Origin of the sequence: Oceanobacillus picturae, from assembly GCF_000612865.1 — a bacterium.
Classification (GTDB): Bacteria; Bacillota; Bacilli; order Bacillales; family Amphibacillaceae; genus Oceanobacillus_B; species Oceanobacillus_B jordanicus.
In genome coordinates, this window is sequence record NZ_CCAX010000001.1 from 1554441 (window position 1) to 1669783 (window position 115343).

Below are 115343 nucleotides of genomic sequence, written 5' to 3' on the forward strand. Positions count from 1 at the left end.
AGCAAGGTACCTATCCAATATAGAATAACGGCTCCTAGTAACGACCCAATGGTTGCAGCTATTACCACACCCCATACAGTAATGTTGGTATAAGTAGTTAAAAATCCTCCAAATGGAAGGACAATTTCTGAAGGTATTGGTGGAAATAAGTTTTCGAGTGCCATCATGAGAAGAATACCCAAGTAGCCAAATTGCTCCATAATGTTAGTTATCCAATTCTCCATAATATCCTCCAAAAATAGTTTACTAGGTTGTTAGAAGTAGTTAGCCTATATGTATTTAGTAGGCCTCGATTGATTATATTAAGAGAAATGGTGAAAAAGACTAGGAAATTTTCAATCCGCTTTCCTTAAAAAGTCTTTCCTTTTTTCCTCACTCGATTTATTTCCTCTTAAATAGTTACGAATTTCATCTTTTGTTAACTCTAGCTGCTTTGCTTCTTTTATAAGTAATACCCACTCTATCTCCAATTCTTGACTGTGCATTTTGCCAGCTTCCACCCAACTCACCAGCCCCTCCATAGATTTATCTAACGATAGACCTGCATTCCAAATAAAAGTAACTCTACTACCTCTTCTGCTAACTCTTCAGGCTCTGCCAACCCAGTAAATAATCTTGAGATAGTTAGACGTTCCATGATTCCAACTATAATCTCTGAAACGACTTGCATATTCAAATGTGGATGAAAATAGCCATCTTTTTGTTCTTGCACTAGATTCATATAAATAGTCTCTGCGAGAAGACTTTTCAGTGATTTCGCATCTTCTGATAAGAAAAAACCAATTTGGGTTAAATCAGGGTTCTCTTTAAAAAATCGAAAAATTGTTCCGAGCTTCCCTTTTATCTCTATTTTTATCATTTCTTCTTTTAGTCCAGATTCAAGTAAGCTAGCCTCCGTTAGACTTAGGAGTCTTACCTTAAAAATAGCAGCTAATTCCGTAAAGATTGCTTCTTTACTTTTAAAGTATAAATAGAATGTCGGCTGTGTTAAACCAGCTTCTTTTACAATTGAGCTGACTTTTGTTTCAAAGAAGCCGTTATTGGCAAATTGCCTTGCCGCAATGGTGAGTAACTGTTCTCTGCTACGTTCTCCATTCGAGCCTTTTTTTCTGCCTCTGTTGCTCATAGCTTACACTCCAAGTTTTACATAAATTATTATATTACTAATGAGTATTATCTTACATCTTATAAATACCGTCAAGCAATTTTGGGCAATAAAAAAACTCCCTATTGGAAGTTTTTAATGATGTATTTTATTCTGTAAGCTTCATTTCCTGGGCAATAAGCTCATATGACTTTAACCTTGATTCATAGCTATTTGTTATCGTCACTAGCATCAATTCTTCTACCTGATACATCGCTTGGAGATCAACCAATTGCTTTTTAACTTTGTCGGGTGCCCCAACAACCATTTTCTTTCTAAGCTTTTCAACCAATTCTTTTTCTTTGGAGGTAAAGTCTAGTTGCTTTAGTTCCTTGGTGGTTAGCGACGATACACTTGTCCTCCTTTCCTTCCATACTTGCTTGGCCGAATGGTAAAATGCCAGTTTCTCTGCCTCCTCAGTCGTTTCCGCACATATTACGGAGACAGCAACAATTGGACTAGGTGCTTTTATTTCACTCGCATACTCTCTGACAATCTCTACTCCATTAGCCTCTGACATGAAATGACCGAACGCATACGAAACTCTTTTTTCGGCTGCGAGCTTGCCGCTCTTCCCACTTGTACCCAGGAGCCATATATCAGGAGGATGTACAGCAACAGGATTGGGCGTAATTTTAGAATAGATGTGCTCGTCAGAGAATCCGTTATAGCAAAATGCAATGAGTTCATCTAATTTATTGGGAAATTGTTTTACATTCTCTAAAAAATTATCCGACAATGCCATCGTTGCTTCAGCAGAGCCACCAGGAGCACGTCCTACACCAAGATCCACTCTTCCTGGAAACATGGTTGCAAGCAGATGGTAGCGCTCGGCTATTTGATAAGGTTTATAGTGTGGAAGTAATACAGCTCCAGAACCAATTCGTATTCTATTCGTTCTGGCACCAATCTGACTTAATAAAATATCGGGGGCTGGGGATGCAAGCTCTTCCATGTCATGATGTTCTGCAGTCCAGTACCGTGTATACCCTAGTTTATCCCCCGCAATCGCCAATTCAATTGATGCCTGTATTGCTTCATAGGGACTACTTCCTTCTAGCACGGGTACTTGATCTAGTATACTAAGCTTCATATCATCACTGCTTTCTTTTTGTAGCTTCTTCCAACATGTTATCTACCATCTTTTCAGCGGCTTTCCTATAAAAGTTACTCATCTCCGTAAAGGTTGTAATTAGTAATAGTTTTTCTAAATACGTCTCATCCTTACTCCCTAATTTCTCAATCTCCACATGAATATCATTCATATGATTTTTGACCCCACTGTTAAATATGTCCAGATTCTGATCAAATAAAGTTAGGTAACTCATATAAAGCGTAAGAAGGTCGAAATCTTCCTCCATTATTTTGTTATTTAACGTCTCCAGCGTTTGCTTTACGTCATGTATAGACAATGCACCTTTCATCTGATAAATCATGCTAATAAGCATAATATGGTCCCTAGAGTATTTTTTATTTTTTATAGGAAAAAATAATTTACCTTTGGCATAGTTATTTATCATCGTTTTTGTCAAAACTTTTTCCTCTTCATTACGCTTAGTAGGAGAGAATTTCTTTTCAAATAACTGAATTACTTGATCCATGTAAAGGTCAATATCAGGAATATCCTTAATATCGAGCCTAGTATTCAGTTGCAACTTATCTAAAATCAAGTTTATATCCATTTTAAAACCTCTTGTTTTTTCTTCTATTATAAGGGAAATAAATAAATGAGTAAACCTTGACTACGTCTTAATATTAGGATATAGTCTTTATATAGTTTTCGAAACTACATACAAAGGTAAAGGTGATGATTATTCTTGGGTACGTATATGCGCGAACCGATTAATGGACTAACTCATTTATTCGGGGCAATTCTTAGTTTTGTAGGTTTGCTGGTAATGGTAATAAAGGCTTCTACTACAGCTGATTCCACACTGACAATCGTTTCAGTTATTATTTTTGGTATTAGCATGACACTACTCTATGCAGCTTCTGCAACCTATCATTTGGTTGTTGCAAAAGCACATGTCATTGCTTTTTTACGTCGCTTGGATCATTCCATGATATTTGTACTAATTGCAGGAACCTATACGCCTTTATGTTTGATAAGTTTAAGTGGCATGACAGGCTGGGTTTTGTTTACTATCATCTCAGCAATCGCTATAGCAGGAGTTAGCTTTAAGTTAATCTGGTTCCATGCGCCGAGATGGTTGTCTACTGTTTTATATATCGCGATGGGTTGGATTGTCGTCTTTTTCAGCTCTTCCCTTGCACCAGTTCTTGGTACTAACGGAATGGCTTTGCTCATAATAGGCGGCTTGATTTACACAGTTGGAGCATTCATTTATTGGTTGAAACCAAAGTTCATGGAATTTAAGCATTTTGGATTTCACGAGATTTTTCATATTTTCATTCTGCTAGGAAGTCTCTTTCATTTCCTTTGCGTTTATGTATATGTGTTGTAAAAAAAGAACGTCATGTAGAATGACGTTCCTTTTTTGATGCATAACTAATTAATAGCTTACGATTTCTGACTTCACATATTCGTACACGAGCTGTTCTGTATGATGTAAGGATTCTTCATGGGTTCTTTCATATGCATGTGAAGAATCGATTCCAGGGCCTATTAGTCCATGGATAATATCATGCCCTGATCGAATAGCCGCTGAGGCGTCTGATCCATAATAAGGGTAAATATCAAGCTTGTAGCCAATTTTATTCTTTTCCGCTAACTGGACAAGATGCTTGCGCAATCCGTAATGATACGGACCTGATGCATCCTTTACACAGATCGAAACGGTAAATTCATCTGTAGATTGACCATCTCCCATGGCTCCCATATCTACAGCCAAATATTCAATCGTTTCTGGCGTTACATTGGAATTTCCGCCATAGCCTATCTCTTCATTGTTTGAGATAAGGAAATGTGTCGTATATGGCAGTGTCAACTTCTCTTCTTTTACCCTTTTAATTAGTTGTAGCAAAATCGCAACACTTGCCTTGTCATCAAGGTGACGTGATTTAATAAACCCATTATCGGCAAATTGAACACGTGGATCAAAAGAAACAAAGTCCCCTACTTCAATACCAAGCTTTCTGATATCCTCAGCATTTTCTACCTTGGCATCAATCCGTACCTCCATGTTTTCCTGATTTCGCTTTGCATCTCCTGCCTCTTTATAGACATGGACTGACGTTTGGTGCATAAGGATTGTCCCTGTAAAAACCTTGCCACTCGATGTGTGAATTTCACAGTATTCTCCTTCTATAGCGTTATATTTAAATCCTCCAATTAAATCTAAACGTAGTCGTCCATTACTTTTTACTTCCTTTACCATGGCACCCAATGTATCCACATGAGCAGTTAGCATTCTATGCTCTTCCTCATTTGTTCCGGGTAATGTGGCAATTAATCCGCCTTTTCGGTTACGCTTTGTCTCCACTTGTAAGTCCTTCAAGAATTCTTCAACAAATTGGATCACTTTTGTTGTGTTGCCTGATGGGCTTGGAATTGACACTAGCTGTTTGATTAATTCTTTTGTTTCATTAACTTTTGGATATGTAGACAAGAAAATTCCCCCTGCACCTATTTTTAGAAGTTTCAATTAGTTAGGATTATACGTGATCCTTGCAGGCAAGTAAACTTCTTGGATTGTAACCTTCTTTTAAAAGAGTATTCCTTTTTCCTAATGGGTACTCTATAGTTACCTGGAAATTGAAAGAGAGGATATGTTAAATGAACAAATTGTTTATGATTTTAGCTTGTATTGGTCTACCACTTTCTATTATTGGTTCCATATTTCATTGGTCGGCCGTGATTATGTTCGGTATTTATTGTTTAACTATCATAGCCTTAGCAGGGTTTATTGGAAGAGCTACGGAAAGCCTAGCAATTGTATTAGGGCCTCGAATTGGTGGTTTATTAAATGCGACATTCGGTAATGCCGTTGAACTTATTATTTCTATTTTTTCACTGAAGGCCGGACTTGTAAGTATTGTTCTAGCTTCTTTAACTGGTTCCGTTTTAGGAAATTTGCTACTTGTAGGAGGGCTTTCTTTTTTCATTGGTGGTCTAAAATATAAACGGCAATCTTTTAGTAAACATGAGGCTCAACATAACGCAGGACTACTTATTTTTTCTGTAGTTGTCGCCTTCGTAATACCCGAGGTCTTTACAACAACGATGAATGACCAGGATACCATGTTCCTTAGCGTTGGGATATCCATCATTTTAATCCTGTTATACTTAGCGGCCCTGTTATTTAAATTTGTTACACATCGCGGAGTTTACCAATCCAATAATAAACAAAAGGAGAATCACGAAGAGGAAGTGCCAGAATGGAGTAAATTGAAAGCCATTATAATATTAGCACTCTCTACCATTGCCGTAGCCTATGTTTCGGAGCACCTTGTCTCTACATTTAATGAAGTTGGGGAAACATTTGGTTGGTCAGAATTATTTATTGGGGTTATCATTGTGGCTATTGTCGGTAATGCTGCAGAGCATGCCTCAGCCGTCATGATGGCATACAAAAATAAAATGGATGTAGCAGTTGAAATTGTTGTTGGTTCGACACTGCAAGTAGCAATGTTTGTACTTCCTATTCTCGTTCTACTATCCCTACTTTTCACCACCTCCATGCCTCTTGTCTTTACCTGGCCTGAACTTATTAGTATGGTGACAGCAGTTTTATTAATGATCATGCTGTCAAACGACGGTGACTCAAACTGGTTTGATGGCTTAGCACTATTAGCAGCATATATCATTATGGGACTCGGATTTTATTTTATTTAAGAGGTTGTTCAAAAAGTCCGGTAAAAATGACACATCGAATTTCTTTGTTGGCTTGCTTTTTTGTTCCTCACGTATTAAATGCATACGTTCCGGTACTCAAAGCTACGCCGCCTCGAACTTCTCGGTCCTTTATATCCTCTTTTTTGAACACGCACTTTAAGGTCTCAGTTATAATTTTTTGTTCAAAACAAAGCTGGTTTTCATCATAGAAAACCAGCTTTTTATTTATATTTAAGCTACTACATCGTAGCCTTGTTCTTCAATAGCGTCCTTTATGGCTTCAACATTTACTTTTGATTCATCAAAAGAAACATCTACTTTGCCTGATTCCAACTTAACTACAGCTTCTGAAACGCCATTTAAATTATTCAATGCATTTTCAACTGACATCTTGCAATGTCCGCATGACATACCTTGAACATTCAATGTTTTTTCCATGATCTTCACCTCCTTTAAAATGTATGGATTATAGTTTTGCTCGCTTTAATCGGAGTGAGTTAGAAACTACACTTACCGAGCTTAACGCCATTGCCGCACCAGCGATCCATGGTGCAAGTAATCCGACAGCCGCGACTGGGATTCCAGCTGTGTTATAACCAAAAGCCCAGAAAAGATTTTGGCGGATATTTCGAATTGTAGCATGACTAATTCTAATCGCTTTTGGTATGAGCAATAGCTCTCCACCTAGAATCGTTACGTCAGCAGCTTCGATCGCTACTTCTGTACCAGTACCAATTGCAATTCCAATATCAGCAGTTACCAATGCTGGGGCATCGTTTACACCATCGCCAACCATTGCTACCTTTTTACCCTGTGCTTGTATTTCTTTCACTCTATCGGCTTTTTCTTCAGGTAACACTTGGGCAATCACTTGATTAATCCCTACTTGTTTTGCAATCGCATGGGCGGTTCTTTCGTTATCCCCCGTCAACATGAAGACCTCTAAGCCCTGTTCTTTTAACTCTTTAATTGCTTGAATTGCTGATTCTTTAATTACGTCTGCCACTGCGACAATTCCTCGATATTCTCCATCAATGGCAATTAACATTGCTGTTTTACCCTCAGATTCAAATTTGACTAATGTCTCTTCATTATTCTCAATATCTACTTGATGATCTGTCATCAATTTCCGGTTACCAACAAGAATTTGTTTCCCCGAGATCCTTGCTTCGATACCGTGGCCAGGTATTGCAATGAATTCTTCAACTTCAAGAAAGTCCATCTCATTTTCTGTTGCATAAGCTATGATCGCCCCTGCAAGTGGATGCTCCGAACCTTTCTCTGCACTAGCTAACAGCTGTAGAGCTTCTTGGTCACCAGAAAAGTCTGTAACTTCTGGTTTTCCTTTGGTGACAGTTCCTGTTTTATCTAGAACAATAGCATTTAGCTGATGTGTACCTTCTAAGTGTTCTCCACCTTTAAACAAAATACCACTTTCCGCCGCTCTTCCTGTTCCTACCATAATCGAGGTCGGTGTAGCTAGCCCCAATGCACATGGGCAAGCAATAACAAGTACAGCAATTGCTGCAACTAAAGCTGGTTCAAATTGGCCTTGCTCAACAAATGCAATCCATACAACAAATGTTAGGATCGCGATACCTACAACAATCGGTACGAAATAGCCTGAAATAACATCTGCTAAACGTTGAATTGGCGCTTTTGACCCTTGCGCTTCCTCTACTACTTTGACTATAGAGGCTAGTGCTGTATCTTTCCCCACTTTTGTTGCTTCCATTTCAATAGAGCCATTTTTGTTTATTGTGGAGCCGATAACCGTGGCGTCAAGTTCCTTTTCAATTGGAATGGATTCACCAGTTATCATGGATTCATCTACTGAAGTTCTTCCCTTTACAACGATACCATCTACGGGTATTTTCTCACCGGGTTTTACTACTAATCTTTCTCCAACAACAACTTCCTCTACAGGCAGCATGATTTCTTCGCCGTTTCTAATAACACGAGCCTCTTTGGCCTGTAAATTTAGTAACGAGGATAATGCATTTGTTGTCTGACTTTTCGCTTTAGCTTCCAGGTATTTTCCAAACAAGATCAGTGTAATGAGAATAGCACTGGTTTCAAAATATAAATGCGGCATATAGTCATTGCCAATCGTCTTGATTGCTTCGTATAAACTATAGAAGTAAGCAGCGCTCGTGCCTAATGCCACAAGCACGTCCATGTTTGCCCCGCCATTTTTTAAGTTTTTGTACGCTCCCACATAAAACTGCCATCCAATGATAAATTGAACAGGTGTTGCTAGCGCAAATTGAAACCATGGGTTCATAAGTAGTGCTGGTATTTCCATATTAAATAAGTGAACCAGCATGGTAATTAATAATGGTGAAGATAGCACAGCTGAGATGATCAACTTGGCTTTCTGCCGTTGCAAAGCTTTCTCTTTATGCGTTCTCTTTTCTGCTGCTTCCGCTTTAGGTTTTGCGTCATACCCTACATTTCTGATCTTCTCAATTAATGCTTTTGGGTCAGTCAAGCCTGGGGTATATTCAATCGCTGCACTCTCAGTTGTTAAATTAACCGTTGCGGAATTAACACCTTCTTGCTTATTCAAAACCTTTTCGATACGAGTAGAACAAGCTGCACAGGTCATGCCCAAAATGTCTAGTTCTGTTTTTTCCATTAACACGCCGTAGCCCACGTTTTCTATTTTTTTCGTAATATCTTCAATTGAAGCTTTCTCTATATCATAGCCCACCGTTGCTTTCTCCGTTGTTAAATTGACCTGAGCTTCGACTCCATCCATTTTATTTAGAACTTTTTCAACTCGGCTAGAGCAAGCTGCACAGGTCATTCCTGTTATATTAAGAGTTGCATGATGTGTGTCGCTCATAATTCTCTCTCCTTATTTAGAAAACTGCTTCATAACACTCATTAATTCTTCGATCGTTTCTTTTCCTTCGCCCTGCTTGATGGCATCACTCACACAATGGTTAATATGACGTTCCGTGACAGAAAAACCAACATTTTTCAGAGCAGATTGAATTGCACTAAGCTGGACCAATATATCCATACAGTACCTATCTTCTTCAACCATCTTTTGAATGCCGCGTACCTGGCCTTCTATACGTTTTAAACGGTTGATAACCTTTTGTTTTTCACTTTGTGTTCTTGGTTTACTTGGGTGTTCATGTAAGAATTCATCCAAATGGATCACTTCCTTTTTATTTATAGTTATACTATACCCCCATAAGGTATTCAGGTCAAGAAGAAAGTATTAGTTGTAAATAAATATGTAAGCAGAAGACATTTTTATCATACCCGTGTAAGGTATTGTTCATGCAAAATTGGTTTTGGATCAGTTTAGTTAAGATTAAATTGGGAATTGTATTTAAGACAGAGGGAAACATAACTAATTGTAGGAGGTTTTTGTAAGATGTCACCCGAACAACATCAAAATTTGCTTCATTCATTACACGAGTGTGCTGTAGCATGCAACCATTGTTTTGATGCTTGTCTTAAAGAGGAAGATGTTAAGATGATGGCCGAATGCATACGGTTGGATAGGGAATGTGCGGATATTTGCAGTTACTTAGAGCATGCCCTTTCAAGAAATACACCATTCGCTTCTGAATTAGCAGCAGTCTGCGCGAAGATTTGTGAAGCGTGTGGAAATGAATGTAAAAAGCATGAACATGAACATTGTCAAAAATGTGCGGAAGCTTGCTTTAAGTGTGCAGAAGCATGTAAAAGTATTGCATAATTACTTGAAACTAAAAAAGTTGCTCATCAGGGAACGTACCTTTGTTGAGCAACTTTTCTTATGGGCTTTTTTTTATAATGAAAGACCTACATAACGGAAGGAGATAAAATCACTATTCAAGGAAGCATTATTTCGATCCGAGATGCCTTTGACATTTTTATATTTGAACAAATTATTAACAAACCGTGTGTTATGAGGAGGGGTTTAAAGAACTAAGTCTGTTCACTGTGATAGGTTAGCCCCTGCGAGATATGGTTTTACATAATCGAATAAAACAAATAAAATAAATAATAGTTAGATCTTTCCCCGTTTTTAACGAATATGACACGAACTTAGAGATTTATCTAGTAACTAATTTGAAAGTAGGAAAAATCGATGACTCCACAAACAAAGAATAAAAAATCCAGAAGGTTAAAATGGATTTCAAGAGCATTTCTAATTATCATAGGTGGATTTATTACAGCCTATGGGCTTGAAGCAGTATTAATTCCAAACAGTGTATCAGATGGCGGTATAACTGGTTTAAGCATTACATTTTCTCAATTAACTAAATTACCATTGGGTATTCTAATCGCCCTATTAAATATCCCCTTTATATTTTTAGGATATAAACAAATCGGAAAAAGCTTCGCTATATATTCTATAATTGGTATAGTTTCTTTAGCTATAGGTACAAAGCTTATGCATCACATTCCAGCCATTGTCGAAGGGGATACCATGCTCATTACAGTTGTAGGTGGTATTATTATTGGTTTTGGAATGGGTTTAGCATTGCGAAATGGTGGTGCTTTGGATGGAATTGATATGCTAGCGGTGCTACTGTCACGTAAATTGCCGTTTGGTACAAGCGACTTAATTTTATTTTTAAACGTCTTTGTATTTATAATTGTATCAACAGCATTTGGACTACAGGGTGCCATTCTTTCAGGAATTGCATATTTTATCGCTTCAAAAGTCATCCATATTATTGAAACAGGTTTTAGTGGCTCTAAAACTTACAATATTATAACCAGTGAACCAGAAGACATGGTAGAGACAATACGAGACCGTTTAGGTCGAAGCGCAACCTATAAAATTGTTCGAGGTGGCTATTCAAAAGAGAAGTTTAGGGAAATTTCTTGCGTGATTAATCGATTAGAGGAAACCAAAATGAAGGAAATTATATATGAAATAGATCGAAATGCATTTGTTATTGTATACGATGTAGCAGAAGTTAAGGGAGGAAACTTCAAAAAACATAACATTCATTAGAATATGTAGAATTCACTAATAAAAGCATTGCTGGCCTACTCATTTCAAAAAACAAAGTTATATTACTCTTCTGCTTTATAAAATGATGAAGCACCATACAAGGATAAAAAAGATCCTATGATGTTAATAGCTAACATATTTACATTTACAAAAATATGATAAAAAGTACAAATAAGATCTTCTCTTCCAGCAATTGTTATCAATATTAATTGTTCGAAGGGATTTTTATTATGGGAAGATTGATTACTTTTCCAAAGTCACGTCTAAGCTACCTTTGTAATCTATTTTTCATCCGTAATTCACTACCTATTGTGGTGCTGTGCGAATATAAGCGTCGCCAAATTGTTTAATCAATAATCGAGTTAATGTATCGAAAACTTTAATTCTCTACAGTCACCTTTATGAGAACACAAAAAAGAAGCCGTCCTCAAAATGGAGAACGGCTTCCCTCAAGCTCAGATTATTGAATTTTTAAAAGTGTTACCACAAATGTTACCAGGCTTTTTTTAACGTTGATATACACCACTTAGCTTATGTAAGTGGAGACGGAGGGAGTCGAACCCTCGTCCAGAGACATTGCCACTCAGGCTTCTACACGCTTAGTTGGTATATTATCATTCACTGTCACATCAGCCTACCAACAGGCTTTTGTGCAGCTAGTCTGATTGGTTTCAACGGTCATCCTCAGACGGTGGATGAACGTATAGCCCGTTTCAGTTGAGACCCTTCAATCTGCCACACGGGCGATAGCAGGAAGGATCGCTTAGCAGTGCTTACGCAGCTGCTAAAGCAGTGTTGTTGTTAAATTTGCCAGTTATATTTAGGCGAGTAACGTTTTACGAGCCGTAACCTCGACATGCGACCTGAGCTCAATCTATCCCTGTCGAATCCGTAACGTCCCCATAAAGGAAAACGCTCGGGTAAAATGAGCATTTATATAATTGTTTTAGTTCGTCATTACAATAAACAGTATACCATTTTTCGCAAAAAAGTCAAGAATTCAGGAGTGTTAGACCTATCTCATATGATCCTTAATCGCCCGGTCAACATCACGTTTCATCTGTTTCCGCTTCAGGTCTTCCCGTTTATCATACTTCTTCTTCCCTCTTCCAAGACCTATCAATACTTTGGCAAAACCATTTTTAATATATATCTTTAATGGCACGAGTGCGTAGCCTTGTTGCTGTGTTAAGCCGATCAATTTATCAATTTCCTTCCGGTGCAACAACAGCTTTCTTGTTCTTGTCGGATCATGGTTATACCGATTTCCCTGTTCATATTCTGCAATATGAAGATTAATTAGCTTTATTTCCCCACGATCAATTCTTGCATGGGAATCTTTAATATTAACTCTACCGGCACGAAGTGATTTAATTTCGGTACCTTGCAGTACGATCCCTGCTTCATATGTGTCTTCAATAAAGTATTCATGCGATGCTTTTTTATTTGTTGCGATTGCGTTTCCATGTCCTTTTGGCATCCGAATTTCCTCCTACTGCTTACGTGAACCTTATTCTATCAAAAAAAGAGGCAGAATCCAATTAGAACCCATTTAAATAATAAGTAGCAAACTTAATGCCATGACTGCCATGCCACCAATCAGCCCGTAAATCGAGATATGTGCCTCGTCGTATTTCTTTGCTGCAGGTAATAACTCATCTAGTGATATAAACACCATTATCCCCGCTACCATTGCAAAGATAACCCCGAACATAATGTCATTTAAAAAAGGCATTAAAATTAAAAAGGCTACTACAGCACCAATCGGCTCAGCCAATCCAGATAAAAAGGATAGTTTAAAGGCTTTCTTTTTATCCCCTGTTGCATAATAAATAGGCACGGAGACTGCAATACCTTCTGGAATATTGTGAATAGCAATGGCGATTGCAATAGCTAGACCTAGTGCGGGATCCTGTATAGTGGATACAAAAGTAGCAATACCCTCTGGGAAATTATGAATTCCTATTGCCAAAGCTACGAAGGTTCCCGTCTTTAATAATTGTGGGTCTTTAATGACAGCTCCAGGTTTTTTCATATCTTCTATTTTCTTTAGTTCATGGGGATTTGTTTGATTCGGAATCAAGCGATCTATAAACGTGATAAGTAGCATTCCAGCAAAAAAGGATCCAACAGTCAGCCAATTTCCTCCAACTTCTCCAAGCTCTCCGACAAGGGATTCTTTTGCCTTAACAAAAATATCAACTAAGGATACATAAATCATTACCCCTGCTGAAAACCCCAGCGCAAAGGACAAAAATTTAGTATTGGTCGTCTTCGTGAAAAACGCCAGTAAACTACCTATACCTGTTGCAAGACCGGCAAACAGGGTGAATAGAAAGGCCAGCAGTACCTCTTCTGTCATGGTCGTATCTCCTTTGTTGTAAAATGTACTTCCCCCACAGTAAGTTAGGATGATTGAGTTTTGATGGGGTATTATATTTCTCGCTGAAAAAATTTTAATCCTGCGAGAGGAACATATTTTCAGCTTATTACATTTTCTCTTTTTGGAAGCTTGTTTTTTTAAAAAAATCAGATTTTTAATCACTCAAGCTGACAGTAAAATACCGATTCCTTCAACTACATTGGGGAAATTGAGGTAGAAAAACAATCACCTAATAACGTTCACTTTATTTCACTTCAGCTATTTAGTAGTGTAAGGGAACAAATAATTTGCGTCAACAATATAGTTTACCTCATGCAAAAAGTGACCAAAAAAATAGCACTGATCTCATTCATCAGTGCTACTTTTGTTATCTAGGTCTTTTATTCTTTGGTTTCTTTCTTTTTTTGTTGTTTGGGTTTTCTACTCGGGCTATTTCAAAATCAACCGCCCGTTCATCCGTATTTACACTAGCTACCTTTACTTTTACTTCGTCACCAATTCGGTAAACCTTCGCTGTTCGTTCTCCAATCATCGCATGTCTTCGTTCATCATAATGATAGTAGTCATCTGTTAGATAACTAACATGAACAAGTCCTTCAATGGTATTTTCAAGTTCAACGAATAATCCAAAGTTGGTAACGGAGCTGATAACCCCAGTGTATTCTTCGCCAATTTTATCTTTCATGAACTCTGCCTTTTTCAGATCATCCGTCTCTCTTTCGGCATCGACTGCTGTCCGTTCTCTTTCACTTGTATGTCGAGCAATCTCCGGCATGGCTTCTTTCCAATAATTCACCGTCTTCTGGTCCATTTGCTTATTGATTAAATAGGTCCGAATAAGCCGATGGACGATGAGATCCGGATAACGCCGAATTGGCGAAGTGAAGTGTGTATAGAACTCTGTAGCCAAGCCAAAATGTCCAACGCTTTGAGGATCGTATTTTGCCTGCTTCATAGAACGAAGCATTAATTTAGATACAATCATTTCTTCTGGTTTATCTTGGACATCTTCGATTACTTTTTGTAAGGCTTGTGGGTGCACTTCATTGCTCGTACCTTTCACTGTATATCCGAGACTTGCTAGAAATTCAAAGAAATTTTGCAGTTTACCTTGGTCTGGTTCTTCATGAATCCGGTGAATAAATGGGACATCCATCCAATGAAAATGCTCTGCAATCGTTTCATTTGCTGCTAGCATAAACTCTTCGATTAAACGTTCTGCTACAGAGCGTTCTCTTAGAACAACATCCTGAGGTACTCCTTTTTCATCCACCAATACTTTTGATTCTTTAAAGTCAAAGTCTATAGCCCCACGGCCCATACGTTTTCGGTTGAGTACGGACGCAAGCTCTCCCATTTGTTCAAAAAATGGTACGAGATCTTTATAGCGTTCCATTACTTCCGCATCTTTATCGACAAGTATTTTATTTACATCACTATACGTCATTCTTTCATTTGTTTTAATAACACTTTGGAAAATCTCATGATTGACAATATCTCCTGAGGAGGTAATCTCCATCTCACAGCCTAATGTTAATCTATCCACCTTGGGATTTAACGAACAAATTCCATTTGAAAGCCGATGCGGAATCATCGGAATAACCCGATCTACCAGGTAAACACTCGTCCCTCTGTCAAACGCCTCTTTGTCGATTGGGCTGTCTTTGTCAACATAGTAACTAACATCAGCAATATAGACACCAAGCTTGTAGTTTCCATTATCTAATCTTTTAACAGAAACAGCATCATCCAGATCCTTTGCATCCGCACCATCGATGGTGACAATCGTTTCGTCTCGTAAGTCACGGCGCCCTTGTAATTCTTCCTCTGCAATGGTCTCAGACGTATTTGCAGCCTGTTCAAGTACTTCTTCAGGGAAGTCAACTTTAATGCCATGCTTGTGAATAATGGAAATAATATCAATACCTGGGTCGTTTTTATGACCAAGTATATGAATGATTTCCCCTTCGGCACTTTTATGCTTTTCCGGATACTTTGTGATATGAGCAATCACTTTGTGTCCGCTCACAGCACCATTTGTGGAACCTTTCGGAATGAAAATGTCATTAGGAATCCGTTTATCATCTGCTATTACAAACCCAAATGAACGATTATCCTCAAACGTTCCAACTACTTGAAGTGTGGCACGCTCCAATATGCGAATTACTGTTCCCTCTGGTCTTTGACCATCCTGATCTTTCTTTTCAAGGCGGACAAGCACCTTATCATTGTTCATAGCAGATGCCAAGTCTGAATGATGGATATAGACATCTGTTTGATCCTCATCGTCTGGGATGAGGAAAGCGAATCCTTTTGCATGCATTTGGATCCGTCCTCGTACAAGGTTCATTTTCTCTGGAAGACCAAATCTGTTCTTTCTCGTGCGCACAAGCTCTCCATTTTCCTCCAGCTCGTTCAGTGCTTTAACTAATTCCTTAAATTCAACTGCATCTTCAACTTCCAACACGTCTTCTAATTCATCTACGGATAATGGCTTCGTACCGTTTTCTTTAAAATAATTTCGTAATCTCTCTTTCATTCGCTCACCTTCTTTCTTTATTATTATTTACCTTTTATAAGCGTTATAATCATACTTCCCAGTCAAGCTGTTCTAGAAACTGATAAACCTCTTCAAAGACTTGTTCCTTTTCTTTCCCCATCGTAATCACATGACCAGAATTCTCAAACCATTTTATTTCTTTCTTATCCGCTTCTACCTGATCGAAAATATAAGAAGCACTATCTGTGTTAATCATTTCATCTTTTGTTGCCTGGATAACCATTGTTGGCGTATAAATGGTATCAATTTCATTCTTTACTTCTGTAATAAAGTTCCCAAGATCACGAAATACATTATTAGAATTTGCCATAAGCTCTTCTAGTTCAGAGCTTATCGTGTCTTCCTCTTTTCCTTCCAACTGCTTGTACTCTTTCGAGAAAGCCTTAAATCCTTTCGTCAACTGCGTTTCATTATCAAAGAACATAGGGGAACACATTGTAATTACTGCTTTCGTCTTTTCCGAATATGCCAATTTTAAACCTAGTACTCCTCCAAGGGAAAGACCAGCCACGGCAATTTCTTTATACCCTAGTTCTTGCAAATGGCGATACGCTTTTAGAACATCCTCCCACCACTCGTCAGGGGTTGCTTTAATAAGCTCTTCAGGCGGTAAACCATGTCCTCGATAAATCGGCGCATGGCTTGTGTAGCCTTGCTTTTCCAGGTAGCGTCCGAGCATTCTTACATCTGCAGAGTGTCCAGTAAAGCCATGTAATAATAATACTGCTCGCGGTCCTGCTTCAAACGTAAAAGGTTGTGGTTGTTTTACTTTCATTTGTGTTGCATCTCCTTTATATATCTGTTTCACTTGATAGCCATTCAATAAGTAACAGGAAAAAAGCTTCTCCCCCGATACTTGTTCGAACATTCTATATCTACTTTACCCTTTTTTAATCCAAAATAAAAAGCAATAACCCTTATCACAAATGTGATAAGGGTTATTATTATTGTAGGATATATGCACTTAGAAATGCTAAAACGAAAAACAAAACACCGGTTACGATCGTTCCTCTGTGAAGAAAAAGATCAGCCCCTCTTGCCTTTTGTTTCCCAAATAACTGCTCGGCCCCACCAGAAATCGCACCAGACAGTCCTTCACTTTTACCTGACTGAAATAATACAAAAATAATCATAACGATTGCATCAATAACTAACAATACATGTACTAAAGCTTCCATCTATGCAAGACACCCCCAGATACTAAAACACAAACAATCCGTTGTTTGCGTCTGAATATACCAATACTTATCTCTACTTTAGCACAATCTTGTTTTGGATAGCAAGTCTATTTTAAAAGGATAGATGTTATAATAGACTGACGTGTTCATAGTATTAGGAAAACATCTGTAGGGGGACTCTAAATGATAGAAGAAGATTGGCTAGAAGTAGCAGACAATACGGAAATCTATTTTAAGAAATGGTATAACCCTAATCAACAACCAAAAGCGATTATCCAACTGGCTCATGGGATGGTAGAGCATATTAATCGCTATGACGATTTTGCAAAGCAGCTTGTAGATATGGGGTTTTATGTTTATGGGAATGATCACAGAGGACATGGGAAAACTGGAGAACGACAAGGTTTATTAGGTTTCTTTGCACATAAGGATGGTTTCTCAAAAGCGTCAGAGGACCTTTTAATGATGACAAGAAAAATAAAGGCAACATACCCTTCTATTCCGATCATTCTCTTTGGCCACAGTATGGGGTCCTTTCTAGTAAGACATTATATCCAACAACATAGCCTTGAGATTCATGGAGCTATTCTTTCTGGCACCGGCTATTTTCCATCCCTCCAATCACGTGCTGGAAAATTCTTAGCGAGCCTACAGCCTGCAAAAGAACCCTCTGGACTGATGAATTGGCTTGCGTTTGGCCGTTATAATAAAAAGATAAAAGATAAACGCACGAAAGTGGATTGGTTAACTCGAAACGAAACTGCAGTGCAGGATTATGAGCGGGATCCACTCGCAGGCTTTGTCCCAACAGCTCGCTTTTTCTACGATCTAATGTCTGGTCTATTAGTGATTCAAGATAAACAGCGGAATCAATCTATTCGGAAAGACCTTCCCATCCTATTATTAAGTGGTGATCAAGATCCAGTAGGCCAATATGGAAGTGGTGTATGGAAAACGGCTCAATTATATGACCAAATAGGACTGAATCGTGTTACCACCATGCTGTTTGAAGAAGGTCGGCATGAATTGCTATTTGAAATAAATAAGCATGAGGTCTATCGAGCCATCGAAGGTTGGATCACTGACACGTTACGTATCAAAGTTTAATCCTTGTGTAATAACGAGCAAGCGTTTAGAATAGAAGCTGGAGTGTATAAACGTATTTCACGGTTTTATCGCTAATATTTTTTTGCAATAAGGAAGGTTGGTCAAAATGAAAAATGTACAAGGAATCGCTGCATCATCCGGTATTGCTATTGCGAAGGCATACCAACTAGAAACACCAGATCTTTCATTTGAAAAGAAAACAATTGATAATCCCCAGGTGGAAATAGAGAGATTGGAAAAAGCGCTTGACGTTTCAAAACAAGAGTTGGAAAAAATTAAAGCACATACAAAGGAACAGCTTGGTGACGAACATGCTGAGATCTTTTCTGCACATCTACTAGTATTAAGTGACCCTGAGTTAATAAACCCAATGAAAGACAAAATAAACGCTGATAACGTAATGGCAGAAACAGCACTTGAAGAAACAGCTACCATGTTTATTGACATGTTCAAGAGCATGGACAACGAATACATGAGAGAACGCGCTGCTGATATTCATGATGTTACGCAACGTGTGATGGCTCATTTACTTGGTGTAACATTCCCAGATCCTGCATTAATTAATGAGGAAGTAATTGTAATCGCCAAGGATTTAACACCATCTGACACAGCTCAATTAAACAGAGAATTTGTAAAAGGCTTCGCTACAGATATTGGCGGACGTACTTCTCACTCAGCAATTATGGCTAGATCACTTGAGATTCCTGCTGTAGTTGGAACCAAAGAAATTACGACTTCAGTATCTAAAGACGACATGGTGATTGTAGACGGCATGGAAGGAAAAGTAATCCTTAACCCATCTGAAGAAGAAATTGCATCCTACCGAGAAAAGCAAGAAACGTTTGCAAGACAAAAAGAAGAATGGGCTAAGCTAAAAGATGAACCGACATTCACGGCTGACGGCGAGCAAGTAGAGCTTGCAGCAAACATTGGTACACCAGAAGATGTAACAGGAGTTCTTAACAATGGTGGGGAAGGTGTTGGACTTTACCGTACCGAATTTCTTTATATGGGTAAAAACGAGCTTCCTACAGAGGACGAACAGTTTGATGCTTACAAATCGGTTCTGGAACAGATGCAAGGCAAGCCTGTTGTTGTACGTACACTAGATATCGGTGGCGATAAAGAGCTAAATTACTTAGATTTACCGAAAGAACTGAATCCGTTCCTTGGATTTAGAGCAATTCGTTTCTGTTTGGAAAATGAAGATGTTTTCCGTCCACAACTACGCGCACTATTACGTGCAAGTGTTTACGGAAACTTGAAAATCATGTTCCCTATGATTGCGACAATCGAGGAATTCAGAAAAGCTAAAGCAATTCTTCTTGATGAAAAAGAAGCACTTAAGAACGAAGGAAAAGACGTTTCGGATGATATCGAAGTAGGTATCATGGTAGAAATCCCTTCTACAGCCGTAATTGCAAAACAATTTGCTAAAGAAGTAGATTTCTTCAGTGTAGGAACGAATGACTTAATTCAATACACGATGGCAGCAGACCGTATGAATGAACAGGTTTCTTACCTTTATCAGCCATACCATCCAGCTATCTTAAACCTAATTAATAACGTGATTGAAGCAGCACACAGTGAAGATAAATGGGTTGGTATGTGTGGAGAAATGGCTGGTGAACCGTTAGCAATTCCAATTCTTCTAGGACTTGGTCTTGATGAGTTCAGCATGAGTGCAACTTCTATCTTGCCTGCACGTACACAATTAAAAGATCTTTCTAAGAAAAAACTTGCTGCCAATAAGGACAAGATCCTTTCTATGGGCACAGCAGATGAAGTCTTAGAATATGTAAATGAACTAATTAACTAAATCTAAATAAAGATATTATGAAGCCGGAGGGAATCGTTGATTTTAACGAGTTACTCTCCGGCTTTTCTATACTTTATTTATTTATAATTTCCAGTTTTTCTTCAATCGCGGTTCGGCCTTTATTACGCGGAACTTTTAGTGGATAACCCATCTGAAGTACAGCAGCAATTTTCATCACATCACTATTTATTCCAATTCTTTCTACAAACGTTTGATCATGCATGTACGGTGTAATCGTCCACAACACTCCTACACCGTGTTCCCAGGCAGCAAGTTGGACGTTTTGGATGAATGCACACACTGCAGCGTAATCTTCCTCATAGCGAATAGGATCTTCATCCACTTCGAAAAAAATTACCGCATGGTGCGGAATTTCTAATAAAAACTGTTTCATTGATTCCTTCATTTTAATAGTTTTAGGTTCTTTGTCTGTGCGAAGCATACCAATTCTTTCGTAACTCGATATGATCTCCTTGATAAAGAATTGCTTTCCCTTTTCTTGAAATACTTTTATTTGCCAAGGTTCCTTCATGTAATGTGTCGGGGCATAGGAAGCGTAGTGAAAGATATCCAGTAGTACGTTATTCTGTACTTCCTCTTTTTTAAAATTATGTATTGACCGTCTGTTTTTTATCGAGTCTAAAATAGAAATGCCCTTCATCCTCCCGCTTATCCTTTTTACAATTAGCATAGCAGGGCTTCCTTTTAAAGGTCAATGGGTTAAGTAAAACGTTGGCCACTCATCACAGTCATAAAATCCATAAAAAACTGCTTATAGTTTAGCTGGAAAGCGATGTCATGTTTATTTGGCTCTACTTCTCCATCTGTAAGAAAAGGTCTGATATCTGCAATACTTTGCCCGCGTTCTGTACCTTCTGCAGCTTGCACAATATGTACTGGTAACCTTTCATATGTAAGCATATCTGGCTTGATTGCAGCCATTAGAGTTAACACATCATGCAATGGACTACCAGTTATGGATGGATTCCTTTCTTTATAAAAATTATAGTAATAGTCTAATAGCGGTTTTACAATGTCTATCGGACCATATGCGTCAATATAGTCCACCATTTTTGGTGTTGCGATTGCTTGCTCTGTTACGTTAAGAGGGATTATTTTTAGATTTTCTGCATATCTGAGTACTACCTGTGCAGCAACCGGATCCCCATAAAAATTAGCTTCAGATACAGCCGTAATATTACCCGGTACCCAAAAAGCCCCTCCCATTACATAATACCCCTTTACCTTACGCATCAAATCACCATATAGCAGAAACATTGTTGCTAAAGAAGTTAAACGACCAATATTCACGATCAGCAAATCCTCATTTTCTTTAATAATATCCACAATTTCATGAAAGTTTTCTGTAATACCATTCATGAAATTTAGAGGAGGAATAATGGGCCCTAAGCCGAACTCACCATGGATCTCCGGTACGTAGACTGGGAGTTCACCAGTCATTGGTGCTTCAGCTCCTACAATGATGGTTACCTGTTCTGTCATTTCACTGCTTAATAATGTCCGTACATATTGAATATTGGCCAAAGCATTTTCTCTTGAGATATTCCCATAGTCAGCCACTACTCCGACAACATCAATTTCATCATTTAAATAGGCATAAATAAGTGCTACTGTGTCATCTATTCCAATATCTCCAAAAAGCAATACCTTTTGCGCCACATTAATCTCCCCCTGTATAAAGTGAAACTTCAATCAGTGGGTTTTTTGTTCTTCCCACTGATTGTTAGTTGAACGAATCGGGGTGTTAGCGTCCGTTTACTCCCACTAAAAACATAACCGTTTCACTTCATATTTTATAGTGGGAGTATTACGGACGGTTGCACCGGGATAATTTTTACATTACATCCTATTTTATTGAACTACAATTTGTCCTATGCTAAGCAGATTGATATCTTCAATTAACAACAGAGGCGAGGGCGAGGTTTCTATATAACACAAAAAAGCATCCCCCTTGCTTCTTTTGCAAAGGGGATGCTTCTCCTTGTGTTTGATTATTTTTTTAAGTTATAGAATGAATCTAAGCCACCATATACGCCTAGGCCAGCTAATTCGTCTTCAATACGAAGTAATTGATTGTACTTCGCTACACGGTCTGTACGAGAAGGTGCACCCGTTTTAATTTGTCCAGCATTTGTAGCAACAGCGATATCAGCGATCGTTGCATCTTCTGTTTCACCAGAACGGTGAGAGATAACAGCAGTATATCCAGCGCGTTTCGCCATTTCAATTGCTTCAAATGTTTCAGTAAGTGTACCAATTTGGTTCACTTTAACAAGAATAGAATTTCCTACACCTTGCTCAATACCTTGGGAAAGCTTCGTAGTGTTTGTAACAAATAGATCATCCCCAACTAATTGAACACGGTCACCAAGACGGTCTGTTAATAGTTTATGACCTTCCCAGTCGTTTTCATCAAGGCCATCTTCAATAGAGATGATTGGGTATTTATTTACCATTTCTTCATACCAGTCTACCATTTCAGCAGAAGTACGAACAACACCCTCGCCTTTTAGGTTATATTTGCCATCTTCATAAATTTCGGAAGCCGCAACGTCCATAGCAAGCTTCACTTCTTCGCCTGGTTTGTAACCAGCTGCTTCAATTGCTTCTACAATCGTTTGAAGAGCTTCTTCATTTGAACCAAGGTTTGGAGCAAATCCACCTTCGTCACCTACACCAGTGTTATATCCTTTAGAGTTAAGGACTTTCTTCAATGAATGGAAAATCTCAGCACCTGTACGCAACGCTTCTTTGAAAGTCGGAGCAGCTACTGGCATAATCATGAATTCTTGAATATCAACATTGTTATCTGCATGCTCTCCACCATTTACGATGTTCATCATTGGTGTTGGCAATGTTTTGGCATTAAATCCACCAAGATAGTTGTAAAGTGGTACTTCTAGATAGCTAGAAGCCGCATGAGCAACAGCCATGGAAACACCAAGAATAGCGTTTGCACCTAATTTTCCTTTGTTTTCTGTTCCATCAAGTTCAATCATTAATGCATCAATGATATTTTGACGTGTTACATCAATACCTACTAATTCTGGTGCGATTACTTCATTTACGTTTTGTACTGCTTTTTCTACACCTTTACCTAAATAACGGTCTTTGTCACCGTCACGTAATTCAACAGCTTCGTATTCTCCAGTGGAAGCACCACTTGGTACTAGAGCAGATCCAAATGCACCGGACTCTGTGAATACTTCTACCTCTACTGTTGGGTTACCGCGTGAATCAAGTACTTCTCTTGCATAGACATCTGTAATATATGGCATGTAAATCTCTCCTTTTTTTGGTTTCTCATTCATCTTACCTGACTTTTGTTAAGATAGGCAACTTACTTTAGTAAAGATTTTCCTGTCATTTCCTCTGGCTTGGAAACATCCAGTAGATCAAGTAGAGTTGGAGCAAGATCTGCAAGAATTCCGCCGTCGCGTATTGTTGCATCTTCTTTTGTTACAATAACTGGCACAGGATTTGTCGTATGTGCTGTCATAGGGTCTCCATCCACTGTGATTACTTCATCAGAATTACCGTGATCAGCGGTAATAATTGCATTTCCACCAAGAGAAACGATTTTATCGATTATTTTACCTAAGCATTCATCCACTGTTTCAATTGCTTTTATCGTTGGCTCAAGCATACCAGAATGACCAACCATATCAGGGTTCGCAAAGTTTAAGATAATCGCATTTTGGTTTCCTTCATCAAGTTCTTTTAGCAACGCGTCTGTTACTTCATATGCACTCATCTCCGGCTGGAGGTCATAAGTAGCAACTTTTGGAGAATCGATAAGAACACGTTTTTCTCCTTCAAATTCTTGTTCGCGTCCGCCACTCATAAAGAATGTAACATGTGGATACTTCTCTGTTTCCGCAATACGTAACTGGTTCAAATTGTTTTGTGCCAGTACTTCCCCAATCGTGTTATCAAGATTTACAGGCTCGTAAGCTACATAGCCATCCACCGATTCACTGAAATTGGTTAGCATTACAAAGTCAAGATCCTTTGGTACATTTTCTCCCCTGTCAAAATCACGGAAGTCTTTATTGGCAAAAGTACGAGAGATTTGAATAGCTCTGTCTGGACGGAAGTTATAAAAGATGATGGAATCTTCGTCCTGTACCTTACCTACTGGGTCGCCACTTTCATCTGTAATCACAGAAGGAAGTACGAATTCATCATAAATGCCGTTTTTGTAGGAATCTTCTACTACTTCTTCGGCATTTGTGTATGTCGGCCCGTCACCGTGAACCATCGCATCATATGCTTTCTTAACACGATCCCAACGCTTATCGCGATCCATGGAATAATAGCGACCAGAAACCGTTGCAATTTTTCCGATGCCCAGTTCTTTCATTTTGTCTTCTGTTTGGGCAATGTACTTTTTAGCAGTTTGCTGACCTACATCACGGCCATCTAAAAATGCATGGACATATACCTCTTCAAGACCATTGTCTTTGGCAAGCTTCAGCAACGCGAACATATGGCTAATATGACTGTGGACACCACCATCAGACAATAGACCAAAGATATGCAACGCCTTGCCTTTTTCTTTAGCAGAACGAATTGATTTTAAGAAAGCTTCTTTTTCGAAAAAGTCTCCTTCTTTAATAGAAAGATTAACTCTCGTTAAACTTTGATACACAATTCTACCTGCACCGATATTCAAATGACCTACTTCGGAGTTACCCATTTGACCTTCAGGCAGGCCTACAGCCTCTCCACTAGCGGTCAGCTGATTGTGGGCGTACTTCTCCCAGAATCGGTCGAAATTAGGTGTATTAGCTTGTTTTACTGCGTTTCCCATCTCTTCATCGCGTATTGCAAATCCGTCAAGGATAATCAATGCAGCTAATTTATTTTGTGTCATTATTTACCAGCCTCCACGAGCTGCAAGAATGAGTCTGCCTCCAGACTTGCTCCGCCAACTAAGGCACCATCAATATCTGATTGAGCAAGTAATTCTTTAATGTTTGCTGGTTTCACACTGCCACCATATTGTAGAACAACTTTTTCTGCAGTTTCTTCTGATGTTACATCTTTTACAACATTACGGATATGGGTACAAACTTCATTTGCTTGTTCACTTGTAGCTGTTTTTCCAGTTCCGATTGCCCAGATTGGTTCGTACGCAATAATCGTACTAGCTACCTGTTCCTCAGAAAGTCCTTCTAAAGCAGCTTTTACCTGGTTTCCTACATGATTCATTGTTTCATTTGCTTCACGTTGATCAAGTGTTTCACCAACACAAACGATTGGAGTTAGACCGTGTTTAAATGCAGCCTGTGTTTTTTTATTTACCGATTCATCTGTTTCTGCAAAAAGCTCTCTACGCTCAGAGTGTCCAAGTACGACATGTGTAACGCCAAGATCTTTTAACATTCCAGGACTTACTTCTCCTGTGAATGCACCACTTTCTTCATAATGCATGTTTTGTGCTGCTATTTTCACCGGTGAATTTTTTGTTTGCTCAACCAAGCTAGCAAGGAAAGGGAATGGCGCACAAACAATCGCTTCAGTCTGGTCTGATTCGGGAGCTTTATTTACAACTTCTCCTACAAATTCAGTCGCCTCAGACAATACTTTGTTCATTTTCCAGTTACCTGCAATCACATTTTTACGCATACGATCACCTCTTCAATAAATTTTGATTCAAAAACAATTATTTATCGTTTAAAGCTTCCACACCTGGAAGTGCTTTGCCTTCCATGAATTCTAGGGATGCTCCACCACCGGTAGAAACATGATCCATGTCTTCCGCGTAATCAAATTTCTCTACTGCAGCAGCAGAATCTCCCCCACCAATTACAGTATAACCTTCTGTGTTTGCAAGGCTCTCTGCAACAGCTTTTGTTCCACCAGCAAATACGTTTAATTCAAATACTCCCATTGGTCCATTCCAAATTACTAGTTTGGAATCTGCCACAATCTGGCTGTATTTCTCACGCGTTTTTGGCCCGATATCTAATGCTTCCCAATCTGCAGGAATTTCTTCAATATCTACAATTTTGGTATTTGCCTCTTCAGAGAAGTCATCTGCTACCACAACATCTACAGGCAATACAAAATTAACGTCGTTATCTTTTGCTTTTTGCATGAATTCTTTCGCAAGATCAAGTTTATCTTCTTCTAATAGAGATTTTCCAATTTCATGGCCTTGTGCTTTGATAAACGTATACGCAAGTCCACCACCAACGATAAGGTTATCTACTTTTTCAAGAAGGTTATCTATTACATTAATTTTATCTTTAACTTTCGCTCCACCTATAATGGCTGTAAAAGGGCGCTCAGGGTTTTCAAGTGCTTTACCCAGTACTGCAATTTCCTTTTCCAAAAGTTTACCAGCAACTGCTGGAAGCTTCTCCGCAACCCCTGCAGTTGAAGCATGTGCACGGTGAGCAGCGCCAAAGGCATCATTTACATAGATATCAGCCATATCTGCGAATGCTTGAGCAAGCTGTTCGTCATTTTTTTCTTCTCCTACTTCAAAACGAACATTCTCTAAAAGTAGAATATCGCCATCACTTAAGCGAGATAGGGCTTCATTTACTTCACTGCCGTATACTTCGTCTGTTTTCACTACTTCTTTGCCAAGAAGATCGCTAAGACGTTTTGCAACAGGGTCAAGGCGTAACTCTTCCACTGCTTCGCCCTTTGGACGACCTAAATGACTTGCAAGAATAACGGTGGCACCTTGTTCACTAAGATACTGGATAGTCGGCAGGGCTGCCTTAATTCTAGTATCGTCTGTAACCTCTCCGTCCTTCATTGGTACGTTAAAATCGACACGACAAAAGACCTTTTTACCTTTAACGTCAATGTCTTGAAGTGTTTTCTTATTCATTAAAACAACCTCCTGCTTTATTAAATTATGTAGCACTTATAGCTTTTCCCTTAATAGTTTGAGGTTAATCATGTAACAAGCAAAAGACGAAGGAGGATTTATCTCCTCCTCCGCCTGCTTAATTAACCTGACTGCTGGTAAGGTGAATCTTACAGTCCTTGTTTTTTAAGAAATGCAGCTAGATCCACACAACGTGAAGAATAACCCATTTCATTGTCATACCAAGAGATTACTTTAACCATGTTATCTTCAAGTACCATAGTTGATAGACCATCAATGATTGATGAATGTGAGTTACCTACGATATCAGAAGAAACAAGTGGCTCTTCGCTGTACTCAAGGATTCCTTTAAGATCGCCTTCTGCAGCTTCTTTCAATGCAGCATTAACGTCTTCAGCTGTTACGTTTTTATCCAACTCTACTACTAGGTCAACTAGAGAACCGTCTGGAGTTGGAACGCGAACTGCTCCACCGTTTAATTTGCCGTTTAATTCAGGAAGTACTTTACCTACTGCTTTCGCTGCACCAGTTGTAGTTGGAATAATGTTTTCAGCTGCTGCACGAGCACGACGGTAGTCTTTATGTGGCAAATCAAGGATTTGCTGATCGTTAGTGTAAGAGTGAATTGTTGTCATCAAGCCACGTTTAACACCAAATTTATCATTTAATACTTTTGCATATGGTGCAAGACAGTTTGTAGTACAAGAAGCGTTAGAGATAATGTTATGGCTAGATGGATCGTATTGATCATCGTTAACACCCATAACTAGTGTAAGATCTTCATCTTGTGCAGGTGCGGAAATAATTACTTTTTTCGCTCCAGCTTCAATGTGTTTCTGTGCATCTTCACCTTTAGTGAAGCGACCAGTTGATTCAATAACAACTTCTACACCCAGATCTCCCCAGCCTAGATCTGCAGGGTTACGCTCAGATAGTACTTTAATTTCTTTTCCACCAACAACAAGGTTGGAGCCATTTACTGAAATTTCTTGATCAAGTTTACCATGAACAGAATCGTATTTTAACAAGTGTGCTAGCATATTAGCATCTGTTAAATCGTTTACTGCTACTACTTCTACTTCATCATTTTTAAGTGATTGACGAAATACGTTACGTCCAATTCTACCAAAACCATTAATACCTACTTTTACTGCCATGTATATTCCTCCTATAAATAGAAATTAATTTTATATATAAAAGGGTTACCCCTTCAATATCTCTTTCGCAGCTGCTTCATCCGTGATCAGAAGATTGCTCTTCCCTTGTTTAAAATAAGAATCAATTGCTTTTCCTTTGGAGCTACCGCCCGCAATGGTTACAACATGATCGATTGTTTGAAGGTCCTCTAATTGAATGCCTACGGTGCGTACCTTATATACAACATTACCCATTGCATCAAAATAGTAACCAAATGCTTCACTGATAGCCTGTTTGTTGTAGAGTTCCACAGCAACCTGCTCGGGTGTTTTTCGACGTTTCGCCATTGTCATGGCATCGCCAATTCCGTGAAGGACAACTGTTGCTCCCTTAACATGCTGAAGTGTCTCGTTAATAGATGGCTCGTTAATAATTGTCTGATAAGCAGATTCACTCAAAGGATCTGGCGCATAGAGCAAACGGTATTGTACCCCGGCTTTTCTCGCCATTTCAGCAACAATTGTGTTGGCTTGGTTTTCTACCTTTTCCCCAATTCCCCCACGCGCTGGTACAAATAAATAATTATTTGCCTTATCTAATGGGTTCATGACATTCGCTACAGCTGCCATCGTAGTTCCACCAGTAACTGCGATGATATCCTCGTTATCTACTACAGACTGAAGAAAGGAAACACATGCTTTCCCCATTTCCTGTTTGACCCATTCATATTGATCACTATTTCCAGGTACCACAATGACCTGCTCAATATTCAATTTATCCTTGATTTGCTTTTCTAAAACACTTAAACCTTTAATTTCATTCATAAATTCGGCCAACTGTTCTAGAATTACCTTACCCTCTTTTGAGATATACATTCCTTTTGTGGTAATTTTTATGAGTCCTTGTTTAGATAAGAAGTCAACCTCACTACGAGCATTTCTTTCAGACATACCAGTGTTTTCCGCTAAACTACGTCTTCCAATTGGCTGGAACAGGTCTACACTGTGCAATACAGCATACCTTTGCTGCATTACTTCCACTAAATCTGGAACTAGTTTTTTCTGCAAATCAATTAGATCACTCATTCAGATCCCCTCTTGTTGGACACAAAATGTCCCAGATGGTTATATTATGTCCCAGAAACATCAAAAAAAACTTCCTTCGACATTTATTATAGCAAAGATATAAAATTTCACAACTAAAATGAATCGTTCAGGTTTTACACTTCCCCAAAAGGAAGTTAGCTATTCACCGTTTTGTAATGCTCGTACAAGTGTATCCCAATCTATTTGGGAACCATCGAACGATTCCTCTCCGATAATCACACATGGGATAAGCAAATGATAGCGCTCCATCCACTCGTCATTCGTTTCGATATCCCTTTCTATTAAATTAAAGCTATAATCCTTTTGAAGAAGCTCCAACATCATTTTTGCTTCATCACATAAGGAACAAGGGTTCTTTGTGTATAAAATTACATTTCTCATCTCACGTTTCCTTTCTCTTGCTAGAAGATGGGATTTCCTGGTGCTCTCGGTATTTCATTACGGTTCTTCGGGCGATGTGTAGCCCGTACACTGCTTCCAATTTTTCCTTAATCTCTCTATCTGATAATGGCTTCCGTTTATCTTCGTTTTTAACCAGGTCAGCGATTTGTTGTTTCACAACAATGGAAGAAGTTTTCGTGCCATCTGCTTGTTGAATTCCAGATTGCAGAAAAAAATTTAATGGAAATACTCCACTTGCTGTTTGAATATATTTATTTGAAACCGTTCTGCTTATTGTAGAAGTATGCAACTCAAGAACATCTGCAATTTCTTTTAGTGTTAAAGGTTGAAGCATGGACAAGCCATTTTCGAAAAAAGGAGATTGCTTCTCTATAATACAATGAATCACCCGTTCTAATGTATTATGTCTATATGAAATAGCTTTTCTAAGTGATTCAACTTGGCTCCATTTATTATTAAGGTAACGTACAACGTATTTTTCATCTGACACGAATTCTTTATAATTTGGATCTATCTTTATGCTAGGGCTGCTCCAAGAAAAAAACGAAACATGCCATTTTCCCTGTTGCTTATAAATAGAAGCTTCCGGAGTAATATAGTTCGTCGTTTTGGTTGTTATGCGCTTCCCTGGTTTTGGATCGCATCTTCTAACCTTTGCCAACAAGCCTTCTACCTCAGGTTCGGACAAACTATAATATTTTGATATAGATAAAACATCGCCTGCAGCAACCCAATTTAGATTATCTCCTAACAAGTCTTGTAATAAGTCAGGGTCGGGGGCATCTTGTGCTAATTGTAGGTAAATGCATTCGCTTAGTGACCTGGCCCCTATACCAGTTGGTTCCAACGACTGAATATACAATAGTGCCTTTTCAGCGCTTTGCAGTGTTATGTCACAAGCATTGGCCCAAAATTCCAAATCAATTTCAAGGTACCCGCTTTCATTTAATGAATCAATTCCATATAAAACGGCATGATGTATCTCCTTTGGTATAGTTAGCATATACAATTGCTTCTTTAATTTTTCATACATGGTTAATTCCTTCACATTTAATTCGATAGGGGCTACTAGCCCCCCTCTAGATGGATGGAAATAAGAAACATCATCCTGATAAATAACTTCACCTATTAAAGGATTTTCTTTTTCAATTTCCTTTATATATTCCATTAAATCAAAACTTGAATATTGCAGTAATTGGAGAGACTGAAGAAGGGATTGGTTCATTTTACGTTCAAGTACCTGTTCTTGTAGTAAATTCATCCTTACCCCCCCTATATATACTCTAACTCTTATTTTGCCATAAAATCACAGTTCCATCTAGCTTACACTTCATATAGGTGTTAAATCTGAATATGTTTTCAACATTTCTCTCTACTATTCACGATACCCTGTGTTTGCTTTCACCTGGACTTCGGCATACCGTTGCAAGTCAACTTCTTTAGAGAGAACTGTTCCTAAATATCCCCCTAAGAAACCTAATGGAACAGATATTATAGCCGGATTAGTTAACGAGAAGATAGGTTCCCCTACAAATAGCGCTGCGCCTTCGATGGGTGAAAAAACATTCGGACTAATTGCCACCAAAATTAATGCAGAAACTAACCCTAATACCATCGCTGTTACAGCACCACTTGTATTAAAACGCTTCCAGTATATCGTGTAAAGAATAACAGGTAAGTTCGCACTTGCCGCCACGCAAAACGCTAACGATACTAAAAAGGCGACATTCATATTTTGAGCAAATAATGCAAGTAGAATAGAAAAGATAGAAACACCTAAAGAAGCGTACCGTGCTGCCAACATTTGCTGCTTATCCGTTGCATTACCTTTTTTTATAATTTGTCCATAAATATCGTGTGCAAATGCAGAAGCTCCTGACAAAACTAACCCTGCAACAACTGCAAGTATCGTGGCAAATGCTACTGCTGAAACGAATGACATTAACAAATTACCACCAAGTACTTCAGCCAATAAAGGTGCTGCCATATTTCCAGCCGGATTAGCTGCAGCTATAAGTTCCTCGCCCACAAAAGCAGCTGCCCCAAACCCTAGAAAAATCGTTAGTATATAAAAAACTCCAACAACCCATGTAGCAGTAACGACGGAGCTTCTTGCTATTCTAGCATTTTTCACTGTAAAGAAACGCATTAAGATATGAGGTAAACCAGCAGTCCCTAATACAAGTGCCAACATTAAGGATATCGTGTCCAAAGGAACGGTGTACTTTAGCCCTGGGTTTAAGTAATCGGCCCCATGACTCGTCGCTGTTTTCATTTCACTAAACATTCCAAGTATATTAAAGTTAAATTTTGCGAGTACCATAAAAGCAATAATAACAGTACCAATCATTAATAATACCGCTTTAATAATTTGAACCCAACTTGTCGCAGTCATGCCTCCAAATAATACATAAATAGTCATCATTACCCCAACTATTAGTACGGCAATCCAATAATCTATCCCGAATAATAGTTGGATGAGAGCACCTGCCCCTACGAGCTGCGCAATCATATAAAATATAACAATCGTAAGCGTACTTAGGGCAGCAATTCCCCTTACCTTTTTTGCATCAAACCTCGCATTTATCATGTCAGCAAGTGTGTATTTACCTAAGTTTCTCAAAGGCTCTGCTACTAAAAACATAACTACTAAGTACGCTATTAAAAAGCCAATACTGTAAAAGAAACCATCAAACCCATAAAGCGCAATGGCTCCAGCAATACCTAAAAAGGAAGCTGCAGACAAATAATCTCCAGCGATAGCAAGTCCATTTTGCCAACCGGTTAATCCGCCACCTGCCGTATAAAAATCACCAGTTGTTTGAGTCTTTTTAGCTGCAAAATAAGTAATAACCAATGTAGCGAAGACGATTACTAAAAAAAGTGTCACAACCGTTCCGTTCATTCTTTCCCCTCCCCTAATTGGTCAGCTATTATTTCATCAGATTGTTTATCAAAATGCGCAGATTTTTTAACATAGATAATGCAAAACACCCACGTCATAATAAATTGCGCAAATGCAAAAATCCATACCCAAGATATATCACCAATCGCTGGAGAATTTAAAAGAGTGGTGTAAGAGGTTAAAATCGGGAGCAGAAAATAAAACACTAAAAATATAATGGTTAACGGGACAACGAATCTTTTACGCTTTGCAAGTAAATTCTTAAATGAAGAACTTTCGGTGATTTTCTGATAGTCTGGTTTACCTTCTGTAAAATCTTCGTGTTTGTATCCGCTTTCATAACTCATCCTATTTCCTCCTTGATTACATGCTCCATATGAGTACAAGCATGATTTGATTAAATAAATGGTATACTAATTTTTGTTAAGTTACAATAAATTTTAGGAATATTCTTTAAATTGGTAGTATAGTCTTAGTCTACATACTGAGATAGAGGAAGTTTGTCTTAAATGATAACTTTATGTACAGTAGCGCAGAATAGATAGAACCCATAGTATCGTTCCTTATGTCATACCTCAAATCTGAAAATCACGTTATACTTTGATATAGTTAATATGGTGGTTTCGAGGGATTTTTACAAAAGGTTGTCGATTATATAGCCACTAAAATATTAGTAAGGATGATGAATGTATGATAGAAGTTTATACAGATGGTGCCTCTCGTGGAGACCCAGGTAAAAGCGGTGCAGGTATATACATAAAACAAGGAAAAACTAAATTTGAGTATGCGATACCTTTAGGAGAACTTTCCAATCATGAGGCAGAATTTCTCGCAGTAATAAAAGCTTTGGAAATTTGTGAGGAGCATTTTCCTGATGAGATTATTTCAATCCGGTCTGATTCGAAATTGGTGGTTGATGTAGTGGAAAAGAACTTTACCCGTAACCAAAGCTATAAGCCATTTTTAGAAACCATTGTCCAAAAATCTGCTACGTTTCCCTACTTTTTTATTAAATGGATACCCGAGAAGCAAAACTATCATGCAGACAGACTCTCTAAGCAAGCTATAATGTAAAACTTCATTTGGCCGATCCCTACAAATGTTAGTTGAACGATTGAACCTTTACTGGCAGTTGATTCCGATTGCATTCTTAAATTGTGGTCTTACTGCTATTTAAGGTTGGATAAGCGAAATACTATAAATAAAGGAGTTTAGTTCATGCCACACCGTAGAAGAAAGAAAGAGAGTATTACTCATCTTATTATGAGGTACTTCATGCTTTTCATTGGCGCAGCTTTAGCAGCAGCCTCTATTGAGCTTTTTCTCGTTCCTAATGAAATTATTGATGGCGGGATTATCGGTACCTCCCTGTTAATCAACTATTTAACCGACTTTAGCTTCGGGGTGCTTGTATTAATTATCAATATTCCTTTTTTGTATGCCGGACTAAAACGACTCGGGAAGGATTTTCTGTTTTCCTCCCTATTTAGCATTCTCGCCCTTGCTATCGTTGAGTCATCCTTACACCATGTAGCACCCATAACAGATGACAATTTGCTGGCAACAGTATTTGGTGGTCTTTCACTTGGTGCAGGTGTTGGGATTGTCATCCGCAACTCCGGTGCATTGGATGGCACAGAAATCCTGGGTATTATATTATCGAGAAAAATTCCATTCTCAGTCGGTGAGTTTGTGATGTTTATTAACATTTTTATCTTTCTCTGGGCAGGATTTGTGCTTGGCTGGGAACAGGCAATGTTTTCCATCCTCACCTATTACATTGCATCCAAAACAATTGATGCAGTAGGGCAAGGATTTAATGAAACAAAAGCAGCCATAATTGTTTCCAATTTAACAAGCGAGATCGCTGATGAAATAGGAGAGACGCTTGGAAGAGGTGTAACCAAGCTGTATGGTCAAAACAGCTACCAGGAAACGGATACAGAAGTGATTTACGTAGTCGTGACTAGACTTGAAGTGGCCAAGCTAAAAGTTCTTATACATGGTATTGATCCAGGGGCCTTTACGACTATAATGGATACGCAAGAAGTTCATGGAGGAAGATTCAAAAGCGTAGGTCACTAATTTATAAAAAGGAAGAACACTCCTTAACATGATAGTTCTAAAATCCCAAAACAGTTTATAAAAGCCAAGCGATGTATTATAGTCGCTTGGCTTTTATTTTCATCTTCTATCTCCCAGAAGAAAAAGGACTAACTTTATCGCAGATCTTCCACGCGGTTTTCTAATTCTCCGATGTTCTCAATCTCAATCTTAACCGTATCACCGTCGTTCAAAAATCCTGGCGGGTCCATAGCAAAACCGACACCATTCGGAGTACCAGTCAAGATAATGTCACCTGGCTCTAATGTCATAATTGAGGATATGAATTCAATTAGGTAAGGAATATTAAAAATAAGATGCTTCGTATTTGATGATTGGCGTTCCTCCCCGTTCACAAATGATTTTATTTTCAGATTAGCCGGATCAGTAATCTCATCAGCTGTCACAATCCATGGCCCGACAGGTGTACTGCGGTCAAGGGTTTTTCCCTGTAACCATTGTGGTGTACGTTTTTGTAGGTCTCGAGCAGAAATATCATTTCCAATTGTATAGCCAAGAATATATTCACCAGCATTTTCTTTATGTACATTGGAAGCTTCTTTGCCGATAACAATAGTCAGTTCAGCCTCATAATCGAGCTTGCTTGTTAAATGGCTTTTCTTAATTGCGTCCTCTGGTCCAATCAATGCGTTAGCAAACTTGGCAAATAATACAGGGTAGTCTGGTATGTCACTTTTCATTTCTGCTGCATGTTCAGCATAGTTTTTCCCAACACAGATGATCTTTCCAGGGCGTGAAATAGGCGTACCCAATTCGACCTCTTCTCTGTCAAACTGTAATGGCTCAACGTGTTTAAGTTCGACATAGTTCACAGCCTGTTTCGCTAGTTCAAATGTATCTGGCCCAGCGAGAAAAAAGGCATTCGGGTCTGCTGGAAAGTTCTCTGTAACTTCTCCCCCATTTGCGATCTCCATTTGTCTAAATGCATCCTCCAAGTCCAATACATTCTTTTTATCTAACATTGCCCCAATCCGAAATGGGTTATTTTTTCCTTTTCTATAGCTAACAAGTTTCATATTCTCACCTCTTTAATATTTTAGGAGTGTTGATGGATAATGTCTTGTACCTCTCTTAGTTGTGAGACGGAGATCTGGCCGGGTGCAGATTGGTGCTTACCAGCAGCAAACGTAGCAACACTTCCAAAAATTTCTCCGGACAGACGGCTTAATAAACCTAGTTTCCCCATCGCCATAGTAATGACAGGTAGTCCTGATTCCTTCGCCTCCTGGGTCACATCCAATAGTGTTAGCAAATCCTTCACCGTCTGTGGCATCACCGCAACCTTAGGAATATCTGCACCAAGCGAGGCCATTTTTTGCAAACGAAAAAGCAAGGTCTCCTTTGCAGGCGTGTGGGTGAATTCATGGTTAGACAGGATAACCTTTATGCCTTTTTGTTTTGCATGGTTCATCATTTCTCGTAGCATGGTTTCATCTGTAAGTAATTCCATATCTATGAGTTCTATTCGTTTCGTATCAAGTACCACTTTTATTAGATTGAAATAGTCCACTAAGGACATAGGGCAATTACCGCCCTCTTGTTCAGTTCGAAAGGTAAATAATAGTGGTGTGTTAGGTACCTTCTCGCGAATTAGACTCAGCATATGACCTACTGCAGCGTAATCTGCCACTCTCTTAAAAGCATCTGCCCGCCATTCAATAATATCCGGATTCAGTTCTTTAATATAAGCGATCTCTTCCAGTAATTCGCACTCAGAGTATCCCATAATTGGAACAATTATTTTCGGAATCCCTTCTCCTATTGTAATGTGTTTTACCTTGATTGGTTTCATTTGGTATCCTCCAGTAGTATTTCTCTAAACCTATTCTATCATTTTTAGGCCTACATTATCAGATAATTCACTAGCTCTTTCTTTATATAGCATAAAACCTTACCTTTAAGGTGAATCTCTTATCATCCAACGTTACAATATGATATCTTTCCCCTATACTAGAATAAATTAATTACATTGCGAAATGAGGGTGACCATGGAGCGAGAAGACAAGAAAAGTATTGCCTTAACTGGATTTATGGGGGTCGGAAAAACATCTATAGGACAAGCTTTAGCGAAAAAAACAGGGAGACAGCTTATCGATATCGATGCAGAGATTGAAAAAGCACATGAGCTTCCTGTGCCGGAAATATTTCGTAAATATGGTGAAGAATATTTTCGAGAAAAAGAAAAAGAAATGATTCAATCCTATAGTCAGGAAAAAAAGAAGGTTCTATCTTTAGGAGGCGGAGCATTTCTGCAGCCAGAAGTGAGAGAAATTTGTATGGCATCCTGTTATGTTATCCATTTGGAACTATCCTGGGATAAATGGGTCGATCGGTGTGAACAACTCATCGAGACAAGACCCGTGCTACAAGGGAAGAGCCTTGATGAAATGAAAACTCTGTTTCATGCTAGAAAAAAAATCTACCAGGAATACCATCTGAAAATTAACACGGATTATTTATCCATCGACGAAGCCGCCGACGAAATAATACAATTATTATAAAGTGAACCTTCAATCAGTGGGGATTTTCATTCTTCCCACACTGATTGTTAGTTGAACGAAGATAAATGAAAAAGAGACAGCTCTTGATTTTTCCAAGAGCTGTCTCTTTCTTTTTATAGCGCGCCCGGAGGGATTCGAACCCCCGGCAAACCTGGTACCGGAAACCAGTGCTCTATCCAACTGAGCTACGGGCGCAAATTCTATTTTTCAAATAAGACACATAGGCTATTATAACGCCCCTGATTATTAGATACAAGCTTTTTATTAAAAAAAGGCACGAAAGTACTGTTTTTTAACTAGTAAGTTATTAAACCAAGGGCATGTTTCATATAATTTATTAGCAGCAATCTATGAGGAGGAGTCCTATGCAAATTGATTCATCACTTCTTGAAGTAAGAAACCTGCATACACATTTTTTTACCAAGTCCGGTGTGGTGAAGGCAGTTGACGGGGTGGACTTTTCTGTGAAACCTGGAGAAACACTAGGAATAGTAGGCGAATCAGGTTCTGGAAAAAGTATTACAGCATTATCCATTCTTGGACTGATACCTTCTCCCCCTGGTCGGATTGTGGACGGAGAGGTTTTATTTAAGGGAGAAGACTTATTAAGAAAATCACCCAAGGAGATGAGAGCCATACGTGGGAAAGAAATTGCGATGGTTTTTCAAGATCCGATGACCTCACTTAACCCTGTGCTTACCGTAGAAAAACAGCTGGTTGAAACCATTTTGGCTCATGAAAAGCTAACTAGAAAACAGGCATTTGATCGGGCATTAGAGTTACTAGATCTCGTTGGAATACCTGATGCCCGCAATAGAATTCGTAATTACCCCCATGAATTTAGTGGAGGAATGCGACAACGGGTTATGATCGCTATCGCTTTATCATGTAATCCCTCCCTGCTTATTGCAGATGAGCCAACTACCGCTCTAGATGTGACCATTCAAGCACAAATTTTAGAGTTGTTTAAGAAAATGCAGAAAGAACTGGATATGGCGCTCGTTATGATTACCCATGATCTTGGTGTGGTCGCAGAAGTTTGTGACAGGGTAATGGTGATGTACGCAGGAAAGCCAGCAGAGTATACGGAGACAAAAAAGTTATTCGATAATGGAAAACACCCTTATACACTTGGTCTCATGCACTCAATTCCTAAAATCACGGAAAAGAAGCAGAAACTTGAAGCTATTTCCGGGATGCCACCTGATTTGCGTTCTCTCCCTACTGGCTGCAATTTTGCACCACGATGTAAATTTGCAATGGAGAGCTGTCTGCATGCAGACCCCCTGTTAAAGAATGTAGAAGATGACCATGCAGTTAGATGCTTCCTTCATGACAAAGTTATTAGCGAGGAGGAATCCTTCAATGAAACCCCTATTGGAAGTGAAAAATCTTAAAAAGCATTTTCCTACAAAAGGTACTTCGCTATTTTCACGTAATAAAGACATGGTAAAAGCAGTGGATGGCATCACTTTCACTGTAAAAGCTGGAGAAACACTAGGCCTTGTTGGAGAAAGTGGCTGTGGCAAATCTACTGCTGGTAGATCTATTTTAAAATTGACCGAACCAACCGAGGGACAGCTCATCTATAAAGGAGAGGATATAACGGCTTTTCGTGGGGAACGCATGCGAAAGTTACGACAGGAAATGCAACTAATTTTTCAGGATCCTTATGCTTCCCTTAATCCAAGGAAGACAATTGAACAGATCATTACAGAGCCAATGAAAATATTTCAGATGGAAAAAGCAGCGCGTAAGCAAAAGCTGGACCGCCTACTTGATGTAGTTGGCTTAAGTTCCTATCACAAATCTCGCTATCCCCATGAGTTTAGTGGCGGACAGAGGCAGCGTATCGGGATTGCCCGTTCATTGGCACTAGATCCTGAGCTTGTCATATGTGATGAACCGGTTTCCGCCTTAGATGTATCGATTCAAGCCCAGGTTATAAACTTATTAGAAGAACTCCAAGAGGAATTTAAACTAACGTACATTTTTATAGCCCATGATTTAAGTGTTATCCATCATATTAGTGATCGAGTGGCGGTTATGTATTTAGGTGAGCTAGTAGAGGTTGGAGAAGCAGCTGAAGTCTATAAATCTCCTAAACATCCTTATACACAGGCGCTTCTATCTGCTGTACCAAAAGCAAATCCTCATCAAGAAAAAGAGAGAATCATCTTAAAAGGTGATCTACCTTCACCAGCGAATCCACCAAAAGGATGCAAGTTTCATACTCGTTGTCCATTCGCAGAAGCAATTTGTCGCAGTGAAAAGCCAACTATGAAACAAGTGTCTTTAACAGGGCAAATGGCTGCCTGCCACTTTGCAAAGGAGGTGGTGAATTAATCACACAGCTTCTAGAAATGTTGAAAGAAATCATACGAGGGGGATAAATAGTGATAAACAAAAAATGGTTAGGAATACTGGTCTTGTTGTTTGCAATGCTGCTTGCTGTTAGTGCGTGTACTGGTGATGATACGGGTTCTAGTAATGAAGAATCCAATGAGGAATCAGGAAATGAGGATGGCGCAGAAGAGGTAGCTGGTGAAAAGACACTCATATTCGGTCGTGGCGCGGATTCCATTCAGTTAGATCCATCAAAAGTAACCGATGGCGAATCCATTTATGTTACGAATCAAATTTATGACACACTTGTACGTTACGAGGAAGACAGTACAGAAGTAAAACCTGCACTAGCAACAGAGTGGACGCCTAGTGAAGATGGGTTAACCTGGACTTTTAAGCTTAGAGATGATGTGACTTTCCATGACGGAAATGATTTCACAGCAGAAGACGTTGTATTTAATTTCGAGCGTTGGGCTACATCTGCTGAATATATTTATTACGGCTACATGTTCGGAGCTTCCGAAGAGGATTTAGGGGGGATTATAGAATCCGTGGAAGCTACTAGTGACTACGAGGTAACCTTCACGCTAAGTGAGCCTAATGCTCCATTTTTACAAACCCTTGCAATGCCTCCTTTCGGAATTGCGAGCCCTAAAGCTGTTGAAGAACATGGAGAAGATTATTTCAAAAACCCTGTTGGAACAGGACCATTTGTATTCAGCGAATGGGTACCGGATGACAGCATTACAGTTACAAAAAACAATGATTATTTTGGAGATGCAGCAAAGGTAGATAAAGTAATCTTCCGTACAATTCCTGATAATGGTGCACGTTTTATGGAACTACAATCAGGTTCCATTGATATGATGACAGGCTTAAACCCTCAGGATATTCAAACGGTAGATGCTGATGAAAGCTTACAGAATATCGAACGTCCATCCATGAATATTAGTTATATGGCGATGAACACGGATAAAGAGGGCCCACTTGCTGAAAAAGCTGTCCGTCAGGCGATTAACTTGGCTATCGATAAAGAAAAGCTTGTTTCCCTTTACGAAGGAATCGGCAAGCCTGCTAAAAACCCTCTTCCTCCTTCATTATGGGGATATAATGATGACATTGAAGACTATGGATACGATGTAGAAAAAGCGAAAGAATTGCTCGCTGAAGCAGGCTACGCTGATGGTTTTGATATTACATTAAATACGTTCTCTAACCCAAGACCATACATGCCTCAACCTAAAGTAAGTGCACAAGCAATTCAAGAAATGCTGAAAGAAGTAAACATTAATGTAGAGGTCATTGAAAGTGATTGGGACACACATTTGTCTCTAACAGAAAATGGTGAACATGACATGGCGTTTTTAGGTTGGACCGGCGATAACGGAGATCCAGACAATTTCCTCTATGTCCTACTCGATAAGGACAATGCAAAAATGGGTTCAGCTGGAAATATTGCATTCTATAAGAGTGATGAAGTTCATGATTTATTGAAGGCAGCCCAAACCGAGATGGACCAAGAAAAACGAACAGAATTATACTTGGAAGCACAGGAATTAATTCATGAGGATGCACCATGGTTCCCAATTGCCCATACAACACCGCCAATTGCAGCAAACAGCAAAGTGGTTGATTATGTGCCACACTCAACTGGAAGTGAACCTTTTAATATGCTTGATATTCAAGAGTAATGTAACAGGAGTGGTGCCGTGGAGCTACAACGGCACCATTCCAATAAAAGGAGGTGTGTTTGATGCTGAAATATATTACCAAACGCTTGCTGATGCTCATCCCTGTTCTTATTGGTGTTTCCATTATTACGTTCTCACTCATTCATTTAATTCCTGGTGATCCTGCACGTAGTATGCTTGGAGAAAAGGCAACAGAGGAGCAATTGAGTGCGTTACGCCAAGAACTCGGACTGAATGATCCTTACATTGTTCAGTACGGCCGTTTTTTAGGAGATATACTTCAGGGAGATTTGGGACAATCTATTCAATCAAAGGAATCCATTGGATATGAATTGTTACATAAGCTACCTGCAACCGTAGAGCTGACCTTATTTGCTATGTTACTTGCCGTTAGCATCGGTATTCTCGCGGGTGTAATTGCAGCAGTAAAGCAATATTCCTGGTTTGATAACATCAGTATGACAGGTGCTTTATTTGGTGTGTCACTCCCCATCTTCTGGCTTGGTCTTATGATGATTTGGTTCTTCTCCGTCAAACTAAATATTCTCCCCCCTTCTGGCAGACTGACACCAGGCATCGAAATGAATACCATAACAAATTTCTATCTGCTAGATAGTCTTTTGACAGGGAATTTCCGTGGATTTAAAGATGCCTTTTTACATTTACTAATGCCTGGCATTGCATTAGGGACCATACCAATGGCTATTATTGCGCGAATGACACGCTCCAGCATGCTGGAAGTGATGAAACAAGACTATATTCGTACCGCAGATGCCAAGGGATTAAAAACACGATTGATTATCTTTCACCATGCCTTAAAAAATGCCTTCCTTCCTGTCCTTACAGTTATCGGATTGCAATTCGGTCTATTGCTAGGAGGAGCCGTGCTTACTGAAACGATATTTTCATGGCCAGGCATCGGACGATATGTGTATTTGGCCGTTTTAGGAAGGGATTATCCCGTTGTGCAAAGCACGATCTTAATTGTCGCAACGATATTTGTACTCGTTAACTTATTAACAGACCTCTTGTATAAGTATTTTGATCCGAGGATTCGTTATGAATAATTGCGTTGCAGGACATTTGAAAGGATGTGATTACGATGGCGCGCACTCCAGAACCCGTAACAAATGCAGCCAGTGGAGAATCCTTAAAAGCTTCTAAACCAATTCCCTTGTGGCTAGAAGCGGGGTTGCGAATCATAAAGAGTAAAACAGCCCTTATCGGTGTGATTATCATTGTGTTACTTGTTCTAACTGCTATTCTAGCACCTGTGATTGCTACACATAGCCCAACTGCCCAAGATATCGTCAATCGCTATCAGGCCCCCTCCTCTGACCACTTACTCGGAACAGACGAACTTGGCAGAGACATATTTTCTAGGATTGTTTATGGGACAAGGATCTCTATCCAAATAGGAGTCATTGCAGTAGGTATTTCACTCGCTATTGGTGTTTTACTTGGAGGAATCGCTGGCTATTATGGACGTTGGATTGATCAAATCGTCATGCGCTTTATTGACATTATGATGGCATTTCCAAGTATTCTCATGGCAATCGCGTTGGTTGCTGTACTTGGACCGAGTCTACAAAATGCTATGATTGCGGTTGGTATTGTGGGAATTCCACAATTTGCGAGGATTGTACGTTCGGCAGTGTTATCTATCAAAGAAAATGAATATATTGAGGCTGCAAAATCAATTGGGGCTAAACATGGCAGAATTCTTATACAGCACGTCCTTCCAAATTGTGTTGCACCGATTATCGTACAGGCTACACTCGGCGTTGGGACTGCCATATTGGATGCAGCTGGTTTAAGCTTCCTTGGTCTTGGTGCTCAGCCGCCAACACCTGAATGGGGTGCAATGTTAAGTGATGGACGAGCTGCGATTCAAAATGCTCCTTGGGTTGTTGCCTTTCCTGGTCTTGCAATTTTCTTTGTCGTCCTTGGCTTTAATTTATTTGGCGATGGCCTACGGGATGCCCTAGATCCCCGATTAAAACAATAAAGTGAAACTTCAATCAGTGCGGGTTTTCATTTTTCCCCCACTGATTGTTTAGTTGAACGAATCGGGGTGTTAGCGTCCGTTTACTCCCACTAAAAACGCTGTTTCACCTCATGTTTTGAAGTGGGAACCTTACGGACGGTTGCACCGGGATAATTTTATGACAATGTGAATTAAGATCTACCCATCTTCTCTATCGTTTTGTATCCGTGATATATGTCGATGAGAAGATGGGTTTATTTTCCTTGTAATAAGGGAATGATGGAATGAGTATAAAGTGAAACTTCATTTGATGAGAGGGTTCCCTATCCTCCCTACTATATGTTAGTTGAATGAATCGGATCTTTTCTGGCAGTTTCCCCCACTTTGTATGATGGATTTCCCCTGCATTTTTTAAAGTGCGGTCTTAAGCCAGTTAAGGTGAAATACATACCGCTCTACTAATAAGGTGAAACGTGTCGAACTATTTTATTTGACCTTTTTTGACCTATTAGGTATGATAAGTATATCCAATCCAAAACATGGATAAAAGTGAAACAATTGAAGGAGGATTTACAAATGAATTTAATTCCTACAGTTATTGAACAAACGAATCGTGGAGAACGCGCCTATGATATTTACTCACGTCTATTAAAAGACCGCATTATTATGCTGGGAAGCGCGATTGATGATAATGTAGCAAATTCAATCGTAGCACAATTGCTTTTCCTTGAGGCAGAAGATCCTGAGAAAGATATTTCTCTATACATCAACTCACCTGGTGGATCAATTACAGCAGGTATGGCTATTTTTGATACAATGCAGTTTATTAAATCAGATGTTTCTACAATCTGTACTGGGATGGCAGCATCAATGGGAGCATTCCTACTTGCAGCAGGTGAAAAAGGAAAACGTTATGCTCTTCCTAATAGTGAGGTTATGATTCATCAGCCACTTGGCGGTACGCAAGGTCAAGCTACTGATATTGAAATTCATGCAAAACGTATTATTCAAATGCGTGAGAAAATTAATGAAATCCTATCTGAACGTACTGGACAGCCAATTGAAGTTATTGAGCGTGATACAGATCGCGATAACTTTATGACAGCTCAAAGATCAGTTGACTATGGTCTAATTGACAAAATTTTAGAACGTAATACAGATAAATAATTTCTGGAAATCAAAAAATGTCCACCTTCGCTCATCTTGTAACGAGGGTGGACATTTTTCTTTGATTTAGGGTGTCAAAACAGTAACTGAACCGTACTTGCTCCTAACAAGCATTTTATCATCCCTAAGAGACAAAAATCCCTTTCGTTAAGAAAGGGATTTTATTCTGTTACAAAGGCAGCTAATTCTTGGATAGCTTTATCTTCGTCTTCTCCATCACCAAAGATAATAATCTCCTCATCACTTGCAACTGCTAAACTCATTAAGCCCATAATACTTTTAGCATTAACCCGCTTGCCTTCTTTTTCTAAATACAAATGAGAACTGAAACGGTTTGCCAGTTGTACAAATTCTGCAGCTGGTCTAGCCTGCAATCCTGTTGGTAATTCCACCTTAACTTGTTTCTCCTGCATCGCCATCACCCTTCTCTGCGTAAGCGTTATCATTTGAAGTAAAAAACTATCCGGTTTGGGATCCCCATACCGGATCTATAAAGCATTATATCTTAAAATTTTTAAATTATTCGTATTATATCATGGTGACCTAAAAAAGAAAATCCTCACCCGTTCTCTAATAGGTCTCCACGCTTAATTTTTTCAGCAAATTCATCTATTTTCTTAAGTCGGTGATTAACGCCAGATTTAGAAATTTTGCCACTGCTTACTAGTTCACCAAGTTCTTTCAATGAAACATCCTGATGCTGCACACGTAATACAGCAATTTCACGTAATTTTTCTGGTAGCTGATCTAAGCCTACAGTTCTCTCAATTAAATTAATGTTTTCAATCTGACGGAATGCAGCACCTATTGTTTTATTTAGATTTGCGGTTTCACAATTAACGAGACGATTAACAGAATTGCGCATATCTCTTACAATCCGGACATCCTCAAACTTAAATAAAGCGTTATGTGCTCCAATGATACTTAGAAACTCCGTAATCTTCTCTGCTTCCTTAATATACACAATGAAGCCATTCTTCCGCTCTAACATTCTAGCATGGAGCCCAAACTCATTAATAAGCTCACAAAGTGCATCATTGTGCTCCTGATAAAAGTTAAATATCTCCAAATGGTAAGAAGAGGTTTCTGGATTATTAATCGAACCACCTGCAAGGAAAGCACCACGCAAATAGGATTTCTTGCAACACGTTTTCTTCATATAATTGCTAGAAATGGACCTACTAAATGTATGCTTCGTTGTTAAAATCTCTAGATCTACAAGTAAGTCCTGTACTTCTTCCTTCATCCGTACAATATAGACATTATTCTTTTTTAGCTTCATTTTTTTGCGTACGAGTAGTTCGACAGGCAGATGATAGAGGGATTTAATTAAGGTGTAAATTCTCCTGGCAATCGCAGCATTTTCTGTTTGTACATCAAGCACATATTTTTGTTTTGATAAGGAAATGGCACCATTCATGCGAATGAGTGCGGCTAGTTCTGCCTTTTTACAGCATTCATCTACCTCTATTGCTGTTAATTCCTTCTTTATTTCGGATGCAAATGACATTGGGTATTCCCCCTCTCTACTTCCCAATTACTTTTGCTGGTTTTGTTTATTCATTCATGATGTTTCTCTATAAAATCGAATAAAGCAATTGTGCTACTTTCGTATTATCATGTCTCAGCATTTTCTGGGAATGGTTTATAATATCCCCTTCAATAATCTGTAGTCCCATTTTAAGAAGTTGATCGGTATCATAAATAACCGGCTCAGCATTTTCTTCCGCATAGATTTCTCGAACGGAGCGAACGATTGGCTCATTATGTACGACGATAGCATCTACACTATCCTCCCCAATATGGTCCCGTATAGCCTGTACATGGTTGGAGGCAGTGTAACCAGTTGTTTCTCCTGCCTGGGTCATGACATTACAGACATAGACAACTTTTCCCTTTGTCTTACGAATTGCCTCATCAATCTTTGGCATAATGACTGTCGGCATAATGCTAGTATATAGGCTTCCTGGAGCGATCACGACAAGGTCAGCATTTTCAATTGCTCTGACTGCGTTTGGCAAGGGCTGGACCGGTTGTGGACTTAAAAACACCCGATCAATTTGTTTATTGGATAATGGGATATTCGATTCCCCAGAAACAATGGTTCCATCCTTCATCTTTGCATGAAGCGACATATTGTCGTTTGAGATAGGATAAATCTTCCCCTTCACATTCAGTACACGGGAGATCTCTTTTATCCCTGTATTAAAATTACCTGTTATGGCAGTCATGGCTGCCAACAGCAGGTTTCCCATTGAATGACCTGATAAGCCATTTCCTGCATTAAATCTGTGCTGAAAGAGCTCAATAAGCATTGGCTCTGCATCTGAAAGTGCTGCGATCACATTGCGAATATCGCCAGGTGCAGGGATCGCCATTTCAGATCTTAGTCTTCCTGTGCTCCCACCATCATCGGCTACCGTTACAAGAGCAGTTAGATGAATTGGTAAATTCTTTAATCCCCGTAATAGGACCGGCATCCCTGTACCGCCTCCCACAACGACAACTTTTGGTAAAGCTTGTGGTGTCATACTAATGTCCCTTTCTTTTGTCAATATCTCTGTGGGTTACATGCGTTATATACGCAGATGACAATTCATTGGCAAAAAACTCAGAAAGGGCCACAGACCGATGTTGCCCGCCTGTACAACCAATAGCTACGACAAGCTGAGATTTTCCTTCTTTTTTATACTGTGGCAGCATAAATTTCAGAAGATCAAGTACCTTATCATTAAATACCTGCGTTTCAGACCATTTGAAAACATAGGAGGAGACATCTTTATTCAACCCGGTTAGCGGCTGTAATGTTGGCACATAATGTGGATTAGGAAGGAAACGTACATCAAAGACTAAATCTGCATCGATTGGCAAGCCATATTTAAACCCAAAAGATACCATGTGTACTGAAAAAATTTCCTGTTTTTCTTCCGTATATTTTTGAACGATTTTTTCACGTAATTCCTTTGGCTTTAAGGAAGTTGTATCAATTATACGTTGTGCTCTTCCTCTTAGTTGGTCAAGAATTTCTCTTTCTTGGCGTATTCCATTCAATGGCAAACCGCCAACATCCAAGGGATGCGCTCTTCTCGTTTCTTTATATCTGCTAACTAATTTTTCATCCTTCGCGTCAAGAAAAAGAATATGCTCTTCCAGCCAGTCTTCTTTTCCAAGCACGTCTAATGCTTCAAACAGGGAATCAAAAAACTCTCTTCCACGTAAGTCCATTACAAGAGCTACTTTTCGAATATTATTTCTTGAATCCCGCATTAATTCGAGAAATTTCGGCAGTAATGCTGGTGGTAAATTATCCACACAGTAGTAACCTAGATCTTCAAAGCTTTGAATAGCCACTGTTTTCCCTGCACCAGACATGCCTGTTATAATAACCAGCGACGTTTCGCTATGTTTACTTTCCATCTGTAATCTCCTCCATTCAGAATTAGCCCCTAGGATGGATCCAAACGGGCATCAAGAAGTTGATAATCCTCCGTATATGTAAAAGCGCCGTATAACAACTCCTGTGAGCGTTTGACATGTTGAAAGATTTTCCGATCCCCTTCTGCCATTGGTAATTGTTCTATTATCTCCAATGGAACCCATTCTAGCTCACCTTCTGGACTGCTATCTGTCAGTTCCCCATTATATGCATATGCTACAAAGGTAAACATCATCCACTCCTGAATGAAAGTATCTTCTGTATCAACCGAAAAGGTGAATACACCTGCAAGTTCAGGATCCTGTAGATGGAGATTTGTTTCCTCACGGTATTCTCTGGTGACCGCTTCTTTTATCGATTCCCCGGCTTCCATCTTCCCACCAGGTATTGCGTACCATCCACGTCTTGGTTTTTTTATTAACAAAACATGATTATTTTCTATAACAATACAATTGGTTACACGTTGCATTCTGTATTCGCCTCTTTCCGTATCTTTTAAGAGGATGTTGTTTGGCCCGGAGCGTCCGGGTCTTGCCGACACCTAGCACGGTCGTTTTAAATCGGCGTTCCTTTATACGGGCGATCCCGCTTTTCTTAAACAACGCTTCTTCTATTATACAATGAAAAAATTCATTCCAACAAGGTAAAGGTTTTACCAATCGCTATATCTATTTAATCGGTCAACTTTCGACAAGAGACCGAGGCAGGCTTCTTCATTCTGTAGCCATGCCTAATTTGAAATTAAGTATAGGATAACCAAACATACATTTTTATATTTTCCTAAGTAAAAAAAAGACACAGGCGCATCTGCACCTGTGCAAGAAACTAATCTATCTATTAAAAGGGGGTCAATTAGTTATTTATAGTGTACCCCATTTTTATTGCGTGCGTATTACAGCAGCGTTAAAAAGCAGTTACTTCTTAGTAAAGTTAACTTAACAATACTAAGATTGGGTTGTTTTCAATGCTTCTTGAAGGTCTTCAACATACTTAATTGCAGCCTCAGCAGCTACACTTCCGTCTCCTGTTGCTGTTACAATTTGTCGAAGTGTTTTTTCTCGAATATCTCCAGCTGCAAAAACACCAGATACATTTGTTTCCATGTGTTCATTCGTTGGAATATAGCCTTCTTCATTCGTGATACCAAGTGATTTAAATGGCTCACTTAAAGGCACCATACCAATATAAATGAAAACCCCATCAATGTTTTCTTCTTTCACTTCTCCAGTAAGTGTGTCTTTTAATGTTACACTACCTACTTTTCCATCTTTACCATTAATGGTTTCAACAACAGTGTTCCAGATAAAGTCAATTTTATCATTGTCAAACGCACGTTCTTGAAGAATCTTTTGTGCACGTAATTTATCACGACGATGCACAACGGTAACTTTATCAGCAAAGCGTGTCAGATAGATACCTTCTTCGACTGCAGAGTCTCCGCCACCAATGACGATGAGGTTTTTTTGCTTGAAGAATGCCCCATCACAAACAGCACAATAAGAGACACCACGTCCACCTAATTCTTCTTCACCTGGTATACCAAGTTTCTTGTACTGGGCACCTGTAGTAATAATTAGTGATCTGGTGTTATATTCCTTTTTGCCAGCCACAACAGTCTTATAATCGCCATGGTCAATTACCTCTTTAATATCACCATAAGCGTATTCAGCACCAAATTTTTTCGCATGGTCAAACATTTTATTGGATAAATCCGGTCCTAAAATATGGTCATAACCAGGATAGTTTTCCACGTCTTCTGTGTTGGCCATTTGACCACCAGGAATGCCGCGCTCAATCATAAGTGTTTGTAAATTTGCACGAGACGCATAAACCGCTGCAGTCATTCCTGCAGGACCAGCACCTGCGATAATCACATCATACATACGTTCTTCGGACATATCTATCGCCCCTTTTTCCTTCTATTAATTAGCCACATCAAGCTTATAAGACAAATGCGATTTCGTCTAATATAATGCTCAATCCCATGGCACTGATTCTTTAGCTAGCTTAGGGTATTTCTTCGTACCTTCTTCCCAAAGCTTATAGGCCCGTTCCTTATCCCCATGATGAAATGCTGCAATACTGTACCAGCGAAAATAAGAAGGATGTCCTTTTAGCTTGCCTTTTGAGAGGAGTAGAAAGCGTTGAAAAGCTTCCTCAAACCGATTCGTACGGGCAAGGGTAACAGCAATTCGCAGTTTTTGTTGCTCATGGATAGGATATACATTTAGTAATGCCTGAATATGAACTTCATATTCCGTGTATTTTCCCTGTTGGAAATAAAATAAAGCAAGATTTACATGACTGTAAAGGGAAGTTGGTTCTTCATCAAGAATATCTTCCTCCATTTGGATCGCTTTTTCTTCATCACCAGAGAAAAATAATGCCTGTGTATAATCATGCTTTGTCAATTTGTGCTCTGGAAATAGGGTCATCATCTCCTCGATAAGCGGGATTGCCTTTTCCCATTCCATATTTTCCATATGATAAAAGACGGTTTCTTGATAAATCAGGAGTTCATCCTCATCCTCTAAATCCCAGTCTTCTTCTTCATCCTCATCGATATCAATGAGTTCTAACAACCTTTTAGCTTCCTCACTTAAATCCCCTTCAGGCTCTTGCTCAAGGTACGATAACGCAAATTTTTTCGCATCATGAAGCAAACCCAAATGGGCATAATTGTTTGCAAGTAAATAATAACAATCTACATAGTCTGATGATTGCAGTACTTTATTTAATAGCTGATTTGCTGCGTGAAATGCACCGATTTCCGTATATATAACCGACATTTGGCAAAGATACAGTGGATCTTCTGGCTTTGCTTCTGTTGCTTTCTTCATCCACTTTATTGCAATGTCAAATTTACGTTTTTGAAAAGCCTCTATGCCTTTTGTGAAATAAAAGTCACCTTCAGGAATAAAAGGGATAACATTGTTCTGCTGTTCTTTCTTACCTTTTGTCACCTGTTGCATGCATATCCCCCTAATTAAATTACATACGAAAAGATTATACCACAATACCATGTCAAATTATATAGGGTGCAGTTTATGAACTAGATAAAGGAAATGACTCATAAAAAAGCCGGACAAATATTTTGTCCGGCAATTTGTAAAAAACACGCAAATAAGCGAAATCTTGAACAAGTTAGGATTGAACAGGTGTTACAGCATCATGTAAAAGTTGCTCCAACTCTTCTGTATAAGCTTTTGTTTGAGCATCTGTCCACTTCAATTCTTTTGCCATGTAGCGAATTACATTATCTTTGTGTGCTTTAACCCATCCAATTTCAAAGAACAAAGCACCCGTACGACGAACAAAGAAGTCAACTGGTTTATAGGCCAGTTCATATTCTAGTGCGTAAACAAGTTCAGCAAATACGATAGGATCGATATCTTCCGTTTTAGCTTTCTCTTGATTCGTAACGTACAGTTCTAAAATCTTATCAAAATTAGATCCGTATCTCTCGACCAGCATGAGAGCAGTCTCCTCATCAAGTCCCTGTGCCATACCTTCACTTACTTTTCTATTTTTGAAATCCTCAAATCCTTTTGATCCGCCAACTTCTCCACCAGAAAGGGCTAAATGCTCTGTTTCCGATCCTGAATAAAGAACCCCTTCTTCTTCTTTCAATTGTTTGGTAACTTTATCGACTGCATGTTGTGCCATTTTTCGGTAACCTGTTAACTTACCACCGGCCATGGATATAAGGCCAGAGTCTGAAACGAAAATCTCATCTTTACGTGAAATCTCACTAGGATTTTCATTATCTGCTTCTGCAATTAAAGGACGAAGACCTGCCCAGCTTGAATCAACATGCTCAGCTTTTATATCGAGGGTAGGGAACATATAATTAATCGCATCGATAATATAATCACGGTCCGCTTCCGTCATTTTTGGATTAGCGATATCGCCTTTATAGGTTGTATCTGTTGTACCTACATAGGTCACATTATCTCTTGGAATTGCAAAAACCATTCTTCCGTCAGGTGTATCAAAGTAAATTGCCTGTTGTAACGGGAAGATTTCTTTACGGAAAACAAGGTGGACCCCTTTTGTTAGATGTAGAGCCTTCCCTTTTTTAGAACCATCAATTTCCCTTAATTCATCGACCCATGGGCCACCTGCATTAATAATTTTTTTGGCGTATACTTTATGTTGTTCACCAGTAATCGTGTCTTCCATAACGACTCCAGAGATTTTATTTGCATCATTGTAAATGAAATCCACTACTTTTGTATAATTCACCGCATGGACACCATGTTGCACCGCTTTTTTTAGTACTTCAATTGTCAAGCGAGCATCATCTGTCTTATATTCAACATAAAACCCAGCCCCTCTTAACTCATCACGTTTAATAAGTGGCTCTCTTTCCATTGCTTCTTCTGGTTTGAACATTTGTCTACGTTCACCTTTTTTCACACCAGCAAGAAAATCATATACGCGAAGTCCTAAATTTGTAGTAAGTGGACCGAACGTACCGCCCTTATGAAATGGCAGCATCATCCATTCGGGTGTCGTAACATGTGGTCCATTTTCATAAACAATGGCGCGTTCTTTCCCTACCTCTGCAACCATCTTCACTTCAAATTGTTTTAAATAACGCAGACCTCCGTGTACTAGCTTTGTAGAACGACTTGACGTTCCTGCAGCAAAGTCCTGCATTTCTACTAAACCAGTCTTTAAGCCTCTAGTCACGGCATCCAGTGAGATTCCTGCACCGGTAATTCCACCACCGATAACCAGTAAGTCTAATTTTTCCTCTTTAAAATGATTAAATGTAAGATTTCGATCATAACTTGAAAAAACAGTCATGTTTAAGCCCTCCTGTTTATTACAATTGTCTATACATATAAATACCCTATTTTTCGTATTCTAATGTACTTTTCCTCAGAAAAATTGCTCTTCAGGCAAACAAAAAACCACAAAGCACACTAATCAAATCATGATTAGCGCGTTCGCGGTTTCTCCATTTCTCCGTCCGAGATTATTAACTTAAATTCATTATAACATAGCTATAATTGGAAGTATAGCAATATGTTAATGGTCTAAAGCAGATTAAGAGAGTCTATACCTGTCTCTTAACGATACCCACTTATTTAAATTCCTGTGCCGCCTTTACAGCTTTTTTCCAGCCGTTATACAGCTGTTCTCTTTCATCCTCATTAATTTCAGATTCAAACGTTGTATCAACTTTCCATTGATTTGCGATTTCTTCTTTGCTTTCCCAGAAACCAACAGCAAGTCCTGCCAAATAGGCTGCACCAAGTGCTGTTGTCTCTGTGACAACCGGACGCTCTACTTGAAGTCCCAGTATATTGCTTTGGAATTGAACAAGGAAGTCATTGTTAACAGCGCCTCCATCTACACGTAATGTTTTCACATCAATACCCGAATCATCTTTCATTACATCTAATACGTCACGTGTCTGGTAAGTGAGAGACTCTAGTGTTGCACGTACTAAGTGCTCCTTCTTCGTTCCACGGGTCAGACCAAAAACTGCCCCTCTTACATCACTATCCCAGTAAGGCGTACCTAACCCAACAAATGCTGGCACGACATATACCCCGCCAGTATCTTCAACACTTGTAGCAAGAGATTCAGTCTCTTTGGCATCTTTAATAATTTCTAATCCATCACGAAGCCACTGAATTGCCGACCCAGAAACAAATATACTACCTTCGAGGGCGTATTCTACCTTTCCATCAATCCCCCATGCGAGTGTTGTTAATAAGCCATTGTCAGACTTAACGCCTTCTTCTCCTGTATTCATCAACATAAAGCCGCCTGTTCCATATGTGTTTTTTGCCATACCTTTTTCAAAACATGCCTGACCAAATAGAGCAGCATGCTGATCTCCAGCAATACCAGCAATTGGAACTTCATGTCCAAAGAAGTGATAGTTTACTGTTTTTCCATATACTTCAGAAGACTGCTTTACCTCTGGTAGCATGGATTTCGGGACACCAAGAATATCAAGTAGTTCTTCATCCCATTCTAAGTCATAGATATTGTACATAAGGGTTCTTGATGCATTCGAATAATCTGTTATATGTTGTTCTCCGCCAGTTAACTTGTAAACAAGCCATGTATCAACCGTGCCAAACATTAATTCTCCATTATCTGCTTTTTCCCTTGCACCATCTACATTATCCAAAATCCATTTGACTTTGGTTCCAGCAAAATAAGGATCAATAAGCAATCCTGTCTTATCTCGGAATAGTTCATTATGACCAGCCTCGCGCAGTTCATTACAAATATCAGTAGTTTGACGCGACTGCCATACTATTGCTCGGTAAATTGGCTTTCCGGTATTTCGGTCCCACACAACGGTTGTTTCTCGTTGATTAGTTATACCAATTCCAGCGATGTCTTCTGGCTCGATATCACTCTTTCGCATTGCCTCAGAGATACTTGATAACATAGACGTCCAAATCTCGTTCGCATCATGTTCGACCCATCCTGGTTTTGTAAAATGCTGCTCGAATTCACGTTGGCCTGTTTCTACAACTTTTCCTTCTTGATCAAATATAACAGCTTTTGAGCTAGTAGTTCCTTGATCTAATGCTAAAATGTATTTTCCCATTACAATCTCTCCTCTTTTATAAATTAGCTTTGGCTAGCAGGTTTCTTTAGTTCCTGTTGTAAACCTACTCCAAATAAAATAAGTATGATAGCAGTAACTACCCAAAATATAATGGTGGGATTTGTCTCGAAAAACGCCTGATAAAAAAGACCACCATAGATTCCTCCAAGTGCCGGTCCTATAACCGGGATCCACGAATAACCCCAGTTTGATCCCCCTTTACCTGGTATCGGCAGGAAAGCATGGGCAATTCTAGGCCCCAAATCTCTGGCTGGATTAATGGCATATCCAGTTGTCCCACCAAGTGACATACCGATCACAACAATCAGTAGTCCAACAATGAGTGGATTTAATCCTTCAGTGAATTCACGGGCACCAATAAATAAAATTCCCATTACCAATACGAAAGTGCCAATGACCTCACTTATTAAATTTGCGATTGGACTGGAAATCGCGGGACCGGTACTAAAAACCCCTAACTTGGCTCCTGGGTCTGTTGTACCTCTCCAGTGTGGCAAATAGTGAAAAAATACTATGATTGCGCCAATGATTCCACCAATCATCTGTGCTGTAATGTAAAGTGGGACTTTGCTCCAGGGAAAATCCCCTACAGATGCGAGTCCTAAGGTAACGGCAGGATTTAAATGAGCACCTGTTATATTTCCAACTGCATAGACACCCATGGCGACACCTAGCCCCCAGGCGAACGTCACAAGTACCCAACCAGTACCTTCTGATAGGGTGTTTTTCAATGTGTTACCAGCTACTACACCAGTACCGAAGATAACAAGAATCATCGTTCCAATTACTTCTCCAACAAACTCTGACATGACATCTCCCCCAATAACAATATATATATGTTATTCCACAATTTTCAGAGATTACACATCAAGTTTTGGTTCAATTGGGAGCGAATGAAGGCAGAAAAACATCGGATTCGCTCGGTTACTAGTAAAAGGGGACGTTTTTCTTATGCTTTTCTTATACTCAGGACTTACGTCATACTTTCCGGCAAATGAAAAAAGAAACCTATAAAGGTTCCTTTTAAGGATTACCAAAGTGATTTATTCGACGTCGAAACGGCTATAGCCCCCGCTGCTAATGCCTTATCTACCTCTTCTTTTGTCTTAATTAGTCCTCCAGCTATAACAGGTATATTCGTCTGCTCCTGGATGTATTTGATCATTTCCGGTATCAAACCTGGCAGGACTTCAATACAGTCAGGTTTTGTCCGATTAATTAACTTTATATTATGCTCCAAAGCTAAACTATCTAACAAAAACACTCGTTGAATCGCTAAAAGATTATTCTTTTTCGCCATCGAGATGACATTCGCCCTTGTAGAAAGAATGCCATCAGGTTTAATTTCCCTCAACAAAAATTCCATAGCGTAATCATCTGCTCTAAGCCCCTGGATTAAATCAAAGTGTACCAACGCCTTTTTATTGGCACGCTTCGTATATTCCACAAGACTTTTAAGCTGTGCAAGCCTTGTTTCCAGAAAGACGATGCTTTCATAGGATGTTTCCAATGCAAAATCAAAATCCTTCATTTTACGTATTGCTGGCAATATCCCTGCAGGAGTGTTCATTATTTCCACCTACTTCATGTGTCTATTTGACGTGTCTCCATCTCCGCTTTTGAGTATATCAGTTTCATTGGATTACCACCGACAAAAGCGCCTTCTGGTACGTCCTTATGTACTAGCGTTGCAGCGGAAACCACTGCACCATCCCCAATCGTAACACCAGGCAAAATGGTCGTGTTTGCGCCGATCAACACATTACTTCCAATTTCAACTTCCCCAATCCGATATTCCTTAATTAAATATTCATGTGCCAAGATAGTGGTATTATACCCAATTACACTATTTGTCCCAATTGTGATCTTTTCAGGAAACATAATATCAGGCATAACCATAAGAGCAAATGCTGTTTGCTTTCCTATCTCCATCTTTAAAAAATTGCGATACAGCCAATTTTTCAGCCCTAAAAAGGGTGTGTACCTGGCAATTTGAATAACCACAAAGTTTTTGACCACTTTAAAAAAAGGAACTGTTTTATAGATCTGCCAAAGCGAATTAGAATCTTTCACCTGGTAACGTTTGGTTCTTCGCATCCTTTACACCTCTGTAAGTTGAAGTAAATCCCGCATATCTTTCAGCATATAGGTGGGATGATAGCCTTCCAAGAAAGAGCTTCCTTTATCAGACCAGGCCACACCTGCTGTTTTAACACCAGCATTTTGCCCAGACTCAATATCATGGTAGTTATCTCCGACCATTAGCGTTGTCTCTAAGTCAGCTCCTAGTGCTTGAACAGCCTTGAGTACCGGCTCTGGGTGCGGTTTTGCATGTTCAACATCATCCAAGGTTATAATGGTGTCCATGTATGTATCCAACCCGGTTAGAGCCAGCCCCATGTTCACACCCTTTCTCATCTTGGTCGACACAATTCCTAGCTTGAGACCTTGCTCTTTTAAAGTTGCAATTGTCTCTAGTACATGAGGAAAAGCTGTCACATAGCTATCATGGACGGTTAAATTATGAGCGCGATATGTTTTAACCATTTCTTCTGCTAGGTCCGGAGCAACTTTTTGAAACGTATCAAGTAATGGGGGCCCATTAAACTGGACCACTTCTTCCCTTGTATAGGTCATGCCATAATGCGAAAAGGTATGCATAAAGGAAGCAATGATTAGTTCATTGGTGTCAATTAATGTTCCATCTAAATCAAAAAGTATTGTACGAATGCTCATGTTGGTTTGTTTCCTTCCGTTTCTTTTTCTCTAGTCGATTCCATACCATTGCTATTGTCATTGTTAATAAGATAGCAGTTGCTAGCCGTATTAATAAGAGTGGCCAGACTGGGATGCCTAAGGGAATAAAAATAAGTGTGTCTTCAACAACAGCGTGACAAGCTACAAGAAAAATGAGAGCAAGGGACATGTCTTTTTTCGAGACATTGTCTTCCTTCACAGCTTGAATCATAAGGCCTGCCCCATATGCTAACCCAATTGTAAGACCAGCAACCATGGTCATTGAAGTATTTTTCTCCATTCCTAAAAATCTCATGCTTGGAGCCAGTTTGTTGGACAGCATTGCTAACCAACCTTTTTCCCGCATGAACTGCATGATGATCATTAGCGGAATGACAATCAAACCAAGCTGGACAACAGCCGTTAATGCAGTTTGCATTCCTTGAAGGGCAATCTCTCCCCAACCAACTGGCACAGTGTCCGCAGACTGTATTAATCCATATTGTGCTTGTTCTGCTCCCCCGTGCCAAATTAAATTAATCAATAGTCCGCCTAGTAAGGCAAGCCCTACTCTAATTCCAACGATAAGCCACCAGCTGACACCAACTTTTGAGGCAACAGCAGATTCAATAAACAGGTTATGCGAAAAAGATAGCATGACCGCTAGAATAAATACTTCCTTGACCGTAAAATCAAAGGACACAATTGCTGCAATCCCGGCATATAAGTTTAGGGAGTTCCCTAGAACTAGCGGCACAGCTGCTTCCCCTGATAGACCCAATAGCCCCATAACCGGTGTTAACATTTCGATAATCCACGGTAGTACGGGGGTGAATTGTAAAATCGTAATCAATAATGTGATGGGGAAAATGACTTTCCCTAATGTCCAGGTTGTTGTCAGCCCCTGTTGAAAACCACGATATACAATACCAGACATTTCATCCCCTTCTTTCTACTAAGACGTTGTTCAAAAAATCCGGTAAAAATGACACACCGGTACCGATGACCTTCGACTAAATTCCGACACGTCCTGTGTCGAAAGTCGAAGACAACACATCTTGTGCAAGCCCGGTACTCAAAGCTACGCCGCATCGAACTTCGACACACAGGACGTGTTAGTGTCGGCATTGCAACAAATCTTTTCATTGGGGTGAGTTAACGTAGCCCCAGGACGTTGCGATCTTAGCCGACCTCTGTCCTTTTTATCCTCTTTTTTGAACACGCACTATAAATATTTATTTCTTCTTTTTCTTATTCTTTTTCTTTGGAGGAACAGGTACATCCTTATAGTGTTCCTTCACTCCTATTTTCCTGCGATAGATGATAAGTAGTATAGCAACTATGATGAGAAAAACGGACAATAACTGTGCCTGACGCAAACCAGCAAATGCATACAAGCTATCTGTTCTCATTCCTTCAATAAAGAAGCGGCCGATTGAATATGTAATGGCATAGCTTAAGAAAACTTCACCTCGCAATGGGTTATATTTTCTTAGTACAAGTAAGAAGGCAAAGACGAGTATATTCCATACTGATTCATATAAAAATGTCGGATGATACATGACACCATCTATCGTCATTTGGTTCATTATAAAATCAGGAAGATACTGCAAGAAATTATCATAGGCAGCACTTGAAACTTCGTGTCCATGTGCCTCTTGATTCATGAAATTTCCCCAGCGACCGATCGCTTGGCCAAGTATTAGACTTGGTGCGATGATATCTGCAAGCTGCCAAAATGTAATATCACGATACTTAGCATATACAATAGCGGTAAGCACGCCACCTATCACGGCCCCATGGATTGCAATGCCGCCTTCCCAGATGGCAAAAATATCCGTCCATGGTCCGTTTGCATAGCGTTCCCATTCAAATACGACATAGTAAATCCTTGCACATAAGATCGCTATAGGGATTGCAAACACGATAAAGTCTATGATCAAATCCTTTTTCAACCCAAGCCGATCCGCTTCCCTTGTTGCTAAATATAGTCCTAAAAATGCACCTGTCGCAATAATTACTCCATACCAATAAACAGTCAATGGGCCTAGTTCAAAAAAGACCCTGTCCAAAGGAGCTGCGGTAAATAGCATAATGAACCCTCCTATTCGGTTTCATCCTTTTCATTTTTGATCATTGTAGTCAGCCGTTCTGAAAATTCCTCAGCTGCATTAACTCCCATTCTTTTTAAACGAAAGTTCATTGCTGCAACTTCAATAATAACGGCCAGGTTTCTACCAGGACGAACTGGAATAGTGGCTTTCGGAATGTCCACTTCCATAATTCTCATTTTGTCCTCATCAAGACCTAGGCGGTCATATTGTTTCTTCTGATCCCAAATTTCTAGGTTAATGATAAGCGAAATCTTCTTATGGCTTCTAACTGAACCTGCGCCAAACAATGTCATCACATTAATAATCCCAAGGCCACGGATCTCGAGTAGATGTTCAATAAGAGGTGGTGAATTTCCTACAAGGCTGTCATAATCTTCCTGCCTTATTTCCACACTATCATCAGCAACAAGTCTATGCCCACGTTTAACGAGTTCCAATGCCGTCTCACTTTTACCTACACCACTTTGGCCAGTAATAAGCACGCCTACTCCATATATATCTACAAGCACACCATGAATCGCAGTAAATGGAGCAAATTTCGTTTCAAGATAATTGGTTAATCGACTAATAACCCGTGTGGTTTTTCTTGGAGAGTGTAAAATAGGCACACCAGAATCATTTGCTGCTTCTACTAATGCCTCAGGTATATCCATCCCCCTCGAAATCACAATTCCAGGCGTGATATCTGTGCATAAGTTTATGGCACGATCTTTCTTATCTGCATCACTTAATTCCATAAAGTAAGCCATTTCTGTCTTCCCAATAAGCTGTAATCTTTCTTTTGGGTAATATTTAAAATACCCGGTCATTTCAATTCCAGGTCTGGAAATATCACTCGTGGTAATTTCTCTATGTATGCCGTCCTTGCCAGCAACTAGTTCTAAATTAAAATGCTCAAGTAAATCCTTCGTGCGCACTGTCGACATCCAGTATATCCCCCTATAATTTAAGCTTCATTTATTTTATTATCGCCATCCTGTAAGGTTTCGTATTCTTCCCAACAGAATAGATACACTTTATTGTAGCATACGCCAAACAAAAATCGTAGACTGTGCGCCTACGATTTAACGGAATCTTTAATCAAGCTATTAAGTAACAAATTGAGAATTGCCAATATGACGGCAGCGATTAACGCAGTACCGAATCCTCCAATAATAAAACTGCTACCCATAAGACCCTGTGCAATCATTAACGTAATTGCATTTATAACAAAAAGAAACAGTCCAAGTGAAAGAACCGTAATTGGCAAGGTGAGGATAACGAGGATTGGTTTTATAATGACATTTAAGATTGATAGAATAAAACTCGCTAACACAGCCGCTCCGAATCCTTCTAACTGGAACGAATCGAATAACAGTGACACTACAATTAAGGCCACGGCGTTTAACACAATAGATAATATCCAACGAATAAACATCGTTACATCTCCTTTTTCTTTGGAATGATAGAAAGAGCAACCACGTAAAGAAGAGATACAGTAAAGAAGCTCATAAAGTGAAACTTCAATCAGTGGGGGTTTTCATTCTTCCCCCACTGATTTTTAGTTGAACGAATCAGGGTGTTGGCGTCCGTTTTCTCCCACTTAAACATCACGGTTTCACCTCATGTTTTTGAAATGGGAGTCTTAAGGACGGTTGCACCGGGGTAAATAGTAAAATGACAAATATTAATCGAAGAATCGCGCCATCAACTTCGAAGTATGATGCCAATTTACCAAAGATTCCCCCTAACATTTTCTCAGAATTAGATCGATAAAGCTTTTTCGTCATGATTCCTCCCACTCTATAATATACCAATCTCTGTTGATATATAAACTATGTTTTGCTTTGGTAGTACTTGCTAATCAATGAAGGTCTACATCTTTTTAGAAATTGATCGGGTTGAAGAAACCCTGATTTAGGATTGTGAGCATTTCGGATTCGCTTGCGATGATGTGGGTTCACTCTTTGCGGTTGCTGTTTCACTTTTTTCGCTTGTGGTTTCACTTTTCATGGATCTCGTTTCACTTTTGAATGCTATTGTTTCAGAACCCGTTAGAGATAATACAATATACGTTGTTTCAGCTTTAGAGGATTCAAAAAACTCTTCTGCATGAAATACAGAAGAGCTTTCCATTAATATTTCCACGTATAAAATTGTTCTTTGCCAAATTGTTCTACTGCTGCGTCTTTATCTTGACTATTCATTGTTTTGTATTCTTTAAGCTGTCCAAGAATACCTCCTGCTTGGGAGTCATGGCAGAGTATAGCTTCCATTTTTTTGTCAAAGTATTTTCTTACATCATTTATAATATCTGGTGTTCCCAATACTTCTGGGTAATCTCTCGAAATAGCTTGTGCCCATACTACAGGTCGTTGCCCCTCGTCCATTAGGCGTACTGCTTCAATTGCGGCAGCACCAAGTGCGTTATGATCTGGATGAACCGCATGCTCTGGATAATGGGTAATAACTAAGCTTGGATTAAGCTCTTCCAACAAGCCTTTGAGATGTTTGGCTACTTCATTACGGTCTTCGTACTCGACTGTCTTGTCACGGTAGCCAAGCATTTGCAAATTAATGTCAAGCACTTCACAAGCTTTAATAAGTTCTTTCTTTCTAATCTCAGGCAATGTTTCTCTGTTTGCAAACGTTGGAGAGCCCATATTACGTCCCATCTCTCCTAATGTTCCACATAGGTAGGTTACAGGTACTCCCTCTTCCCGAAATTTTGAAATTGTTCCAGCAGCGCCGAATGACTCATCGTCGGGGTGTGGGTATATGACTACTACATGTTTTTCCATCGTATCTCACCTTTCTCCATTCAATCTTCATGCACCTGTTCCTTAATAATGGAAAGGTGTTTCACTAATTTGCAAGGCAACCATTAATCTGCCTTCACGATCATGGCCTGCAAGCAATAATTTTGCTCCATCCTCGATAGTCCAGTCTGTAAGCCCCTCTGCGTAAATCCATCCCATTTCCATTTTGAGACCCGCTCTGAAGACTTTTCCATCCCCGACAATCTTTGCTTGGCTGAATGTAACGTTAGCATTTCGTACATATGCACCGACATTATATGCCTTATCATTAAAATGGCTTGCGTAAGCGCCATTCGTTGTCTCAACATGGACGTAGACTTTTTTATTAACAAAACGGTCAAGCTTTTCTTGTACTTCATTTATTTTAATTGGCTTCATTATTTGTTCCTCCTACTACGCTTCTCTACTTAGCTTATCGAAATGATCGGGTACCGTCAAAACATTGATACGAAGAAATAAAAAAACGGCCAGTAAATGCTATCCACAAACTGGCCGTTCACCGTTAGTTATTCTATTTTGCTGTTGCTTTTTCCTTTGTTGTGATACTATCTTCCATTCGTTTCCGATCTCTTTCCAGTACGGGTTTTAAATACTTTCCTGTGTAGGAAGCCTCTACTTTCACAATTTGTTCTGGTGTTCCTTTGGCAATAATCTGTCCGCCTCTGTCTCCACCTTCAGGTCCAAGATCGACAATATGGTCTGCTGTTTTAATAACGTCAAGGTTATGCTCGATAATTAAAACGGTATCTCCGTTGTCAACAAGCCGCTGTAAAACCGCGATGAGACGTTTAATGTCATCAACATGAAGACCAGTTGTTGGTTCATCAAGGATATAGAAAGACTTTCCGTTGGAACGACGGTGTAATTCACTAGCTAGTTTCACACGCTGTGCTTCCCCACCAGATAAAGTGGTGGCAGGCTGTCCTAATCGCACATATCCTAAACCAACATCAAATATGGTTTGCAACTTGCGTTTAATTTTCGGTATGTTAGCAAAGAAGTCAAGCGCATCCTCGACTGTTAGTTCTAACACATCTGCAATATTTTTACCTTTATATTTTACTTCAAGTGTTTCACGGTTATATCGTTTCCCGTGACAGACTTCACATGGCACATATACATCAGGCAGAAAATGCATTTCAATTTTGATGATCCCGTCTCCACGGCAGGCTTCACAGCGCCCACCTTTCACATTAAAGCTAAATCTACCCTTTTTGTATCCTCGTACCTTTGCTTCATTCGTTTGTGCAAAAACATCACGAATATCATCAAATACACCAGTATACGTAGCTGGGTTAGATCTTGGCGTTCTACCGATCGGCGATTGGTCGATATCGATTACCTTTTCAATATGCTCGATCCCTTTTACCGTTTTATGCTTACCAGGCTTGTGCTTTCCTCGATAAAGCTCTTTGGCGAGGGACTTGTAAAGTATTTCATTTACAAGCGTACTTTTACCAGATCCTGAAACTCCTGTAACCACCGTCATTAAACCAATTGGGAATTTAGCTGACACCTTTTTCAGGTTATTTTCCTCAGCCCCTACTACTTCGATAGCTCGTTTATCTGTTTTTCTTCGTTTAGTTGGTAATGCGACGAATTGCTCGCCAGATAAGTATTGACCTGTAAGCGAGTTCTTGTCTTTCATAACCGTTTCAGGTGTGCCACTGGAAACAATATTACCACCATGCTCCCCAGCACCAGGTCCAATGTCAATAAGCCAATCGGCCGCCATCATTGTATCTTCATCATGCTCAACAACAATCAAGGTATTATCCAGATCACGCATCCGTTTTAAGGTATCAATTAGGCGGTCATTGTCTCGTTGATGTAGGCCAATGGATGGCTCATCCAATACATAAAGCACTCCGGTTAGTGCAGAACCGATTTGGGTTGCTAACCTGATTCGCTGGGCCTCCCCACCTGATAATGTCCCCGCAGCTCTAGATAAAGTTAGATAATCTAAACCAACATTATTTAAGAACTCCAGACGATTGCAAATCTCTTTTAATATCATTTTGGCAATTTGCTTTTCTTTATCCGATAATGGAAGGGTCTCAAAGAAGTCTTTTGCTTCCATAATAGAAAAGTCCGTAACATTGCTAATATGCAAGTCATTCACTTTTACAGCAAGTGCCTCACGCTTTAATCGGTACCCTTTACATGTTGGACAGTGTTTTTGCCCCATGTATTTTTCTAATGATTCCCTTATAAAATCAGAAGAGGTTTCGCGATATCGACGTGCTACGTTATTTAATACCCCTTCAAATTGAATTTGATTGTCTCTTACATTCCCAAATTCATTAACATAATGGAAACGGATCTTTTCTTTCCCACTTCCATGAAGAATAATATCCATTTTTTCTTGTGGGATTTTCTTCACTGGTTTATCCATATCTATATTAAAATGGTCACAGACACTTTTAAGTAATTGCGGGTAGTACTGAGAGCTAATTGGCTCCCATGCAGCAATCGCATGCTGATTAAGGGTTAAATTCCAATCCGGAATAACTAGATCTAGATCCACCTCAAGCTTTGTTCCTAAACCATCACAGGTTGGACAAGCACCATATGGACTGTTAAATGAGAACAGGCGAGGCTCAAGTTCACCTATTGAAAAACCACAAATAGGGCAAGCAAAATTCTCACTAAAAGTTAGTTCCTCTTCGCCTATTACGTCAACGATAATCTTTCCATCCCCAAGTCCTAATGCCGTTTCTATTGAATCACTTAAGCGTCCAGCAATGCCATCCTTTACAACGATTCTATCTACGACTACTTCTATGGAGTGCTTCTTATTTTTTTCCAATTTAATATCCTCAGAAACCTCGCGCATTTCCTTGTCAACACGGATACGTACATACCCCTCTTGTCGAAGCTTCTCGAGCGTTTTAACATGCTCTCCTTTACGACCAGATACAACGGGAGCAAGAATTTGCAATTTCGTTCTCTCAGGATATTCCAATATGCGATCTACCATCTGTTGTACTGTTTGAGAGGTGATCTCCACCCCATGGTTCGGACATACAGGATGCCCCACACGGGCGTAAAGCAATCGTAAATAATCATAAATCTCCGTAACTGTCCCAACCGTTGACCGTGGGTTTTTACTCGTTGTTTTTTGATCAATCGAAATGGCTGGAGAGAGACCTTCGATAGCGTCAACGTCTGGTTTATCCATTTGACCTAAAAACTGTCGTGCATAAGCGGAAAGTGATTCGACATATCTGCGTTGTCCTTCAGCATAGATGGTATCGAAGGCAAGGGAGGACTTTCCGGAGCCTGACAGTCCTGTCATGACAACAAGTTTATTTTTTGGAATTGTTACATCAATGTTTTTTAAATTATGTGCCCTTGCTCCTTGAATCTGAATTGATTTACTAGGCATTTTTCCATCACCTTCCTGCTTTAAGTTCAAGTATCACATCACGAAGCTCAGCTGCTTTTTCAAAGTCAAGCGACTTGGCAGCTTCCTTCATTTCCTTTTCCATTTGATCGATTACTTTTTCTTTCTCGTCTTTGGATAGCTTCGTTAAGCTCTTTGCTTTGCTTTCATATTCTGGTTGATCTTCTGCAGCAATCGTTGCGCGAATAACATCCCGCACCTCTTTTTTAATGGTTGTCGGGGTTATGCCATGCTCCTCATTATATGCCTGCTGTTTTTCTCGACGTCGATTGGTTTCGCTAATTGCGATATCCATTGATTTTGTCACTTTATCAGCATACATAATAACCCGCCCGTTTTCATTACGAGCCGCCCGGCCCATTGTCTGTATCAAGGACCGCTCTGAACGAAGGAATCCTTCTTTATCCGCATCTAGGATTGCGACGAGCGATACCTCAGGAATATCAAGCCCTTCTCGGAGTAAGTTTATTCCGATGAGAACATCGTATTTCCCAACGCGAAGATCTCGGATAATTTCAATCCGCTCTAATGTCTTAATCTCTGAATGCAGATAAGCTACTTTAATGCCTATTTCTTTCATATAATCTGTAAGGTCTTCTGACATTTTTTTCGTTAATGTCGTAACAAGGACACGTTCATTCTTATCTGAGCGTATGTTAATTTCTGCTAGAAGATCATCAATCTGTCCATCTATTGGTCTTATTTCTACCTCAGGATCAAGCAGCCCAGTAGGTCTGATAATCTGCTCCGTCATTTGCGGAGAATGTTCTAGCTCGTACGGGCCAGGGGTTGCGGAAACATAGACGAGTTGTTTTGTCTTTTCCTCAAACTCTCCAAACTTTAATGGTCGGTTATCCATTGCAGACGGAAGTCGAAAGCCGTGATCCACTAACACTTGTTTTCTTGCTTGGTCACCATTATACATTCCTCTTATTTGCGGAAGTGTAACATGGGATTCATCAACTACGACAAGGAAATCATCTGGAAAGAAATCGATGAGCGTATATGGTGTTGCGCCTTGCTCACGTAGGGTAAGATGTCTGGAATAGTTTTCGATTCCTGAACAGAAACCCATTTCATTCATCATTTCCAAATCATAATGTGTACGTTGTTCTAAGCGTTGCGCTTCCAATAGCTTGTCATTTTCACGTAACTCTGTTAGACGTTCTTCTAGTTCCTTTTCGATGTTTTTGATAGCCTTCTTCATTTTTTCTTCCCTTGTAACAAAGTGGGAAGCAGGAAAAATAGCTATATGCTCTCTGTCGCCAATAATTTCACCTGTTAATGCATCTACTTCGCGTATTCGATCAATTTCGTCTCCAAAAAACTCTACCCGAAGACAATGCTCTTCTTTTGAAGCCGGTATAATTTCCACAGAATCTCCTCTTACTCGGAAGGTCCCGCGTTGAAAATTAATATCATTTCTTGCGTACTGAACATCAACAAGTTCTCGCAACAGCTGATCCCTTTCTTTCTCCATTCCTACCCGAAGAGAAAGAACGTGGCTTTTGTATTCTTCCGGAGAACCCAAGCCGTAGATACATGATACACTGGCAACAACTAATACATCATTTCGTTCAAATAAAGCTGATGTTGCCGAGTGACGTAGCTTATCAATTTCATCATTAATACTTGCATCTTTTTCTATGAAAGTATCTGTGGAAGGTACATAGGCTTCTGGTTGATAATAATCGTAATAGCTTACAAAATACTCTACTGCATTATTAGGAAAGAACTCTTTAAATTCACTATAGAGTTGACCGGCAAGTGTTTTATTGTGGGCAATTACTAATGTAGGGCGGTTAATTTCCTTTACTACATTTGACATCGTAAACGTCTTCCCTGTACCCGTGGCGCCTAGCAACGTCTGATGCCGCTGCCCCTTCATAATTTTATCTATAATTTCTTTAATCGCTTTAGGCTGGTCTCCGCCAGGCTCGTAGCTTGATACTAATTCAAATGTATTGTTCACATTTTACCTCCGTTCACGTGATAATCTATCTGAAACTCTTATATTAAGAGGCTATTCCCAAAAAAAGCTGCCTACAATGTACTGTGAAAACAACTCATAACAAAGAATAGGAATAAGCCGAATATTCTTATATGGTCATATTTTTATTTTATCATACAACATCGTAATTATAACATAAACACGAACAAATATTCGATAATTATGCTTTGCCTATCTTAGCATTATACCCTTTTTCCATAGTGAAATATCATAAACCAGCAGATCATTGCTCGCTACCGTAAAAAAGCATTAGCTATTTAGCTAATGCTCTTTATTAAATATATCTAGGAGTATTTCACCCATCTCACGCTTATCAAGATGCTCATGGTATTCTCCTACCCGTTGTCTATAACTTTGCATTGCTCTTTCATTTTCTAGGTAGTTAACAATTTGCTCCTCAACTGTTCTATCACGCGACAAGGTCAGCGTCAGGCCATGCTTTTCTAGTTCTTGCATATTGATTCTTTCCTGTCCTGGAAGTCCATGACTAACAAAAATCGGTTTTTGTTTCATCAGACATTCACTAATTGTGACCCCTCCAGGTTTTGTTAGTACTCCATCCACCTTGTCATACAAAGCGTTCATTTCATGCTTACTGTTAATATAAGATATAGGTATTAGCCGCTCATGTTTCCTTTCCAGAAGCTTTCTGTAAAGTTTATCGTTGTTTCCACAAAGAATATAGTAACGAACGGTGGAAGCCTCGTTTTGTGGCAACAGCTTTTCCATTGATCCTGTCCCCATGTTTCCTCCCGTTACGAGAATTGCATAATCCTCAGTGGCTTTTCGAGTGGAAATAGGTGTTTTAAAAACAGGATGTACCGGAATTCCAGTTAGATAAATGCGTTCTTCATCTACCCCTAGTTGAATAAGGAAGTCTTTCACAGTAAGGGATGGGACCAAATGATAGTCTATTCCGTTTATGCCCCATACACGATTTACAAAAAAATCGGTGTATACATTTACTGTTATGGCATTTAATTTTCCCTTTTGCTTTAGCATAGACGTGATATTTGAAGGCAAAGCATGGGTGCAGAACAAGAGCGAGGGATTATTACTAGCCAGTAGCTTTTGCATATATGACTTAAAGAGGAACTCATAATGCAGGTGGCGGCTACGCTTGGCAACATTTCGATATGCTAAATGGTAGTAAAGCCGATCGTAGGAACTCGGAAATAGATGGATCCATTTCATATAAAATGACGTTACCAATTTTTCTACTGTTCCATAACTATAAGAAAGGATATCTACCTTGCTCGTATTTATATGTTCCTCTAGCTTAGCTGTTTCCTCCATTAGCGTGTCTGCTACATGATGATGTCCTGAAGCCATATTCATGAATGGTAGAAATAACGCTTTTTTCTCCATTTCCCTCAACTCCTCTGGCCTAATATATACCGCTAATTACCAATGATTTACCCACTTTTCGCATGATATAATAATGCAGGAGGCGATATACCATGACCTATCTAGCAATTGGCATTATACTAATCATAACCTCTTTTTTATTCTATAAAGCATATATGAATACAAAGGATATTCAACTGAATAAAATAAATATTGACTCAGGAAAGACAGCAAATCTTTCTTCCCTTTCTATTCTTCATTTATCAGATTTACACTTAGAGAACATCTCGATAACCCCTAAAGAATTAGAGCAAAAATTAATGGGTGAAACACCTGATCTTATAGCTCTCACAGGCGATTTTCTTGATAGAAAAAGGTCAATTCCGAAATTACGTCCTTATCTGCGTGTATTGCAGAAATTACAGCCAAAGTACGGCATGTATGCTGTTTTAGGTAACCATGACTATGTATTGAAGCAAGATGACCTTACTCACTTAAAACGTACGCTACTGGACTTTGACTGCACCGTTCTTCAAAATCAAAATAAAACGGTAAGAGTGGGCAATCAAGCACTAAATATTATTGGGATTGATGATTATAGTACAAACAGAAGTAATCTTGCACAAGCCTTTCATGATATTCCAACTGGCATGAATCTTGTTTTAACACATGACCCAACGATCGTTCTGGAAATGAATGAACAATCATTTGATTACCTACTTGCAGGACATTTTCATGGCGGCCAAATCTGCTATCCAAAAGCATATCACTTAGTAAAAATGGGAAAACTCGCTAGAAAAAATATTATTAAAGGATTGCATATGCAGCATGGAAGCCCTTTTTATATTAGTGAAGGATTAGGTCAAACCGGGTTTAATATTCGAATAGGCAGTCGACCGGAAATCACGTTTCATACAATTAGAGTTTACTGATACGTTTGAAGTAAGTTTTGCTTAGACATAAACAAATAAATAGGATCCTTGTCCATACGCTTTTTCCCTGCCATTACATTAATGGGGATAAGCGTTATTTTTTTGTATGTGAGATATAACTTGCTATGAATGGGACTAGTCTCAAAACCAAGTCGATTTACGCCACTATTTAAGAACGTAATCCCGATTACCCCTTTAATTTGATCGCATCTTTGATGTGCTGAAACATATGCTGCGAGTCTTGGTAAGGATTGTTTCATCATATGATATATATACACAGCTCTTTTCATTTCACTAGTAACACCTTCAAGCTCTCTCAGCAACCTCACATTATGCAAATGGATTTTAAGTAACAGATCATTCTTCTGTATCCTAGTTCCATCCTGCAATATTATCTCCGCACCTTTGTAGCGAGTTAAGCGGACACGCAGAATTGTATTTGATTTATTCGCTTCCTGCAAATACTGTAATCTTGTACACCTATAATAGATTGGATCAAGATAGTTCCATGCATCCATTAAATAGCTTTTCATCATTGTACCCATTCCATTCTCTAAACTTATATATAGTTTTTGATGAATTTAGCTAAATTATTGAAGGAATAAATGGATTTTAACGTTTAGCCATTTAAATTAAAATGACCGGGCACTCGATTAGTTCCGAATGTCCGGTCATTGCCTATTTATTAAGCTTGCTTTCGACGATATGGGGTATCACTAAAAAGGATTCCCAATTCATGATGATCTCCTTGATAGAGAGCACCTTGAACAAAACGAATTTCACCATTTAAGTCCTCGATGTCTAATTTAAAATAAGCACCGCTTGCCTGAAGCGATTGGTAAAAAGAATCAATACTGTTTACCATTTGCCCATTTACTTTCATTATATTCTCTCCCACTTCTATTCCTAATCGGTCTGCAGGCGTTCCAGGAATAACTCCAAGCACTTTTAACCCATTATTCATTGGATGGAAATAACATCTTCTCAATCGTTCACTATTACGGTGGCGATAATTAATATATTCTTTTCCAAAAATCGTTACAATAACAGCAGCCAGAGACAATGGTGCAAAAAAGACGCCCCCGATTGCAATTGCTGTCGTGCCTATCCCTAATAATATAATTGGAACGGCTAACTTGTCAGCAGCTTCTTTTGGATATCTTCCGCGGACCTTATAATCTACCCCAAGTAAAAAGGGAAATAGAATAAGACTATAGGTCTGTTCGCCAAAAGAAACATACGGCCAGTAATCAGCAAATGGTGTAATCAAGCCAGATGGAAGGAGAAGAAAAAATGGAATGATTGCCAGCTTTTTAAGATGATGTTCTCCGACCCAGATTCCGCGGTTACTAAGCGATAAACCTGGATATGTATCTCTCATGTTCGTTCGCTTTATCAGCCACCCTTCTGCAATTAATAAGATTCCCAATAATATCGGAAATGCTGCCAAATTAATTGGATCGAAAAGGTCTTCCCTAATCCACTGCTGATTTCCCAGAAGGGTAGGAACAAACAATAATAGTAGAAAAGAAATCCCTACTGTATAGACAGGGGATAAAAACATAAACCTGCCTGATAAACTGAATAAAATAGCTACAACGCTTAGTAACAGTAATGATGTATAGGATAGCACAAACCCTGCACCAATCATGACCGCAGAGACAAGTAATCCTGTCAAAATGGAAAACAGCCAGGTAGATTTCCATTCTGAGCACACATCAAATATTTTTGTTCCGAAATTTTGCCTTTCTCGTTTAATTCGCCTATAGCCGGCAAATAACAAAACGATAATAGACCAATATAGTAACGGGTTTATAAATAGCTTGGCCATCCCTTTCGCAAGCTCAATCAACCATGTTTCTACCATAACGACCACCTCTTCTGCTCTATCTTAACTAGTACTTTGCTTTTACTCATACTCAAATTCGGTTATGAAATAATTTTACCATATAATAGAGAAGGTTAGTATACAAACCGGATGGTTAATAGAAATTTGCTCGATTGGACAATCGACCTATCGCGTTTACGAAAACATAGAAAAAGAGCAAGGAAATAAAAATCCCCTTGCCCTTCTTGGCTTACTCGTATAATTCTTCTAATGCTTTCTCTAACTGTTTGTCATCTTCGCCATTACGAATCTTATCAACAATTTGCGCTTCAATTAAGCCAGCAGTTTCTTCATCAACTTTTCCAGTCACATCTAACTCATTGTCTTCCTGAAAGTTATTTACTGCAGATACTGTTTCTTCACTGAAATATCCATCTGTTCTTCCTGGTTCATAACCGAGTCCATCAAGCATAATTTGGACATTTTCAATTTTATCATCTGTCTGGTCGTACGCTAATGGATCCTCAATTTGAATCGGATTCGTGTAGAAATAGTCGGCTTGTTTTACTTCTACAGTAGGCTCTATCCCTTTTTCATGAACAGATTCTCCATCTGGAGATAACCATTTATAGAACGTTAACTTAATAGAACTTCCATCCCCCATCGGCACTGCCTGTTGGACGGTACCTTTTCCAAAGCTTTTCTGTCCAACAATGTCATAGCCCATTTCTTTCATGGCTACAGCTAAAATTTCTGATGCTGAAGCACTTCCTTCATCTATAACAACGCTTATTGGATAGTCTTTTTTCTCATCAAGTTCTGAGAAATAAGGTGTTTTCTTACCGTCCCTATCTTCAATTTGTAGATATGGCATATCCTCTGGAACAAACTCTTTGAGCATTTCCTCTACAGCTGTTAAGAGTCCACCCGGATTTCCTCGGACATCAATAACCAACCCTTCTATCCCTTCCTCTTCAAGCGTTTTTAGCTGTTCAGAGAACTCTTGGGCTGTATGTTCAGAGAAGTTCGTTACTTCTAAAACTCCTGTTTTCTTACCATCTATTTCTTCAATGCTATTGTAAACAGTTTCAAGTGGGATGGTGTCACGGACAATTGTCATATCGAAAGCTTCTGAGGCTCCAGGCCGTTGAATTTCCAAGACAACCTCTGAACCTTTCTCACCCCGAATTTTAGCCACAGCTTCATTTAAATCTAGTCCTTCCACGCTTTCCCCATCAACGCTTAAAACTTGATCATTTGGACGCAGACCTGCTTTTTCAGCAGGAGAATCCTTTATGGGAGCTACAATGGTTACCATGTTATTTACCATGCTAACCTCAGCACCAATTCCTTCAAATGAAGACTCAATCTGTTCATTAAACTGCGCCATCGTATCTACATCCATATAAGAGCTGTATGGATCTTCCAATGTGGATAACATCCCCTGAATGGCGCCTTCTACTAGCTGCTTATCCTCTACTTCTTCCAGATAATTATCTTTAATCAGGGAAAAGGCTTGTTCCACCTTCCCTAACTCAGTACCGCTTATTTGGTCTGAACTCGGGCTTGTCTCTTCACCCTGTTCGATACTTTCCTCACTATTGCCACCCTGATCTGCCAGTTGAACCCCCATATAGGCACCTGCAAATCCAAGAACGAGGGCTAAAAGAAGCAACAGAATAATATGTGATTTTTTCAAACTCATTTTTCCACCTCGATAGTTATTTGTCTAATATACGTTACATCCTATTGTACAAAAGCATACCATTATCTTCTACATATGACTATGGTTTTCTTCGACGTTTTATGAACCTCATTCACAAAATAGAAGAAAAAGACATCACACCAAGAGGGTGATGTCTTTTTATGATGTATGTTTATTAGAAAAATTTCATTGGATTAACGGAATTACTTTTCGCTGCATTCCATCCACCCTCATGTACTTCAAAATGTAGGTGGGGACCTGTAGAACCGCCTGAATTTCCAGTTTGTCCAATATTTTGTCCTTGTGATACGGTTTGACCTGCTGATACAGAAGTACTGCTCAAATGTGCATAAAGAGTAGTATAGGTTTTACCGTTTAAATTATGGGTAATCATAATTGTATTACCATAACCACTCATCCAACCAGCACGAATAACAACACCGGTAGCTGCAGCTTTTAATGGTGTTCCAGTTGAAGCACCAATATCCATACCTGCATGCAATTTATCAATTCCATGTATTGGATGGTGTCTCATTCCATAGTCAGATGTTTTAGGACCAGCTGCTGGCCAGATGAACAACCCGCTACCACTTGACGTGTTCCCTGTAGAACTAGAGTTTGACGAAGATGATGAGGCAGACGCAGTCTTTGAAGAAGATGCTTTTGCTTGTTCAGCCTGTCTCTTCTCTGCTTCTCTCTTTTCAGCTTCTTTTCTTGCTGCCTCTTCACGTGCTAATTGCTCTAATTTACCTTTTTCTGATTCTGCTAGATTCTTAGCTTTTTCTACTGCTTCAGCCTGCGCTGCAAGAATTTGTTGTTCATCTTCAAGGCTAATTTTGTATTCTTCAAGATCCGTATACTCTTTTTCTAATTTGGCCATTAACGTTTTCTTTTGATCTTTTTGGTCAGCCAAATCATCTTTAAGTGCTACAAGTTCTTCTTTTTGTCCTTCTAACGCAACTTTCTTTTTCTCAACTGATGCCTTGCTTTCTTCTACTTCCGCCTTGTTAGCCTCAAGGGAATCTTTATCAGCCTGTTGTTCTTCTAAAATGGTTTTATCTTGATCCATTATCGTATTAACTGCAGAACTTCGGTTGATAAAATCTCCAAAGCTTTTCGAACCTAGAATAACTTCGATATATTTCATATCTCCGCCACTCTTTTGAATTGCGCGTAGACGTTTTTTAATAAGCTCGTCCCGCTCTTTAATTCGTTCTTTCAATACCTTTATTTCTTCTTTTAATTCTATCATTCTATCTTCTAGCTTTTTAATTTCATCATTTGTTGATGTAATTTCTTGTTCTTTTGTTGCAATATCATTTTGTATTTTCGTTAACTTGTCGTCAATTGATTTAATTTGACTGTCAACTGTACTCTGTTCTTTTTCATTCTCGTTCATTTTGCCTTCTGTATCACTCTTATCACCTGAAATACTTCCTTGTTGCTCTTTTAATTCACTCTGTTCTTTTTCTAATTCGTTGATTTTGTTTTCAAGTCCATCAATTGATTCTGCTGAAGCTGTATTCCCACTAAAGGAAATGCCGGTGACTGCCAGTGTTGTTGCAAGCATTAATGAAGCATACTTTTTCATTGTTTTGCTTTCCCCTTCCCTCTGTACAATAATGGTATTTTTTAAAATCGAGCTAGACTTTTAGGAATTTACGTACACTCATCACACTGCCCCATATTCCAATAAAAGCGCCGATTCCCAGGATAATCAAGGAAAGCTGCCATGCGAATGGATTAAATGGTAATATTTCTACAAAGCTGTATGAGATACGTTCACTTACATTGTTCGCCAGATAGTAATATCCTGTAAGGATTACTCCTATTGGGATGATAGATCCTAATATACCAAGCATTAACCCCTCAATAATGAACGGCCATCTGATAAATCCATTTGTTGCTCCAACGAGTTTCATAATACCAATTTCTCTACTACGTGCCATAATTGTGATTTTAATTGTATTTGAGATTAGGAATATTGCTGTAAATACTAGTCCAATGATTAAAGCCAATCCAATATTTCTTGCGTATTCAGTAAAGGTAAATAATCTTTCAACTACGCCTTTACCATAACTCACTTCTTGTACCCCATCGAGATTACTTATTTGATTTGCAACATCTATAGTGTCTTCTGGGTCAGCTGTTTTGACGACATAGACATGGTTTAGAGGGTTATCCTGTTCAAATAATTCCCAGGACCGTCCTTCATCTCCCATGCTTTCAATAAGGTTTGCGAGTTCATCATCTTTTGATGAAAAGACGACCGTCTGTACACCATTAATCTGTTCTATCTCATTGCCTAGTTCTGTGATTTCTTCTTCATTTAATGTTAAGTCAATCAATGTACTGATTTCTACGTCTTCTTCTATGTTATCTGCCATTTGATTCAGGTTTAACATGAGTGCCAGGAATGCTCCAACCAAAATTAACGTTGTGGTTACAGCCCCCACAGATGCTACCGTCATCCAACCGTTTCGGGCTATATTCTTGAAACCTTCCCGTAGATGCCGCATTATTGTTTTAAATTTCATAGCCGTAGTCACCTCGGTGTTCATCTCGTGCAATTAAGCCATCCTCGATTGCAATGACACGTTTCTTGATTGTATTTACAATTTCTTTGCTGTGGGTCGCCATTAAAATGGTTGTGCCTCTAGCATTAATCTCTTCAAAGGTCTTCATAATCCCCCAAGAAGTATCCGGATCCAAGTTACCTGTAGGCTCATCTGCGATAACAATCTTAGGATTGTTGACTATTGCCCGGGCAATAGATACTCGCTGTTGTTCTCCCCCTGATAGCTCATCCGGAATAAATCTTGCTTTATTCTTTAATCCTACAAGATCTAATACATCCATAACACGGGTGCGAATTTTACGTGGAGATTCCTCAATAACTTCTAAAGCAAACGCTATATTTTCATAGACTGTTAGTTTAGGAAGCAATTTAAAGTCCTGAAAGATTACGCCTATATCCCGTCTTAAGAGTGGGATTCTCTTTTCTTTAATGTCGCCTATATTGATGTCATTAATTAGAATGCTACCTTTGGTCGGTTTTACTTCTCGGTAAATCAATTTAATAAATGTAGATTTCCCGGCACCACTTGGACCGACAATATAGACAAACTCACCCTGCTTTATATCAATACTAATGCCATTTAGTGCAGTAACACCATTGGCATATGTCTTATATACATCGTTCATTAATATCATATAATCACCTTTGCTTTTTTGGTTAACTTCTACTTGGCTGTGTTCTAGCCCATTAATAATTTTCGTTCGGAGTTTATGTACGCAATACTTACCTAGTATAACATCTTTCGCCACGATTTTTAGACATAAAATTATTACATTTGTATTTCAATGTTACACGCATGGTATTAATTGTCAGTAGTTGTAGGAACATGTATTTTACCCGCTCTATTACAAGTAATATTCGATTAAATAAATGCTTTTTTGACGTTTGTTACATATATTTTTCTGAACATAAAAAAAGGCCTAACGCTTAGTAAGCATTTAGACCTTTATCCTTTATTTCTTTTCAGCTAACCAATTTGCCAGAAGCTCAACATCGTCTCCGCTTGCTTGTCCAGCAGGCATTGAACCTTGTCCATTTTTAATAATATCTGCAATTTCATCTGCCGAATGCTTTGATCCTACATTGGTTAAAGCAGGACCTACTCCACCAGATAAATCAGCGCCGTGACAGCTAGAACAGTTGCTTTGGAAAGCTTCTTCTGCAGCAGCAGTATCAACAGTGCCACCTTCACTTTCTTCACCTTGATTGGCACCTTCTTCTGTTGCCCCATCGTCTGCTGGTTCTTCTGAAGAATCATCTCCACCACCACAGGCTCCTAATACAAGGGCAGATCCAAATAGTACGGTAAATAACCATTTTTTCATAGCATAGTTACCCCCTTATAAACTTAATTTTACGTTTCAAGGGTTATTATATCCTATTTGCTGTTTTTAAAACCGCTTATTACACATCCATCCACCAATCCTCATAGAAAAATATGGTTGGAGAACCAACTATGATAAGGCTATTTCAATTTGTAACAAATTTATGACAAAAGCTTAATGCAAGTATAAATGACATGTAGCACTAGAGCTAAGGCAAGCAAACTCTTCGTTTTAACCCATCTGTGAACGTAGGTATGCATCAATAAATGGATCGATTTCGCCATCCATAACCGCCTGCGTATTCCCCATTTCGGTATTTGTACGATGGTCCTTTACCATAGAGTATGGGTGGAACACATAAGAACGAATCTGACTTCCCCAACCAATTTCCTTTTGTTCTCCACGAATTTCAGCTAATTCTTGTTGTTGCTTTTCAATTTCCAGTTGATACAATTTAGACTTTAACATCTTCATTGCAGCTTCCCTATTTTTAATTTGCGATCGCTCATTTTGACAGGTGACGATAACATTTGTAGGTACATGTGTAATACGAACAGCCGAGTCTGTCGTGTTGACATGCTGGCCACCTGCACCACTTGCTCTGTACGTGTCCACCTTAAGATCTTCTGTTCTAATATCGATATCCACATCATCTGACATTTCTGGCATAATATCACAGGAAGCAAAAGAGGTATGTCGTCGACCAGAAGAATCAAATGGTGATATTCTAACAAGTCGATGAACCCCTTTTTCTGCCTTCAAATAACCGTAGGCATTATGGCCTTTAATTAGAAGGGTAACACTTTTGACTCCAGCTTCTTCCCCTGCAAGATAATCGAGCATTTCCACTTTGAAATCTTTTGCTTCGGCCCAGCGTTGATACATTCGCAACAACATGCTTGCCCAATCCTGGGATTCTGTTCCCCCTGCACCTGGATGCAACTCTAAAATAGCATTGTTTGCGTCATATGGCTCACTTAAAAGCATCAACAATTCAAACTCATTTATATCGGAGATAATTTCTGTCATCTCTCCTGATAACTCCTGAAAAAGCTCTTGATCATTTTCCTCTTTTACAAGCTCATACGATACTTCCAGGTTCTCAATTCTTTCCTCTAATGCTTCAAAGTTTTCCGAATAGCTTTTCAATCCATTTACTTCGTTTATTACTTTTTGAGCAGCTTCCTGATCATTCCAAAATCCTGGATCAGCCATTTCTAGTTCAAGCTCTTGGATACGTGCCTTTTTATTATCTAGGTCAAAGAGACCCCCTAAAGTTCTCTATTCGGGTATTTAATTTATCTAATTCATTTCTTATTTCCGCTAATTCCATGTTCTTCACCTCTGTTAGTAATATGTAGGAAAACACTCCCTATACAAAGAGAGTGTTTTCCGTTTTAACTTCCGTGGCAATTTTTATATTTTTTCCCGCTTCCACATGGACAAGGATCATTTCTTCCTACATCCTGTTTTTTTATAAATGGTTTACGGCTTTTCTTTTTCTCCTCTTGGTTTCCGGAGACAGCTTGCGTATTCTTGACAACTTCTTGGCGTTGTAAGTTATCTCTAATCTGTGCTTTCATAATATATTTCGCAACTTCTTCTTCAATGTTCTCAATCATGACCTCAAACATGGCGAACCCTTCAAGCTGATACTCGCGAAGTGGATCGTTTTGTCCGTATGCCCGTAAGTGAATTCCTTGACGAAGCTGATCCATTTGGTCAATGTGATCGGTCCACTTAGTATCAACGGTACGCAGAAGAATTACTTTTTCGAATTCACGCATTTGCTCTTCTGTTAATTCTTCTTCTTTTTCATCATAGCGGCTACGGACTTTATCCATAATTAATGCGTTTATCTCTTCTGGTTCTTTTCCACTTAAGTCATTTTCTGTGATATCTTCTGGTGGAAGAAGGTTACCTTCCACAAATTCAACGATAGATTTTAAATCCCACTTATCTTCATCATCGTCCTGTGTGTGTGTCGCAACGACGCGATCCAATGTAGAAACGATCATTTTTTCAATGATGTCACGTAATTCTTTGCCGTCTGACTCAATCACATCAAAACGCTGTTTATATATAATTTCGCGTTGCTCACGTAACACATCATCATAAGAAAGGACTGTTTTCCGTGCGTCAAAGTTATTTCCTTCAACCCGCTTCTGCGCTGATTCAACTGCACGGGATACCATCTTACTTTCGATCGGCTGGCTATCATCCATACCGAGACGCTCCATCATGGATTTTAAGTTATCAGAGCCGAAGCGACGCATTAATTCATCTTCCATAGAAAGATAAAATTGCGACATACCTGGGTCACCTTGACGACCTGAACGTCCACGAAGCTGGTTATCAATACGTCTTGATTCATGACGCTCTGTACCAACTACAGCTAGTCCGCCTAAATCTTTAACACCGTCACCCAGTTTAATATCTGTACCACGTCCAGCCATGTTGGTGGCGATTGTTACAGCACCCTTTTGACCAGCATTTTCAATGATTTCGGCCTCTCTAAAGTGGTTCTTCGCGTTTAACACATTATGGCGAACTCCAGCCCTTTTCAACATTTGGGAGATTAATTCAGATGTCTCTACAGCAACCGTACCAACAAGGACAGGCTGACCTGTCTCATGTTTTTCTTTGATTGACTCTACTACAGCCTGGAATTTACCTTCCATCGACTTATAAATCAGATCAGCACGATCATCTCGCACTATTTCTCTATTGGTTGGGATCGCAATAACATCCATATTGTAGATGTTTCTAAATTCTTCTTCCTCGGTTTTAGCTGTTCCTGTCATACCAGACAACTTATTGTACATCCGGAAGAAGTTTTGGAACGTAATCGAAGCGAGCGTCATGCTCTCATTCTGAATTTGAAGCCCTTCTTTAGCTTCAATCGCTTGGTGTAAGCCATCACTATAACGGCGTCCTTTCATAAGGCGTCCGGTAAACTGATCGACAATCACCACTTCATCTTCTTGTACCACATAATCTGCATCTCGGTGCATCGATACATGCGCCTTTAGTGCTTGGTTTATATGATGTGTTAAGGATACATTGTCAAGGTCGTATAAATTCTCAATGTTGAAATACTTTTCAGCTTTTGTAATACCGTCTTCTGTAAGTTGTACACCTTTGGTTTTTTCATCATACGTATAATCGGTTTCTTTAGATAGGTTACTAACAAAGCCATCTGCCCGCTGATAAAGAGAGGCGGACTTTTTCGAAGAACCCGAAATGATAAGTGGTGTTCTTGCTTCATCAATTAAAATCGAGTCCACTTCATCAATAATGGCGAAATTCAATGGGCGCTGAACCATTTGTTCTTTGTAAAGGACCATGTTATCACGCAGATAATCGAAGCCAAACTCATTGTTTGTTCCATACGTTATATCGCTATAATATGCTTCACGCTTTTGTTCTTTTGTAAGCCCATTGCCATTAAGGCCCACTGTCAATCCTAAAAATGAGTATAGTTCCCCCATTTCTTTCGCATCACGGTCTGCTAAGTATTCATTGACCGTAATAATATGAACGCCTTTTCCAGAGATTGCATTGAGATATGCAGGCATGGTAGAGGCAAGGGTTTTCCCTTCCCCTGTTTTCATTTCTGAAATATTCCCCTCATGCAAGGTCATCGCGCCCATTAGCTGTGTCTGGAAAGGACGCATTCCAAGAACGCGTTTTGCTCCTTCACGTACTACTGCATATGCTTCAACCAATAAATCATCAAGCGTTTCCCCTTGTTCAAAACGCTGTTTAAATTCTTCTGTTTTTAATTTTAAACCATCGTCAGTCAATTTTTCTATTTCAGGCTCCAAGGCCTCTATTTGATCTACTTTTTTTTGTAATCGATTAATTTGTTTTTGGTTACCATCACCAAAAATCTTCTTAATTAATCCAGCCATAGCAAACGCTCCTCAATTTCAACATTTCATTTGAAAAATAGTATATAGTCCACAATTAATAATAACACTATATAAAGAAAGATGACAACTGCTTGCCCAACTGATGAACGCATGGTTCTCGAAAATTGTGATTCGTTATGTTGCGAGTTTAGTCATGATATAAAGTGAAACTTCAATTAGTGGGGGTTTTCATTCTTTCCCCACCGCTAACGGGTTTACCTCATTTATTGAAGTGGGAGTCTTATGGACTTGTTGCACCGGGATAAAAATGGAAAGAGCAGTCCGGGGATGAACTGCTCTTTGCTTTGAGGGATGTTGAGGTTACATTGTTGGAAGGCAATTTATCTTGCGTGGGAATTTAGGATGTTCCAGTTAATGAATCTTGTCTGGCAGATATGTCTGTTACTCTTCGATTAGTTGCTGCAATAATTTCTACCAGCTGCGTGATCGTCTCTTCTTGTTGTTGTACTTTTTTTGATAAAGTCACTAATAATCTTCGTTCTTTTTCACTCATATCACACCTCCTGGTTCCATTGACTCATTTATATCACGACATAGGACTTTTTGGCTAATTCCCATTTTCTGTTTTTGGCTATCCATTCGACAAAAATTAAGAGAGAAATGTTGTTATTCGACAAGCATTTTGAATAAACAAGGCTGTTTTTGAAGAAAATTCACATCTGAAATTTAATTTTGGTAAACCGATCTACATTTTTCGACATCGATGTTGAAGGAATGTAAAAAAGGCGACCCCATTGCTTGTCAGGGGTCGCCTTCGATTTTAATTTATATTTTTAAGCATTCGGTTCAATCAAGCCATAGCGTCCATCTTTTCTTCGATACACGACATTGGTTTCACCCGAAACATCATTTGTGAATACATAAAATGCGTGTCCGAGCATGTCCATTTGTAATACTGCTTCTTCAGAATCCATCGGCTTAAGGTTAAATCGTTTCGTTCTTACAATCTCAATATCTGGAGTTTCTTCTTCAACCGCAACACTTGCGGCATCTTTCTCCAAATCTGCGAAGACGTGCTTTGCTGCACCATGTTGTCTTGTTTTGCGATTTACTTTTGTTTTATACTTACGAATTTGTCTTTCTAGCTTATCGACAACCAAGTCAATGGCAGCATACAGGTCGATGTGTTGAACTTCCCCGCGTAATAATAGGTTTGTCATTGGAATCGTAACCTCTATTCGCTGCTCATCATTATAGACACTTAAATTGACATGTACATCCGATATTGGCGTTGAATCAAAATACCTCTCTAGTTTACTGATCTTCTTCTCTACATATTCTCTTATCGAGCCAGTCACCTCTAGATTTTCACCACGAATGTTAAATTTCATTAAAGTGTCCTCCTTTCATCTTCTACCTATATTATACTATGTTTCCCACGAAAATTCCTGCATAAACCTAGTTAGAGTTTAAGGTTAACGTGCTTTTATGTGAATTTTCTGTACGAAAGCCTGCTACAACGCTTTACAAAGCCTTCACATACTTTACAAACTTTTTAGAGATGATAGCTAATTTGTTAATGAAATCTTTACAAACAACTTGAATAACGAGCCAAAGTATAAAAAAACACGAAGCAACTTTTCGCTTCGTGTTTTTTAGGTTGGTTGAGGTTTACGATTAGTTTCTGCTGTCCATAAATCTTCCATCTCGAGCCCTAACTTTTTCATAGGGATTGGTATATGTTCGGTTTGATTTCTTTTGTTTCTTAACTTGCTTCATTTCCAATTTAAGGTCACGGAAAAGGTTCTCCATTTTCCCCTCGATTGTCCGATTCTTTTCTACAACGATTTGTCCGAGTTTCTTTTCTTCAACGGAGAAAGGAGCAACAATGTTCTCCATCTGCTCGCCCCGTAGTTCCACTAACTGGTTAACTTGCTCTATAATTTCTTCTCTGTTTTTTGCTGTCGTCTCCTGACTCAGTACTTTTTCAAGTCTTATGGTGGCATCGTATACTGGCTTTAGACGATTCATTACACTTGTGCGCCCTGTGTATAAGTAGTCTGTCGGCTTTTTTGCAGGACCTGCTTCCATGTATCTCGGAAATCTACGGTTAGGTCAAGGACTTCTTGCAAGATTGCTGGGTCATTTTTTATATTCGCTTCTTTAAGCTGAAAATGCATGTATTCATATAAAGGAAGAATTTGCTGAGAAATTTCGACCTTTTGATCTAATGTGATCATCAGTTCTTGTATGATGTTTTGTGCTTTTTGGATATTGGTATTTTTTTGTTCAAAATCATTGTTTTCAATATTCCTGCTCGCTTGCTTAATGAATTTAATACATCCATTATAAAGCATGAGCGTTAATTCTCCGCCAGATGCTGTATTCACTGCGTTGTTCTTGTACGCCTGGTACTGCTTAGTCGACAATACACTCACTCCTCTGTTGGTATTCCACTTTACATCGTGCCCCCGCCAAATTGCGACATTAATTGAGCAGACTGGTTATTCATTCGGGAAATAGCCTTTTCCATCGCAGTAAATTGATTCCAGTATCGTGTCTCAACTTGGGTTAACCTGTCTTCAAAATCAGATATCCGTGTATTTAAATCCTTCATCCGTTTACCAAGAGTATAACTTTCTAATGTCGTACTAGTAGCTTTCCCAGCTCTTTCCCCTATGGTATTCATTGTCCGATCTAGTGAATCTTCTAATCGATTGATTATACCCCGATCAGATCCCTCACTACTATTAGCAAAAAGCTTTTGAACATCTGCAGGGTTCTCTTGCAAGGCAGCTCTAAGATCATCTTCCTTTACAATTAACTTCCCACCATCCATGTAATTAGAGGAAGTAGTGATGCCAATTTGTGTTAAGGATTTATATTCTCCACTTGTTTCAACTGAAGAATACCAGCTTTGACGCATATCAAATAGCCCTGACGTTAAGGAAGTTTCCCCTCGGAGAATACCGCTTTTCGCTTTTTCTTCCCAACGTTCTATTTCATCCTCTGACATTTCTTCTTTCTGTTCTTCTGTAAGTGGTGGGTAGTCTCGGTATTTTTCTTCTTTTTGAGCATCGTTTATCATTTCAACCACTTCGTTGTATTTATCAACGAACTTCATGATCTTTTCAACCGAAGCATCCACATCATTGGTTACCGTTAGCTTGGCAGATTTACCATCTGTAGTATCCGTGAAGTTAAATGTCATTCCGTTTAGTTTATAGCTGTTCTCTGTGGATTCTACTTCGTGGACACCGTTATATGTAAATTTTGCGTTTTGTCCACCTTTTTCGTTTGACTGGTCCATTCTTAAAACTTTAGCAAAAAATGGGTCGTTTTCGAAAACTATTTCTGGGGCAAGGTTAACACCATCTTCATCTTTTTGGGCAGTATTGTTATAACCACCTGTACGAGTCGTTTCCATGATTACTTTATCTGTTACTTCATCATAAAAGGCGCGGACATTATTATCTTGATCCGTAATTCTTTTTAAAAGACTTTTTAATGTATCGTCTTCTTTTATATCGACTGTTTTAACATCAGGTTCTCCGTTTTCCTTATATACAGTGAATTTTAACTGATTATCAAAATCTGCTGGATCAATGCCTTGGTCTTTTAGAGTTTTAGTCGCAGACTCCAAGCGATATATACCATTTTGTTTGTCTGCATCGGATAATTCTTTTGTTAATCCACTTGTACTCACATTAATCGCATTCGTAGCAAGTTGCTCCACTCTCATCTCGAAGGACCCATTAGATGTACTTGGTGTTCCAGTTGCGGTTACTGCACCTTCCATTGAAGAAGAGATTGTTTTCGAATTGTATGTTTTACTCAATTTCATATCTAGCATTAAATTATCTAGTTCAGATAGTTTTGTATTAATTTCACGGAAGCCATCACGCTTCCACTCCAGCATTGTCTTGTCTTGTTGCATCTTATCAAGCGGCATACGCTCTGCTGCCATTAGCTTGTTTACGAGCTGGTCAATATCCATTCCTGATGCAAGTCCACCAATACGCATGTGTTTCCCTCCTATACCTTTTAGGCACTATACTTTTTCATCAATTAAAATCCCCATAAACTCTGCCATTTGGGCATACATGTCTAAAAACTTCTTTGGAGGGATCTCTTTAATTACTTCTTTCGTTTCTGAATCTACCACCGTAACGTAATATTTCTCTAATTTATCATGCAGTTCAAACTTCAAATTTGTATGTAACGGTTTCATTAAATCATTTAATGCGTTAGTAGCATTCTCTATATCTGTCTTGTCAAATTCCTTTATGGCTTTGCTGTTTTCACTGGTTCTATCTATCTCTGGAGCTGTAGCTTTGGTGTTTTCACTTGATAGAAGAGGTTGTGAGTTATTTATCACATTTTCTAAGCGCACATTCATGCAACTCCTCCACTATATTATTCAATCTTTATATCGGCTAAATCGAAATCAATATGAAGCAGAATAAGAAAACTTCTACTACTTATCCGTTTTTTTCAGAAGCTGCAGCAAGTCTTCTGAAATATTAAGTGCCTCATTATTTTGCTGTTTTGTATCTATGTAAAGCTCTTTGCGATAAATGTCTACCGATCCTGGTGCTTCAATCCCTACCTTCACTTGATCTCCTTCAATGCCGAGAATTTTAATTTCAATCTCTTCACCTATTTGAATGGACTCATTCTTTTTTCGTCTAAGTACAAGCATGTTTACTCCCCTTTCGCTTCCATTGGTGTCTCTGGAACAATTGGAGCTGTGGTAGAATATTCTTCTATCGCTACGATATATTGCTTGCCTCGTTTACTTCTCGGGTTAATGACGAGTGGAGATTTTAAGTTTAATGTGCTTTTTTGAAATGGGCTCTTTAACGTGACAATAGAAAATAATAGAACATCCTTTTCAGTCTCTATCTGCAGACTCTCCATAATGGCGTCATCCAGTTTAATCGTATAATCCGGGTAAACGGTATGCGGGCTTGTTATAACAAAAGCTACATCCTTTGTCTCAACAGATTGTAGGATTTGAAAAGCAGGATTATCCGCTAATTCTAATAATACAAACCGTTTTTCCTCTATAAAGCCAGGAATACCTGTTGCAAAATGAATCAGTTGCTGTTCCTCTACTTCCACTTCGCCTAAATACTTCGTTTGAATTCTCAAAAAAACCTTCCTTTCGTCTAATAGAAAAATATCGTATTCACATATAATATAGTGAACTATTTCAACGCCGCCCTTTATTCATCCCCACCGTGTAAATTAACAAAATCAATCTCTAATGATGGCTGCTGTTTCATTCCTGTTTCCACCTTACCTGGGGTATAGCTTATTTCCGGTTTGTTTGACTTGGCTTCGATTATAGGTGCATTGGTTTTCACTGAAATGTCTACTTGAGATGGTTGATAGCTTGTTTTCACACTAAAGGCTGATGGGATAAACGTCAGTTCGAGCGATTTCATTGACTCTTCCGAATTAGTCTTTGCTTGCGTTGTTATCGGGTTCCCGCCGTTTTCAATCTTCATCAGCTCTGTTCCCTGCCTAGCACGACGTGCTATTCCTTCTTTCACCGATGCGAGGCCTTCCTGTGCAAAACGATCATTTCGTTTAAAAATATGCATGAGGTTCATATCCTCCCATGCTTTCGTTTGATCTATTTTTAATTTGGAGGGTGTTGTCTTCATCGTCATCTCTGCCTCCGGCTGTTGAATCGTTAGGTCTGCTTTCGGTTGCCTGATCTCCTGTCTTGCCGGTGTTTGCTGTATTTGAATTTGTGCCATTTGGGACCGGATCCTGATTTGTGGTAACTTCACTTTATTCCACCACCTTATCATCTAGAATAATCACTGTTTGACATTTTATTATTTAAAAATGAAATAAACCCTGCGCCCTTTTCTGGGTCAGGGTTTATGAGAACTACCGAAGAAAATCAATTAAGGATGGTTGAATAATTTTAGAGCCAGCAGACAACGCTGCTCGATGTAAGCTCTCCTGGGTAATCAACTCCGTAATGGCTTTTTCATAATCCACATCTTCATTTTCGGCCATTGTTTGAGTGGCAACAATCTCTTGTTCACTCAATCTATTTTCAACTAGCTCTAGTCGATTCATACGTGCCCCAAGGTCCGCACGAGCATTAATGATGTTATCAATCCCACCTTGCAGACTTGATATATTTCCTTCGATCGCTTCCTGATCGTTGCTCTCAAGGTCAGCAATAAATGAATCAATGTTTGCAAATAGATCATTACCAAAAACATCTTCGGGATTTACGTTAGCTTGTAGCTTTGTCCCACCAGCCACATCAATTAAAACTGGGCTTGTACTGGAAGGGTCGAATTCGCCATCCTCATCAACAGGCGGTGTCTCTGTATCTGTCCCATTAAAAATATACTTCCCATTCACACTGGTATTCGCAATATCCATCATATGCTCTTTCAACTGTGTTACTTCATTCATGATGTTCTCACGCTCGGAAGCATCATATGTATCATTGCTTGCCTGTACAGCAAGTTCACGTAACTTCTGCATCGTTTGCGTTGCTTTATCTAGTGCGGAATCCGTATTATCCATCCAGTTATGAACTTCACTCGTATTACGTTTATATTGTTCAATTTGCTTGAGTTCTGTGCGATAGCCCATCCCTTTCATCGCAATAACCGGGTCATCGGAAGGGCGGTTTATCTTTTTACCTGTACTAACTTGATCCATCAATGTATCCATTTTTGAATAGCTAGATGTTAGGTTACGAAGCATGTTATTGGATAACATTCCTTGTGTTATACGCATTTATTTCCCCTACCTTCCTACTAATCCCATATTGTTGATAACACGATCAAGCATTTCATCAATTGTCGTCATACTTCTTGCAGCAGCACTATAAGCATGCTGGAATTTAATCATATTAGACATTTCCTCATCAAGCGAAACAGAGCTCACTGACATACGTTGATCTTCTACTTGAGAACGAAGAACATTAGCGTTTGCTGTCATTCTACTAGCTTCTTGAGATTGTACCCCCATCTCCCCAATTAAAGATTGGTAAAATGTATTAACGGAAGTATTTTTCCCGAGTGGGTCGTCGGTTAATGATGTATCATTAAATACCTCTGCTAGTTTCGAAGCATTGCCGCCATTTCCTGCATTGCCTGTTTCGTCTCCTGGGGCAGCTGCAATAAGATCAGGTTCATCTAGGATATCCTGGTTTACTATTAATCCCTCAGCTGTACCTTCAAGGCCTTCCTTAAATTTAAAGAACTCTACGCCGTCTTCACCGTCAAGATCTTTTCCTGATTGATGGACATCATTGAATGCGTCCGCAAAAGTCTTCGCCATTTTATCAAGGTCTGCCAGCATATCTGTATAAGTTCCAGTAACACCGTCTCCGCCTTCTGCCTTATAACCGTATGCATCAATTAATCCTTTGATGGAGCCATTTGATGCCATAATGGACTGACCATCAACATTTAGAGACGCGACTGCAGCAGTATCATCATCTGTGTATTCTACCTCAATTTCATTTACTGCTCCTTCATTACCTGCATTGGTACCATCAACAAGCTTGACAGCTGGATCGAGGGCTTTCCCTTTGTTATCAACAACTTCAATGCTTGCAAGTCCAGCCGCTATATCAGGAGAGCTTTTAGAACTCTTGTCATAGCTAACCTTAATGTTCATCATGCCAGAAAGCTTGTCTATTAATCTGTCCCGCTCATCATAAAGATCATTTGGAAGATAACCATGTGGTTCTAATGCACTTATCTGTGCGTTTACTCCATCGATTTGTCTTAGCAACGAGTTGGCATCACTTACAGATACATCGATTTGAGTTTTCAGGTCTGTTCGAATAGAGCTTAATGATTCAGATAAATAGTTAAATGTCTCAGCAACCGCTCGGCCCCGCTCTGCTACAACAGATCTCGCACCCGAATTTTCAGGCGTTGTTGCCAAATCCTGAAGTGATTGCCAGAAACTATCCATTGTTTTTGATAAACCACTATCTGATGGCTCGTTCATAATGCCTTCCATTCTGACATATGAATTGGAAAGCGATTCCCAATAACCCGTTTTGCTGTTCTCAGAACGGTATTGGTAGTCTAGAAAGCTATCTCTTACTCTTTCTACAGATCCAGCTTGCACACCAGTCCCTAGTTGACCAGGAATTTCAGGGCGATTCCTTGATCCAGCAGGAAATGGATTCATCGTTTCGAAATTAACTCGTTGTCTAGAGTAACCTTCTGTATTTGCATTTGAAATATTGTGACCTGTTGTATAGAGCGCTGATTGCTGGGTAAACAACGCTTGCTTGGCCATTTCCAATCCGTGAAATGTGCTCATCATCTTACTCCTTTATTCTTTATTAAGCTTTTGAATCAAATACCGATCGTTTGCCAGCAGAAGAAGCTGCCTTCCCTTCCCCATAATTCAAGTTTTTAAGAGAGGGATTCATTAAATCAAGGGAGAGCTGAACAAATTGCATAGACTGGTTAATCAATGCCTGGTTAAGTTGCTCCTGTTGTTTTAGTTTTGTGATTGCCTCCGTTAGCGAAATGGCACTGGCTTCAAGTTCGGTCTTTTCTTCCTCTTTATCCAAATGCTCCAATAAGGAAGTAATGGATGGATCGCTAATGGATGGATGGTCCTTAACAAAGGCTTCAACTGTTTGGATACGGGCAGTCTCAGCCTGCTCTAACTCACGAATCCGCTTTCTCTCTTTTACAAGGATGGCCTGTAGCTTCTCTACTTTCCCTTCCTTTATAACCTCTGTTTTTTCTCGGGAGATTTCTAGTAGAGCTTCATGAAGCTTTACTAGACTATTTAATGCTTCTTGCACTTTTTGAATTGACATGGTGTTGTCCTCCCTGTTATCCGAAAACTCTATTTACCTGACCAGAAATCGATCATTTTTTGCGCGGTCTTTTCTGGGTCGACTTTATATTCTCCAGCATCCACTGCTTTTTTTATATTTTGGATATACTCTGCACGTGCTGGATTTGTCTTTTCACTCTCTTGTAGCTGTTTTGCTTGATTAGAGATTTCCAATTGATCCTGTTTGGTTTCTTTTTTTATCTCCGTGTGTTTTTGTAGATGACTCTTATATGGATTAAAGTTCGTTTGATTAGGTCCGTTAATCTTCATGGCCTTCACACCTCTTCACTTGAATATTCTTCTCTTATAGGTTGCACTATTATAAATACCAATGGTAACATTCTCTTGTTCATTATATCGGTATTATTTAGGATTTCTAAAGTATTAATTAAGATTTATCAAATAAATAGTACGTTCTACCTGGTTCGTTTTGTTCACTTTTTTGTTCAAGTGATTTATTTTTCTCAAACCGCTCCAAATCATCCTTTAACTCTTTCGTACATTTGTCACACATTTCTCCTTGGACAATCGGTTCTCCACATTTTGCACAAGGATAGGAAAGTTGAGGGAACTGTGATGTTCTTAACCTTTTTTGTTTCACAAATTTCAGGATAAGCATCTGATCTACCCCAGTTGCTTCCACAACCTCCCGAAGTGTAGCTTCTCTATTTTTTCTTACCCGTAGAAAACTATAAACCGTTTCAAATGCTGCTTCCTCTTCTTTATAGCAGCTCTGGCATATATCCCACAGTCCTTTAACAAATACCGCATCACAGCGGGAGCAGTTTGCTAATTCAGCCATTGTACGTTCTCCTTTGTTCTATAAGTGTGTATCCATTTTATCGAATTTTTTGAACAACCTCTATAATTATAACAGTGCAGAGGCTACCCTCTAATTAAGGTATAAGAATGAACCTCTGGACAACCATTTTGCTTTAAAAGCTCTGCTGCATGTCTGATGGTTGTGCCTGTTGTATATATATCATCGACCAGAATAGCTGGTTTGTTAAGTGTTTCTTTCAAGGTAAATGGGTTCTTTCCCGTGATTCTTTGTTTTCTAGATTTTTTCGATTGTTTTTCACTATCTATTCTGGCTAGTAGGCTTTTGGATTGATTAGGTAAAAATGCAGCTAGTGCTTCAGCTTGATTAAATCCTCTCTCCTTTAGCCGGTTTTCGCTTAGAGGAATAGGGATGATAATGGCATCTTTTTTCTTCCCAAACGCTTGATAATATCCTTCTGTAAAAACTTCTGCAAATACATTTCTTAGAATGTAGTCACCACGGTATTTCCACTTTGCAATTATTTCTCGCATAAAGGCATTATAGGTATACACAGAGTAATTACCAGCTAAAACATTACGCTTTTGCGATTCCCACCACTGGCAATCACGGCAAACTGCCTCTGATGTTTTTCGACTGCATTTTCTGCATCTGTCCCCTTCTATCTGCTCTAATTTACTCTCACATTCTTCACACAGAGAAGCAGGTCTGGATGGCAGCAGAAGGTTGCCCCAGTTTACGTAAGGGATAATTTCGTCATCACACCATAAACAATGCATTAGGCAAAACCTCCTCGCCTGTTCATTTTTCGAATCGACTCGACAGCTTCTACCATGGCATCCGTTTTGCCATCATGAAATAATAGGACGTCACCAAATGGGTCATCTGGACTTCTCCCAGCCCTTCCGGCAATCTGCACAATCGCGGCTTGGTCAAATACATGGTGACCTGCATCCAAAATAATGACATCAACAGACGGAAAGGTTACACCACGTTCTAATATGGTTGTAGTTAACAACATAAATAAATCCCGGTCACGAAAGGATTGCACCTTCTCTTCCCTATCTCCATCAGAAGCATGTACAGTGCTTGCCTGCTGTTTTGTCGTGATAATGTCATAGCGAATTAAAAGGTCCGTTAGAGGCACAGATAAGTGGTCGGCTAAGGAGACGGTGGGAACAAATACAAGAATTTGTCGTTCCGGATGCTTTCGATTTAGAAGCCATTTCAAAAAGCTTGGAGGGAGTTTTTTCTTTTTCAACTGACTTTTATGCTGTGAAACTTGCTTCATCTGGGGTACTGGAAGTGGGTAACCATGAAAGCGACGAGGGACAAAAATATGGGGAAGGAGGTTGTTGCGAATCCGTTTCAGTTGCTGTTTTCTTGGTGTAGCTGTTAGGTAGATCGTGGTACTCTCTAGTTTAATTGCTCGCTCTGCAGCAAACGAAAGGGATGGATCGGCATGAAAAGGAAAGGCATCAATTTCATCAATGATCAAGACATCAAAGGCCTGCTTAAATCGGAGTAATTGATGCGTAGTGGCAAGAATGAGCTGTGCTGTACCCTCTTTGTCCTTGCTCCCACCATAAAGTGCTTGGACTGTGGCGTTGGCAAATGCTTGTTGTATACGCGGGCGGAGTTCACGGATGACATCTGCTCTCGGTGTGGCCAAACAAATACGCTTTCCCAGTTTTAATGCTATGGAGATAGCAGGAAATAACATCTCTGTTTTGCCTGCACCGCAAACTGCCCATGATAGTAGTTCTTTTTCTTTATTTTCAACAGCGCTGGCAATTCGATCGGCAGCTTTTTGTTGTGCCACCGTCAAGGTTCCCTTCCAGGTACATGGGTCAGCATGGCTTTTCCATTCCAGTACAGGGCCGGACCATTCATAAAGCATCGTACACTCACTTACCCTCCCCATGGCGATACATTTTCGACAATAACTATGCGTCTTATCACAAATACTACAGGGATATTGTGCCAGAAGACGCTTTTCGTTGTTTCCACAACGATTACATTGCAGGGTGAAATGTTTCTTGGTAAATGAGGGGACAGATCGGATTAATTTTTGTTCTACCGCTTGTGTGAAGTGGAATTCAGAAAGAGGGATTTCCTGACGAAGCAATAATTTTCCAGTAACGTTCTTTGCAAGATCCATAAGCCCCTGCCTGTTGAGTGGAACGACCATGAAAACCAATTCCTTTCTATAGAGATATGATCAATGAACGGTGACACTGTTCTGATTGTCATCACTAGCTAAGGAAGTCTTATTTGTTCAGTGTGGAGAGTTCTAGTACGAAGATTCCGGAGGTTAGGAGAAGAAAAATGTTTTAAAACACTACATTCTGCGGCAACGCCTACGTGACCAACGTTCTGTTGGCCCGTGGCTGTGACCGTCCCACCAAAAGCGAAGTTATCTTAATGCAATTGGAGCTTTCCTTATACGCTTTACTTGATTACTTAAAGTTATTTTTTATACCAGCCAACGCCAATAGCGCCTTGCCCTAGATGCGTTCCAATTACCGGTCCAAAATAACTGATCGAAGTATCCATTTCGGGGTACCTTTCCCGAAATTCTTCCTGTAATTCTAATGCAGCTTCTTCGTTATTCCCATGGATAAAGACAATGCGCAGTTCATTACCTTGTGCGGCGTCTTCTTCAACCATTCCCATAATTCTAGCAATAGCTTTTTTACGGGTGCGAATCTTTTCAAATGGAACGATTACTTTATCAACAAAATGAAGTACTGGCTTTACTTGCAACAAGCTTCCCACAATTGCTTGTGCTCCATTCAGCCGTCCACCCCGCTGTAAATTTGTAAGATCATCTACCATAAAATAAGCTCGCATGGATTGTTTCATCTCGTGAAGCCGTTCCAAGATTTCTTCTGGTGATTTCCCTTGTTCCGCCATCTCTGCTGCTTCTAGTGCATAAAAGCCCTGTGGCATACAGCTTAATTCTGAATCAAAAGCATATACCTTTATGCCCTCTACCATTCGTCCAGCACTGGCAACTGTCTGGTAGGTACCACTGATGCCACTAGAAAGGTGGACGGAAATCACAGCATCATAATCCTTCGCCAACTCTTCCAACTTCTCTGTTACATATCCAATAGATGGCTGGGATGTTTTTGGTAGTGATTTCGTTGTTTTTATTTTTTGGTAAAATGTTTCCGTGGAAATATCCATTTCTTCTCTGAACGATCCATCTTCAAAAACAACACTAAGTGGTACCATATGTATGTTATGCTGCTTGCGGATATCGCGAGGGATATATGCCGTACTGTCTGTCATAACAGCAACCTTCATAACTACCTTCTCCTTTTTGCTCTAGCATATTACGTTAAGTATTTATAGTTTTTATTAAAATAATGCCTAAGACATTATTATTTTACATGAATCGATAAGAAAATGCATCAGTTTGTTTATTAAATAAAAAGCATTTCATAGACCTGTATTCTGTGCATACATCCCAACCAAAAACTACCCATAAAAAAACACCCCGGTCTCGTAATCCAGGGTGCACGCTATAGTCAATTAGCTATAAAGATAGTACGTTGTGGCAGGAACAAATTATACATAGGGAACCAAAAAATCTACTAGAGAACCTCTACCCATCCTTTGCGAATTGCAGAGACAACAGCTTGCGTACGATCATTTACATTCATTTTTTGCAATATGTTACTAACATGGTTTTTCACTGTTTTTTCACTAATATATAACGTCTCAGCTACTGCACGATTACTCTTCCCATCTGCTAGGAGTTGTAGTACCTGACATTCTCTCTTTGTAAGTAAATGTAGCGGTTTACGGTATTCGATGCCACTTTCTGTGATATTAGAATTATTTTCTTTCGCAAGTCTCCGGTATTCCAAGACAAGATTATGGGTAACTTTAGGGTGTAAGTAAGAGCCACCTTCTGTTACCACTTTAATTGCTTCAATTAACGCATCGGAGTCCATCTCTTTTAATAAATATCCTTGTGCTCCTGTTTTTAAAGCATGCGTCACATAGCTTTCATCATCATGAATGGATAGAATGATCACACTGGTATTTGGAAAGTAACGTACAAGATCTGCTGTAGCTTGTACACCATTCATGTTCGGCATATTTATATCCATCAAGACTACATCTGGCTCGTTTTCTTTAACCAGTTTGGAAGCAACAGATCCGTCGTCTCCTTCTGCAACCACATCAAAGGATGGTTCGAAGTCGAGAATTCGTTTAACCCCTTCACGAAATAATTTGTGATCGTCAATAAGTACAATTTTTATTTGTTTTTCCGTCGTATTCATATCTTTGCTCCTCCAGGTTCTTTTTCTATTTTTACCCTATTACAATACGATGATAGATTGATAGTGTATTTTATTTTAAAATCTCTTATCTACTAGTATAACCTTAGCTAAGCGTATAAGGAACTTTTATTAGAATCGAAGTTCCTTTGCCAATATTGGAATTAATTTCGAGCTTGCCTTCTAACATCTCTACTCGTTCACGCATTCCGATTAAACCGAAAGACTTGTCCCGCTTCATCGAAGTATCAAAGCCTTTCCCATTGTCTTTTATCAACATCGTTAAATTTTGCGTGCATATTTCAAGCTTAACCTGTATTCTCGTCGCCTCTGAGTGCTTCACCGCATTCTGTAAAGCTTCTTGAACAAGACGAAAGAAAGCAACCTCGTATTTCGTGTTCAAGCGTTTTTCTTCTCCAATGGAAGCAAATTCTATTTTCATATTATTATAATCCGCGATTGTCGCAACATATTTTCTGATGGTAGGAATAAGACCAAGATCATCTAAAGCCATTGGTCGTAAATCGTAAATAATCCGGCGGACTTCATAAAGAGAAGACCTGATCATTTTTCGAATATCTTTAATTTCATCTAGTGCTTGATCCACATTGTTTTGACGAAAAATACGATCTACCAATTCGGAGCGTAGCAGTATATTGGCGAGCATCTGAGCAGGTCCATCATGAATCTCTCTGGAAATCTTTCTCCGCTCATCTTCCTGTGCTTCAATGATCTTCAGACCGAATTCCTGCTTTTCCTTGGCTTCCTCAATCATTTCATTAACCTGTCTAAAATCATCGTGTAAATAGTTAAGGATAACCGATATTTTCCCTGCTAACCCCTCCGCCCTGTCTATCGTTTGGCTTAAGGATATTAAACGTCGCTCTAGGTCATCGCGTTTCTCTCTTAGAGCACTCTCTTCTTGCCTGAGCATTGCTAGCTTTGTTTGCATGGCATGGGTATTTTCATATACTTCCCGTATCTCATTTTCTGAGTACTTATCAAAATACCTACTTACCTCTGCAAGTCTTTGTCTGGAAAACCGCACCTTTTGTTCCAGTTGGTCTCCATCCTCAATATGCTGGGCGACTTTATGCTTTGTGTCTTTTAACTCTCGGACGAGGTGTTCATGTTCACTGCGTGCTTCTTCACTAATATTAAAAATCTCGTCCTTGCTGTTTTCGACTACCTCAATCATTTCATTAATAATATAATCGAGTGCTGTTTCGCTAATCTTTTGTGCCATCGTCTCCCACCAACCTATGTTATAATTATACGTATATATTATGAATTTTTATAGGGCCTTTTAGCATGTATCGTACATTTTTTCAGACCCGACTTCCTACCTATGTGCATGAGGATGCATTATAGCACACTCTATATTAATATCATGTCTGTTAAGGAGGCTAAATGCAACATGTTAGCGACTTATTTTACAGTGAAACAAACTGCTATTGAAGAAATAATCATACAAAAGTCACGGTTTATTGGCCATGTGGCTAGAGTAGAAACAGAAGAGGAGGCCCAGCAGTTCATCCAGGAGATTAAAAAGAAACATAATGCTGCAACACATAACTGCTCTGCTTATATGATCGGCGAACATGACCAGATTCAAAAAGCTAATGATGATGGCGAGCCTAGTGGTACAGCTGGAGTCCCAATGCTTGAAGTTCTCAAGAAGAAAAATCTAAAAGATACGGTTGTCGTCGTTACACGATACTTTGGCGGTATTAAACTTGGAGCTGGCGGACTAATCCGCGCTTACGGTAATGCCACTACAGAAGCACTCCAAGGTAGCGGTATTGTAAAAAGACAATTAATGCAAGGAATTTCAATTACGGTTGAATATACATTGCTTGGCAAGCTGGAAAATGTGTTGCGGCAATCCGACTATATCCTTGAAACAATCAACTATCTGGAAAAGGTAGAGTTTATCGTCTATGTAAAAACAGGTGAAGAAGATAGCTTCCAAGATTGGATTGTTGACCTGACAAGTGATCAGGCTACCCTATTACAAACCGATAAGAAATATGTTGAAATAGATGTTGAACCAAAATAAGAAAAGCTAAGGGCTCCTGTTTTGAAACAGCCTGTTTCTTCCTGGTGAGAAGGCCTTTGTGAGCCAGCCTAGTTCCTGGTGCTCTGAGCGAAACCCCTTTTCTTTCCAGTGGAAGTAACGGACGCTAACACCCCGATTCGTTCAACTAACAATCAGCGGGGGAAGAACGAACCCCTCTGATTGCAGTTTCACTTTATAACAAGGATAGTGCTGCTTCATCCCCAATCACGGTTACATTTGGATGTTTTTGCAAGATAGATGCTGGGAATTCTTCGGATATTTCTCCCTTTATCATTCTGGAAACAGCTTCCGCTTTCTTCTCACCTGATACTAGCAAAAGGATCTCCTTGCTTTGCATAATTGTTTCAATCCCCATTGTTATGGCTTTCTCTGGAACTTCAGCCAGATCTTCAAAAAAACGGGCATTTGCTTTTCTTGTTGAAGGTGCCAAATCAATGATGTGCGTTCTACTAGAAAAATTAGTTCCAGGCTCGTTAAAGCCAATATGACCATTTAATCCGATCCCCAATACTTGTACATCAATACCACCAGCCTGTTCAATCCTTGCTTCGTAATCGATACACTCTTTGTCCAGGTCTGCTGCCACACCATTTGGTAGATGGGTGTTTGCTTGATCAATGTCAATATGTTGAAACAAATTATCCTTCATATAGAAGTCGTAACTTTGCTCGTTTTCTTTGGTTAAACCAACGTATTCATCCAGATTAAAGGTGCGAACAGATTCGAAGGAAACATTCTTCTGCTTGTACTGCTCGATCATTTGCTTGTACAACCCTTCTGGTGTTGATCCTGTTGCTAAACCTAAAACTGGATTTTCTAGTTGCTGTATTCTTTGGATTATGACAGAGCAAGCAACCCTGCTCATTTCCTCGTAATTTTCTACTGTTTTTAATTGCATCCTTTATTCCTCCCTAAAAGCTACTTCCCCGCGACAAATGGCAGAAGCAATATGAAGCTGACGATCCACTAACAACAAGTCGGCATCTTTACCTACAGTTATACTTCCTTTTCGGTCATATAATCCAAGCTGTTTTGCAGGATTTACAGAAGCCATTTCGATTACTTCCTGTAGTGTAACACCATTTAAATCAAGCATCTGCTTCGCGCCATCACGCATTTTTAAAATACTCCCCGCCAACGTTCCATCTTCTAGAACTGCACGGTCTTCCGTAACCACAACTGGTTGCCCACCAAGTTCGTAACGTCCCTGTTGCAAGCATTTAGCCCGCATGGAGTCCGTAATCAACAATAGTCTTTCACTGCCCATCGTTTTGTAAACTAATTGCAGCATCTCCTTGCTTATATGAATGCCGTCCGCAATCAATTCAGCCCGCAATTCATGGAGCATAAAAGCCGCTCCCACTGTACCTACATCACGATGATGTAAACCGGTCATCGCATTACAAAGATGGGTCACCTGTTTGACACCATGTTCTACTGCTCGCTTCATATCTGAAAAACTGGAACTTGTGTGCCCCGCTGATACTATTACTCCTTGGTCTGACACGTGGCGGATAAAGTTTCCGTTCGGATCGTGCTCTGGCGCCATTGTTATCGTTTTAATCTTGCCTCCCGATAATTTTTGCCATTTCTCGAACTGATCAATGCTCGGCTCCATTATATAAGCATGTGGCTGTGCGCCTGCCTTGGACTTTTCTATAAATGGTCCTTCTAGGTGTACGCCAATTACTTCAGCTTGTCCGGGCTTATTATTATAGGCAGCAACTGTTTTTAGCGCTTTCTCAATGTTTTCAGGTGATTGTGTGATGGTAGTTGCCAGAAAACTTGTGGTTCCTTCCCTTGGCAGAACGGAAGCAATTGAATCAAGTGCTGTATTGCTTGCATCCATCACATCTGCACCGTTTGCACCATGGATGTGTCCGTCGATAAAGCCAGGTATAACGATTTTTCCCTTCCCATCAATTTCTTGAATTTCATCCGGAAGGGACGATTGTTTTCCGATCTTAGATATTTTTCCGCTCTCTAAAAGAAGAGCGCTATCTTCCATAATCGTTTCTTCTGTTAAAATGCTAACATTTTTTATGTAAATGGGCCTTGTTTGCAACTGTCTCTTCCTCCTCTACTATAATATATATCATACCACTTTTTTCATAGAAAATGGAGCAAGAGATAGCGCTATAATAAAGAATTTGAATAGAAAAGATTCAGAAAGAAAGACTTTTTAGGAGAATGGAAAAATTGGTAAAACGAAGAGTGTAAGAATAGAGAAAAATAAGAGGAAAGGAAAAAGATCTAAGAGAACTCTAGCAGCATAAAATTCCGCCACAAAGAAGCTCTCCTCTAGTTGCTAACATTTTCTGAAGAGGCGAGCTTTAACGTCATGATTTATCTTGACCGCTTTTTATTTTATTTACTTTTCAGTACAGATTGCTGAACATTCGGAAGTAGTCTTTCATGTGTGAGTTCATCAATTAAAGTCTGAATCATTTCTTGAGAGGATTGTATGTGATGCGTTTCAGTATCATGAATTACTTTTTTTAGCATCGTTTTAAACTTTTCTTGCTCCATTATTCATACCCCGCCTTTTGAAAAATATCTTACCTGTTGCATAATAGCATATGAACGAACAGAATGTTGTCGAACCTTGTCGCAGATGCTCAAAATTCACAAAAATTTAATACCTCATTACCTTATTCGTTTCCCTATAGAACTTTACAGAGGTCTTCTACCTTTTCTTTTTAAAAAAAGTACAAGTAGGCCTACCGCCAACAGGGCACCAAAGCTATCAAGTATGACGTCACCTACGTAGGGTGTTCTGTTTGGTGTGAATCCTTGGTGAATTTCATCCGATATGGCATAAATTACCGTTAGAAACAAAGAGAAGATTAACGCTTTACTATGCTTTTGTTTACCAGCTTTTCGAAAGGCCACATAAAAAAGCAAACAGAGTACGAAGAATACAGATACGTGGGCACCTTTACGGATGAAAAATTCGATAAATCCCGCAACACCTAACTGTTCCACGCTAACAACACTTTCATGATAGGTGAAGGATAACCAGTTTAAATACGGCTCAAGAAAACTTACGTTTATGAAATTATTCAAAAGTGGTTTTACATCTTGATTTTCATAAGGCTGATGGGAAGAGTAAAAAATGATCCCCATCCAGCATATGGGTAAAAGCCAGAAAATGTGTTTCTTCACCATTCATTCTCCTTGTCTTGTTATATATGCTTATTGTGTAGTCCGCTTTTTGGGCTTCCCCCGGAACATGTATGAATTATTTATTCAGAGTTATTTATAATGGCCACCTTAATAAAATAACCTTATTCCACCATATCGGCAATACCCCGAATAAAAAATGTGCAAACCAAAAAACCGTGCATCACTGCAACGGCTTTTATGGGTTATCTATCTTTATTACTGCGCCATTTGTTAAACTCAAGATATTCCTTAAACTGTTCTTTTGAAACACCAGACTCCATTGCTTCCTGTACGATCTTCAACCATTCGTTATCTAAATCCTCAGGACCGCTTATGTTTTCTTCCCGTAGAAGATCATTAACCGTCGTACCAAGAACGGTGCTTATTTTTTCAATAAACTGGATCGATGGGTTTGTCTGAAGGTTACGTTCAATCGAACTAAGGTATGATTTAGCGACCCCTGCTCTTTCAGCTAATTCAGAAATGGACATCTTTTTTTCTGTGCGAAGTTGTTTGATTTTTTCACCGATCAAGCCCTCACCTTCTTTCAAAGCGAATTATAACATAAAGTGGGTGAGGAGTTCTATATAAAGTACAATTAAATTCAGGCATTATGTAATGATTCCGTCTGTTTTAGAAATTGACGTATTTCCTCTGTAGTGATTCCAAGATTCTTTGCCCTTTTGATTAATTCAATCCATTCACCATCTAACGATAACTGCTCAACTATTTTTTCCATATCCTATCCCCCATTAGTATTTCCAGATAACCCAGCCATCCTAGCATATGCCGTAGATCTGTGATTTTGCGTCCCCGTCTTTCGATGAGTATGCCTTTTTCTGAGGAAATGTAGTTATGACACTAAATAGAACTGCCTAGTGATATGATACTATAAATTCACGACTATTTGCGTAGGTTCTTTTGTCTTATTTCAACTAGTTTTGTAAGAGAAATGGAATATCTTACACCTGTTTTGTCGAAGAATATGGAAAATATTAGATACGATGATCTTTAATCAACCGTAGTTTACGTATAACAAGAATGCCGCCCCCGACTGCCAGTAAAATCGTTCCGAAAAGGAGAAGAGTAAAAATATCTGTTGATGTATTAGGTAAGGCTGCTCCACCTTTAACTCCTGAAGCTCCATTCCCATCTCCATTACTTACATTACCACCTACACTGATGGAGTCTTGCTGATCTTCCTCTCCTTCTGCGGTGAATATGAGGACAAACTCCGTTTCAAGTCCTTGAAATTCGTTCCCCAGGTGGTCTGGGAAATAAACAGTTAGCTTCAGTTCTTCTTGTTCTCCGGCATCCAGACTTCTGTCCGGGATGGCGTAATTCGGCAGATTCCCTTTATAAAGTTGTTCATCCCCGTCTGCTACTTCAATAATTAATTCATTAAACAGCCTTTTCTCTTCCGTCGTATTTGCCAGCTCTACATGATAACTAAAATCCTGTTTGCCGTCATTAGAGATTTTGAGATCCCTTGGTGCCCAATCGCCTGGTTTCATATTGGGAACCTGGAACAAATAGTCGTTTGGCGAAAGTTGAATATCCAACTCCTTAGAAGCGTCTGCTTCATTTGCTTCCGCTGCAGATACGTACCCTAATGGGAAAAAACTGCATAGTAGTAAAACAAAACTTAGAATGAAGAAACGTTTATTCATGGAATCCACCCCCTAAAATTAGATTTCCTTCTATTGTTAGGAAGAAAGTGATCGTCCTTCTTCCAGTTTCTGATCGCCTTTTTTATTTTGCTTCTCTATTTCTCCAAGGGTCCGCCAAATCGTTAGGCCGGAGTAACATAGTAGTAAAATCCCTGGAATGAGTAACAGAAATGCGCCATTTCGAGATTGTGCAAAGTTAACCAAATACCCAAGGTACGGAATGGTGAACCCCGTATATTCCGCCACTACATTTTCGGATAATACCGGCTCAAGATCTTCCGCATTATTGTTATCACCTTTTGTCCGGTACATCACTTGCTCACCACTTGCCATTACTTCGGTAATACGGTGAGTAATGAGTTTTTCTTCTTTATCCATGAACGTGATGACATCCCCATCTTTAAACCGTTTCATATCCCCGTCCGGCTTAACAGCGATTAACGATCCAGTTTGAATTCCTGGTTCCATGGATCCTGATAACACGGTTTTCAGCTGGTAACCAGCTATTTCTGGTTCTCCCCCAGACGCTTTAGAAGAGACCACGACAACTGCCATTACAATGAGTGCAGCGAACAATACATAGGTCGTAATGCGGCTAACCCACTTTTTTACTTGTTTAAGTGACATGTTTATTCTCCCTCTTCCTCTTTTGTTCCAGTAGATTGTTTATCTGTCCCATCACTTTGCTCTTGTTGCTTTTTCTCTGGTTGTTTTTCTGTCTGTTTTTCCGTTTGCTTTTCTTCTTTTACTTCCTGTTCTTCTGATTCAGCTTCTGATGCGTCTGTTTCCTGTATGTTTTCCTCAGTTGATGAAGTGTCCTTCTCTTCCTCCACAGGAGCTTTTTCTGTTTCTGGTTTAGTTTTCTCTTGCCTGTCATCGGTGGTGTTATTCGACTCTTCTTTTTTGTTATCCTCAGTAGAAATGTCCTCGTCTTTTTTCTGTTCTACTTCTTTATCTGATTCTTCTTTTACTTTTTTCTCTTTACATTTTGCATTTACTTTTTTGCTCCAAACCTCTAATGGTTTCTCCGTTTCTTCGCCATATAATGGGTGCTGAAGTGCTTTAAAAACATAAAAGCCTTCTTTTTCTGCTGTGTAGGTTAAAGAAACTTTTTCACCTTTTTCGAGCGTTTTAATTTCACCACTCGCTACTTTCTTACCCGTTTTTTGTGGATTGCCTGTTTCGGAAAAGAATACTTCATAGGTAGTTGTACCTGTCATGGAAAAACCTTTATTTTTCAATTCCACGCTAACGTTCATCGCAGGACACGCTTTTTCATCCACTGTTGGTTTCCCTACAAAGGCAAGTTCACTGCCATCCCACCATGTCCCCGCCTGAATAACTTGTTCATTTTCCTGTGAGGATACGAAATAGGCTCCTGTTCCGGAAGCAAGATATCCAAGCGTAAATACCGAAATATAACAAATAGCTAAAACCTTCCATACCATCACAAATTGCTTATACCTTTTAAACTTTCGCATCCGGCTCATTCGCAACATATTTCCCTCCATTCAACATGATTCATTGCTTTCGTAAACGCAGCTATATGTGCTGCCCTTACGAAAGCAAAATCTCTGTTATATAATATGTATGGAAGAAAGACGGGAATATCCCGCCTTTCTATCTTTAAACTTATTTCGCTTGGCCGGATCCTTGTTTTCCTTCGAACGTCCATTTAAGTTTTAGAGAATCTCCTTGGAACTTGTTTTGGTCTTGGTCGTTTTCAACGAATTGGAACTGAACATATAGCTTGTCGGAGTCACCACTTTTTAGTCCCCCACGCTCTTCTAAGATAGGTACAAAGACTTCATTTGCCACTGCATCCGGGCTCATACTCTGCAAATCTGCAAGAGTAGTATTGAATACAATATCATCCGGAGACCAAGGTCCTAAAAACGCTTTGTCTTCATTCCATAAGAAGTTAACTCTAATATGCTTACCGAAGTCTTCTCCAGCGTTATCGCCTTTTGCATCTGTTACTTCATATGAGGTTTCAAGTAGAACCTTTGCAATATCCAGTGAACCATTATTTTTAAGTTCAAATGAACGAGTCATCCAATCTCCAGGTTTGATTTTGTTAACATCAATGATTGTAGTTGGATTAGCACTCAAATCTAAAGTACCAGCAGCAAATGTACTAGTTGTTTCTGCTGTGTCACTAAAATATGCAAATGTTCCTCCGCCTACTAATGAAATTCCTAGTGCTGCTGTTGCGATACCTAAACCTAATTTTTTCTTCATACTCATAATAAAATTCCTCCTAATAGTTTATAAATATTTTGAGATACGTTCCGCTGCTGTTCCCTGAAGAATTACATGATGGTTACCTTGATAAACGAACGTCCACTACTCCTACCATCTTCATATACAGCGAATGTCCCCCTCCCTATGTATAAGTATCGTTCTTTTTATCTACATAGTTGTTTTATATAACGAACGATTACTTGCAGTATAGGTCATATTTCATAGTTTGCAAAACTTCATATTCGCTCAATAATTCTATATAAAGAACGTTTTCCTTTGTTTTTTGCTCTTTTTCTTTAAATTACTTAACTTTTTGCTAAATTGAATAAATTTTTGTTCTTAATAAAATTCAACTCTTCCTTATCTGATCTTTCAAAAAAAGAAAGCTTTCTATATACTAGAAGTAAATAACGAACGCAAGGAGTTTTGCCCATGAAAAAGCTCTCCCTATTGTTAATCGTTGCTGGACTCGTTTTACTAGGTGTTGGAGGTTATCAATGGTTCCATACAGCCCAAGCGCAAAAAAATAGTCTGGCAGAGGCACAAACATTGCTCGATGAGGGACAAAAAGTCCAAACAAATGAAGGATCAACTGAAACAGCGAAAGAGTTTGCTCCACAAACGGGCGACACTGCCGGGATTCTGTATATTCCTAGGCTAGATGCCGAATTACCTATAGTAGAAGGAACAGATGAAGATGACCTTGCAAAAGGGGTAGGTCATTATAAAGGGACTGCATATCCTGGTCAAAACGATCAGATCGTTTTATCCGGTCATCGGGATACTGTTTTCCGCAGTATGGGGGAGCTCGAGCTAGGAGACCATTTAACAGTCAAACTATCTTATGGAGACTTCACTTATGAAATAGTGGATACAAAGATCGTGGATGCGAATGATCGGACTATCATCTCCCCTACAGCGCCAGAGGAAGTATTGACCTTGACCACCTGCTACCCTTTTTCTTTTGTCGGAAGCGCTCCAGACCGTTATATTATTACAGCCTTACCTGTTGAAACAGAAAATGATATTTAGGGCTAATAGCAAATGTAATAACTAGCCACTAGGGTTATCAATTTCCTTGTGGCTTTCTGTATTGGCTGAATTCTTTAACAAACATGTTATAATAGACCTAGATTACAAGATAGATACTGGAGGGGGATCCGATGAAAAAGATAACAATAGCCTTAGCTGCTATCATTATGGTAGTGTTAGCCGGCTGTTCAGACGACGAAGTAACACCAAATGAACGATTTGATACATATGTGAAGCATTGGAATGAACAGGAATTCTCTGATGCATATGGCATGTTATCAAGTGAGTCTACTGAAACGTATCCAACCGAAGAATATGTGGATCGTTACAATAAAATTTATGAAGATCTAGCAATATCTGACCTTTCTATATCCTTTTCAAAATTGGAAGAGGAAGAGCTGGAAACCGCAATGGAAGAAGGAACTGCTACTATTCCCTTTGAAGTAGCGATGGAAAGCATGGCTGGGCCAATTGAATTCGACTATGAAGCTACCCTTGTACAAGAAGGAGAAGAGGATGAACAAAACTGGTATGTACAGTGGGACCCTGGCTTTATTTTTCCTGAACTAAAAGATGGGGGAGAAATTAGTATTCAAAGCGAAGCTCCTACTCGAGGAGAGATTCTTGACCGGAATCAAATGCCATTAGCCATTAATGACAAGGTAAATGAAATTGGGATCATTCCAGGAAAACTTGGCAGTAACCCTGAACAAAGCAAAGAAGAACTCTCTAGCTTAATAGGGCTTTCGGTTGATGCCATTGATGAAGCATTAAATGCTGCCTGGGTCGAGCCAGACTTATTCGTCCCCTTAAAAAAGGTGCCTTCTACTAATGACTTATCCCCATTATGGGAAATAGATGGTGTTGCTGGTAGAGAAGTAACTGGTCGTGTCTACCCAGCTGGAGAAGCTGCTGGACAGCTGGTAGGATATATTGGAAATATTACAGCTGAAGAGTTAGAGGAACAGGAACCAGGCGTTTACAGTGCAAACGATATGATTGGTAAAAGAGGTCTTGAAAGTCTCTATGAAGAGCAACTTAAAGGTAAAAAAGGCACACGTATTGAAGTAATAAAAGAAAATCAAGAACCTATCGTTCTTGCCGAGACGCCTGTTGAAAATGGTAAAAATATTACCTTGACAATTGATGTAAATGTACAGGAAAGCATTTTTGATTCTTATGAAGAGGATGCTGGTACAGCTGCAGCAATAAATCCCAAAACAGGAGAGACACTTGCACTTGTCAGTAGTCCATCATTCGATCCAAATGAAATCCTTTATGGGACGAAAGCGAATCTGTGGGAAACATTACAGGAGGATGAGCAGCAGCCATTGTTAAATCGTTTCTCATCAACCTTCGCACCAGGATCAGCTCTTAAACCAATTACTTCTGCAATCGGGTTAAAAAATGGCAGCATTGATCCAGATGAAGGATTAGAAATCGATGGATTGACATGGAGTAATGGGAAAGGATGGGGAGATTACGCTGTCCGCCGTGTTTCCGAATCTAGTGGCCCAGTTGATTTAAAGGATGCCCTTGTACGTTCTGATAACATTTACTTCGCCATGCAAGCAGTGAACATGGGGAGCGAAGCATATGTAAAAGGATTAAAAGAATTCGGTTTTGGGGAAGATCTGCCATACGAATATCCTTTCACTGCTTCCAGCATCTCTTCTGACGGAAAGTTGGATGATGAAGTATTGCTTGCCAATTCAAGTTATGGGCAAGGACAGTTAGAAATGAGCTCGTTACACCTTGCCACAGCATACACTACCTTCTTAAACGAAGGGAACATGATAAAACCAACATTGCTTACAAGCGAAGAAACAGCTCAGGTATGGAAAGAAAACCTGCTTGATAATGACCAGGCTAATTTGATGAAGGATCTGTTATACGAGGTTGGTCAATCTGGTACACCATCCAAATATACTGCTGACTCAGAAGTAGGGATTTCCGGTAAAACTGGTACAGCTGAATTGAAACTGACAACAGAAGATGATTCTGGTGAAGAGAATGGTTGGTTTGTCGGCTTTCCGACAAAAGAAAGTGAACAAGATTTATTAATCGCCATGATGGTCGAAAATGTGAAAGAAAAAGGCGGAAGTGTTTATACAACAAAAAAAGTAGTCGATGTGTTTAATGAGTTGAAATAGTAAAGCAAAAAGCTGAACAGTCAATCGTGACTGTTCAGCTTTTTTGTTACGAAATTTTCCCCTTTATTGCTTGTACTGCATGTAAACAACTTGCGTTACGAGGAAGTCTTCTACCCCGTGCTTGCCATCTGTTCCACCGAGACCTGATTTACGCATTCCTGCATGATAGCCTTGAACAGCTTCAAAGTTTTCCCTGTTCACGTACGTTTCTCCGAATTTAAGATGATTCACGACATGCATGGCCTCATGCACATTATCGGTATAAACGGAGGATGAAAGACCATATTCTGTGTCATTCCCCATTTGAATGGCGTCATCAAGCTCGTTAAATGTGACAATTGGTACAACAGGACCAAAAATCTCTTCCTTAATGATTTCGGAATCATGTTTCACATTTTTAAGAATCGTTGGCTGAAGGAAAAATCCCTTTTCCTTATTAGCCCGTTCGCCACCTGTCACAACCTCTGCTCCCTCTTTTACAGCTGTCTGTAGCATTTCCTCTACTTCTTCTAATCTATCTTTACTCACCAGTGGTCCCATACCAGCCTGTTTGTTCTGTAGAGGGTTATCAACTGTGACTGCTTCAAAGGATTGTTTCAGCTTTTCCGTAAAGGCTTCGGCCACTTCCTCCTGCACGTAAATTCTTTCTGCATTCGTACAGGCCTGTCCATTATTAGCTAGTCTTGATGTTGTAATATGCTTGGCAGCCAAGTCAAGATCAGCATGCTTTGTTACTATAGCAGGTGCCTTACCACCAAGTTCCAGATTTACTTTCGTAATACTTTGGGCCGCTGCTTCCATCACTTTTGTACCTGCAGTGACACTTCCTGTCATGGAAATCATATCGACATCTGGATGAGAAGCTAAGGCATTTCCTAGTGTGGAGCCTTTTCCGGTAATAAAGTTGTATACTCCTGCCGGAAGTTCCTCCATCTCATCGACCAGTTTTGTGAATTCCGCCGCTGTATTTGGGGTTTTCTGGCTTGGTTTTAATACAATTGTACAGCCCGTTACAAGCGCTGTTGCAACCTTCCTTGCTAAAATAAACACTGGGAAGTTCCATGGTACAATTCCACCAATTACCCCAATAGGCTTTTTATATAAGAGGATATTTTCATTTGGCCTGTCACTTGGAATAATATCTCCTTCTATTCTTCGGGCCCATTCGGACATATATTTGAAGAAATCAATTGCCATGTCTACTTCTCCATTAGCTAATTCAAAATCTTTTCCTTGCTCTTCCTGTAATAATTCAACAAATTTACTTTTATTAATTTCTAGCTTTTCTCCAAGTTTGCGAACAATTTCTCCACGTTCCACAGCTGGGGTATGTTCCCAGCCATACTGCGCATCTGAAGCAGCCTTAACGGCCTTATTCACATCTTCTTCTGTTCCGCTCGCAATCTTTGAAATCACCTGTTCTGTAGCAGGGTTTATTACATCAATTGTTTCTGTCGCCGTTGATTCTGTGTATTTCCCATTAATATATATAGGTTGCGTTTGCACGATAAAGCCTCCTTCATGGTATACTACTTTAAATTTTCCACCATGAGGAGGCTCTGAAACATATTATTTATCTAGGTGAAACCGTGATGTTAAAGTAGGGGTAAACGGACTAACATGCCGATTCGTTCAACTAACAATCAGTGGGGGAAAGACTAAAACCCCATACTGATTGAAGCTTCACTTTATGTATAATGACAGCTTTTCAAAGCATTTTCAGTAAGGTATAAAAGGTTGCTTCATCCCGTTCGTCAAGTGCCTTATCGATGGATCTTTTTATGTTCGCCAGTTCAAGCTCGTCAAACAGTATGTCAAGTTCATCACGATCCCATGGCGGGGTAGTTTTGTTTGGAGAATAAGGTTTTATAAATGCTTGTAAATAAATAAGAAAATCGCTACAAAAAAGGAGTTCATACATCGAAATACGTTCTTCTTCTTTTCCATGCTGGAAAACGAAAACAGCATCCTTATTAGATACCTCTCCCGTTTTTCTGTTAACATGGATAGAAGTAGCACCATTTGGAGTATAATGAAATTCCTTGCCATTTATCAGCACTACAAATCCACCAACCGATAATTTAACATAAATCGCACTGCTGCTTAAGCCAATTCGAAAAGGCAAAAACGACTTGATGATGACCATACTTTCCAATCAACTCCTCACTCCAAGTATTGTTCATTAAATAGAACGATTACCTTATTATAATTCATTTTGCCTAGTAATTAAAGCCTATTTTATGTTTTTTCTACCAACAAGAAACAAATAAAAAGCCAGCTCCTATAAAAAGAAGCTGACTCTACTACTTGTTTTATCTATTCTAGTTTTTCCACTTCCGTAAATATTCTTGACCTTGTAAGAAATCTTTTTCCTTCAGGCCCTTCCAGTGAAAACATCCCGCCCCTTCCATCTACTGCATCTATTATAAGCTGGGTATGCTTCCAATAAGCATATTGATCTTTTGAAATATAGAAAGGCATACCCCCTATTTCACCGAGTAGAAGGTCTGACTCACCAACGCGAAATTCGCCCTGTGGATAACACATTGGAGAGCTTCCATCACAACATCCACCAGATTGATGAAACATTAAATCTCCATGAACTTCTTTTAACGTTCGAATGAGCTCCAGTGCTTCGTCTGTAGCGGTGACCCGTTCTGTCACATGCCTCATCCTTTCATCAAATGTGCCTCTTAAAATAGGCCTGCTGGTTGCTCACTATAGCTAACTAGTAAATTTTTAGTCTGCTGATAATGTCCGAGCATCATAAGGTGATTTTCCCGGCCGATTCCGGATTTTTTGTAGCCACCAAATGCGGCGTGGGCAGGGTATTGGTGATAACAATTCGTCCACACACGTCCTGCTTCAATTCCTCTTCCAAATCGATAAGCAGTGTTCATATTTCTTGTCCAGACTCCTGCTCCTAAACCATATAGCGTATCATTTGCGACTGCAAGGGCTTCTTCATCATCTTTAAAGGTTGTAACAGATAAAACGGGGCCAAAGATCTCTTCTTGGAATATACGCATCTTGTTATCTCCTTTAAAGATCGTAGGCTGTACATAATAGCCGTTTTCCAGTTCTCCTTCCAATTTATTAATATTTCCCCCTGTAAGCACTTCTGCTCCTTCCTGTTTTCCAATATCCAGATAGGACTGTATTTTTTCCATTTGTTCATTGGAAGCCTGTGCTCCCATCATGGTTTCCGTGTCTAATGGATGGCCTATTTTAATTTGTTTTACCCGCTCCAGCGCCCGCTCCATAAATTCATCGTAAATGGATTCATGTATAAGTGCACGTGACGGACACGTACATACTTCTCCCTGGTTGAGAGCAAACATAACCAAACCTTCTATCGCCTTATCAAGAAAGCCATCATCTCTGTCTAAGACATCTTCGAAAAATATATTAGGCGATTTCCCACCCAATTCTAGGGTCACAGGAATGATATTTTCAGAGGCATATTGCATTATTAATCTCCCTGTTGTCGTTTCGCCAGTGAACGCTATTTTAGAAATCCGACTGTTTGAAGCTAATGGCTTCCCTGCTTCTACACCAAATCCGTTCACAACATTTAAAACACCAGGCGGAAGTAGATCCCCAATGAGTTCTAATAAAACATGGATAGATGCCGGCGTCTGTTCGGCAGGTTTTAACACAACACAATTTCCTGCTGCAAGTGCTGGTGCTAACTTCCAGGTCGCCATCAGAATAGGGAAATTCCATGGAATTATTTGTCCTACCACACCAAGTGGCTCATGAAAATGGTATGCCACTGTATCATGATCAATCTGGCTAATCCCACCCTCTTGGGCACGGATCACTCCTGCAAAGTAACGAAAATGATCTACTGCCAGTGGGATATCGGCAGCAAGCGTCTCTCTTACTGCTTTACCATTGTCCCATGTTTCGGCAACAGCTAATAATTCCAAGTTCTCTTCCATACGATCGGCAATCTTATTTAAAATATTGGCTCTTACTGCCACGGATGTTTCTCCCCACTCTTTCTTGGCTGCATGTGCTGCATCAAGGGCTGCTTCCACATCCTCTTTTGTTGATCTGGAAACTTCGCAGAATGCTTTTCCCGTAACTGGGCTCACATTTTCAAAGTACTTTCCATTTGCCGGTGGCCGATATTCTCCGCCAATGTAATTGTCATACCTGTCTTTAAACTGGACTAGCGATCCTTCGCTATTTGGATTTGCATACCTCATTCTATCCACTCCTCCTCTTTTGCAAACGCTTACAAATTAGGTGTAAAAACTAGGTGACTTTCTACTCATTACTATAGCAATTTATTCAGAATCATTCAAACATTTTGTATTAGTTAGAATTTATCAAGATAGATAACGCACTGATTCAAAAAGTAACTTCGTCTTGTAAAAAGGAACCGCCGCTCTATGAATCGGCCATAAAAAAGATCCCCTGGGTTTATGAAAACCCGAGGACCTATTCTATGGGCAAATAAATTTGCCTAACTTATAAATTCTAATCCAAGAGATACGCGTTCATGTTACTTTACTTCTGGAAGTACACGTACTTCCTGTTCCATTGAAGATTTACAAAGTGGACATTCCGGCTCCTGTTCAAAACTGTAACTTTCTCTCATCCAACCCTGACAATCGTCACTGGTACATGACCATACGTTAGTTTCCACCTCTGGAACTGGTTCCTTTGGTCCGCGAGAAAATGACATGGCAGCATCCCCTTTCCTGATACCCTTCTATTATACCCCTTTCTCTTAAACAAAGAAAGGTCATATTATGCTAATTACGATTCTCCATAACCCTATGTTGAACAACACAACTAGCATTTTTCATCCTTCTACTAGTATAGTCATTCACTATACAAATTATACCAAAAAGGAGGGTGGGGCATTATAGGGCAAATCGTTGAATTGCTTTCGCAACACCGTCTTGATTATTCGTATCTGTGACAAAATCTGCAGCCTGTTTGATAGCATCCTGCGCATTGCCCATTGCAACACCAATTCCAGCTTGCTGGATCATTTTCATATCATTCAAACTATCTCCTACTGCCATGACGTTCTGCATGGTGATACCGAGCTTATCACAAACAAGTTCTAGGGCACTCGCTTTACTTACCCCTTTAGGGTTTGCCTCTACATTCGTAGGTAGCGAGTTGGTTAATTCCAGATCATCCGAATAGGAAAGCTCCTTCACCATCACATCAAGCTTTCCTTTATCAAATGACTCACAACCAAACTTTAACCAATTATGTGCATAGAAATCTTCTGGTGGTGTCTCTCTGTAAACACCGTCGGTTGAGATCATCCACATGCCTACACCTGTTTCAATACCAAGATTCCATAACTTCTCCATTTTAGCCGGATCCATCAAATGCTGATCAACAAGCTCCTTCTTAACGGTCCAAATCTCTCCACCATTAGCTGTCACCAGGTAGGATTGGAGCTTGAGTTTTTCTGCATACGGATAGCAGGAGTTCAGCCAACGCCCTGTACTAAGTACTACTTGAATGCCCTTCTCTAATGCCTTGGCAATAACTTCTTCTGTGTACGGTGTCACTTGATGCTCACTTGTTAGTAATGTTCCATCCATATCTAGTGCAATAAGTTTCACTTCTTGTTTTTCTTCCATTTTTCAAACCTCCATGTTCTGGTTATGTTCCACTTTAATTTTTCGATCATACAAACGTGTTGTAACAAAAGGTATTATCAGGAGACCCAATAAAATAATAAATAAAAGTTCAATATTATATAAATCTACAATAAAGCCACCAAACACCGGACCTATCATTCTCCCTGCTGCACCAACACTGTTGACTATTCCTTGGTAAAATCCTTCCCTGCCTTTTGGTGCCAATTCATTTGCTAAAGTTGGCACAGCCGGCCATACAAGCATCTCGCCTACTGTCAATATCACCATAGCTGCAGCAAACATGGTAAATGTCTCTGAGACCATCGCAATCAGATAGGATACGATAAAAATAACCGTGCCCATATAAATATGAACTTTTTGGGATGTTATACGTTCTGCTACCCATTTTATCAGAGGCTGGCCAAGAACGATAAGAAAACCATTTATCGCCCATAAAGAACTATATTGCGCTAATGGGATACCAATGTCCTGTGTATAAGAAGCAATGGTTGATTGCCATTGACTATAGGCAATCCAGGCTATGAGGAAGCCGCCACATAAAATAAACAAGGCAGTAAAAGCTGTTCTGCTTTGTATTTTTGCCCGTTGCTGCAAAATAGATGTGTGCATCTGTCGATCTTTTTCTTTATCGAGGTTCCGGAATGTAAGCAGAACGATGATAAAATAAAGAAGAAATACAGTGGCATTAGAGAGGAATATAAAATCAAAAGAAATACTGGCAATATAGCCACCCAACGTCGCACCGAGCGCCACACCAAAATTTTGAGCAACATAAATAGCGTTGAAAGCCCTTCTTCCCCCTTCAGGCCAGATGGAACCGGCCATAGCAAACATAACGGGCCAGGTAATTCCTGAACCAAACCCAATTAGCACGAGAAAGATCGAGTAAGAGACGATGCTATCATGTGTGAAGGCAAGCATAACAGCAGAAACTACTGCAATGCCTGTTCCGCCTAGAATCGTTTTATACGCGCTAAATTTATCGAAAAGGAGCCCGCCGATTAGATTCCCTGCAATAGAAGCACCTTGGTTAAACATTAAAATGAACCCCGCAAAAGCTAAGCTTTTACCGAGCTCATTATGCATATAAATGGTGTTTAACGGCCAGAGAAAAGAGGCCCCTGTTACATTAATCGCTGTTGCTATTACTAATAGCCAGATATATTTTGGCAATTCTCATCATCTCGCATTCTCTGTAATGTACCACGTTATTTTATTATACTTTCAGCACTGTGGCAATTCCTATTTGCGCAATGAAAATAAACCTGTTTGTCGAGTTGATTACAGTGTCTCTATTGCTATTTTAATCCCTTTAAGAAGATCTTCCTCCGACCAGCTTGGCATATTCTTTTCCACAGCAAGCGCGTGTGAGGCTGGGATATGGATAAAGCCAGAAGGGATCGTTAATCCATGCTGTTTTGCATAGTGTAGGCCATGATACATGACATTATTACACAGATAAGCTCCAGCCGTATTTGAAATTTTGGCAGGTAACTTCTCTTCCTTTAATCGTTCTACTATTTTCTTAATGGGTAGTGTAGAAAAATACCCATCTGCTCCATCTTCATAAATAGCTTCGCCGTCTGGTTTATGCCCTTCATTATCTACAGGACCATCATTGCAATTGATTGCGATCCGCTCTGGCGTGATACAGTTTCGGCCAGCCGCGAGACCTAGTGAGATGATAGCATCAGGTTTATGTTGCTCCATTAACTCAACCAGCTGCTTACCAGACTTATGGAAATCCACGGTAAGTACTTCTCCTATAATTTCGTACCCATTGTACTGCTCCCCATTTAAAGACTGTGCAATAGAAGTAGTTGGGTTAATGGGAAATTCTAAAAAGGCTTCAAATCCTGTTAGTAGTAATTTCTTCATGCTTTTTTCCCTCTCTCTATATGTTGTCGAAATTGTTCTAGGCGTATGAGAAATTGCGCTTCTTTACGAGCATCCTCCTCTGCTTTTTCTACAGATACCCGCTTAAAGGAGACCTCCCCACCTGGGATAAGCTGCGCAATCTTCGGAATATCTGTGGAGCTCACTGTACCTATTCTCGGATAGCCGCCTGTTGTTTGTCTATCTGACATTAAAATAATGGGCTCTCCAGCGCTTGTGATTTGCACTCCACCGAATGGAATGCCATCTGACCAGACCGTCACCTTTTCCGGCTTGATAGCCGGTCCCTCGAGTCTATAGCCCATTCGATTGGAATTAGCGCCCACTTTATACGTTTCAGTGAAAAACGTGTTTCTGTCTGCTTGTGTAAAATAATCGGTATGTGGACCTTCAATCAAAGAGACCTTAACCTCTTTTTGATAGATTGGAATGAGCGTGTTTGCTAAACTGATTCCGGTCTTTTCCATTACTGGGTATCCTTTTATCGCATCTTCTATTTCCAGCGACTTTCCAAAGCCACTATTCCCATCAACGGAGCTACTGCCAAAATAAGCTGGTGTCTCAAATCCCCCAGACACTGCCAAATATGCTCTTACGCCAGATTGATGTTTTCCGAAAACAAGTTCGTCCCCTTCTTCAATCCTT

Annotated in this window: 118 protein-coding genes, 1 tRNA gene, 1 other RNA gene and 1 riboswitch (2 of these 121 cut by a window edge); of the genes, 19 read left to right on the forward strand and 101 right to left on the reverse strand. The window is 39.4% G+C overall.

Features of this window, described 5'->3' with window-relative positions:
* The 5 genes from BN988_RS07950 to BN988_RS07965 form a co-directional block, all read right to left on the reverse strand.
* Positions 1-224, reverse strand: partial view of a DedA family protein gene (locus BN988_RS07950; RefSeq protein WP_036574935.1) — the start only. 388 nt of this gene lie to the left of the window's left edge; only the first 224 of its 612 coding nucleotides appear in the window; the start codon lies at positions 222-224; its stop codon lies beyond the left edge, outside the window.
* Positions 225-335: 111 nt separating this feature from the next.
* A complete protein-coding gene (gene sinI, locus BN988_RS18840; protein ID WP_231495204.1) occupies positions 336-509 on the reverse strand; it encodes a DNA-binding anti-repressor SinI in 174 nt (57 codons plus the stop codon).
* 20 nt (positions 510-529) lie between these two features.
* Positions 530-1126, reverse strand: a complete 597-nt coding sequence (locus BN988_RS07955; protein WP_036574936.1) for a TetR/AcrR family transcriptional regulator — start codon at positions 1124-1126, stop codon at positions 530-532.
* Positions 1127-1253: 127 nt separating this feature from the next.
* Positions 1254-2237, reverse strand: coding sequence for an LLM class flavin-dependent oxidoreductase (locus tag BN988_RS07960; RefSeq protein ID WP_036574939.1), 984 nt, complete (start codon positions 2235-2237; stop codon positions 1254-1256).
* A gap of 4 nt (positions 2238-2241) precedes the next feature.
* Positions 2242-2826 carry a DUF1836 domain-containing protein gene (locus BN988_RS07965; protein ID WP_036574942.1) on the reverse strand — a complete coding sequence of 195 codons (585 nt, stop codon included), beginning with the start codon at positions 2824-2826 and terminating at the stop codon, positions 2242-2244.
* A 135-nt stretch (positions 2827-2961) separates the two neighbouring features.
* Here BN988_RS07965 and trhA point away from each other — a divergent pair, with 135 nt between their 5' ends.
* Positions 2962-3609, forward strand: a complete 648-nt coding sequence (gene trhA, locus BN988_RS07970) for a PAQR family membrane homeostasis protein TrhA (RefSeq protein ID WP_036574945.1) — start codon at positions 2962-2964, stop codon at positions 3607-3609.
* 48 nt (positions 3610-3657) lie between these two features.
* On the opposite strand, the gene BN988_RS07975 is transcribed toward trhA, so the two are convergent.
* Entirely contained in the window at positions 3658-4713 is a 1056-nt protein-coding gene (locus BN988_RS07975) for a M42 family metallopeptidase (RefSeq protein WP_036574948.1), read from the reverse strand.
* 167 nt (positions 4714-4880) lie between these two features.
* Here BN988_RS07975 and cax point away from each other — a divergent pair, with 167 nt between their 5' ends.
* The gene (gene cax, locus BN988_RS07980) at positions 4881-5939 is read left to right on the forward strand and encodes a calcium/proton exchanger (RefSeq protein WP_036574951.1); all 1059 of its coding nucleotides are present in this window, start codon (positions 4881-4883) and stop codon (positions 5937-5939) included.
* Positions 5940-6170: 231 nt separating this feature from the next.
* On the opposite strand, the gene copZ is transcribed toward cax, so the two are convergent.
* The 3 genes from copZ to BN988_RS07995 are packed head-to-tail and all read right to left on the reverse strand — an operon-like array spanning position 6171 to position 9102.
* Positions 6171-6377: a copper chaperone CopZ gene (copZ, locus tag BN988_RS07985; protein WP_081779378.1), complete on the reverse strand. Its 207-nt coding sequence runs from the start codon at positions 6375-6377 to the stop codon at positions 6171-6173.
* Positions 6378-6405: 28 nt separating this feature from the next.
* Entirely contained in the window at positions 6406-8787 is a 2382-nt protein-coding gene (locus BN988_RS07990) for a heavy metal translocating P-type ATPase (protein ID WP_036574955.1), read from the reverse strand.
* Between the two features lie 12 nt (positions 8788-8799).
* Positions 8800-9102, reverse strand: a complete 303-nt coding sequence (locus BN988_RS07995) for a metal-sensing transcriptional repressor (protein WP_036574957.1) — start codon at positions 9100-9102, stop codon at positions 8800-8802.
* Between the two features lie 228 nt (positions 9103-9330).
* Here BN988_RS07995 and BN988_RS08000 point away from each other — a divergent pair, with 228 nt between their 5' ends.
* Both BN988_RS08000 and BN988_RS08005 read left to right on the forward strand, forming a co-directional pair.
* A complete protein-coding gene (locus tag BN988_RS08000) occupies positions 9331-9657 on the forward strand; it encodes a four-helix bundle copper-binding protein (protein ID WP_036574960.1) in 327 nt (108 codons plus the stop codon).
* A gap of 375 nt (positions 9658-10032) precedes the next feature.
* A complete protein-coding gene (locus BN988_RS08005; RefSeq protein WP_036574963.1) occupies positions 10033-10908 on the forward strand; it encodes a YitT family protein in 876 nt (291 codons plus the stop codon).
* 537 nt (positions 10909-11445) lie between these two features.
* Here BN988_RS08005 and ssrA read toward each other — a convergent pair.
* The 6 genes from ssrA to secG all read right to left on the reverse strand — a co-directional run bounded on the left by ssrA (position 11446) and on the right by secG (position 17029).
* Positions 11446-11810: a transfer-messenger RNA gene (gene ssrA, locus BN988_RS18620) on the reverse strand.
* A 113-nt stretch (positions 11811-11923) separates the two neighbouring features.
* The gene (gene smpB, locus BN988_RS08010) at positions 11924-12388 is read right to left on the reverse strand and encodes an SsrA-binding protein SmpB (protein WP_036574966.1); all 465 of its coding nucleotides are present in this window, start codon (positions 12386-12388) and stop codon (positions 11924-11926) included.
* 72 nt (positions 12389-12460) lie between these two features.
* Positions 12461-13270, reverse strand: a complete 810-nt coding sequence (gene zupT, locus BN988_RS08015) for a zinc transporter ZupT (RefSeq protein ID WP_036574969.1) — start codon at positions 13268-13270, stop codon at positions 12461-12463.
* Positions 13271-13658: 388 nt separating this feature from the next.
* Positions 13659-15830, reverse strand: coding sequence for a ribonuclease R (rnr, locus tag BN988_RS08020; RefSeq protein WP_036574972.1), 2172 nt, complete (start codon positions 15828-15830; stop codon positions 13659-13661).
* 49 nt (positions 15831-15879) lie between these two features.
* Positions 15880-16626 carry an alpha/beta hydrolase gene (locus BN988_RS08025; protein ID WP_036576510.1) on the reverse strand — a complete coding sequence of 249 codons (747 nt, stop codon included), beginning with the start codon at positions 16624-16626 and terminating at the stop codon, positions 15880-15882.
* A 169-nt stretch (positions 16627-16795) separates the two neighbouring features.
* The gene (gene secG, locus BN988_RS08030; protein WP_036574975.1) at positions 16796-17029 is read right to left on the reverse strand and encodes a preprotein translocase subunit SecG; all 234 of its coding nucleotides are present in this window, start codon (positions 17027-17029) and stop codon (positions 16796-16798) included.
* A gap of 183 nt (positions 17030-17212) precedes the next feature.
* On the opposite strand from secG, the gene BN988_RS08035 reads away from it, so the two are divergent.
* Together BN988_RS08035 and ptsP are read left to right on the forward strand one after the other, a co-directional pair.
* A complete protein-coding gene (locus tag BN988_RS08035; protein ID WP_036574977.1) occupies positions 17213-18136 on the forward strand; it encodes an alpha/beta hydrolase in 924 nt (307 codons plus the stop codon).
* A 106-nt stretch (positions 18137-18242) separates the two neighbouring features.
* Positions 18243-19955 carry a phosphoenolpyruvate--protein phosphotransferase gene (gene ptsP / locus BN988_RS08040; RefSeq protein ID WP_036574979.1) on the forward strand — a complete coding sequence of 571 codons (1713 nt, stop codon included), beginning with the start codon at positions 18243-18245 and terminating at the stop codon, positions 19953-19955.
* 73 nt (positions 19956-20028) lie between these two features.
* Here the strand turns inward: ptsP and BN988_RS08045 are convergent, their stop codons facing one another.
* The 12 genes from BN988_RS08045 to BN988_RS08100 all read right to left on the reverse strand — a co-directional run bounded on the left by BN988_RS08045 (position 20029) and on the right by BN988_RS08100 (position 32723).
* Complete coding sequence (locus tag BN988_RS08045; RefSeq protein ID WP_231495205.1) at positions 20029-20646, reverse strand: nitroreductase family protein; 618 nt, start codon at positions 20644-20646, stop codon at positions 20029-20031.
* 29 nt (positions 20647-20675) lie between these two features.
* Complete coding sequence (locus BN988_RS08050) at positions 20676-21635, reverse strand: nucleoside hydrolase (RefSeq protein WP_036574982.1); 960 nt, start codon at positions 21633-21635, stop codon at positions 20676-20678.
* A 332-nt stretch (positions 21636-21967) separates the two neighbouring features.
* Positions 21968-23254: a phosphopyruvate hydratase gene (eno, locus tag BN988_RS08055; protein WP_036574984.1), complete on the reverse strand. Its 1287-nt coding sequence runs from the start codon at positions 23252-23254 to the stop codon at positions 21968-21970.
* Between the two features lie 62 nt (positions 23255-23316).
* Positions 23317-24852, reverse strand: a complete 1536-nt coding sequence (gene gpmI, locus BN988_RS08060; protein ID WP_036574986.1) for a 2,3-bisphosphoglycerate-independent phosphoglycerate mutase — start codon at positions 24850-24852, stop codon at positions 23317-23319.
* Entirely contained in the window at positions 24852-25607 is a 756-nt protein-coding gene (gene tpiA, locus BN988_RS08065; RefSeq protein ID WP_036574987.1) for a triose-phosphate isomerase, read from the reverse strand. The genes gpmI and tpiA overlap by 1 nt, the downstream gene beginning before the upstream one ends.
* Positions 25608-25644: 37 nt before the next feature.
* Positions 25645-26826 carry a phosphoglycerate kinase gene (locus BN988_RS08070; protein ID WP_036574989.1) on the reverse strand — a complete coding sequence of 394 codons (1182 nt, stop codon included), beginning with the start codon at positions 26824-26826 and terminating at the stop codon, positions 25645-25647.
* A gap of 149 nt (positions 26827-26975) precedes the next feature.
* The gene (gene gap / locus BN988_RS08075; protein WP_036574991.1) at positions 26976-27983 is read right to left on the reverse strand and encodes a type I glyceraldehyde-3-phosphate dehydrogenase; all 1008 of its coding nucleotides are present in this window, start codon (positions 27981-27983) and stop codon (positions 26976-26978) included.
* 45 nt (positions 27984-28028) lie between these two features.
* On the reverse strand, positions 28029-29048 hold the full coding sequence (locus BN988_RS08080) for a sugar-binding transcriptional regulator (protein ID WP_036574994.1): 1020 nt from the start codon (positions 29046-29048) through the stop codon (positions 28029-28031).
* A 159-nt stretch (positions 29049-29207) separates the two neighbouring features.
* Complete coding sequence (locus BN988_RS08085; protein ID WP_036574996.1) at positions 29208-29450, reverse strand: glutaredoxin family protein; 243 nt, start codon at positions 29448-29450, stop codon at positions 29208-29210.
* Between the two features lies 1 nt (position 29451).
* Positions 29452-30732 carry an RNA polymerase factor sigma-54 gene (gene rpoN, locus BN988_RS08090; protein WP_036574999.1) on the reverse strand — a complete coding sequence of 427 codons (1281 nt, stop codon included), beginning with the start codon at positions 30730-30732 and terminating at the stop codon, positions 29452-29454.
* Between the two features lie 114 nt (positions 30733-30846).
* Complete coding sequence (locus BN988_RS08095; protein WP_036575003.1) at positions 30847-32376, reverse strand: solute symporter family protein; 1530 nt, start codon at positions 32374-32376, stop codon at positions 30847-30849.
* The gene (locus BN988_RS08100; RefSeq protein ID WP_036575005.1) at positions 32373-32723 is read right to left on the reverse strand and encodes a DUF485 domain-containing protein; all 351 of its coding nucleotides are present in this window, start codon (positions 32721-32723) and stop codon (positions 32373-32375) included. The genes BN988_RS08095 and BN988_RS08100 overlap by 4 nt, the downstream gene beginning before the upstream one ends.
* 343 nt (positions 32724-33066) lie before the next feature.
* On the opposite strand from BN988_RS08100, the gene BN988_RS08105 reads away from it, so the two are divergent.
* Positions 33067-33450 (forward strand): ribonuclease HI family protein, encoded by a 384-nt coding sequence (locus BN988_RS08105; RefSeq protein WP_036575007.1) that lies wholly within the window; start codon positions 33067-33069, stop codon positions 33448-33450.
* A gap of 144 nt (positions 33451-33594) precedes the next feature.
* Positions 33595-34461 (forward strand): YitT family protein, encoded by an 867-nt coding sequence (locus BN988_RS08110; RefSeq protein WP_036575010.1) that lies wholly within the window; start codon positions 33595-33597, stop codon positions 34459-34461.
* Between the two features lie 134 nt (positions 34462-34595).
* On the opposite strand, the gene BN988_RS08115 is transcribed toward BN988_RS08110, so the two are convergent.
* The gene (locus BN988_RS08115; RefSeq protein WP_036575013.1) at positions 34596-35516 is read right to left on the reverse strand and encodes a fumarylacetoacetate hydrolase family protein; all 921 of its coding nucleotides are present in this window, start codon (positions 35514-35516) and stop codon (positions 34596-34598) included.
* A gap of 20 nt (positions 35517-35536) precedes the next feature.
* Complete coding sequence (gene aroD / locus BN988_RS08120) at positions 35537-36292, reverse strand: type I 3-dehydroquinate dehydratase (protein WP_036575016.1); 756 nt, start codon at positions 36290-36292, stop codon at positions 35537-35539.
* A gap of 196 nt (positions 36293-36488) precedes the next feature.
* Between aroD and BN988_RS08125 the strand changes: the two genes are divergently transcribed.
* Positions 36489-37001: a shikimate kinase gene (locus BN988_RS08125; protein WP_231495206.1), complete on the forward strand. Its 513-nt coding sequence runs from the start codon at positions 36489-36491 to the stop codon at positions 36999-37001.
* A 119-nt stretch (positions 37002-37120) separates the two neighbouring features.
* Here BN988_RS08125 and BN988_RS08130 read toward each other — a convergent pair.
* A tRNA-Arg gene (locus BN988_RS08130) sits at positions 37121-37196 on the reverse strand.
* A gap of 170 nt (positions 37197-37366) precedes the next feature.
* On the opposite strand from BN988_RS08130, the gene BN988_RS08135 reads away from it, so the two are divergent.
* From BN988_RS08135 to clpP, 6 genes are all read left to right on the forward strand, one after another.
* A complete protein-coding gene (locus tag BN988_RS08135; RefSeq protein WP_036575021.1) occupies positions 37367-38398 on the forward strand; it encodes an ABC transporter ATP-binding protein in 1032 nt (343 codons plus the stop codon).
* Entirely contained in the window at positions 38367-39347 is a 981-nt protein-coding gene (locus BN988_RS08140) for an ABC transporter ATP-binding protein (RefSeq protein ID WP_036575024.1), read from the forward strand. The genes BN988_RS08135 and BN988_RS08140 overlap by 32 nt, the downstream gene beginning before the upstream one ends.
* 50 nt (positions 39348-39397) lie before the next feature.
* Positions 39398-41038: an ABC transporter substrate-binding protein gene (locus BN988_RS08145; RefSeq protein ID WP_147629693.1), complete on the forward strand. Its 1641-nt coding sequence runs from the start codon at positions 39398-39400 to the stop codon at positions 41036-41038.
* 62 nt (positions 41039-41100) lie between these two features.
* Positions 41101-42105: an ABC transporter permease gene (locus tag BN988_RS08150; RefSeq protein WP_036575026.1), complete on the forward strand. Its 1005-nt coding sequence runs from the start codon at positions 41101-41103 to the stop codon at positions 42103-42105.
* Between the two features lie 35 nt (positions 42106-42140).
* A complete protein-coding gene (gene nikC, locus BN988_RS08155; RefSeq protein WP_036575028.1) occupies positions 42141-43046 on the forward strand; it encodes a nickel transporter permease in 906 nt (301 codons plus the stop codon).
* A 537-nt stretch (positions 43047-43583) separates the two neighbouring features.
* A complete protein-coding gene (gene clpP / locus BN988_RS08160) occupies positions 43584-44192 on the forward strand; it encodes an ATP-dependent Clp endopeptidase proteolytic subunit ClpP (RefSeq protein WP_259343651.1) in 609 nt (202 codons plus the stop codon).
* Positions 44193-44353: 161 nt separating this feature from the next.
* On the opposite strand, the gene BN988_RS08165 is transcribed toward clpP, so the two are convergent.
* The 24 genes from BN988_RS08165 to BN988_RS08280 form a co-directional block, all read right to left on the reverse strand.
* Complete coding sequence (locus BN988_RS08165) at positions 44354-44605, reverse strand: HPr family phosphocarrier protein (protein WP_036575033.1); 252 nt, start codon at positions 44603-44605, stop codon at positions 44354-44356.
* Positions 44606-44751: 146 nt separating this feature from the next.
* Complete coding sequence (gene whiA / locus BN988_RS08170; RefSeq protein WP_036575036.1) at positions 44752-45702, reverse strand: DNA-binding protein WhiA; 951 nt, start codon at positions 45700-45702, stop codon at positions 44752-44754.
* A 67-nt stretch (positions 45703-45769) separates the two neighbouring features.
* Positions 45770-46723 (reverse strand): gluconeogenesis factor YvcK family protein, encoded by a 954-nt coding sequence (locus BN988_RS08175; protein WP_036575039.1) that lies wholly within the window; start codon positions 46721-46723, stop codon positions 45770-45772.
* A 1-nt stretch (position 46724) separates the two neighbouring features.
* On the reverse strand, positions 46725-47609 hold the full coding sequence (gene rapZ / locus BN988_RS08180; protein ID WP_036575042.1) for an RNase adapter RapZ: 885 nt from the start codon (positions 47607-47609) through the stop codon (positions 46725-46727).
* A gap of 29 nt (positions 47610-47638) precedes the next feature.
* Positions 47639-48097, reverse strand: coding sequence for an NUDIX hydrolase (locus BN988_RS08185; protein ID WP_036575045.1), 459 nt, complete (start codon positions 48095-48097; stop codon positions 47639-47641).
* Between the two features lie 475 nt (positions 48098-48572).
* Positions 48573-49526, reverse strand: a complete 954-nt coding sequence (trxB, locus tag BN988_RS08190) for a thioredoxin-disulfide reductase (protein ID WP_036575048.1) — start codon at positions 49524-49526, stop codon at positions 48573-48575.
* 78 nt (positions 49527-49604) lie between these two features.
* Positions 49605-50600, reverse strand: coding sequence for a tetratricopeptide repeat protein (locus BN988_RS08195; protein WP_036575050.1), 996 nt, complete (start codon positions 50598-50600; stop codon positions 49605-49607).
* A 172-nt stretch (positions 50601-50772) separates the two neighbouring features.
* Positions 50773-52440: a glycerol-3-phosphate dehydrogenase/oxidase gene (locus tag BN988_RS08200; protein ID WP_036575051.1), complete on the reverse strand. Its 1668-nt coding sequence runs from the start codon at positions 52438-52440 to the stop codon at positions 50773-50775.
* Positions 52441-52720: 280 nt separating this feature from the next.
* Complete coding sequence (gene glpK / locus BN988_RS08205; protein WP_036575053.1) at positions 52721-54211, reverse strand: glycerol kinase GlpK; 1491 nt, start codon at positions 54209-54211, stop codon at positions 52721-52723.
* Between the two features lie 23 nt (positions 54212-54234).
* Complete coding sequence (locus BN988_RS08210) at positions 54235-55041, reverse strand: MIP/aquaporin family protein (RefSeq protein ID WP_036575055.1); 807 nt, start codon at positions 55039-55041, stop codon at positions 54235-54237.
* A 221-nt stretch (positions 55042-55262) separates the two neighbouring features.
* Positions 55263-55802: a glycerol-3-phosphate responsive antiterminator gene (locus BN988_RS08215; RefSeq protein WP_036575057.1), complete on the reverse strand. Its 540-nt coding sequence runs from the start codon at positions 55800-55802 to the stop codon at positions 55263-55265.
* Positions 55803-55816: 14 nt separating this feature from the next.
* On the reverse strand, positions 55817-56329 hold the full coding sequence (locus BN988_RS08220) for an acyltransferase (RefSeq protein WP_036575059.1): 513 nt from the start codon (positions 56327-56329) through the stop codon (positions 55817-55819).
* A 3-nt stretch (positions 56330-56332) separates the two neighbouring features.
* Complete coding sequence (gene ppaX, locus BN988_RS08225) at positions 56333-56968, reverse strand: pyrophosphatase PpaX (RefSeq protein ID WP_036575061.1); 636 nt, start codon at positions 56966-56968, stop codon at positions 56333-56335.
* The gene (locus BN988_RS08230) at positions 56943-57905 is read right to left on the reverse strand and encodes a nucleoside recognition domain-containing protein (RefSeq protein WP_036575063.1); all 963 of its coding nucleotides are present in this window, start codon (positions 57903-57905) and stop codon (positions 56943-56945) included. Before BN988_RS08230 ends, ppaX begins: the two co-directional genes overlap by 26 nt.
* A 298-nt stretch (positions 57906-58203) precedes the next feature.
* Positions 58204-59061 (reverse strand): prolipoprotein diacylglyceryl transferase, encoded by an 858-nt coding sequence (lgt, locus tag BN988_RS08235; RefSeq protein ID WP_036575065.1) that lies wholly within the window; start codon positions 59059-59061, stop codon positions 58204-58206.
* 11 nt (positions 59062-59072) lie between these two features.
* Positions 59073-60008 (reverse strand): HPr(Ser) kinase/phosphatase, encoded by a 936-nt coding sequence (hprK, locus tag BN988_RS08240; RefSeq protein ID WP_036575067.1) that lies wholly within the window; start codon positions 60006-60008, stop codon positions 59073-59075.
* 131 nt (positions 60009-60139) lie between these two features.
* Positions 60140-60499: a phage holin family protein gene (locus BN988_RS08245; protein ID WP_036575069.1), complete on the reverse strand. Its 360-nt coding sequence runs from the start codon at positions 60497-60499 to the stop codon at positions 60140-60142.
* A gap of 172 nt (positions 60500-60671) precedes the next feature.
* Positions 60672-60851: a PspC domain-containing protein gene (locus BN988_RS08250; RefSeq protein WP_036575071.1), complete on the reverse strand. Its 180-nt coding sequence runs from the start codon at positions 60849-60851 to the stop codon at positions 60672-60674.
* A 127-nt stretch (positions 60852-60978) separates the two neighbouring features.
* Positions 60979-61197, reverse strand: coding sequence for a Sec-independent protein translocase family protein (locus BN988_RS08255; protein WP_036575073.1), 219 nt, complete (start codon positions 61195-61197; stop codon positions 60979-60981).
* Positions 61197-61862, reverse strand: a complete 666-nt coding sequence (gene bshB2, locus BN988_RS08260) for a bacillithiol biosynthesis deacetylase BshB2 (protein ID WP_036575075.1) — start codon at positions 61860-61862, stop codon at positions 61197-61199. Before bshB2 ends, BN988_RS08255 begins: the two co-directional genes overlap by 1 nt.
* 42 nt (positions 61863-61904) lie before the next feature.
* Entirely contained in the window at positions 61905-62258 is a 354-nt protein-coding gene (locus BN988_RS08265; RefSeq protein WP_036575076.1) for a YojF family protein, read from the reverse strand.
* A gap of 133 nt (positions 62259-62391) precedes the next feature.
* Positions 62392-65268 (reverse strand): excinuclease ABC subunit UvrA, encoded by a 2877-nt coding sequence (uvrA, locus tag BN988_RS08270; RefSeq protein ID WP_036575078.1) that lies wholly within the window; start codon positions 65266-65268, stop codon positions 62392-62394.
* A 7-nt stretch (positions 65269-65275) separates the two neighbouring features.
* Positions 65276-67258, reverse strand: coding sequence for an excinuclease ABC subunit UvrB (gene uvrB / locus BN988_RS08275; protein WP_036575079.1), 1983 nt, complete (start codon positions 67256-67258; stop codon positions 65276-65278).
* 300 nt (positions 67259-67558) lie between these two features.
* Complete coding sequence (locus BN988_RS08280; RefSeq protein ID WP_036575081.1) at positions 67559-68665, reverse strand: MGDG synthase family glycosyltransferase; 1107 nt, start codon at positions 68663-68665, stop codon at positions 67559-67561.
* Positions 68666-68757: 92 nt separating this feature from the next.
* On the opposite strand from BN988_RS08280, the gene BN988_RS08285 reads away from it, so the two are divergent.
* The gene (locus BN988_RS08285; protein WP_036575083.1) at positions 68758-69576 is read left to right on the forward strand and encodes a metallophosphoesterase; all 819 of its coding nucleotides are present in this window, start codon (positions 68758-68760) and stop codon (positions 69574-69576) included.
* Here the strand turns inward: BN988_RS08285 and BN988_RS08290 are convergent.
* From BN988_RS08290 to BN988_RS08420, 28 genes are all read right to left on the reverse strand, one after another.
* Entirely contained in the window at positions 69570-70112 is a 543-nt protein-coding gene (locus tag BN988_RS08290; RefSeq protein WP_315970410.1) for a YkoP family protein, read from the reverse strand. The genes BN988_RS08285 and BN988_RS08290 overlap by 7 nt on opposite strands.
* Before the next feature lie 149 nt (positions 70113-70261).
* Positions 70262-71443 carry a PDZ domain-containing protein gene (locus BN988_RS08295; RefSeq protein WP_036575084.1) on the reverse strand — a complete coding sequence of 394 codons (1182 nt, stop codon included), beginning with the start codon at positions 71441-71443 and terminating at the stop codon, positions 70262-70264.
* A 211-nt stretch (positions 71444-71654) separates the two neighbouring features.
* A complete protein-coding gene (locus tag BN988_RS08300) occupies positions 71655-73109 on the reverse strand; it encodes a S41 family peptidase (protein ID WP_036575086.1) in 1455 nt (484 codons plus the stop codon).
* Positions 73110-73284: 175 nt separating this feature from the next.
* Entirely contained in the window at positions 73285-74700 is a 1416-nt protein-coding gene (locus tag BN988_RS08305; RefSeq protein ID WP_036575088.1) for a murein hydrolase activator EnvC family protein, read from the reverse strand.
* 52 nt (positions 74701-74752) lie between these two features.
* Positions 74753-75646 carry a permease-like cell division protein FtsX gene (gene ftsX, locus BN988_RS08310; protein ID WP_036575090.1) on the reverse strand — a complete coding sequence of 298 codons (894 nt, stop codon included), beginning with the start codon at positions 75644-75646 and terminating at the stop codon, positions 74753-74755.
* Positions 75636-76322 carry a cell division ATP-binding protein FtsE gene (gene ftsE, locus BN988_RS08315; protein WP_036575092.1) on the reverse strand — a complete coding sequence of 229 codons (687 nt, stop codon included), beginning with the start codon at positions 76320-76322 and terminating at the stop codon, positions 75636-75638. Before ftsE ends, ftsX begins: the two co-directional genes overlap by 11 nt.
* A gap of 318 nt (positions 76323-76640) precedes the next feature.
* Positions 76641-77012 (reverse strand): cytochrome c551, encoded by a 372-nt coding sequence (gene cccB / locus BN988_RS08320; RefSeq protein ID WP_036575094.1) that lies wholly within the window; start codon positions 77010-77012, stop codon positions 76641-76643.
* A 231-nt stretch (positions 77013-77243) separates the two neighbouring features.
* Positions 77244-78345, reverse strand: a protein-coding gene (gene prfB / locus BN988_RS08325; protein WP_147629694.1) for a peptide chain release factor 2 whose coding sequence is annotated in 2 segments (ribosomal slippage) — positions 77244-78272 and positions 78274-78345 — 1101 coding nt in all. Because the reading frame shifts where the segments join, the coding sequence is not laid out codon by codon here.
* Positions 78346-78409: 64 nt separating this feature from the next.
* The gene (secA, locus tag BN988_RS08330) at positions 78410-80926 is read right to left on the reverse strand and encodes a preprotein translocase subunit SecA (protein WP_036575099.1); all 2517 of its coding nucleotides are present in this window, start codon (positions 80924-80926) and stop codon (positions 78410-78412) included.
* A gap of 358 nt (positions 80927-81284) precedes the next feature.
* On the reverse strand, positions 81285-81440 hold the full coding sequence (locus BN988_RS18845) for a hypothetical protein (RefSeq protein WP_155988275.1): 156 nt from the start codon (positions 81438-81440) through the stop codon (positions 81285-81287).
* Positions 81441-81720: 280 nt separating this feature from the next.
* Positions 81721-82278 carry a ribosome hibernation-promoting factor, HPF/YfiA family gene (gene hpf / locus BN988_RS08335; RefSeq protein WP_036575101.1) on the reverse strand — a complete coding sequence of 186 codons (558 nt, stop codon included), beginning with the start codon at positions 82276-82278 and terminating at the stop codon, positions 81721-81723.
* Positions 82279-82564: 286 nt separating this feature from the next.
* Positions 82565-82918, reverse strand: a complete 354-nt coding sequence (locus tag BN988_RS08340; RefSeq protein ID WP_036575102.1) for a flagellar protein FliT — start codon at positions 82916-82918, stop codon at positions 82565-82567.
* Complete coding sequence (gene fliS, locus BN988_RS08345) at positions 82918-83316, reverse strand: flagellar export chaperone FliS (RefSeq protein ID WP_036575104.1); 399 nt, start codon at positions 83314-83316, stop codon at positions 82918-82920. The genes BN988_RS08340 and fliS overlap by 1 nt, the downstream gene beginning before the upstream one ends.
* Positions 83317-83345: 29 nt before the next feature.
* Positions 83346-84911 carry a flagellar hook-associated protein 2 gene (locus BN988_RS08350; protein WP_036575106.1) on the reverse strand — a complete coding sequence of 522 codons (1566 nt, stop codon included), beginning with the start codon at positions 84909-84911 and terminating at the stop codon, positions 83346-83348.
* Positions 84912-84938: 27 nt separating this feature from the next.
* The gene (flaG, locus tag BN988_RS08355) at positions 84939-85286 is read right to left on the reverse strand and encodes a flagellar protein FlaG (RefSeq protein ID WP_036575109.1); all 348 of its coding nucleotides are present in this window, start codon (positions 85284-85286) and stop codon (positions 84939-84941) included.
* A gap of 78 nt (positions 85287-85364) precedes the next feature.
* Positions 85365-85589, reverse strand: a complete 225-nt coding sequence (csrA, locus tag BN988_RS08360) for a carbon storage regulator CsrA (RefSeq protein WP_036575111.1) — start codon at positions 85587-85589, stop codon at positions 85365-85367.
* A gap of 2 nt (positions 85590-85591) precedes the next feature.
* The gene (gene fliW, locus BN988_RS08365) at positions 85592-86041 is read right to left on the reverse strand and encodes a flagellar assembly protein FliW (protein ID WP_036575114.1); all 450 of its coding nucleotides are present in this window, start codon (positions 86039-86041) and stop codon (positions 85592-85594) included.
* A 74-nt stretch (positions 86042-86115) separates the two neighbouring features.
* Positions 86116-86688 carry a DUF6470 family protein gene (locus tag BN988_RS08370; RefSeq protein ID WP_036575116.1) on the reverse strand — a complete coding sequence of 191 codons (573 nt, stop codon included), beginning with the start codon at positions 86686-86688 and terminating at the stop codon, positions 86116-86118.
* Between the two features lie 103 nt (positions 86689-86791).
* Entirely contained in the window at positions 86792-87664 is an 873-nt protein-coding gene (gene flgL / locus BN988_RS08375; RefSeq protein ID WP_036575119.1) for a flagellar hook-associated protein FlgL, read from the reverse strand.
* 9 nt (positions 87665-87673) lie between these two features.
* Positions 87674-89212 (reverse strand): flagellar hook-associated protein FlgK, encoded by a 1539-nt coding sequence (flgK, locus tag BN988_RS08380; protein ID WP_187120239.1) that lies wholly within the window; start codon positions 89210-89212, stop codon positions 87674-87676.
* 22 nt (positions 89213-89234) lie between these two features.
* Positions 89235-89723, reverse strand: a complete 489-nt coding sequence (locus tag BN988_RS08385) for a flagellar protein FlgN (RefSeq protein ID WP_036575123.1) — start codon at positions 89721-89723, stop codon at positions 89235-89237.
* Positions 89724-89752: 29 nt separating this feature from the next.
* Positions 89753-90013, reverse strand: coding sequence for a flagellar biosynthesis anti-sigma factor FlgM (gene flgM, locus BN988_RS08390; RefSeq protein ID WP_036575125.1), 261 nt, complete (start codon positions 90011-90013; stop codon positions 89753-89755).
* Positions 90014-90131: 118 nt separating this feature from the next.
* Complete coding sequence (locus BN988_RS08395; RefSeq protein WP_036575127.1) at positions 90132-90545, reverse strand: TIGR03826 family flagellar region protein; 414 nt, start codon at positions 90543-90545, stop codon at positions 90132-90134.
* Positions 90546-90628: 83 nt separating this feature from the next.
* Complete coding sequence (locus BN988_RS08400) at positions 90629-91303, reverse strand: ComF family protein (RefSeq protein WP_036575129.1); 675 nt, start codon at positions 91301-91303, stop codon at positions 90629-90631.
* Positions 91303-92715: a DEAD/DEAH box helicase gene (locus BN988_RS08405; RefSeq protein WP_051557747.1), complete on the reverse strand. Its 1413-nt coding sequence runs from the start codon at positions 92713-92715 to the stop codon at positions 91303-91305. The genes BN988_RS08400 and BN988_RS08405 overlap by 1 nt, the downstream gene beginning before the upstream one ends.
* Before the next feature lie 278 nt (positions 92716-92993).
* Positions 92994-93836 carry a DegV family protein gene (locus BN988_RS08410; RefSeq protein WP_036575131.1) on the reverse strand — a complete coding sequence of 281 codons (843 nt, stop codon included), beginning with the start codon at positions 93834-93836 and terminating at the stop codon, positions 92994-92996.
* Positions 93837-94126: 290 nt separating this feature from the next.
* Positions 94127-94822, reverse strand: a complete 696-nt coding sequence (locus BN988_RS08415; RefSeq protein WP_036575134.1) for a response regulator — start codon at positions 94820-94822, stop codon at positions 94127-94129.
* A gap of 103 nt (positions 94823-94925) precedes the next feature.
* On the reverse strand, positions 94926-96065 hold the full coding sequence (locus tag BN988_RS08420; RefSeq protein WP_036575135.1) for a sensor histidine kinase: 1140 nt from the start codon (positions 96063-96065) through the stop codon (positions 94926-94928).
* Between the two features lie 171 nt (positions 96066-96236).
* Between BN988_RS08420 and BN988_RS08425 the strand changes: the two genes are divergently transcribed.
* Positions 96237-96878, forward strand: a complete 642-nt coding sequence (locus BN988_RS08425) for a YigZ family protein (protein ID WP_036575138.1) — start codon at positions 96237-96239, stop codon at positions 96876-96878.
* Between the two features lie 193 nt (positions 96879-97071).
* Here BN988_RS08425 and nagB read toward each other — a convergent pair whose 3' ends face one another.
* The 10 genes from nagB to BN988_RS08465 form a co-directional block, all read right to left on the reverse strand.
* Positions 97072-97797: a glucosamine-6-phosphate deaminase gene (nagB, locus tag BN988_RS08430; protein ID WP_036575140.1), complete on the reverse strand. Its 726-nt coding sequence runs from the start codon at positions 97795-97797 to the stop codon at positions 97072-97074.
* A 3-nt stretch (positions 97798-97800) separates the two neighbouring features.
* The gene (nagA, locus tag BN988_RS08435; protein WP_036575142.1) at positions 97801-98964 is read right to left on the reverse strand and encodes an N-acetylglucosamine-6-phosphate deacetylase; all 1164 of its coding nucleotides are present in this window, start codon (positions 98962-98964) and stop codon (positions 97801-97803) included.
* Positions 98965-99266: 302 nt separating this feature from the next.
* Positions 99267-99428 carry a hypothetical protein gene (locus BN988_RS19080; RefSeq protein WP_159033269.1) on the reverse strand — a complete coding sequence of 54 codons (162 nt, stop codon included), beginning with the start codon at positions 99426-99428 and terminating at the stop codon, positions 99267-99269.
* A gap of 144 nt (positions 99429-99572) precedes the next feature.
* Positions 99573-100064 (reverse strand): VanZ family protein, encoded by a 492-nt coding sequence (locus BN988_RS08440; RefSeq protein ID WP_390620570.1) that lies wholly within the window; start codon positions 100062-100064, stop codon positions 99573-99575.
* A gap of 203 nt (positions 100065-100267) precedes the next feature.
* Positions 100268-100597: a helix-turn-helix domain-containing protein gene (locus tag BN988_RS08445; RefSeq protein ID WP_036575146.1), complete on the reverse strand. Its 330-nt coding sequence runs from the start codon at positions 100595-100597 to the stop codon at positions 100268-100270.
* 71 nt (positions 100598-100668) lie between these two features.
* Complete coding sequence (locus tag BN988_RS18625) at positions 100669-100803, reverse strand: anti-repressor SinI family protein (RefSeq protein WP_081779379.1); 135 nt, start codon at positions 100801-100803, stop codon at positions 100669-100671.
* 22 nt (positions 100804-100825) lie between these two features.
* Positions 100826-100908: riboswitch (cyclic di-GMP riboswitch) on the reverse strand.
* A 151-nt stretch (positions 100909-101059) separates the two neighbouring features.
* Complete coding sequence (locus BN988_RS08450) at positions 101060-101734, reverse strand: M73 family metallopeptidase (protein WP_036575148.1); 675 nt, start codon at positions 101732-101734, stop codon at positions 101060-101062.
* Positions 101735-101770: 36 nt separating this feature from the next.
* Positions 101771-102361, reverse strand: coding sequence for a signal peptidase I SipW (gene sipW / locus BN988_RS08455; RefSeq protein WP_036575151.1), 591 nt, complete (start codon positions 102359-102361; stop codon positions 101771-101773).
* A 2-nt stretch (positions 102362-102363) separates the two neighbouring features.
* Positions 102364-103233: an amyloid fiber anchoring/assembly protein TapA gene (gene tapA, locus BN988_RS08460; RefSeq protein ID WP_036575154.1), complete on the reverse strand. Its 870-nt coding sequence runs from the start codon at positions 103231-103233 to the stop codon at positions 102364-102366.
* Between the two features lie 133 nt (positions 103234-103366).
* Positions 103367-103981, reverse strand: a complete 615-nt coding sequence (locus tag BN988_RS08465) for a CalY family protein (protein ID WP_036575157.1) — start codon at positions 103979-103981, stop codon at positions 103367-103369.
* A gap of 429 nt (positions 103982-104410) precedes the next feature.
* On the opposite strand from BN988_RS08465, the gene BN988_RS08470 reads away from it, so the two are divergent.
* Both BN988_RS08470 and BN988_RS08475 read left to right on the forward strand, forming a co-directional pair.
* Positions 104411-105010: a class D sortase gene (locus BN988_RS08470; protein WP_036575159.1), complete on the forward strand. Its 600-nt coding sequence runs from the start codon at positions 104411-104413 to the stop codon at positions 105008-105010.
* A gap of 131 nt (positions 105011-105141) precedes the next feature.
* Positions 105142-107163: a penicillin-binding transpeptidase domain-containing protein gene (locus BN988_RS08475; RefSeq protein ID WP_036575162.1), complete on the forward strand. Its 2022-nt coding sequence runs from the start codon at positions 105142-105144 to the stop codon at positions 107161-107163.
* A 63-nt stretch (positions 107164-107226) separates the two neighbouring features.
* Here the strand turns inward: BN988_RS08475 and aldA are convergent, their stop codons facing one another.
* From aldA to BN988_RS08520, 9 genes are all read right to left on the reverse strand, one after another.
* Positions 107227-108669 carry an aldehyde dehydrogenase gene (aldA, locus tag BN988_RS08480; RefSeq protein ID WP_036575164.1) on the reverse strand — a complete coding sequence of 481 codons (1443 nt, stop codon included), beginning with the start codon at positions 108667-108669 and terminating at the stop codon, positions 107227-107229.
* A 202-nt stretch (positions 108670-108871) separates the two neighbouring features.
* Positions 108872-109309 (reverse strand): IDEAL domain-containing protein, encoded by a 438-nt coding sequence (locus BN988_RS08485; RefSeq protein ID WP_051557750.1) that lies wholly within the window; start codon positions 109307-109309, stop codon positions 108872-108874.
* 170 nt (positions 109310-109479) lie between these two features.
* Positions 109480-109827: a DUF779 domain-containing protein gene (locus BN988_RS08490; protein ID WP_036575166.1), complete on the reverse strand. Its 348-nt coding sequence runs from the start codon at positions 109825-109827 to the stop codon at positions 109480-109482.
* 29 nt (positions 109828-109856) lie between these two features.
* Positions 109857-111377: an aldehyde dehydrogenase gene (gene adh / locus BN988_RS08495; protein ID WP_036575168.1), complete on the reverse strand. Its 1521-nt coding sequence runs from the start codon at positions 111375-111377 to the stop codon at positions 109857-109859.
* 299 nt (positions 111378-111676) lie between these two features.
* Positions 111677-111859, reverse strand: coding sequence for a cold-shock protein (locus tag BN988_RS08500; protein ID WP_036575169.1), 183 nt, complete (start codon positions 111857-111859; stop codon positions 111677-111679).
* A gap of 181 nt (positions 111860-112040) precedes the next feature.
* Positions 112041-112781 (reverse strand): Cof-type HAD-IIB family hydrolase, encoded by a 741-nt coding sequence (locus BN988_RS08505; protein WP_036575171.1) that lies wholly within the window; start codon positions 112779-112781, stop codon positions 112041-112043.
* A gap of 3 nt (positions 112782-112784) precedes the next feature.
* The gene (locus tag BN988_RS08510) at positions 112785-113975 is read right to left on the reverse strand and encodes an MDR family MFS transporter (RefSeq protein WP_036575172.1); all 1191 of its coding nucleotides are present in this window, start codon (positions 113973-113975) and stop codon (positions 112785-112787) included.
* A 108-nt stretch (positions 113976-114083) separates the two neighbouring features.
* Positions 114084-114680, reverse strand: a complete 597-nt coding sequence (locus BN988_RS08515) for a pyroglutamyl-peptidase I (protein ID WP_036575174.1) — start codon at positions 114678-114680, stop codon at positions 114084-114086.
* Positions 114677-115343: the 3' portion of a 5-oxoprolinase subunit C family protein gene (locus BN988_RS08520; RefSeq protein ID WP_036575175.1), read on the reverse strand. It continues 290 nt past the right edge of the window; the window shows 667 of its 957 coding nt (coding positions 291-957); the start codon falls outside the window, past its right edge; the stop codon is at positions 114677-114679. The genes BN988_RS08515 and BN988_RS08520 overlap by 4 nt, the downstream gene beginning before the upstream one ends.

What these genes read in the sequence shown, in the direction of transcription:
- BN988_RS08200 (WP_036575051.1), bottom strand. Translation starts at nt 52,440, where the DNA reads ATGACTGTTTTTTCAAGTTATGATCGAAATCTTACATTTAATCATTTT.
- smpB (WP_036574966.1), bottom strand. Translation starts at nt 12,388, where the DNA reads ATGCCAAAAGGACATGGAAACGCAATCGCAACAAATAAAAAAGCATCG.
- BN988_RS08045 (WP_231495205.1), bottom strand. Translation starts at nt 20,646, where the DNA reads ATGCTAATTGTAAAAAGGATAAGCGGGAGGATGAAGGGCATTTCTATT.
- BN988_RS08415 (WP_036575134.1), bottom strand. Translation starts at nt 94,822, where the DNA reads ATGAATACGACGGAAAAACAAATAAAAATTGTACTTATTGACGATCAC.
- BN988_RS08410 (WP_036575131.1), bottom strand. Translation starts at nt 93,836, where the DNA reads ATGAAGGTTGCTGTTATGACAGACAGTACGGCATATATCCCTCGCGAT.
- flaG (WP_036575109.1), bottom strand. Translation starts at nt 85,286, where the DNA reads ATGAATGTGCGCTTAGAAAATGTGATAAATAACTCACAACCTCTTCTA.
- copZ (WP_081779378.1), bottom strand. Translation starts at nt 6,377, where the DNA reads ATGGAAAAAACATTGAATGTTCAAGGTATGTCATGCGGACATTGCAAG.
- BN988_RS08245 (WP_036575069.1), bottom strand. Translation starts at nt 60,499, where the DNA reads ATGTTTATTCGTTGGATATTATCTATTGTGTTAAACGCCGTGGCCTTA.
- BN988_RS08185 (WP_036575045.1), bottom strand. Translation starts at nt 48,097, where the DNA reads ATGCAACGTGTAACCAATTGTATTGTTATAGAAAATAATCATGTTTTG.
- tapA (WP_036575154.1), bottom strand. Translation starts at nt 103,233, where the DNA reads ATGTTGCGAATGAGCCGGATGCGAAAGTTTAAAAGGTATAAGCAATTT.
- BN988_RS08515 (WP_036575174.1), bottom strand. Translation starts at nt 114,680, where the DNA reads ATGAAGAAATTACTACTAACAGGATTTGAAGCCTTTTTAGAATTTCCC.
- ftsE (WP_036575092.1), bottom strand. Translation starts at nt 76,322, where the DNA reads ATGATATTAATGAACGATGTATATAAGACATATGCCAATGGTGTTACT.
- BN988_RS08340 (WP_036575102.1), bottom strand. Translation starts at nt 82,918, where the DNA reads ATGAATCGTCTAAAGCCAGTATACGATGCCACCATAAGACTTGAAAAA.
- BN988_RS08395 (WP_036575127.1), bottom strand. Translation starts at nt 90,545, where the DNA reads ATGGCTGAATTAGCAAACTGCTCCCGCTGTGATGCGGTATTTGTTAAA.
- BN988_RS08005 (WP_036574963.1), top strand. Translation starts at nt 10,033, where the DNA reads ATGACTCCACAAACAAAGAATAAAAAATCCAGAAGGTTAAAATGGATT.
- zupT (WP_036574969.1), bottom strand. Translation starts at nt 13,270, where the DNA reads ATGACAGAAGAGGTACTGCTGGCCTTTCTATTCACCCTGTTTGCCGGT.
- BN988_RS08070 (WP_036574989.1), bottom strand. Translation starts at nt 26,826, where the DNA reads ATGAATAAGAAAACACTTCAAGACATTGACGTTAAAGGTAAAAAGGTC.
- BN988_RS08140 (WP_036575024.1), top strand. Translation starts at nt 38,367, where the DNA reads ATGAAACCCCTATTGGAAGTGAAAAATCTTAAAAAGCATTTTCCTACA.
- BN988_RS08195 (WP_036575050.1), bottom strand. Translation starts at nt 50,600, where the DNA reads ATGCAACAGGTGACAAAAGGTAAGAAAGAACAGCAGAACAATGTTATC.
- whiA (WP_036575036.1), bottom strand. Translation starts at nt 45,702, where the DNA reads ATGTCATTTGCATCCGAAATAAAGAAGGAATTAACAGCAATAGAGGTA.
- BN988_RS08505 (WP_036575171.1), bottom strand. Translation starts at nt 112,781, where the DNA reads ATGGAAGAAAAACAAGAAGTGAAACTTATTGCACTAGATATGGATGGA.
- BN988_RS08470 (WP_036575159.1), top strand. Translation starts at nt 104,411, where the DNA reads ATGAAAAAGCTCTCCCTATTGTTAATCGTTGCTGGACTCGTTTTACTA.
- flgK (WP_187120239.1), bottom strand. Translation starts at nt 89,212, where the DNA reads ATGAGCACATTTCACGGATTGGAAATGGCCAAGCAAGCGTTGTTTACC.
- rnr (WP_036574972.1), bottom strand. Translation starts at nt 15,830, where the DNA reads ATGAAAGAGAGATTACGAAATTATTTTAAAGAAAACGGTACGAAGCCA.
- BN988_RS08400 (WP_036575129.1), bottom strand. Translation starts at nt 91,303, where the DNA reads ATGCATTGTTTATGGTGTGATGACGAAATTATCCCTTACGTAAACTGG.
- gpmI (WP_036574986.1), bottom strand. Translation starts at nt 24,852, where the DNA reads ATGACACAAAATAAATTAGCTGCATTGATTATCCTTGACGGATTTGCA.
- BN988_RS08485 (WP_051557750.1), bottom strand. Translation starts at nt 109,309, where the DNA reads ATGGTCATCATCAAGTCGTTTTTGCCTTTTCGAATTGGCTTAAGCAGC.
- cccB (WP_036575094.1), bottom strand. Translation starts at nt 77,012, where the DNA reads ATGAAAAAATGGTTATTTACCGTACTATTTGGATCTGCCCTTGTATTA.
- BN988_RS08085 (WP_036574996.1), bottom strand. Translation starts at nt 29,450, where the DNA reads ATGAGAAATGTAATTTTATACACAAAGAACCCTTGTTCCTTATGTGAT.
- BN988_RS18845 (WP_155988275.1), bottom strand. Translation starts at nt 81,440, where the DNA reads ATGAGTGAAAAAGAACGAAGATTATTAGTGACTTTATCAAAAAAAGTA.
- secA (WP_036575099.1), bottom strand. Translation starts at nt 80,926, where the DNA reads ATGGCTGGATTAATTAAGAAGATTTTTGGTGATGGTAACCAAAAACAA.
- csrA (WP_036575111.1), bottom strand. Translation starts at nt 85,589, where the DNA reads ATGCTTGTACTTAGACGAAAAAAGAATGAGTCCATTCAAATAGGTGAA.
- BN988_RS08420 (WP_036575135.1), bottom strand. Translation starts at nt 96,065, where the DNA reads ATGGCACAAAAGATTAGCGAAACAGCACTCGATTATATTATTAATGAA.
- nikC (WP_036575028.1), top strand. Translation starts at nt 42,141, where the DNA reads ATGGCGCGCACTCCAGAACCCGTAACAAATGCAGCCAGTGGAGAATCC.
- BN988_RS08080 (WP_036574994.1), bottom strand. Translation starts at nt 29,048, where the DNA reads ATGAGTGATCTAATTGATTTGCAGAAAAAACTAGTTCCAGATTTAGTG.
- bshB2 (WP_036575075.1), bottom strand. Translation starts at nt 61,862, where the DNA reads ATGGAAAAACATGTAGTAGTCATATACCCACACCCCGACGATGAGTCA.
- BN988_RS08100 (WP_036575005.1), bottom strand. Translation starts at nt 32,723, where the DNA reads ATGAGTTATGAAAGCGGATACAAACACGAAGATTTTACAGAAGGTAAA.
- BN988_RS08105 (WP_036575007.1), top strand. Translation starts at nt 33,067, where the DNA reads ATGATAGAAGTTTATACAGATGGTGCCTCTCGTGGAGACCCAGGTAAA.
- BN988_RS08210 (WP_036575055.1), bottom strand. Translation starts at nt 55,041, where the DNA reads ATGTCAGAGTTTGTTGGAGAAGTAATTGGAACGATGATTCTTGTTATC.
- BN988_RS08230 (WP_036575063.1), bottom strand. Translation starts at nt 57,905, where the DNA reads ATGTCTGGTATTGTATATCGTGGTTTTCAACAGGGGCTGACAACAACC.
- ppaX (WP_036575061.1), bottom strand. Translation starts at nt 56,968, where the DNA reads ATGAGCATTCGTACAATACTTTTTGATTTAGATGGAACATTAATTGAC.
- BN988_RS08000 (WP_036574960.1), top strand. Translation starts at nt 9,331, where the DNA reads ATGTCACCCGAACAACATCAAAATTTGCTTCATTCATTACACGAGTGT.
- eno (WP_036574984.1), bottom strand. Translation starts at nt 23,254, where the DNA reads ATGCCATATATTACAGATGTCTATGCAAGAGAAGTACTTGATTCACGC.
- BN988_RS18625 (WP_081779379.1), bottom strand. Translation starts at nt 100,803, where the DNA reads ATGGAAAAAATAGTTGAGCAGTTATCGTTAGATGGTGAATGGATTGAA.
- BN988_RS08350 (WP_036575106.1), bottom strand. Translation starts at nt 84,911, where the DNA reads ATGCGTATTGGTGGACTTGCATCAGGAATGGATATTGACCAGCTCGTA.
- BN988_RS08110 (WP_036575010.1), top strand. Translation starts at nt 33,595, where the DNA reads ATGCCACACCGTAGAAGAAAGAAAGAGAGTATTACTCATCTTATTATG.
- BN988_RS08500 (WP_036575169.1), bottom strand. Translation starts at nt 111,859, where the DNA reads ATGTCATTTTCTCGCGGACCAAAGGAACCAGTTCCAGAGGTGGAAACT.
- BN988_RS08255 (WP_036575073.1), bottom strand. Translation starts at nt 61,197, where the DNA reads ATGGAAAGCTCTTCTGTATTTCATGCAGAAGAGTTTTTTGAATCCTCT.
- BN988_RS07960 (WP_036574939.1), bottom strand. Translation starts at nt 2,237, where the DNA reads ATGAAGCTTAGTATACTAGATCAAGTACCCGTGCTAGAAGGAAGTAGT.
- sipW (WP_036575151.1), bottom strand. Translation starts at nt 102,361, where the DNA reads ATGTCACTTAAACAAGTAAAAAAGTGGGTTAGCCGCATTACGACCTAT.
- lgt (WP_036575065.1), bottom strand. Translation starts at nt 59,061, where the DNA reads ATGCTATTTACCGCAGCTCCTTTGGACAGGGTCTTTTTTGAACTAGGC.
- glpK (WP_036575053.1), bottom strand. Translation starts at nt 54,211, where the DNA reads ATGGGAAAATACATTTTAGCATTAGATCAAGGAACTACTAGCTCAAAA.
- flgM (WP_036575125.1), bottom strand. Translation starts at nt 90,013, where the DNA reads ATGAAGATTAACGGACCTAATCAAACGAACTTTAATCCATATAAGAGT.
- BN988_RS08150 (WP_036575026.1), top strand. Translation starts at nt 41,101, where the DNA reads ATGCTGAAATATATTACCAAACGCTTGCTGATGCTCATCCCTGTTCTT.
- hprK (WP_036575067.1), bottom strand. Translation starts at nt 60,008, where the DNA reads ATGTCGACAGTGCGCACGAAGGATTTACTTGAGCATTTTAATTTAGAA.
- BN988_RS08305 (WP_036575088.1), bottom strand. Translation starts at nt 74,700, where the DNA reads ATGAAAAAGTATGCTTCATTAATGCTTGCAACAACACTGGCAGTCACC.
- adh (WP_036575168.1), bottom strand. Translation starts at nt 111,377, where the DNA reads ATGAGGTATGCAAATCCAAATAGCGAAGGATCGCTAGTCCAGTTTAAA.
- BN988_RS08165 (WP_036575033.1), bottom strand. Translation starts at nt 44,605, where the DNA reads ATGCAGGAGAAACAAGTTAAGGTGGAATTACCAACAGGATTGCAGGCT.
- BN988_RS08405 (WP_051557747.1), bottom strand. Translation starts at nt 92,715, where the DNA reads ATGGTCGTTCCACTCAACAGGCAGGGGCTTATGGATCTTGCAAAGAAC.
- ftsX (WP_036575090.1), bottom strand. Translation starts at nt 75,646, where the DNA reads ATGAAATTTAAAACAATAATGCGGCATCTACGGGAAGGTTTCAAGAAT.
- rapZ (WP_036575042.1), bottom strand. Translation starts at nt 47,609, where the DNA reads ATGGAAAGTAAACATAGCGAAACGTCGCTGGTTATTATAACAGGCATG.
- BN988_RS08300 (WP_036575086.1), bottom strand. Translation starts at nt 73,109, where the DNA reads ATGAGTTTGAAAAAATCACATATTATTCTGTTGCTTCTTTTAGCCCTC.
- cax (WP_036574951.1), top strand. Translation starts at nt 4,881, where the DNA reads ATGAACAAATTGTTTATGATTTTAGCTTGTATTGGTCTACCACTTTCT.
- BN988_RS07965 (WP_036574942.1), bottom strand. Translation starts at nt 2,826, where the DNA reads ATGGATATAAACTTGATTTTAGATAAGTTGCAACTGAATACTAGGCTC.
- BN988_RS08125 (WP_231495206.1), top strand. Translation starts at nt 36,489, where the DNA reads ATGGAGCGAGAAGACAAGAAAAGTATTGCCTTAACTGGATTTATGGGG.
- BN988_RS08025 (WP_036576510.1), bottom strand. Translation starts at nt 16,626, where the DNA reads ATGAAAGTAAAACAACCACAACCTTTTACGTTTGAAGCAGGACCGCGA.
- BN988_RS08295 (WP_036575084.1), bottom strand. Translation starts at nt 71,443, where the DNA reads ATGGTAGAAACATGGTTGATTGAGCTTGCGAAAGGGATGGCCAAGCTA.
- aroD (WP_036575016.1), bottom strand. Translation starts at nt 36,292, where the DNA reads ATGAAACCAATCAAGGTAAAACACATTACAATAGGAGAAGGGATTCCG.
- BN988_RS08385 (WP_036575123.1), bottom strand. Translation starts at nt 89,723, where the DNA reads ATGTCAATTCAAAAAGTGCAAGAAGCATTAAATAGTCTAGTAAAGCTT.
- trxB (WP_036575048.1), bottom strand. Translation starts at nt 49,526, where the DNA reads ATGTCCGAAGAACGTATGTATGATGTGATTATCGCAGGTGCTGGTCCT.
- BN988_RS08475 (WP_036575162.1), top strand. Translation starts at nt 105,142, where the DNA reads ATGAAAAAGATAACAATAGCCTTAGCTGCTATCATTATGGTAGTGTTA.
- BN988_RS08285 (WP_036575083.1), top strand. Translation starts at nt 68,758, where the DNA reads ATGACCTATCTAGCAATTGGCATTATACTAATCATAACCTCTTTTTTA.
- BN988_RS19080 (WP_159033269.1), bottom strand. Translation starts at nt 99,428, where the DNA reads ATGGAGCAAGAAAAGTTTAAAACGATGCTAAAAAAAGTAATTCATGAT.
- uvrA (WP_036575078.1), bottom strand. Translation starts at nt 65,268, where the DNA reads ATGCCTAGTAAATCAATTCAGATTCAAGGAGCAAGGGCACATAATTTA.
- hpf (WP_036575101.1), bottom strand. Translation starts at nt 82,278, where the DNA reads ATGAAATTTAACATTCGTGGTGAAAATCTAGAGGTGACTGGCTCGATA.
- BN988_RS08425 (WP_036575138.1), top strand. Translation starts at nt 96,237, where the DNA reads ATGTTAGCGACTTATTTTACAGTGAAACAAACTGCTATTGAAGAAATA.
- BN988_RS08135 (WP_036575021.1), top strand. Translation starts at nt 37,367, where the DNA reads ATGCAAATTGATTCATCACTTCTTGAAGTAAGAAACCTGCATACACAT.
- BN988_RS08280 (WP_036575081.1), bottom strand. Translation starts at nt 68,665, where the DNA reads ATGGAGAAAAAAGCGTTATTTCTACCATTCATGAATATGGCTTCAGGA.
- tpiA (WP_036574987.1), bottom strand. Translation starts at nt 25,607, where the DNA reads ATGCGTAAAAATGTGATTGCAGGTAACTGGAAAATGAACAAAGTATTG.
- BN988_RS08220 (WP_036575059.1), bottom strand. Translation starts at nt 56,329, where the DNA reads ATGCGAAGAACCAAACGTTACCAGGTGAAAGATTCTAATTCGCTTTGG.
- BN988_RS08450 (WP_036575148.1), bottom strand. Translation starts at nt 101,734, where the DNA reads ATGAATAAACGTTTCTTCATTCTAAGTTTTGTTTTACTACTATGCAGT.
- BN988_RS07990 (WP_036574955.1), bottom strand. Translation starts at nt 8,787, where the DNA reads ATGAGCGACACACATCATGCAACTCTTAATATAACAGGAATGACCTGT.
- rpoN (WP_036574999.1), bottom strand. Translation starts at nt 30,732, where the DNA reads ATGAATTTACTACAAGAACAGGTACTTGAACGTAAAATGAACCAATCC.
- BN988_RS08215 (WP_036575057.1), bottom strand. Translation starts at nt 55,802, where the DNA reads ATGAACACTCCTGCAGGGATATTGCCAGCAATACGTAAAATGAAGGAT.
- BN988_RS08465 (WP_036575157.1), bottom strand. Translation starts at nt 103,981, where the DNA reads ATGAGTATGAAGAAAAAATTAGGTTTAGGTATCGCAACAGCAGCACTA.
- ptsP (WP_036574979.1), top strand. Translation starts at nt 18,243, where the DNA reads ATGAAAAATGTACAAGGAATCGCTGCATCATCCGGTATTGCTATTGCG.
- BN988_RS08265 (WP_036575076.1), bottom strand. Translation starts at nt 62,258, where the DNA reads ATGAAGCCAATTAAAATAAATGAAGTACAAGAAAAGCTTGACCGTTTT.
- BN988_RS07955 (WP_036574936.1), bottom strand. Translation starts at nt 1,126, where the DNA reads ATGAGCAACAGAGGCAGAAAAAAAGGCTCGAATGGAGAACGTAGCAGA.
- gap (WP_036574991.1), bottom strand. Translation starts at nt 27,983, where the DNA reads ATGGCAGTAAAAGTAGGTATTAATGGTTTTGGTAGAATTGGACGTAAC.
- BN988_RS08175 (WP_036575039.1), bottom strand. Translation starts at nt 46,723, where the DNA reads ATGACACCACAAGCTTTACCAAAAGTTGTCGTTGTGGGAGGCGGTACA.
- secG (WP_036574975.1), bottom strand. Translation starts at nt 17,029, where the DNA reads ATGGAAGCTTTAGTACATGTATTGTTAGTTATTGATGCAATCGTTATG.
- nagB (WP_036575140.1), bottom strand. Translation starts at nt 97,797, where the DNA reads ATGCAATTAAAAACAGTAGAAAATTACGAGGAAATGAGCAGGGTTGCT.
- BN988_RS08250 (WP_036575071.1), bottom strand. Translation starts at nt 60,851, where the DNA reads ATGACGAAAAAGCTTTATCGATCTAATTCTGAGAAAATGTTAGGGGGA.
- BN988_RS08095 (WP_036575003.1), bottom strand. Translation starts at nt 32,376, where the DNA reads ATGAACGGAACGGTTGTGACACTTTTTTTAGTAATCGTCTTCGCTACA.
- BN988_RS08115 (WP_036575013.1), bottom strand. Translation starts at nt 35,516, where the DNA reads ATGAAACTTGTTAGCTATAGAAAAGGAAAAAATAACCCATTTCGGATT.
- flgL (WP_036575119.1), bottom strand. Translation starts at nt 87,664, where the DNA reads ATGCGTATAACACAAGGAATGTTATCCAATAACATGCTTCGTAACCTA.
- BN988_RS08035 (WP_036574977.1), top strand. Translation starts at nt 17,213, where the DNA reads ATGATAGAAGAAGATTGGCTAGAAGTAGCAGACAATACGGAAATCTAT.
- BN988_RS08290 (WP_315970410.1), bottom strand. Translation starts at nt 70,112, where the DNA reads ATGATGAAAAGCTATTTAATGGATGCATGGAACTATCTTGATCCAATC.